A 91,597-nucleotide genomic window follows, 5' to 3' on the forward strand; every position below is an offset into this window, starting at 1 on the left:
CCCGCCTACGTCCTCCTCGGCGACGAGGTCTTCCTCTACGACCGCTGCCGCAAGGCCGTCCTCGCCACACTCGCCCCTGAAGAAACCCGCGACTTCTGCCTCCACGATCTCGACCTCGCCGAGACCAGCATCTTCGAGGTCCTCGACCGCGCCCAGACCCCCTCCCTCATGGCGCCCTTCCAGGTCCTCTTCGTACGCAATCTCAAAACCCTCTACGGACGCGGCAGCAAGAAGGAAGAGTTCGCCGCTATCGACGCATACTTCCGCTCGCCAAATCCCTCCGCCCTCATCGTCTTCGTTGCCGATCATCTCCGCATCCCCACCGACCTCCGCAAGATGGACTATCAGGACAAAGAGCGCTTCGAAAAGATCCGCGAAACCCTCGGCGACTGGTGCGGCTTCGTAGAACTGGCCCGCGTCGATGAAAACGACGCCATCAAGTGGGTCACCACCTCCGCCGAATCCCGCAGCGTCCGCTTCGACCCCGACGCCGCCCACGAGCTAGTCGACTCCCTCGGTGCCGACATGATGCTCATCGCCAGCGAGTTCGAAAAGCTCCTCCTCTACGTCTCCGCCCGGGGCACCGAAGTCGCCAAAAATCGCGTCACCCTCGGCGACGTCGAAACCATGGTCCTCGCCGCCAAGCAGCGCTCCCTCTACGAGCTCACCGACGCCATCTCCGCCAAGGACCGCCCCCGAGCCCTGCTCCTGCTCCACGGCCTCCTCAACGCCTCCGACGGTGGCGAAGACGCCGCCATCGGCCACCTCTACATGCTCGCCCGCACCTTCCGCCAGATGCTCATCATCTCCGAGAAAAACGTCCGCGACTCCCGCGCCATCTGGCAAGTTCTCTGGCAAGGCTTCCGCATGCCCCCCTTCGCCGCCGAAGATCTCATCAAGCAAGCCCGCCGCTACAAATCCCGCCGCGAACTCACCCGCGCCATCCGCCTCGTAGCCCGCGCCGACCTCGAACTCCGCAGCTCCCCCGCCAACAAACTCCTCGTCCTCGAGCGCCTCATCCTCGACCTCTCCACCGAACCCAAACCCAGCCTCTACGAGCCCACCCACCAATTCGCCATGGAACTCTAATAGCTCCATAAATCCCCTAAATACCTGTCACAATCAGAACCTCCGATGCGCTGTTTCGGAGATCGAGGCCTATGATGCCACACGATCTGCAACAGACCATATCGTTGCTCAGCCACACCCCCGCTACCCTCAACGCTCTCCTCCGCAATCAGCCCGAGATATGGACCCTACGCGATGAAGGTCCCGGCACCTGGAGCGCATTCGACGTTGTAGGGCACCTCATTCACTGTGAACAAGCAGACTGGATCACCCGCGCAACAACAATCCTGCAATTCGGCGAAGACCAGGCATTCGAGCCTCTTAACCGGCAGACACGCGCAGGTCAGGGTCAGTCGCTCGATCACTTACTCGACGAATTTACCCACCTTCGAAAAAGAAATCTCGACGAGCTGCGCGAACTGAATCTTCAGCCATCGGATCTCAATCGGCGTGGACGCCATCCAGCCTTCGGCCCAGTGACGCTCTCGCAGCTTCTCGCTGCATGGGCAGTTCATGACCTCACTCACCTCCACCAGATCGCGAGAACCATGGCTCACCAGTACCGCGACGCCGTAGGCCCATGGAGCGCCTACCTCGGCGTTCTTCAATGCAACGGCCACAGCGCTCCCCCATAGCCCTCTGGCGTAACCGACAATCCGCCCACGCACTAAGTAATAGCAACGCCGCTTCACCGCCACCGCGGCACCTTCATCTCTGGATTAGACCTCCTCAACACCGTTGTCATGCCGTTGTCGTTTTTGTTGCTGGTGCTATTGCCGCTGCTGTTGCCGTTGTTGTTGTCGTTGCCGCTGCCTGTCGTTTTGTTGTCATTCCGCAGTAAAGCGGAGGAATCTGCTGTTTCCATCCCCACTTCAAACCCGCATCAAAGAACCGACCACGTATTCTAATCTCAGCCAACAACAGGACATTCGCATCTAACCCAACCATCGGAGCATTCAATCCATGCAGGAAGGCAGAAAAGTCCTGGAAGACACACCTTGGAGACAGATCACCCTCTTCCTGCTCACCCTTGCCGTACTCATCCTCTGCGCCTTCATCCTTCAGCCCTTCTTCTCCGCCATCGTCGGAGCCATCGTCCTCGCAGTCGTCACTGAAATCCCGCATAACCACCTCTCGAAGCACATTCGAAACCGCACCACCTGCGCCACCGTCGCTGTCTTTCTCGTCATCCTCGCCGTCATCGTCCCCGGCTTCTTCCTCGCGCAGGAGCTAGGCGAACAGGCCCTCAGCGCCATCGTCTCCCTCCGCAATCCCAACACCCAGAACCTCGTCACCGACTACATCGGCAACCATCCCGCCCTCGCCAACCGCATCGAGGCCTTCTCCGCCTCCATCGACGTCAACAATGCCGCCCGCTCCACCGCCGCCTACGTCGGCAGCAAAGCAGCGATGATCCTCGGCAACTCGGTCCACTTCATCACCGAAGTCGTCGTCATGCTCTTCCTGCTCTTCTTTCTCTTTCGCGACCGCGCTCTCGCCCTAGCCGCCCTTCGCTCCATCATCCCCCTTCGCGACGACGAGACCACAGAGCTCCTCGATCGCATCGACGACACCATCTACGCCACCTTCCTGGGCCGCCTCGCCATAGCGCTCGTACAGGGAGTCCTCGCCGGCCTAGCCTTCTGGGTTCTTGGCGTCCCCGGCATCATCCTCTGGGCGATCACCCTCACGGCCTTCGCCATGATCCCCGCGTTCGGTGCCTTCCTCGTCTGGGGACCTATCGCCATCTACCTCGGCCTCAACGGTCACTGGGGCAAGGCTGCACTCCTCGCCATCTGGGGCGGACTCATCGTCAGCACCATCGACAACATCCTCTACCCCATCCTCATCGGCAGCCACCTGCGCGCCCACACAGCCGTCATCCTCATCACCATCCTCGGCGGCATCGCAGTCTTCGGCCCTCTAGGCATCATCCTCGGCCCGGTCATCTTCACCATAGGTTCTACCCTGCTTGACATCTGGCACGCCCGCACCACCCAAATCCTCTCGCCCTAGACTCAATCCACCACTTGCGCTGTTGTAGCTGGATTTGCTGCAGTTACCTGTTCCTTGTTGTCATTCCGCAGCGAAGCGGAGGAATCTGACATTCCTGTCTCTTGTTGTCATCCCCGAAGGGGATCTGCAATTGCCGTTGCTTTTGTCATTGCCCTTGTCGCGGTTCTTGCCGTTGCTTGTTCTCTTGTTGTCATCCCCGAAGGGGATCTGCGGCTGCCGTTGCTTTTGTTATTGCCCTTGTTGCGGTTCTTGCCGTTGCTTGTTCTCTTGTTGTCATCCCCGAAGGGGATCTGCGGTTGCACGTTTTTTTGTTTGGCTTCCGCAGCGAAGCGGAGGAATCTGCGGTTGCTTTCGTCATTCCGGAACCGCTTATTCTGTCGATCATTTAGATCGAAGAGTAGCAATTCGCCTTATCCGACCACGAAGAAAAAACATCTTCAAACACTGTCAAGCCCACGAAACATCAAAACCCGCGTCAATCAAGGAGAATCGTGTGGCACATAACCTGTGCCTGATCGGTTAAACTGGACACAGACAGAAAAGCCTCGGCCAGCGCCGAGGCTTCGTGTTTAACAGAACAAAACCGTCATAAGATGATTCTTATCTATATTTTGCAGGCAAGTCTTTTGCTATCAATATTTTGCAGCCACCTATCGCCCGCAAACCTATGATTATAAGCGCCTTACCCCCAAGATACCCCTGGAGGGGAGGGGGGAGGGTACCTCGACAACTACGTAGCTCCGGCAACTACCGCCCTTTCCATTTGGAGGACAGCATCGCCAACTTGTCATCGAACGAAACCGGAGCCGGAGCCTGCGTCTTCACCTGCACCTGCGTCTTGACCACCGGCCTCCCCTGCCCCTTCGCCGCAGGTTGCGAAGGCAGAGCCTGCCTCTGCCCTCGCGGCCCACTCTCGTACAGCGCCTTGATCGAAAGCGCAATCCGCTTCGTCTTCGCATCGGCAGACAGCACCTTCACCTTTACGATCTGCCCTGCCTTTACCGCCTCAGAGGGATCCTTGATGAACTTCACCGACAACTCGCTGATGTGCACCAGCCCATCCTGGTGCACCCCAATGTCCACGAACGCACCAAACTTTGTCACATTCGTCACCACACCCTCAAGCACCATATCCGGCATCACATCCGCCAGCTCTCGCACGCTCTCGTTGAAGCTCGGTGCAACAAACTTGTCTCTTGGATCCCGCCCCGGCTTCTTTAGCTCTTCCAGAATGTCGTTCAAAGTAAAACTGCCCGCCGAAACCGCGCTCTTATCCACTCTCTCCAGCAATTGGGGACTCTTGATCAGCTCCTCCACCGGAGCCTTCAGCGAAGCCGCAATCTGCTCCACCACCGGATACGACTCAGGATGCACCGCAGTCATATCCAACGGATTCTCCCCATCCCGTATCCGTAGAAATCCCGCAGCCTGCTCAAACGTCTTCGCACCGATCCCCGGCACCTTCATCAACTGGGTCCGCGAGCGAAACCGTCCATGCTCGTTGCGATAACTCACAATGTTCAACGCAGTCCGCTCCGTAACACCGGAGACATACCGCAGCAAAGTCCACGATGAGGTATTCAGGTCAACCCCAACCCGGTTCACGCAGCTCTCAATCACCGTCTCCAGCGACTGCTGCAACTGTCGCTGATCCACATCATGCTGATATTGCCCCACGCCAATCGACTTGGGATCGACCTTCACCAGCTCAGACAAAGGATCCTGCAACCGCCGCGCAATCGAGATCGCACCACGCACCGTAAGATCCAGGTCCGGAAACTCCTGGCGTGCCACATCCGAAGCCGAATAGATGCTCGCACCAGACTCACTCACCGTCACCGAGAAGATGTTTTCCAGCCCGCGCTCCCGCAGAAACTCGCGAACAAAGGCATCTGTCTCTCGCGAGGCCGTCCCGTTCCCGATGGCGATCGCACGAACCTGATGCTTGATGACGAGCGCTTCCAGGGTCTTTCCTGCAGCCTCGGCAGCTCCCTTCGACGTATGCAGATACAGCACATCGTTGGCCAGGAACTTCCCGGTCTCGTCCACCACCGCCACCTTGCATCCAGTCCTCTGCCCTGGATCGATCCCCAACACGGAGATAGGTCCAGCCGGTGGCGCGAGCAACAAGTGATGCAGATTATCGCGGAACACTTGAATCGCATCGAGATCAGAACGCTTCTTCAACTCCAGCCGCAGCTCCCCCTGGATGGACGAGTTCAGCAGCCGCGACCAGCAATCCTCGATCGCCAGCTCCAGATGAGTCGTCCAGTCTCCCTGCTCCCGCAGCACTCCACGTCGTAGCACCCCCGCCGCCCGGGCCGGTTCCAACTCAATCAAAAAGTAAAGAACGTTCTCACTCTCGCCCCGGCGGATCGCCAGCATTCGATGCGACGGAATCGTCTTCACTGGCTCGCGATACTCGTAGTACATCTTGAACTTCTCTTGCTCATCCACCGCATCCATCGCCCTCCGGCTGACGACAATGCCTTCCTCAAACATGAGCATCCGCGCAGCCTTCCGCAGATCCGCGCTCTCGCTGATCATCTCCGCGACAATGTGCCTCGCGCCCTCAAGCGCCTCCTCGACCGAAGCAACGCCCTTCTCTGCATCGACGAATCGAGGAGACATCACACTCAACGACTCCTCCGCGATCTTCTGCTCCCACAGATACAGAGCAAGGGGTTCCAATCCCTTCTCCCGCGCAATCGTCGCCTTCGTCCTCCGCTTAGGCCGGTACGGCAGATACAAATCCTCAAGTTCACTCTTATCCAAAGTCGCTTCGATCCTCGACTTCAGCTCATCGCTCAACTTGCCCTGCTCCGCAATCGAAGCCAGAATCGTCGCCCTCCGCGCAGCCAGATCGCGAAAGTAGGCGAGCTTCTCCCCGATGTCGCGAATCTGCACCTCATCGAGATTGCCTGTAGCCTCCTTGCGATATCGAGCGATGAAGGGCACGGTGCCCCCTTCGTCCAGCAGCGCTATAACAGCGACCAGGCCATTCATCGGCAGGTTGAGAGTTTGAGCAATATGCAGCAGAATCGGGGGGGACAGTACAGTTGCGTCAGTCATATCTTGTCTAACCATGCTACTGCCAACCACGTCGGAAAACTCGGACGCTACCCCTCATGACATCCGTACCTTTTTAACTAAGTCAGATAGCAAAACAAAATGTCAATGATCACTTGATATCGCGCCAGTTCTGACCGATTCCTATCTCTGCAACAATTGGTATTGAAAACTCTGCGACGTTTTCCATCTCCTGTTTAACCAACTGCTGCAACTCATCTGCCTCTTCCGGAACAACATCGAAGAGAAGTTCGTCATGAACCTGAAGAGTCATCTGCGACCTAAGCTTGCGGTCACGAATGAGCTGATCGATCTTTAGCATAGCCAGCTTGATGAGGTCCGCAGCGGTCCCTTGCAGAGGAGTATTAATGGCGGTCCGCTCTGCAAAGCCGCGCATGTTGGGGTTGCGAGATTGAATATCCGGGATTGGGCGGATGCGACCAAAATAGGTTTTAACAGACTGATCGCGGCGGACCGCTTCAAGGGTCTCCACGATGAAACGTTGAACACCTTGGTAGCGCTCGAAGTAAGTCTCGATATAAATCTTCGCGGTCTTCTGGTCTATATTGAGCTGCGCTGCAAGCCCGAAGGGGCTGATGCCGTAAACAATCCCGAAGTTGACGGCCTTGGCGCGCGCGCGCGTCTCCTTATCCATCGTGGCAGCATCGACACCGAAGACCTCACTTGCAGTGAGAGTATGTATATCTTTGCCGGTGCGATACGCGTCGAGCAGCAACGGATCCTGCGAGAAGTGCGCCATCAAGCGCAATTCAATCTGCGAGTAATCAGCAGACATCAGAACATTTCCAGGCGCAGGAATGAATGCGGCGCGAATCTCCCGGCCAAGCACCGTGCGAATCGGAATATTTTGAAGATTGGGATTTGTACTCGAAAGACGACCAGTTGCGGTGCCGACCTGGTTGAAGGTCGTATGGACTCGACCCTGGCCATCGGTAAGCTGTGGCAGCGAGTCCAGATAGGTGGACTTCAACTTTGAGAGCTGCCGGTATTCAAGTACCAATGCAGGAACCGGGTGATGCTCGGCAAGCTCCTCCAGTACATCCTGTGCCGTGCTAACCACCTTTCCTTTGCCATACTTCATCGGTTTGGGAAGAAGCATCTTATTGAAAAGGACCTCGCCAAGCTGCTTAGGTGAATTGATGTTAAAGCGATGGCCGGAGTCTGAGTAGATTCGCTCGGCGAGGTTATCCATCTCGACAGAAAGACGAGTGGACATCGCACTAAGGACGTTCGAATCAATCCGTACGCCGGCCTGCTCCATGCGTAAAAGCACAGGCACGAGAGGGAGGTCCATACTCTCGTAGATATGAGTCAGATGAGCGGATTCGATTTGAGTTCGAAGAGTACCCGTGAGACGATGGACTGCGTTTGCTGCCTCAGGGAGAAGGTTCGCAATCTCAGATGCGCTGGGAGTCTTCGAGGCATGGGGAAGAGCACGGTCTGTAAAACGGGCCGTGACGTCGGGAAGAATGTGCGACCCATGCGTCGGGTTGATCAGATAGCTGTACAACATGACATCGTCGCTGACGCCTGCTAGCTTAATGCCGTGAGGTTCGAGTGCGCGAAGGACAGCTTTAAGGTCGTGAACGTGTTTTGGTAAACCCTCATCTTCAAGCGCCTCTCGAAGACCAGAAGCGTCGAATGTAACAACCATCGCTGAATCAGCCGAGGTGGTAATGCCGATCTGGAGTGAGGTTGGAACGGCTGGCCTTTGCATCTCCGATACTGCTAGTTCGGGGACCCCAAAGAGGGACATAGAACCGGACGGTGGTGGTTCGGGCTCCACTTCTTCTTCCGTAAACGTATCGGAACTGCTCTCTTCAGAGAGCGCTCTGGCATCTTCAAAGACAGCTAGCGTTAGGCCTGCAATCTCACCAGATGAGCCGATAGAGCGAGCGTCGGACAGAAGATCCGATATTTGCTCTAGTTTCGGTGACAGATTAAAAACAATGGGCGTGTTATCAACAGATGGCGCAAGTTCCTTCAGCAGAGTGGTGAATTCAAGCTCGGAAAAAAGTTCGCGGCAAGCAGCGTTATCGGGCGACTGAGTGAGCATGTCGTCCAGATCGTAGTCAATTGGCACGCTGGTATGTATAGTTACCAACTCCTTGGAGAGCAGAATATTCGCACGGTTGTTTTGCAGCGATTCCCTATAAGTCTTACGCTTCACCTCGTCGGCATGATCGAGCGCTGCTTCGACGCTGCCAAACTGCTGAATGAGTTCAACGGATCCCTTATCACCGATGCCGGGAGCGCCTGGGATGTTGTCGATGGCGTCGCCGCGAAGCGCCATAACGTCTATGACGCGCTCCGGAGCAACCCCGAGAGACGCTTCTACTCCAGCGCGATCAAGAATGAGGTTGTCTTTTGTCGGATTGAGGATAACCACATCCTCGTTGACAAGCTGCATCATGTCCTTGTCGGAGGAGACGACATAGACTTTATGGCCAAGCGCTGAAAGCTTACAGGAGAGGGTGCCTATTACGTCGTCCGCCTCGAATCCCTCGTAGCTGAGGATTGGAATGCGGAAGGCCTCAAGGGCGCGGCGGATAAAGGGAAGCTGCTGAGTAAGGTCAGCAGGCATTTCGGTGCGGTTGGCCTTGTAACCGAGGTAGTCAATCTCTTCAAACTGCTGGGTCTTGATATTGAACTTCTTCACTGCTTTCATCTCGCGTGCGCGTTCATCGCGGAAGACTGGACCGGAAAGGTCGTAAACGGCGGCGAGATAGTGGGGGGAAAAGTCTTTGCGGAGCTTATTAATCATGTTCACAAAGACATAGGTTGCCGCCGTGGGGATGCCGGTCCGGGTGGACATCGGGCGCTGGCGCTGCATTGCATGATAGGCACGGAAGATGAAGGCCATGCTATCCAGAAGATAGATAGGGGGCTTCGTTTGGGATGTTTCGGGTTTTGCTTGATTTGCAGAGTTCGCCATGACTTTTAGATGGTAGCGCGGGAGGGGTAGTGGTGTCGGTATTGGGATGGTTCGTTAGCGTTTAGAGAAGAAGCATGCAGTCGCCGTAGCTGAAGAATCGATACTTTTCCCGGACAGCATGTCCGTAGGCGGCGAGGACTGACTCTCTTCCCGCCCCCCCTCCCGCAAACGCGCTGACAAGCATAAGCAACGTGGATTGAGGAAGATGAAAGTTGGTTAGAAGGCCGCTTACGATTTTAAATTGATGGCCGGGACTGAGGAAGATGCTCGTTTTTCCTGAGTGGGCAATGAGCGGCTTGCTTCCAGATACCTGTGCGCAGTGTTCGAGGGTGCGGGTGGTGGTGGTGCCCGCGGCAACGATACGGCGGCCCTCCCTAAGGGCGTTGTTGATGGCCTCAGCGGTGGCGGGGGCTAGGGTGTAGTGCTCGGCGTGGAGACGGATATCTTCGAGCTTTTCAGCTCGGACCGGCTGGAAGGTGCCAAGGCCTACGTGGAGGGTGATGGTCTCGATTTGGACTTTGTTTTGTTTGAGTTGAGCGAGGATTTCAGGGGTGAAGTGCAGGCCTGCCGTGGGGGCTGCTGCGCTTCCTGGCTGTTGTGAGAATACGGTCTGGTAGCGGTCTCGGTCGGCGTCGCTGTCCTCGCGGTGGATGTAGGGGGGTAGCGGCATGTGGCCTATTTTGTTGAGGATGGGGTGGAAGTCCGCTGTTGCCGAGAAGCGGAGGGTACGTTCTCCAAACTCGCCTACGGTGAGGATTTCTGCTGCGAGAATGGGTTCGATTTCGTTCGGGGCGTGGAAGAGGAGGCGTTCTCCGGCTTGGATCTTGCGACTTGGACGAACTAATGCACTCCATTCATGTTCTGCAAGTTGTTGTGTTAGAAGCACTTCTATGTGGCCTGTTGGATCGGGAGAGCTATGTTGCGTTTGCCGGCTGCGAGCCCTTGTGGCATAGAGGCGAGCGGGTAAGACACGGCTGTCATTAAGGATCAGGAGGTCGCCGGGCTGGAGGATCTGGGGTAAATTGCGAAAAAAATTGTCGTGGTATCGGCCTGTCGCGCGCTCGAAGACGAGCATACGGCTGGAGCCGCGAATCGCCGGTGGGGACTGGGCAATCAGCTCTTCGGGAAGGTCGAAATGGAAGTCGGATACGAGCAAATCTATGTCAATTTTAGTGGTGAAAACGTGGTGCGATGTGTGGTGAATGATGGTGTCGTTGTGGTGTTTTGCGTGGCTAATTTTCGAGCCAAAAAATGCGCCAACTTTTTCAACTTTATTTTCGGGGTTACGTTCTCAAGGTTTGGTTCTTGGAGACCTGCTCTTTCGAAGCTCGGCGAGCTCGACGGAACGGTCAAGGGCTGCCTGTACGGCTGGCTGGTTTGCTGTGGTTAGCAGGGGCCAGCCGATGAAGACTTTTGAAAATGGTTTGGGAATGAGGAACCGGTCCCAGGAGCGGAGCTGCCAGGCACGTTCGGGCAGGACGTAGAAGGTGCCGACGGGACTGTCGACAAGCTGGGCGAGCTGGGTGACCCCGGGTTTTGCGACCATGGCGGGCCCACGTGGACCGTCGGCAGTGATGGCGCAGTAGTGCCCCGCAAGATAGGCGCGGTGCATGTTGCGCAGTCCAAGAGAGCCCTCGCGAGAGCTGGAGCCGCGGATGGCGATGTAGCCGAGGCGCTCTACGGTACGGGCGATGAGCTCGCCGTCGAAGCTGGGGCTGATGAGGATGGCGATATCGTGGTTGCGGAAGTGCCAGGCACTGGTAAGGAGACACCGGTGCCAGAAGGCATAGACGGCAGGCGGCGGAGCGTCGAAGCCGAGAGGAGCGCCGGGGTCACGGACATCCTCGAAGCGGAGGGTCATGCCAAGGAGGCAGATGGCCGCACTCGCGATGCGCGGGACGATAGCCAGGATGAGCCGCTGCTTGAGGGTGTAGTTGGAGGCCACTTGATTCCAGTTTACCTGTGGAGGCCCAGCCCCAGCATTCCGGTGGAGGAGAAAAGCTCTGACGTTTACGGCCAATTTACTTTGGACGTGATTAGCTAATCCTTGTAATCGTTTGCGAGAGGCCTGCCTATGCGTTACTTCCATTCCTTTCTGTTTTTTTCATCGTTCGCCGTGCTGTTCACCGGGTTGGCTGCGAGCGCGCAGACAGCCGTCGCCGCGCCCACGAGTGCGGAGGTCGAAGAGTTGCGTCAGACCGTACGAGATCTGGCATCGCGAGTCAGCGCCCTGGAGGCCGAGGTGCATAAGGAACACTCCGTTGCCGCGACAGAGATGGCCACGCTGAGGCCCGCAGTGCTGACTACACCGAGTGCGGAGATGCGGGCGAGCGTCGCGAGTATAGAAGGAGTATCGAGCAGCGGCGTGGCACCTGTGCCGGTCGCGGTAGCGGTAGCGGCAAGCACTCAAGCTCCGGCAACACAGAGTGCGCCCTCGCCTGCTCTGCTGCCGACGCAACTGCCAGGAGGAGCGACGTTGAACTACACCTTCGACGGCTACTACGACTACGACTTCAACCATCCGATCGGCCGGGTGCAGTATCTTCGGGCGTATGACGTGTTGAGTAATGCCTTCAGCATCAATCAGGCTGATATCGTGTTTGCTCTGGACCCTGACGTTGCAGCGGGGCGGAGGTATGGGGTTCGATTAGATCTGCAGTTCGGTCAGGCCACGGAGACGCTGCAGGGAAGCCCGCAGAATGAACCGCGACCGGATATCTACCGGAATATCTTCCAGGTTTATGGAACCTACGTTGTTCCGCTGGGTAAGGGACTTACGGTTGACGTGGGCAAGTGGGCGAGTTCGCTAGGGATCGAAGGCAACTATACGAAGGACCAGGTGAACTATTCGCGGTCGTTCTTCTTTGACTATCTGCCGTTCTACCATGCCGGTGTTCGCGCAACTTACAAGGTGAGCGACAAGCTGACGGCGAACTACTGGCTGGTGAATGGAACTGACCAGTCGGAGCCAACCAACTCGTTCAAGGATGAGTTGTTCGGATTTACGGCACAACCTGCGAAGAGTGTTCTTTGGAACTTCAACTACTACCTGGGGCAGGACCATCCGGACACTGCGCCAGCCACGAACTGCACGGCTCCGGTGCAGCCTGGGCTGTGCCTACAGGCTATCAACCCCGCGCCAGATGGCAAACAGCACATCTTCGACAGCTACGTGACGTGGAACGCTACGCCCAAGCTTTCACTTTCGCTTGAGGGAGACTATCTGATCTCGCGTCAGTGGGCTAATGCTTTGCCGGGTGAGTCTTCGGCACCATCGCATGTGGATGGGGGCGCGGCTTATGCGCGGTATCAGTTGACTCCGAAGATGGCGCTGGGAGGACGAACGGAATATCTGTCGGATCGCGGCGGCCTGTTCAGCGGGACGACGCAGGCGTTGAAGGAGTTTACCGGGACCTATGAGTATAAGTTTGGCGAGGGTTTTCTGACGCGGGTGGAGTATCGCAGGGACTGGAGCAATGTTCCGTTCTTCCTGACGAATAAGCCAGGAGTTCTTTCTGCGGATCAGCCTACGCTGACGGTGGGGATGGTCTGGTGGGTGGGCGGAAAGCAGGGGCCGTGGTAGTGAGGCGAGAAGAGTTGTCCTGCCGGACTGGCCCGGTACGCGCGGAGCGGTCACTTCGTACCTTGTGTAACTTTCTCGGCGAGGCTAACTGTACTTTAGCCAGCGGAGGATCTCGGGGAGGTTGGGCTTCTTGCCGTACATGAGAATTCCGACGCGATAGATGCGGCTCGCCACCCAGAGGATCGCGAGGATGGTCAGGCTCATGAGCACGAACGAGAGGCCGATCTGCCAGGGGGGAACGGAGGTGAGGGAGATGCGGAAGTTCATCAGCAGAGGGCTGCAGAAGGGGATGAGGGAGACGACCTGCGCGAGGGTGGAGTTGGGTGCATGCACGATGACGAAGATCATGAGAAAGCAGAACGCCAAGGGGATGACAAGAAACATATTGAGCTGCTGGAGCTCCTGCTCAGAGTTCGTCATAGCTCCGAGAGCAGCGGCGATGCTGGAGTAGACCAGAAAGCCGAAGATGAAGTACGCGATAAAGAAGAAGATCTGCGTGAAGCTGATGAGCGCGTGGCCGGTGCCGATGAGGCTGGTTGCGAGAGAGGTGGAACCGAGGATGGCTGCGGCCAGCATCCAAACGCCTACCTGCGTGATGCCCACTGCACCGACGCCGAGGATCTTTCCGGCGAGCATCTCTTCGGGCTTGATGGTAGAGAGCATGACCTCGAAGACGCGGCTCGTCTTCTCTTCGATGATGGAACGTGCAGTGTTCATGCCATAGAGCATGATGACCATGTACATGAGAAAGAAGAGAAGATAGGCAGCACCGAAGGCGGCGCGACTGTCTCCAGTTTTGCTGGTGTCTATCTTGACTGGGGTCATGAGCGCTGCGATGTCGGCGGAGCCCATCCCCTGATGAGTGAGGCCTTCACGGGTTAGTACGTTTTGAATGGCGGTGGAGAGAGTGTCCTCGGTGGAGATGTCGCCCGCTGAACGGGGAACATAGGTGAAGAGGGGGCGGCCGCTGGAAGGAACAGGAGGCGTAACGACGAGATATCCGGTGAGGTCTCCCGAGTTGTCATGCAGATTGTGATCAAGACTGGCGCGGATTTCGTCGCTGCTCGACGGGGAATCGGGAGCCAGCAGGTCGACTCTCATGCTGCTATTTTTTCCACTTTGAAGCTCCTGCTTCAGATCTGTTGCGAAGGATGCATCGGTCGAGACGATCGCAATTTTGGCGGAGGATTTGGTGCGCGTCGCGAGGTAGCCGCTGCCGAAGACGAAGACTCCCATAAAGAGCGGGATGAGGATGGTGGCGATGAGGAAGGCCTTGGTGCGGATGCGCTCGAGGTACTCACGCTTGGCAATGAGCCAGATGTTATGCATTTACTTTTTCTCCAGCGGGGATACCGGCAGATCCTTCGGTTACCTTCTCGATGAAGATCTCTTCGAGCGTGGGCTCCATGACTTCGAAGCGAGTGATGCGGGCTCCGGTGCGGACCGCGTCGGCGAGGAGGGATTGAGCGTCGGCACCGTCGTTGAGACGGATTTCGACGTGGCCACCGTAGTTTTTCGCGGAGTGAATGGCTGGGTGACTAAGGAAAGAGTCGTCGCCAGTGAAGTTGATGAGGACACGGTTGACGGGGTAGCGGGATTTGATCTCGCGCATGGAGCCGGAGAGAACGAGATGGCTATTGTGAATGAGGCAGATGTTGTCGCAGATCTTTTCGACCTGATCCATGCGATGAGTAGAGAAGAGAATCGTGCGGCCTTGTTTGCGGAGGTCGACGAGGGTGTCCATGAGGAGGACGGCGTTGACGGGATCGAGGCCACTGAAGGGCTCGTCCATGATGATGAGATCGGGTTCGTGCAGGAGGGTGGAGATGAACTGGATCTTCTGCTGCATCCCCTTCGAGAGCTCTTCAGTTTTCTTAGCGATGGATGGGATGATGCCGAGGCGGTCGCACCAGTGATGTGCGCGTTTTGATGCGGTGATTGCGTCGAGGCCGTGGAGCTGGCCAAGAAAGATGAGCTGGTCCATGACCTTCATCTTTTTGTAGAGGCCGCGCTCTTCGGGGAGGTATCCGACGCGCTTGAGAAGGTCGCGATTGAAGGGCTGGCCGAAGAGTTCGACGGTGCCGGAGTCGGGGACCGTGATCCCGATCATCATGCGGATGGAGGAGGTTTTGCCGGAGCCGTTGGGGCCAAGGAGGCCGAACATGCTGCCGGGTTCGATGGTGAAGCTGAGGTCGGCTACGGCGATCTTAGTGTCGTAGGCCTTGCGGACATGTTGCAGTTCTACGATGGGCATGGGTTCTCGCGCTGATGCGTCAAGGCCAGTTTATCAGGGGGTTTCGACCGCATGGATTCGCTAAAGGACAGAGAGATGCTCGGCGATGCGGGCTGCGCGGTGTTTGCGGTCGAGGTGAGCGGAGAGGATGGCGAGGACGAGAGTGATGACAGTGACGGCGATGCTGGCTAGGGGAAGTTGGCGGTAGGTGTAACCGGCGGTGAGCATCATGCCGCCGAGAGAGGCTCCGGTGGCGTTGCCGAAGTTGAAGGCTCCCTGGTTGAGCGTGGAGGCCAGGTTTGGCGCGGCGGCAGCCTGATCGACGATGCGGGATTGTAGTGGGGCTCCGGCAGCGAATTGGATGGCTCCCCAGACGAGGATGGTGGCGATGGCGGGGACGAGGTGAGGCTCGGCGAAGTAGAGGACGATGAGCGAGGCTACGAGGGTGAGCAGAGAGCCGACGAGGAAGGCCATGGGACGCCAGTCGCTGAGGGTGCCACCTAGAAAGTTGCCGATTGTGATGCCGACGCCAAAGAGCAGAAGGGTGAGGGTGACGGTGTGCGGGGAGACGTGAGTGACGGCTTCGAGGGTGGGAGCGATGTAGGTGAAGACGCAGAAGAGCGAGGCAGAGGTGAGGACGCTCATGGCGAGGACGAGCAGGACCTGCGGTTTGCGGAGAACTCGGAACTCATGGAGGAGACCGCCGGAGCCCGGGGATTGTTTGGGGACCATGAAGAAGACCGCTGTTGCGGCGAGGAGGCCGATGGGAACGATAGCCCAGAAGGCGAATCTCCAGCCATAGGCCTGCCCTAATGCGGTTCCCGCTGGAACGCCTAAGACGTTGGCCAGTGTAAGGCCGGAGAACATCAGGGCGATCGCCTGGGCGCGCTGGTTGCGGGGGACGAGGTTTGCTGCAACAACGCTTCCGATACCGAAGAAGGCTCCGTGACAGAGTGCGGTGAGGACGCGGGAGGCGAAGAGAAGGTTGTAGGTGGGGGCGACAGCGCAGGCGAGATTGCCGAGGGTGAAGACGCCCATAAGGAGCAGCAGGGCCAGTTTGCGTTCGAGGCGAGCTGTGGCGATGGCTACAATGGGCGCACCGATGGTGACGGAGAGCGCGTAGCCGGTGACGAGTACGCCGGCCTTGGGAATGCTGACGTGGAAGTCGTCGGAGAGATTGGGCAACAGGCCCATGATGATGAACTCGGAGGTGCCGATGCCGAAGGCTGCTACGGCGAGCGCCATGAGGGGCGTATGCAGCAGGATATTTTTACGCTCGACTATGGTCTCTGAGCTGTCTTCAAAGGCTGGCATTCTTTTATTGCAACATATCTTCTGGCTATCCAGAAATAACGCGCGGGCGAGAGTGCTTCGATGTGGCGGGTTCTTGGTAGCATCGGTCTGTGCTGGAACTTTCTACACCGATCAAGTTTGTAAAGCTCGTGGGGGAGCGCATTGCCGTCGAACTTTCCAAACGCGGCGTTGAGACGGTTGAGGATCTGCTGTATCACCTGCCGTTTCGGTATGAAGATCGCCTGAACCCTGTTCCTATGAGCGAGCTTAAGGCGGGCACGATGGCCTCTGTGATCGGCGAGGTGAGAGGGTCGGCGCTGCTGCAAACTCGGAGTATGCCCCTGTTTGAGATGACGGTTGGGCAGGGGCTCAGCACCGTGAAGTGCATGTGGTTTCGCGGAACTTATCTCAGGGATAAGTTTCATGTTGGGCAGATGGTGGCGCTTTACGGCAAGCTGGAGCCCTCGCGAAGTAACGCGGGCAAGTTCAAGATGATTCAGCCGCAGTTTGAAGTGCTGCCCTCGGGTGGCGGCACGGATGCGGAGTTTTCCATGCTTGAGGTAGGCCGGATTGTGCCGGTGTATGAGTCATTAGGAGGCACCACGGCCTGGGGAGCGAAGCTCGGCTCAAAGTGGTTGAGACGAGTGGTCTGGGCTCTGTTCGAAGAACTGGAAAAGCAGCAAGTCAGCGAGTCAGCAAGTCAGGCTGAGACCTTACCTGGCGCTATGCGAGCCAGCCTCTCGTTGCCTGAGCGGCTGAAGGCTCTGAAGGCTGTCCATTTCCCTGAAGCTGGAACGCCGATGGTGGAGTTAGTCTCTGCGACGACGCCAGGACATCGCCGGTTGATCTTCGAGGAGTTCTTTTACCTTGAGCTTGGGTTAGAACTCAAGCGGCGCAGGATGCGGGAACGTGAAGGAACGGCGTTTGCGACCAACGTCAGGGTGCGGGAGGCAATCAAGCAGATACTTCCCTTTCATCCGACTGCTGCGCAGAAGCGGGTGTTGGGCGAGATTGCCGGCGACATGCGCAGACCTCAGCCGATGCGGCGGCTGCTGCAGGGAGACGTGGGATCGGGCAAGACAATAGTGGCGATGCAGGCTGCTTTGGTCGCCATCGAGAATGGGTACCAGACGGCTCTGATGGCACCGACAGAGATTCTGGCGACGCAACACTATCTCTCCGCGAGAAAACTACTCGGCGATGTGCTTTCGCCACGCACGGGCAAACCGTATCGGATTACATTGCTCACCGGCTCGCTCGACGACGCAACCAAACGAGAGGCGCGAGGAAAGATCTTTCGCGGGGAGACGGATCTAGCAATCGGAACACACGCGCTGATCGAAGACAAGGTGGACTTCGACAAGCTGGGACTGGTGATCGTCGACGAACAGCATCGGTTTGGAGTGCAGCAGCGGTTTCGGTTGATGAAGAAGCCAGGAGCACTTGACCCTGACGTGCTGGTGATGACGGCTACCCCGATTCCGCGAACGCTTGCGCTGACTTTGTATGGCGATCTCGACGCAAGTGTGATCGACGAGCTGCCACCGGGGCGGACTCCAGTTGTGACCAGAAGAACAACAGAAGAGCGTGCAGAGGATGTGTGGAGCTTTGTTCGCAAGCAGGTCGAATCGGGGAGGCAGGCTTACATTGTTTATCCGGTGATTGAAGGGGCAAGAGACGATCAGCCGGAACTGGATTTTCCGCAGGATGTCGAAGAGGATGCTGGTGAGGCAAGTGTAAAAGCTAAAGCAGATTCCTCCGCTGCGCTGCGGAATAACAACAAAACAGCAATGGGCAAAAAGGTGAAGTCCTCCAACGACGGCGGGGCAAAGGCCAAACGTACGAAGTCTGCCATGAAGACGGAAAAGCTATTTGAGCCGAAGAAGGCGCTACGAGCGGCGACGGATATGCATGAGGAATTACGGCTGGGTCCGCTGAAGGGACTTCGTCTCGGCCTGTTGCACGGGCGTTTGAGCGCGGACGATAAAGAGGTCACCATGCGACGGTTTCAGCGGGGCGATCTCGATGTGCTGATTGCGACGACAGTGATCGAAGTGGGTGTGGACGTTCCTAATGCTTCTGTGATGGTGATTGAACATGCGGAGCGGTTTGGGTTGGCGCAGATGCATCAACTACGTGGCCGCGTTGGACGTGGAGCGGCGAAGAGTTTTTGTGTGCTGATGACTGGCGGTAGGGTGAGTGAGCAAGCAGAGGCTCGGTTAGATGCGATGGTGAGGACTCAAAATGGGTTCGAGCTGGCGGAGCTTGATCTGCAACAACGGGGACCGGGGGAGTTCTTTGGTACGAGGCAGGCCGGGATGCCGGAGTTTCGTGTTGCCAACCTGATACGTGATCGTGCACTGCTTGAGCTAGCTAAGATTGAGGCCGCTCGATTTGTTGCGGAGCCCGACCCTAAGATTTCGCGCGAGGAAAAGGACGTGGTGTGGGAGCGCCTGAAGATGCAGTGGCAGAGGAAGTATGGGCTTGTCGAGGCCTGAAGTCTTCAGGCCCCAGCCTTAGTAGATTGCTATTTCGTCCACACGAAAAGAATGCTTGTGATCTGAGTTCCGAGAAGGTCTGTCAGCTTGCTGTTGCGTGTCTGTAGCCGCCGAGGTGTGCGGATTGCGAAGGCGAGGCAAGGATAGCTTTTTTGGGACCGCGCTTACGGGCCACGAGAACTCGGATTCGTTCGATCATCTCTGCCGGGGAAGATGCTCCCTTGGGAAGGAAGACGTCGGCATGGACGGCGCGGTCGAAGGCATTGACGGTGCCGGAGACAATCATCGCGGGCAGGCCGGGATGAAGCTGCTTGGCGCGCCGCACCAGCTCGTTACCATCCATCTGCGGCATGATGAGATCGCAGAGGATGAGATCCAGCGTTCCGGGAAGAGACTGGTCGAGCACCGCGAGAGCTTCTTGCGCGCTCTGTGTCGCAATGACGCGGTAGCCACGGGTTTCGAGAAGGAAGGTGCGTACGGAGAGAACTTGTTCGTTGTCATCTACGCAAAGGATCGTTTTCTTGGGGCGCATACAGTCTCGCTTCTGCCGGACGCCACCTTGTGGTGACTCGCGGCCGATGGGCCAGTCTGACGCGGCTGCTGGTTTGCAGACGTGCCGGTCTGGTGAGGTTCAAAACTGCCCCGTGGTTCGGCCGAATGCGGCCTTCGGCGCGTAGCGGGTCGGCTGCTCCCGCAGGAAGAAGACGGAATGAGCAAAACTCTCCTGTCTGCTCCACGAAGGATCAGGGCCAACTGTCCAGCGAGCATAAGCTGCCGAACCGCGGGGTGCGAGAGAGGCTTTGTGCCCGTGCAGGTTGCCACGCGGCTCCAGGAACGCAAGAGATCCTTCTGCTGCGAGTACAAGTGAGTGTCGATGCCAGGGATGCTGGCATCGACCTCACTGCGTGTGCAGACAGCGAGATTGCGCTGGGGAGTCGCGACTGCGGGGCAGTCGAGCTTCTCTCAACTCAAATTGTCAGAAAACAGGCGAAAGCAATCATCTCCAACGGCGAGGCATATTGCATGCAACGTCGTCGTCAACGCTTCCCAACATTACGAACGAGCAGGTGAGTTGGCAAGCGGCGAAGTTAGGGCGAAGATAGCGAAACTTAGAGCTTGCACATCCACCGACGTGGAGAAAATGCCCATATTCATTGACGATTCATGATGTGCTCCTGTTGAAATCGAGTGCATCACGGCAGGAAAAGGCGTCCGCTTGCAACAGGAATGGTGCGGCCGCCGACGAACACTTTTGTGACGATGCCCTCTTCGATGGCCGCACTGACATGAATGCGGCTGGGTCGAAGCATCTCGATTCCCTGTTCGAGGATGATCTTCTGACCGCTGGCAACGAGGCCATGACGAACAAGATAAGCGATGGTGCAGCCGGAGGCAGATCCGGTCGCAGGATCTTCGCCGGAGTCGAACTGCATGCGTGCGTGCCATTGCGCTCCTGAGTTCTTTTCTGCCGGTGTGATGCAGTGAAAGAATTTTGCGCCGACGCTTTCTAGAAAGGGACTAGTGTTTTGTGTAGTGGTACGGAGGCGAGCTGCGACCTCCAGTGATCGCAGAGGGACTATGCAGAAAGACATGCCGGTTGAGATGACCTGCGCGGGGAGATGAGGATCGAGATCTTCGAGAGACAGACTAAGCGCGTGAGCCAGGGCTGCGCGGATGTCTGAGCTGTTGAGGGCTTCGCCGAAGGTCGGATCGTTTTGCCGCATGGTTCCGAAGACTCCAACCTCGTGAGGCTGTGGCGCCTGGAAGCGAACTGAGATGGGACCGACGCCAAGATCGAGAGTGATCTTCTCTGCGCCACGCAGAGTTGGATGATTCAGGTAGAGCCAGCTCGCTGTGCCCAGAGTTGGATGACCAGCGAAGGGTACCTCTTCGGTGGTGAGGAAGATGCGAACCTGGATGCCTCGCTCCCGTTCGATCTCCTTAGAACGCGGGAGGATGAAGGTGGTCTCGCTAAGGTTAGTCTCACGAGCCAGAGCCTGCATCTCATCGGAGGAGAGTCCACGGGCGTCGGTAAAGATGGCGAGCGCATTACCTTCGAGGGCACGTTCGGCGAAGACGTCGACCTGAGCGAAATCGAAGGCGCGTAGGACCGGAACGGCTGCTCTTGCAGGCGCAGTAGCGGAATCGTCATTTGACATGGAGGCTCCTCAGAAGTATGGTTTGAAAAGACCGCGATGGGGCGAACCGGCCTCGTGTCAGTTTAGCTGGCAGCGGTACAAAACATTTAGCCATGACGATGACGCCAAACACGATGCCCACTCTCTGCTGCTGCTGTTGCTGTAGCCCAGTGTGGGTGTGTGGATGAGCTAATCGAAGCAAAATCTTCGAGCAGCACAGAAACCCACCCAGAGCGAATATGCCGGGTGGGTTTTCTACGTTGAGCCTGTAGTCCAACCAAGCAAGTTTAGCTGCTAGTTATTTTGAATAAAGGATTGGGTAAACCCCAAAGAAGGCGAATCGAATATGTCACTCCGCATCAACGATCTTGCTCCTGACTTCACTGCAGATACCACACAAGGCACCATTCACTTCCATGAGTGGATTGGTGACAGCTGGGCTGTTCTTTTTTCACATCCGAAGGACTTCACCCCAGTGTGTACTACCGAGTTGGGTGCTGTAGCCAACCTGGAGAGCGACTTCGCGAAGCGTGGAGCAAAGGTCATCGGGCTTAGCGTGGATCCGGTCGCTAACCACGAGAAGTGGGTAGTCGATATTGAAGACGTCGGTGGGTCGAAGGTGAACTATCCGATGATCGGTGATCCTGAGCTGAAGATTGCGAAGCTCTACGGCATGCTCGCCGCAGATGCGGGCGAGACATCCGAGGGGCGCACGCCAGCCAATAATGCTCCCGTACGCACTGTTTTTGTTATCGGGCCGGACAAGCGGATCAAACTAACGCTCGCTTATCCCATGACGACAGGGCGCAACTTCGATGAGATCATTCGCGTGATTGACTCGATGCAACTGACGACCAAGCACAAGGTAGCGACGCCAGCAAACTGGAAGCAGGGCGACGACGTGATCATCACCGGTGCCGTCTCCAACGAAGATGCGAATAAGATCTTTCCCGGGTACAAAACGGTAAAGCCCTATCTACGAACAGTGGCTCAACCGGAGTAGAGTGAGAGCTGCACCCGCTACGCATCATAAAGTGGGGGAACAAGGCACCGATGGCGAAGTGGCTAACGCGCTGGTCTGCAAAACCAGTATTCATGGGTTCAAATCCCATTCGGTGCTCCAATAAAATCAACGACTTAGCTGCCATATACCTGTTGGGCGTCGTTCAAATGTAGTGATAACTGTAGTGCCCACCCGCCAAGGTTCGAATTTGAACAAAGTCACTGAATAGCCTGCGAGACAGCCGCTGCGTTGCGTTCGGCGAATGCGATTCTCTGCTCTGCGACATACTGTTCCATTCTGTTCATCGCCTTCGTTTGGTGTTCCTGTGTCGGGTGAGCATATCGCATGACCATATTAATTTTTGAGTGACCCAGCATCGCTGCGAGTGTCACAAGATCAATGCCCGACTCGATTCCTCGGGTCGCAAAAGTATGGCGGCAGCAGTACGGGCGGAACGGCTTCACTTTGCTTTCGCGCAATGCTCGTGCGTGTGGGCTTTGGATACCTGGAAGCGGACGCGTTGGGTCTGCTTCGCACGGAAAGAGGTATGCCCCTTCTGCTTTATTTTTCGGAACTCTCGTCGTGACCTCAGTCATGCGACGTTCGAGAATAGCTTTGACCGCGGCTGTGAGTTTGATACGACGCCTCGCGGCCTTTGTCTTTCCATAGGGGTTGAATAGATAGTCCTCGGCTAGATGAACATTCTCTGGCTGGATTCTGTAGACCTCTTCTGGTCGCATACCTGTTTCGAGCATGATCGTGGCAACATCCCAGAGTGTCGGAGTCGCCTTGGCCAGATATTTATCTTGCTCTTCGTAAGTTAGTACGCGGGTTTGTTCGTTATCTTCCCGTAAGGCCTTCGCCGCCGTCATGCTGATCGGATTTCTTAGAGGCAGATCGCCCTTGATTGCGTGATTGAACATCGCACGCAGGCAAGCCAACTCGCGGTTGACCGTGGCTGGCCTTAGACGCTCCTTGGTCTGAACGCGCTTCTTATCTTTGCCCCGTACCGTCTTGAACTCAGATGAACGTGAGGTCTTATATCGCTCCACTTCTTCTGGCGTGATCTTGTCGAGCGGCTTATCTCCGAAGAATTTCAGTAAAGCGAAGCTGCTGTAGCGGTAGCGTTCCGCGCTGCTAGAAGCCATCTGGTGCTCCTGCATCGCCCACTCAAGGAAATTCTTCATTGCGGTCTTGAACCCCGGAACTTTCTTACGCTTCACGATGCCGACTTCACCCTTGGCGAGGGTCCGCCTTGTGAATCGACTCCATATTACGGGCTACTTGAAGATTGTCCTGTTTCGTGCTCCGTTGGATGTACTCGCCCTCACGTTTGAAGTTGTACCAATAGACGTTTCCTCTTTTGAAGACAGTCAATTCTTTTCCTCCCCTTTTTTATTTGCGAATTTAAACGTCACGCGAACGCTTTTGGCTTGCTGTAGAGCTTCAATCTCTGGTGGAAGTTTCAGACCTGTACCGGGTTCGGCTTTCTCATCATTGATCCAGTGCGATAAAGATTTTTCTGTCCTGGTGTGCCCCTTCCCTCTCAAGTGGGCAAGAACCCACTCTTGCCAACTTGTAGCCACGGGCCTCTCTTCGACGTACTGGGACAACGCCTCCTTTGCTAGTGCGAGAAGTTCGTCGTGTAATTCCTTGTTTCGCAAACCGATCGCCGTTTTCGCTATGAGATCGGACCCGCACTTTCGTGAGCAGTATTTTGTTCCAGCGCGTCTCGTCTTCGTTATGAAATATTTGCGACATGTCGCGCAGGGACCAGAAAGAAGTTCGCAATCTGAGTGGGTCACGAATTGCCTAAAGGTGGCTAACGCGATCTCATCCGGAGTGCTGCTTTCGAAAGCGAAGAAAGGTTGCGCCAACATTCGGCCTCCATTAGTCGCCACGAGCAGGCAGTAGTTTTTGGTTAGCAATTTCTGCAACCTGTCGGGGTCTAGGCTGCCCAACATGAAGCGGGTGTTTGGTCCCGATCTCAACCAGTCATCTACCCAAATGCGTAACTCCGCACGAAGGTCTTGGTCGAACTTGGTGTCCTGCTCCGAGCCGCCGTTTAGCAGATCAACGACGTGCTGGGGAGCGTTGAACAGATCGCCATCGCCTTCGTGAGCGGTCGCCTGGACAGGCATCGTGTTCTGTTCTGGTCTGAGTGGTTCAGTACGCTTCTTTTTCATCGAGAAAAGTTTATCGCACATTTCTATTATTGCGAAATGTTTATTGATCTACCCCGAAAACTCTGCTACTGTGTGCCGCAGTGAAGCAGATAAAAGGGCTTAGGGGGTCGAAACAGTGAGCACAGCACCAGCAATAACGCGCAATGCGACGAAAGCAAAGGTCTTAGAGGGGCGCAAATATGCCTCCCCAACCGAACTGGAAGGCCCTTACCCGTACAGCAAACACTCATGGAGAGCTTGGTACTACGCGGGGAAGTTACGAGGCTGTCTGAAACCCGCAGGCAAGCGGGGACGACTTCTGATCCCGCTCGATGAAGCCGAGCGAGTGATGCGCGAGGGCGTGAAGTAAATCATGCCGCGATGCGGCGGACGACACCAACGAGAGGCGACACCCCACAAGTCGCCCAAGGCAACCCAGATCGAGGACCGTGATGGCAACGAAGAAGAAATCGACGACCGAACCAACTCTCGATGAGTTGTTCGACGCAGACCTCGCAGAGCGCGGGCTTACTCGCCAAGACGCTACTGATCGAGGCATAACTGTAGCCGACGCAAATGTGGTGAGGCAGATGCGGATTCACCCAGCGAAACCCGCCATCGTTATTCCCTACTTTGATGCGCTGTCTGATAGACGGCTTGAAATCTTCCGTGGGCGCTACTTCGACCCGCCGCTAACCAAGGGAAAACTCCAACGCTATTCTCAACCGCCCGGAACTGGCACCGAGGCTTACTTCGATCCCACACGAGATTGGCCGAAGATTTTCAAGGATCACAAGATAGATATCTACATCACTGAAGGAGAGTTCAAAGCCATCGTGATGAACAAACACGGCCTTGTCACGATTGGGCTGGGTGGGGTGGACTCCTACGGCGGCGAGACTCTGACTCCGCTGCTTCAAAAGATCAAATGGAAAGGCCGTAACGTTTTCATCGTCTATGACTCGGACGCAGCTACGAATGAGAATGTGCGACGTGCGGCAGAGAAGTTGGCCGAGGTGCTCTCATGAAGAGACGCGGCGCACGTGTAAGAGTCGCCTTTGCTCCCAGCCTTAGTACGACTAAAAAGACTGGCCCGGATGACTTCATAAATATCTTAGGGGCGGAGGTCCTCAAGGCTATTTGCGGCGGTTCGCCAATTCAGAGTTCCATACCCGCATCGGGCAGTATGCCAGACATCGAATGCCTTGCGGACATTCAAACAACGGAGATCGAATATCTTTCGGCGCTTCGCTTGCCACTCGGGATGCTGGTTGGGATCGAAGGCAACCCCGGTGAAGGCAAGACATGGGTGCAGCTATACATCGCAGCGGCTCTCTCAAATGGGCGAGATCCATTTACGAAGGCACCATGCAAGCCTGTCGCTTCGATCATCGTGTCCTGCGAAAACCACCCCAATGTTCTCGTGGCCCGACTAACGGCAATGGGCGCGAACATGAAACGCATTCACCTTCTCAATGGAGTCATCAACAAAGACAAGTCGAAACGATCACTAACACTTTCAGACACCACCACGATCAGAGCCGCGATTATAGGGACTAACGCTCGTTATATCGTCTTCGACCCACTGCAAAGTTACATGGGTGCGAACGTTGACAGCCACAAAGCCAACGAGACGCGGCCTCTACTGGATGCTCTAGCGAAGCTCGCCGCCGAGATGAACGTTTGCATCGTCATCGTTCGGCACCTCGCTAAGAGCAACACCGGAAGAAACATACACGCAGGTCTTGGAAGCACCGATATCTCCGGTGCCATGCGAATAATTCTCAGGGTCGGCACAGCATCCGACGACCCTCTAAACCGTGCCATTTTTCACACGAAAAGCAACATCGGGGTTTGCGCCGAGCCTCTCGGCTTTGTTATCGAGGGGAAAGATGACGCAGCCCGTCTTGTGTGGAAGGGGAAGTCATCGCTGACTCTCGCTGACCTGAACGCTCCCGAAAGCTCGAAGCGTCGCACCCAGGTCGATGACGCGGAGGATTATCTGCGCGAGGCATTAGCGGACGGTCCTAAGTTCATCAACGATCTTGTGAAGAATAGTGGGTTCAACAAAAACGCTCTCGACCGCGCCTCTGTTCGTGGCGGCATAAAGAAAACGCGGAAGGGAGAGAGTGGTCCGTGGCTCTGGGAATTGAACCCACCTTCAAAGTTTTCACGGAGGGCGGGCGAATGATTATGGGAACCAAAACTCTCTATACACACTTTGATGTCTATCTTCTCTATCCTTTCTCCCCTCCGTGAGCATACAGACCATAGACATCATAGGCATAACTGTGTGGGACACCCCACACGACCACCGCAACCAACCGAAGAAAGGAACACCATGAGCGACAAAGAAACTCTTTCTCAATACGGCTACCGCCCTCAAGACTCCAACGACCTCCCCGTCTCTGCGCCACTCACCACGAAGATTCCCGCTTTGCCGAAGGAGTGGTCCGCACCCGAGACTTTTGGCATTGCAGATACAAACTACCCCGTCAGCGGCCCACCTCAGATCGTTGGCGAATCCGACGAAGAGATGTAAGCCGCGACGACAACTTCAACGCACCACCCAACCCAATTGAAAGGAAGTGAGAGCCATGAGCACCAACACCATCATTGACCGGGACCTTGTACTCGACGAAATCATCGCTTCAGCACAGGCTGAAAAAGCACAGCGGAATTTGGCAGCCGAGAAGGCTACCCGCCAGCGAATAGAAGACCAGTTTTTTCTTGGCCTCGAACAAGGCGTGCAGAACGCACAGAAACTTGCTGATACATTCCCAGCCCTGAAAAAAAGTGCTTACGAGAACCTCGAGACGGAAATTGCGAATCGTCATGATGCGTGGCGCGGGCGTTTTCATTTGCCTCAGGCTAACGCTGGTGTTCATCGCGCCGTGTCCCAACTGACCTTGATGATGAACGGCCATCTGGAGGCCCTTATGTCGCTCGAACAGGTAAAGACGAAGTACGAGGATGCCAAAAGGCTCCGGGACCGGGACCGCGTCGCTGCGCAACGGAAGCCCGAACAAGATTGATTTTTTGAGTGTGGATCGCGGTGTGTTCTCGTCTTGTCAACGGCACCGCGATTCCCGTAGAAGGCGGTTGAGGTGGCTCCTCTCTGGTGCCGTCTTCTACAAACCGAGAGCGCGAAGCCTCTTCACCTTCGCGTTCTCGAATCGAAAGCGAGTACGGCCTCGTCCTCCGTACTCGCTCTCACTCCTAAGTTTGAGTTGACACTCGATGTTTGCTTGCAGCTTTCCATCGGGTGTCCCGTAGAGCGCAGCGTGGTGACTAGTCCTCGCTCACGCTTGTCGCTCTACCGTCTGAGGATGCAGGTTTCCGCTGAGAGGACTTGCACCCTCGGACGAATTTTTATCGGAGGTAAGTGCGTTGGTGAAGCAGAGCTTGAAACAAAAGAAAGTGAGACTCGTGGCATTCACACTAAATTACGTGTGGACCGCTGGACTCGTTGACCCGATGAAACAGAAAGCGTATTTCAAGTTGGCTTCAGACCTACTGCACGATATTCAATTTCGAACCCGCAAGCCCAAGGAGGCGCGTGATGCAAACCCCAGAGGATAAGTTGATCAGATTCGTAGAGTCCATTGAAGCCGATCTGTTTCCACCAGAGCCGAATGAGTCGCCCCTTCGTACCCAGTGGCGTCGATGCGCCTCAATCACTCAGAGGCTCGCGCTCTATGATGCCGCCTTTGAGGATAATCGCCCTGTGGACCCCGAAGCCTTCTGGCGGCTGATCTGCGTCGCCGAAGAGCGAGAAAGAAAGAGCCGCGAAGCACTGCAAGAAGAAGAGCGCAGCGCCAAGGCCCTCAGAGGTGAGCGGTAGGCGCGATTCGGAATTGCTGCATTCAGCGGCGTAGACGCACCGTAATCAGCCACAAAGGAACGACTATATGGCGAAGCAAAAGAAGGTCGCAGTCGCGGTCAAGATAGAGGCACCGTTACCCACGAAGAAACGAAGAGGCACGCCTCTTGCTAAGGAGGCTGGCGAGCGACTCGCAAAATGGGCATTCAAGAAAGGACAGAGCGGCAACCCATCGGGGCGTCCAAAAGACGAGAACAGATTGTTTTCGAAGGCACTCCGAGCGAGGCTATCTCACCCAGCACCTCTCGAAGTTTGCGAGGCCGTTGGATTAGGGCGCAACACGACCTGGGCTGAGATTCTTGCCCTGAGTACGATCAAGCGGGCCGTGAGAGGAGATTCAGCATGTCTCAACGCCATCATCGCGGTAACGGAACCGAACACCTCACGGCGAGGTGAACTAGACCTGATGGACCTAGACGGAGAGCCTATTGGCGCAGCACCCGAGTTGCACGTCCACTTGGTAGCTCCGAGGATAGGGGGAGGGAGCGACAATTTGCCGACAATCGAAGCTCTGCCCCGCTAGGAAGGTAGGTTAGCAAGGTAATTTGCAGCTTGATGGCAACGGTTCATAAGCTGATAATGTCCTTGAATTACGACAAGACAAAGACAGTTGGGTGGAACCCAGTTCATGAGAAAGCTTGTGGCTTCCCTGGCCCTTTGTAAGCAATACCCTTCAAGGAGGGTCTTCGATGACTTTTCGTTCGATGATTGTCGCCATTATCGGGATTGCGTTGACTGGGGCAAATGGTCTCGGCCAAAGTCAAAATGCATCGAGCTCGGACTCGGGGGCGAAGACGACAGCACTTCCTCCTCCAGCGAAGCAAGTTCCTGAAAAAATTGGGCTCGTCGCTTTCGAGCAAGGGGTCTTCGCAACTAACGAAGGTCAGCGTGCCGTTCAAGAAGTTCAAGCCAAGTACAAACGTAAGAAGGATCAACTCGCCGCTCTCTCTGAACAAATCGATTCGCTCAAAGCACAGTTGAATAGCGCATCCACTACCCTATCCACAGAAGAGCGCGCTGCTCAGGTTAAAAATATCGAAGTCAAGGAGAGAGAACTGAACCACGAGTCTGCAGATGCTCAGAACGCCTACAATGCAGATCTCCAAGCGGCTTACGGCGAGGTTGCAAAAAAGTTCTCCGCCACGCTGAAGGACTACGTTAGTAAGAATGGGTACACGCTGCTACTAGACGTTAGCGGACAGCAGAACGACATAATGTGGGCCAACCAAAGTGCTGATGTTACCGAGCAGGTAGTAGAAGCCTACAACGCTTCGTCGGGAGTTCCACCACCCTCACTATCACCTTCTGCACCTAGCACGGCACGCCCCCGAAGCAACGGTGACAGCTTTCAAATTCCCCAACCCGACGATGGCTCTGCGAATGCGAACCCCCCGGTGGTTGGTCGTCGCTCCCCTCCCAAGACGCCAAAGACTGACAAGCCGAATCAGTAAATCAGCATGAGTTCGATCGAGGAACAATGAAAAAATTGAAGGAGACCGAGCCAAGTTCAAATTTGGCGACTTTGAAACTCTGGATCGAAATCGTACAAGGGGTGGCGACAATTTTGGCAATCGCCGCTGGAGCTTACTGGTTTTTGTTGCAAAGATCTATCAAACCTCAAATTAAACTAGAACAAACAGTCACTCACAGACTTGTGGAAGGCGACCCTGGACTGACCTTGGTCACGGTTGACGTCCGCGCAACGAACATTGGGAAGGTGAAGGTAGAACTCGAACCTGGGCGAATGGAACTAAGGCAAATAAATCCCAAAGCTGAAGCCGCCTCAACGCCCACAAGCGCTTCCGTAGTTCCTGAGCCGCTGATAAAGCTAGAACTTAAGGCGATGACACTTGAACCGGGAGAAAGCGATCAAGCCCTGTTCAGAGCTGTGCAGGTTGTAAGCGAGATCAAGACGATCCAGGTCTTTTCGGTCTACCCGGTTTCTCGGGCAGGTAATAAGTACTGGAATTTGTTAAGCGTTGCTGACATCGCCGAGAAGAGCAATAAAACTGATTCGGCTGCCTCGACGCCTTGAATCAAGGCACACAATGCGCCTAATTGAAACCTCCGTTACAATAGAGCGCAGGGGTACTTAGAATGACGAAAAAGAAGCAGTTTGTTGCCTACTACAGGGTCTCTACAGACCGTCAGGGTGAGTCTGGGCTGGGCCTAGAGGCGCAGAAGGCCGCTGTGGGTAGGTTCATAGGGTCTGGCAGCCTTCTAGCCGAATTTCAAGAAGTAGAGAGTGGCAAACGTCATGCCAACAGACCCCAGTTAGCAGCGGCCCTAGAACACGCTCGTAAGCATGGCGCGGTCTTGGTCATCGCGAAACTAGACCGTCTCGCCCGTAACGTCGCCTTCGTTGCGAACCTGATGGAGAGTGGCGTCGAATTTCAGGCTGTCGATATGCCTTACGCGAACAAGCTCACCATTCATATTCTCGCCGCTGTCGCAGAGCATGAGCGCGAGGCCATCTCCGAACGCACCAAGGCCGCACTCGAAGCAGCGAAGGCGCGTGGCACGAAGCTCGGCAATCCTCGCTGGAAGGCTTCCCTATCAAAGGCAAGGGCAGTTCGAAGCCAGAACAAGCCTCCGCATGAAGTGATCGAGACGATAAAGAAGAAGCGCGACGCTAGGCTGACCTGGAGGCGGATCGCTGCGGACCTAAATGGGATGGGCATCAAGTCGCTGCGTGGTGGACCGTGGCACGACACCACCGCGAAGAGGGCTGTCGATAGTTCAAGGGTAGCTTAAAGAAACTTCTAGGCCGCAAAGTCGAACGGGAGTCCAACGGAGCTAGTGGTACGATTATCCGACTCGAACACTTCTCCTCAGCGGAGCTTTATGAGATCTTCCTGCCTTTCCGTTCTCCTGTGCGAAAGCATTCCGCACCGCGTTCTCTATCGCTCAAAGCAAAACATTAGTTCCGACGTGTGCGACGAGAGCACGTTGAGCGACCTTCGCGCATTATAGATATCTTCGAGGTGATACGGTGCCCCAAGAGCCAGCAGAACACGTGGCGCAAGCCGATGCGCAAAAGTTGTCTTCCCTGATGAAATTGAAGGTATTTCGGGACGAGCCACTGTTTGATAACGATTCTTCATTCGATACAAAATCTGACGCGTTTTACCACGCGGCGTTCGCCGATACGTTTATTAACTCTCATCAACAACAATGATCCGCCACTTTCGATCGGCCTTTTTGGTTCATGGGGAATCGGAAAGTCTACGATCGTCAACATTTTGTTTAGGAGAATCGATGGACGGTCAGATAACACTCTGAAGCCGATCTATTTTAACGCCTGGAAGTATTCGGGAGATTCGTTTCGACGTCAATTTCTTCTCGAAGTAGCAAAGCAAATTTATGATCCCGGTGATGACAACATCACACGACTTGAACAACTTAATTACACCGATGTTTTAAAGCAGACGCACGATAACACCGTCGCGGCTTTGACCCAGGTTCTTCGGGATGCACTGAAGGTAAAGTTTGCTTTTCGCTCAAGCGCAGTCGCAAGATTCCTAGTTGGCTGTCTGACACTCCTTTTGGCAGAGGGTTTGGCGGCATGGGCTAAGAATCCAATCGTCTCCTCTTTGCTGCTTGTAACGATTGGTCCAGCAGTATTCGTCTGGTTTTCCCAACTTAAATTCGAAGATGTTTTCTTTTTTCAGGAGGCCCCTCTACACGATCCAAAACTAATTTTCCCGGAACAGTTTGAACGAGAGTTTGGGAAGCTGATCGACAGTAAAGCGCTCAACGGGAAAAGGGCAGTGATAGTAATCGACGACCTCGATCGCTGTGAACCCAAGGTCGTTCAGGACATACTAATCTCGACAAAAAACTTTATCGGCCAAAAGAATTGCTTTTTCATTGTTCCGTGCGACGACAAAACTATTGTTCAGGTGTTTAGTGAGCCAAACCAGAAGCGTGGCTATCAAGACGAGTCGCTTCGGAAATATTTCAATATCAGTCTGAGGATACCTCCGATCAGAAATACAGATTTGGTGGATTTTGCGAATACAACCGCCAGAGAAAACAAGATCCCCGAAGAAGTGGTGCAGATCGCCGTAATAGCAAACTGTCGCGATGTTAGGAAAATGAAGCATTTTCTCAACAGTTTTGCGATGAAGTATCAAATTGCGAAGGCTCGCGAATCTGCAGGATTGATGCCTAAGATAGTTGACACGACCCTACCCGAATTAGCGAAAGCCGTTCTCATTGAAGACTCCTATCCTGATCTTTTTGCAAGTATCGTTGAAACCCCTCGCATTTATAGCGTGCTAGAAAAAGCTGCACTTGAATCTTCAGTTGACTCCGTGGACGAGAAAGACGAACTGAAGGCGATGGGACTCGAAACGTGGGAATCCGACTATCCCGGTCTAAGACAGATCTTCGAACGTACCCGAGACATTAAGATGCTTCACGCCGACGTTTTCTTTTCACTGAAAAGTACAAATACAGAGATCAAAATACCGCGCGGATCGGAGCTTGGGACAGCCCTAATTGAGGGTCAGCCAGCGCTAATCGATGAGATAGCCGCTGGGATAGTTGACCCTACGGAGAGAGTAGCGACCGCCGATTTAGTAGTAGATCAATTGAACCGCACTACCAGAAGGTTTCTGCAGCGCACGATAATGGGAACCCTCAGACTTTACTGTGTCGCGAAGGTCTTCTCGGCTTCCGATTCCAAACGCGTAGCAAGCGCTGTCACGAACGCATTGCTGCATCGAGACACCATGGGAGTGCTTACTCAAGAGACGAACCAACTGCTAACGTGCGCACAGGAAGCGGGTCAGGATCAATTCACCAACATCATGAAAATGTACGAGACAGCGATCAAACTGCTTCAACTCCCTTCGCCCCCCGACTACTTTGTCGCGCTGGTAACGGCTATTTATCGATTCCCTGAATATCGGATCCAGTTCGCTGATCTTTTTAACGATAAATTTGCATCGTGGAGTGGAACAAAAGAAGGACTAAACGCAATTGAGCAGCTGAGACTTGACCCCGATCTCGACACTCGCGTCACTATCCCGTCACAGAGCCTCCTTCAGAAAATACTTACTGGCACAGTTCCCGGACTTTTTGACGTGGATAACAACACGGTCAGACGGAGCATTCTGTTTGCTAATTGGAATCCCACGACCTACACTGAACCTTTCGTACAAACTCTAAATGAATATTTGAAGGAAATCGTACCTGGTGCTGGGTTCAGCCCTGAACTCACTTTCGTAGTTGAGTCGATAGAGCTTAAACACGATTTGGCCGCAGCTGCAGGTGCTCCTCAAGTTTGGCTTGCTTTGCAACCCTTATATAAGAGTCTTTCTGACGAAGAGAGTAAGAGGCGTCTGTGTGATGTCGCCATCATTTTTGCGGCGATTTCACTAGAGCCAAGCGTTCGCATCTCATCGAAGGAATTTTTGTTGGGAGTTTGGCGAAGTCTGACAGATGTAGCGCCGTTACGGAAGAACCTAGAGTTTGTGATGGCCATCCAGTCACCGCGAACTTCTGAGGTACTGAAAGCCGCTGTAGAACAAGAGCTGACTTCTCTAAAAAACGAAATTCCAGCCCCGACGGAACACACGATGCAACGCATTTCGCTTTGCCTCGATTATTCGGAGTATCTCCCGCCCGACTCGATAGACGAAGTCTTTCTCGACGCGATTAGTGTCAATGATGACGTGGCGTTAGAAAAATGGCTCGAATACACAGATCTATATATGGAGAGACTCAACGCTGATTTTCCGAATAATTTCCAACATCGGTGTCTTGAACTCATCAGATCAAACGCAGCACGCTCGTATCGGCAGGAAATTTTATTGAATGCTTTTGCGAAGATGCTGACGAAGTCATCCCCAGATAGAGAACGAGAATTCGTGCGCGAGTACTTCGAATTATTGCGGGGTTCAGACGTTTCCACTCGAGACCTAGCCGCAGCTGCCCTTCAACCACTTAAAGAGTCGCTCTCTGGCCCTCAAGAGCTGAAAAACCTGCTCGGGAGTCTTCTTGGAGATTGGAGAAAAGAGCTAAAAACAGAAGATTTATTGCGATATGGTCCCGTTTTTTATGCCATTGTCGCCCAGCCTGAGCTGTTGGGGGAATATCAGTGGCGAGACATAGCGGAACTCAGCACTCGCTTATTGTCACATAGCGACGCTGCACTTCAGAAGATGGGATTGACCCTCGCAGAGGCCATGCTTGTGGTTCCTTCGGCTGAACAAGAAGCCTTATTGCACGCTCTGATAAGTATCGAAGCATCGCCAACGCCATTGGCAGAAAGAGCTAAGAGACGAGTTGACGTGCTAGCGGCGGGTGAGCTAACAGGTGCCGCTAGAGAACTGCTGGAAAACAGACAACAGGCTTAACCGTCTGAAGGAAGAACTCCAGTGCACGATAAAGGCCCTACGCTAATTACCAAAGAGTTTCGCCTTAAAGATTTGTCGAGCAAGAATAACTTCGAGCATGGCATCCGCAACGGGGGTGGTGGCGTCATCTTAGAACTCAGCGATTTTCAATACGACAAGTTGGTCGGCAAAGACTATGGGCGACGTGGGTAACACCTTTCGCGAGGACCGATCAACGTCTATAGTTCCACCAATGGCGAAACTCAAATACCTCGCGTGCATCATCATGGTCAGTGCCGCCCTCTACAGACCCGCAATGGTACAGGCTGCGCAAATAACACTAGGAAACTTATACGAATTCTGCACGTCCACCGACGAGGCTGCTAAGAATGCGTGCACTTTTTATATTCTTGGCGTGTTCGAGGGAGCACAGATCGGCGGCGCTACGGTTCAAGGTAAAACTGGCAGCTTTGAAGAGGCAAAGGACAAGAGGTTCTGCGTGCCACCCGGTCTCAAAAGCTCGGCGATGGAGTTGACCGTCAAAATGAAGATGGGCTCAGACCTTGCCGTGTTTCCCCAGGATCGCGATATGCCTGCTGTCTCTTTTATAACGGCAGTAATTGCGCAGCAATTTCCCTGTCACAAGCCAAAATGACTCAATGCTTTTTGTCGCGATCTAGTAGCGTCCGAAGCACCCTTTCTTCTACTGCGATGTATCGAATTGTGGAGTGGACCAATAGCTCTGAGATGTCATAGCAATTCTTGCCCGCCTGAGCGAGGTCTTGAAAATCCTGCATGCCATGATTGGAACGGACGCTTCGATCTTCTCGCATAGCAACGAGCATCACCTGAGCGGACGCCTTCTGCGCATTTAGGCTCATGTCGTCGAGAATAGTTATCAGGCTAACCAGCGCAACAGCGGTCGAGCCATTCTTTTTGATCGTAGCAATCACTTCAGACGCTTGATCGGATAAAGTCACGGCGGATTGATCGAAACCGACCGTTGCCGCTTTATCGAGTGACGCTTTGGCGTTCGCGAAAGTACGCCGATACGTTTCGACGTACTCGCTAGCCTTGTTGACCAACTCACCAATCTCCGCCTCTGACGGCATGCTCGACACTTCTGAGACGGCGACAGCCTGATTACGCGGTTCCGCCTTTGGTGAGGCGGTTTGAGCATAAAGGACGGCAGGCAATAGAAGGGCTAGAACAGCAAGAGTGCGCTTGAGCATGCGCCGATCTTACCTTCTTTGGACGCTGTGGGTTAACAGAGTTCTTATAGTGGATAATCTAGCTAAATATCATGTCTCTCATAACAAACAAAACGTACCAAATCACAATGCACGACAGCGTGGAGCTAGGGCGAGCCCTGCAACGCCTTCTATGGTCTAGACCGATAAAAACCGGTTCCTTCGGATTTGAATTCGCAGTCTCATATGTCCTCTTTCTACGCGCCGAGAGAAGTTTAGCCTCCATACGTACTCTGGTTCGTTCCGGTCTCGGGGATGACGCTATGGCTCTCGTCAGGGTGATGGTTGAGAAGATTATCACCGCAGAATACATATTGTTGGTCGGTTGGGAAGCAGCATCGGACTATATCCAGTACCTCCCCTTCAGCGAATGGAGGAACTACGAAGACCTCCGCTTGAGAAATCCCAAATTGTGCCACCCATATACGCCAGATCAGCTTAAGCAGCTACAATCCGCGCACGATACAGCCAAAACAAAGATCTTGCCCAATGGCACATCTAAGCCGCGCTATGGTCGAGGTAACGATTGGACCGAAATAAGCCTTTCCAAGCGTGCGAAGAAAGTTGACCAATTACTAAAGGAAAGGCATTTCACAGGTTCGACTGAGACATTGTTCGACGCTACCTACAAAAAGAGTGCAGCGTACCTTCATGGATCGTTTGCATCAATTGGACGGAGTATAGAAACGCGGGAAAACGAAGATCAGCCTCCGTCCGACGCGGAATTACAAAAGATAGAAGTAGGGCTCCGTATCCGAGAGAAAGCTCCCCAAATCGGTCTTGATGCCCTTAAAGCAGCGAATCTTGCGGCGTTTCAGGTGCTCGCTTTCCTATCCCAGGTTCTAGAGGATAAAAAGTCACGTGATTGGGCCTCTTCCTACGCACGTAAGAAAATGAAGCGGTCTAAAACAAAAACTGAGACAAAGCCCGAGCAAAAGGCAAAAACACTGTAGTGAGAAATGTAGTGATGTAGTGAAATTTGTAGTGGGTCGAGTGACTTTCAATCGTTCATAGACATTCACAAAACACCTTGATTTCATTGAGTGTTTGCAAATCTCTGTGAATGTCTATGAACTGATTGATAGGTCTGCAAAACCAGTATTCATGGGTTCAAATCCCATTCGGTGCTCCAACACTTTTGGACTTCAGTAGATTTGTTTGCAGTATTTCTTTCGATTCAAATAGACTCCGATGTACCGTCGGGAGCTTTCCGTAGCCGCCAACCTCCGTATTTTGCCGAGTTATCGTTAGCAGGTAAGCAATACGAAATTTAAATGCGGCTTGTGCAAGAGATACTATCGGCCCGATACTAAGCGGCACTTTTGCTACAACAGGAGCTTTAATGATCGTTATTTTGCCTGCATTTTTATTAGGTGTCGTTTGCGGGCTTCGGGCGATCACTGCGCCTGCAGCGGTAAGCTGGGCAGCCCGTCTTGGTTTGCTGCAGCTTCAAGGCACTCCACTTGCATTTCTGGGTTATGCGGCGACTCCGTATATCCTCACCCTCTTCGCAGTTGGTGAACTCATCAACGACAAGCTGCCTAAGACACCCAGTCGCAAGACACCTCCTCAATTTATTACCCGTGTCGTCACCGGCCTTCTTGTGGGAGCTGCGATAGGAGCAGCACATCAGTATCTTGTTCTTGGCCTGATTGGCGGCGCTATTGGGGCAGTCCTAGGGACGTTCGGCGGCTCCGCTCTACGCGCGAAACTCTCCGAGAGCATTGGAAGAGATCTTCCCGGCGCTTTGCTTGAAGATGCCGCAGCGATTATTCTTGCTGTCATAGTCGTCATAAAACTGAGATGAAACAAGACTTCGACGCCATCATTGTGGGTGCAGGACAGGCGGGACCGGCACTCGCAGGCCGTCTTACACAAGCCGGTTGGAGCGTCGCCTTTGTCGAACGCAAGCTGTTTGGCGGCACCTGCGTGAACAACGGCTGCACTCCAACCAAGGCGATGGTCGCAAGCGCACATGCTGCCCACATCGCACGTCGCGGCAGCGACTTCGGTGTAGTCCGCAATGAGCCAGTCACAATTGATATGAGACAAGTGATGGCCCGCAAGAATGCAATTGTTATGAAGTCTCGAACCGGCATTGAATCCTGGCTTCGAAGCATGGAGCGATGCACTGTCTTCACAGGAACAGCTCGCTTCCAATCTGCAAACGAGATGAGGATCGGCGACACGGTTCTCGGGGCCAAGCATATCTTTCTGAATGTTGGAGCAAGACCAGCAGTGCCGGATATGCCCGGAGTTGGCGATGTTCCATTTTTAACCAGCACGACCATTCTTGACCTTGAAGAACTGCCAAAGCATCTCATCGTCGTAGGCGGTAGTTATGTCGGACTAGAGTTCGCACAGATATTTCGGCGCTTCGGATCTGAGGTTACGGTCATCGAGCGCAAGTCGAGACTTATTCCCAATGAGGATGCAGATCTCTCCTCTGCAGTTCAGGAGATCCTACACTCCGAAGGTATCCAGTTTCGTCTTGACGCGAACTGTATTCGACTTGAGAAGCAACGCGAAGACGTAGCCGTCGGCCTCGACTGTCTGGAAGGGCATCCACAGGTAGTAGGATCGCGTATTCTTCTTGCGGCCGGAAGGAAGCCTAACACGAACGATCTGGGGCTAGACGTTGCTGGCGTCAAGACTGACGAGCGGGGGTATATCACCGTAGATGACCAACTCCAGACGTCTGTGCCGGGGATTTGGGCGCTCGGAGATTGCAATGGAAGAGGAGCTTTCACCCATACTGCTTACAACGACTTTGAAATCGTGGCGGACAACCTGCTAGACAAAGGCTCGAGGCGTGTGAGCGACCGCATTCCCGCCAGTGCGCTCTATATTGACCCTCCTCTGGCGCAGGTGGGCCTTACCGAGACGGAAGTGCGTCAGAGCGGCCGTGCTGCTTTAATTGGAACTCGCCCCATGGCGAAAGTTTCGCGCGCCGTCGAAAAGGGCGAATCGCAGGGCTTCATGAAGGTGCTGGTAGACGCCGAAAGCAAAAAGATACTGGGTGCTGCCATCCTTGGCACAGATGGTGACGAAGCCATTCATTGCATCTTGAGTACGATGTACGCGGGCGCACCCTACACCACACTCTCTCACGCGGTTCACATACACCCCACGGTTTCAGAGCTTATTCCTACCATGCTGCAGTCGATGACACCTCTTGCCGACGCGAAGTAGTCATCGCTGTTAACAGAGACGACGGGCGTACGCAAGGCACCATCCGTTTGAGGTGCTTTCAATCGCCAAAACTATAGACGATACCGACTTCAAGTCAAATGCTGACGTCTCGTAAAACATCTCGCATGCTACGCATGAGTTACGCGACAATTAAACTGTGGATCCTGAGCGGCAAGCTTAAGACCGTTCAGACTCCGGGCGGACATCATCGATTGTCTGCTACGGATTAAAGCCTTTCCTCGAAAAGGCAAAGAGAAGACAACTGCCGAGATGTGACAGCGTTATCGACGGGTCAGCGATAGAAATCAGCTTGCGTCCCGGTACAGGGTCTCTTCGCCAAAGTTGTTCTTGCAGTGGGAGACACGCACGTGCATCTGCTAAAGACTATTTGGGGTTTTGAAGGGTTTCTGCGCTCTTATACTCCCGCGTCGCATCTTCCTTACGCCCCAAAGCACGATAGGCCTGCCCCAAAAAGAGGTGGGTCAGATGATTGCCTGAGTCCATATGCTCGGCACGTAAGAGATAATTGAGCGCCGTCAAGGCATCGTCCCGTTTCAAGAGCACTTGGCCAAGCAGGATATAGGGCCCAGTTGAGTTCGGCTCCAAAAGGAGCGCGCAGTTCAAAGCTTGCTGAGCATCTTCGTATCGTTGCGCGCGGAGGTAGGAGTCGCCAAGACGCTCATAAACCTCCCCCTCCATCGGGTTGATCTTACGTTCCAATTCAAACTCTATGACTGCTTCCGCTGCCTGAGATCTTGAAAGAGCTATCTCACCCAGGAGTAAATGCGCTAAAGGCAAGCCCGGTGCGAGTGCGAGTGCTTTACGTGTCATCTGTTCGGACTCCGCAGGGTAGTTGCGGCGAAGCAGCATCCGGCCCATAAAGAGATACGCTGCGGCTGAATCCTCCGGCAGCTTGTACTGCCTGGCAAAGATGCGGCGTGCGTCATCATAACGATGTACATCGAGATAACACACAGCCAGAACATAGGTACCATCCGCGTTAACACTGGCAATGGTGGTATTCGCCTTTTCGAGAAAGGGGATGGCTACAGATGGCTGGCCCATACGATAGAGCGTTACACCACGCATTTGCATCGCCTGCAGATCATTGCTGTCTTGAGCCAGAGCCTTCTCAAAAGCGAGATTCGCTGCGGCGAACTCGTTTCGCAGGTAGTGGACCATACCGCGTAAGCGCTCTACTCCCCCCAGCTCGGGCTGTTGATTAGCGAGAGAGTTCAGTTGGATCTCCGCTTCGTTCAACTGACCGCGAGAGATCAATTGCTGGACTTGGTTGACTGGACTAACTTGCGCAGCATTGGTAGATGGCGGCGCGGCGACAGGGCCTGCGCTTGACTGGGCGTTTGCGCAAATGGCGAGAGCTAATCCGGAACAGCAGCAAACAAGACCATGTGTTATCAGTCTGTTCTTTTTGTTTACAGAACAAGCAGTAAGCAACATATCTAAAAGAGCGCTCCAGCTACCTGCTCGGCAAGGTTTCTCGCTTCGTCACTTAAGCCACCAGAGGCTGAGTGTCCAGCTGGATTTCTCCTAAGGTCAATAACAAATGCTCTATCCCGGACCCGCCCAATAATTTGCTCTGCTCCGGCGTCGACCTTACGGGTAAGAACACACTGAATCGCCTCATTGCCGATTGCCTTCAAAGGCGATGCGGTGCCATTGCACCGAGCGAGGTAGGCGGCGAAATCTTTTGTGGGAAGATGCATGGTATTCACTTCGATCCGCAAGGAGGAAAGATACGTTCCCTGCGCGCGCGTAAAGCCGCAGGTAGTATCTCCTTGTGGTGTCGGAGCGACTACAGTTGCTATAACCTCGCCGCCTAAAACTCCTGCAGCGGTCGATGCATTAAGCCACGGACATTGGGTTTCAGCGCGGCAACGCGCAGGGGCTATTACTACCCCGGCAATTACGATGAGCAGTATCATCCAAAAGTTATTCTTCACTGCTGTTCCATTCGTTTCAAAGTCTCTCGGTAAATGAATCTTCTTGCGAAGTAGCTTGGTGGCTTGCCTAGTTCTCTCCGCCTCCGCTGATGACTGCCGGAGGCTGCGCTTCCTTGTGTATGTGCCACGGCACACTTTCAATCGAGATCTCTGGATGCTTGCGGAGAAAGTCCAGAGAGTAAGTAGGGGCTCCAGGGTCAATTTTCTTGGTGACAAACAGCGCGGATTGCTCTTTCGCTTTATCCTTCATCCCCATGCGGCGGTAAAGAAGCGCGAGATTATAGTGGGCGGTCAGGTCGTCGGGATCGATCGCTTGCAGCGCCTCAAACTGCTCCATCGCCTCCTGAGAACGGCGTTGCTGATAGTAGGAAATTCCCAGCTCGCGACGAGCGTCTCGCGATTGAGGGTACTGCGCCAACACCTTTTTGAGGTCTTCTACTTCAGCATCGGAGTGCCCAGCGCGACGCTCCACTAACGCCAGGTAATAAAGAGCACGCGCGTTGTTCGGGCTGAGTTCCAGTGCCTTCTCCAGGCCACCTCGGGCTGAGGCATACTTTTCCCACTCGATATTAGTCAGGCCGATGTTGGTGTATCCATCTGCGTAGTCGGGCCGTAATCTAATGACCTGTGAGAAAGCTTGAATCGCATCGCTGTACTGCAACTGGTCGAGGTAAGCGATGCCAAGATTGTTCCAGCGCATCCAGTCACCATTGTCGTGTGGATCAGGTGCAGTTACGGAATTCTCGCCAAGGTTGAGTATCCGGCTGCGCGAAGCCAGTTCAACGATGGGGTATGCGGCATGGTCTTTGCCGAAGACATTGTTGAGGTAACTTTGGCGAAGATGCCGGTAGTTAACTCGCGCCGTAATTGTGAGCGCACCCGTCGCTTCAGCGGGAATGCGAAACTCGTAACGGACGAGGGAAGACCGCCCTGCTTGAAGTCCGTTGTCATAAGCGACAGAATGGATCGTCCAAACCTTGTGGTTATCCACGAACTGTCCGTCTGTGTCGACCGGGCGGTTGGTGAAGCTATGTGCCCTCTCATCCAGCATCCCATCCGGTTTGATGAAGCCGCTGTGATAGATCTCTTTACCGGTCGAGTCCGTGACGACAAACTCCACCCAGCCTTCATAGAGATCACGCACCTCGGGAATAAGGGAATGTCCAATATTCTTATTTTGAATTACCACCATGGCCTGCACTGTCTCGCCGGGTTCTAGGTTAAACGGGGTTGAACCTAAAGGCGCAATCAATTTATCGTCATTTGCCTTACGAATCGCGAACAGATCGACATTCAAATAGTTCCCTGTCTTCAAGAATTCGACAGTCTTTGCGAGCTGCTCGTCAAAGCCATAGTAGAAAGGAACTGCGGTATTGCCGGCAGTCCAGCGGTGTGAAGCGAACGTGCCGTTCTTTGCGCCCGGCTCTGGCAATACGTTCGACGCGCGCTTCATATGACAACCCTGGCAACTGGTGAAGTCGGCCTGATAGAAGGTGAGCGGATTTCTCTGAGAAAACTTTGAGTTCTGCCACTCATCGTAAGCAGTGAACGCGCGAATCCACTTGTAGTCGTTCAGTGGGTTTGGCAAGTTGGCTTTGTGGCAGGCCGAGCAAAACTCCGGCGTCCTATAGAAAGTCTGCATCACCGCTTTGGAGTGGCGATCCAGGTGAGTCAGGATCTCAGAGTCGGGCACCATTCCAGGAATGCGCTCTCCCTTTTCATCAACAAGCACAGCGGGTACTCCCATCACGTAGCTACCATTGCCGAGGGTCGACTGCAGCTTTTGCACGGAGTGGCATGTCGTGCAGGTCAAACCGTCCTGGTCAAACTTGCGGTCGACGATGGAGCTCTGCGTCAAGCCACCACCCAAAACCGCGATCGGATTGTGACAGCTGTCGCAGTGGCGCGAGAACTCAATTCCTTTGGTTCGTATAAGAATGTTGACGCTTGTTCGGTAGAACGGAGTGCGAAAGGAATTCGAGTGTAGCGATTGTCGCCACTGGTGGTAAGCCTCTTTATGGCAGTGGCCGCAGTAGTCGGCTGTGGGAAATGCGTCTGGTTCGAGGAAAGTATTTCCCTCAACGGCAGCATTTCCCGGTGTCGAGATGTTTCCTTTGCCGAAGGCGAAGTTATAGCTCTTACCGACTCGATTTGCGTATTCCTTACGAACTGCCATTTCGTCGGTAATTTTCTGCTGCGTCTGGCTTTGGTCCGAGTGAGCCTGAATTCCTGGAAGGAAAGCAAAGACGCTGGCAAGAGAGAGAACTCCAACCAGAAGGACGTACGCTGCTCTTATGGCAGAGATACGTCGGCTGCCGATCGCCCACTTCACCCGCATTTTGGCCGATCCGGAAAACACTTATATGCTCCCAACTCTTTCCTTCGCAGCTTACTGACGAATCAGATGAGAAAGGATGAACCGAATTCTACTCATCTAGTGTGGCTTTTGTCTGCTTATTTCCGCGTTCGATTTCCCTTTCGCAGGGGGGTCGAGGAGACCGGAAATAATTCCCTTTCCCTCCTGAATCGTGAAGAATCGATCCACGGACGACAGCATCACCTGTTCTACAACTCCGCTGGGCCAACGAATTTCTAATGCGTCTATGGAAGTTGCGTCGCCGATTCCAAAGTGTGGCCGCTGATCATTGGAGGACTCATAACTGCCGCCGCTCAACACATCCGCTCGCTGACGCACTCCCCCAACCGTGAGATATACCGTGGCACCTATGGCATCCCGGGGACTCTTCGGCCCTCCGATCAGCTTCAACCCAACCCAATGATGATGGTCGGGATTGACATCCCGCATCAACGAAGGCACGTGGTCCATGGAATTGATGACCACATCTGTCTTCCCATCATTGAATAAATCTCCAAAGGCCGCTCCCCTGCCGGGAATCACCTCAGCCAGTCCAGTTCCCGTAACCGCCGGCATGACCTCGAATTTCTTTCCCTTATCGACGTTATGGAATAACAGCGGACGTTGCGCGTAAGAAGTCCCCCAGTCGTACTTATCAACCTGGGGATAGACATGTCCGTTGACCAGGAAGATGTCCTTCCAACCGTCGTTGTCATAATCGATGAACTCAGTCGCCCAAGTCAGAAAGGGGTATGTGACCTCAGCGATCCCCATCTCAGGACTTATCTCAGTAAACCCCTGCTCTCCGCCATTTCTAAAGAGCGGTTTGTAGTCGTCGGAGAATGTTCCCGTGTATAGGTCAACTAATCCGTTATTGAGATAGTCTCCTACTGCTAATCCCATGCCAGCCTGATCACGTCCCTGTTGGTTTAACGCGAACCCTGAGTAGTAGCTGGCATCTTCAAATGTTCCATCTCCATTGTTCATGTAGAGATAGTTAGGGGATGAATCATTTGTAACTACGAGATCGACCTTTCCGTCATTATTGATATCGACAAACGTTGCGGTGAAACCATAGTAGTGGGCCTTGTCGGAAACACCCGCTTTTTCACTCACGTCGGTAAATGTGCCGTCGCCGTTGTTGTGAAAGAGATGATCCCCCTCCCCTTGCAGACCGCGCGGGCCGCATAGCGTGTTTACTCCACGAAACTGGCAGTAGAGCAACCCCACTGCCTCCGAGCCAGGATCGGGCGGGTGATTTACATCGTAGTGGACATAGCCTGGAACGAAGAGATCGAGTCGCCCATCCCCGTCGTAGTCTCCAAACGTAGCGCCGGTAGACCAGTTCCCCAGGGTTACACCTGCTTTTTCCGCGACGTCGGTAAACGTTCCATCATGATTGTTGTGATACAGGCGGTTTTTGCCGAAGTTTGAGACATAGATGTCAGGCCAACCGTCGTTATCGTAATCTCCTATCGCGACACCATAGCCCCAACGATCGTTTACGACTCCAGCCCTGGCTGCAATATCTGTGAATGTTCCGTCGTGATTGTTATGAAACAGAGCCGCATGGGGGGCTGGCGCGGTTCCTCGCAAGGCATCGTAGGTGGAGCCGTTCACCATATAGATATCCAGCCAGCCGTCGTTGTCATAGTCCAATAAAGCGACTCCAGAGCCGGTCGTCTCCAGAATGTACTTTTTTTCAGGCGTTCCCATCACGTGATGCCAAACCGTTAATCCGGCTTGTTGGGCAATATCTTTGTAGATAATCGGCCCGTCTTTCACGAACCCGCCGGCAGTGATCGGGCGCATCTCAGAGTCTTTGACAGCAGCAAATACACCAGCAGTCGAGGATCCTCCTCGCGGAGTTGCCGGGACAGCCTGATCCTGGGCGGATAGCGGCACGGGCTTATTCGCCTCCTGGGCCGTCCCAAGAACACCTGAAATAAACATGGGAAAAAGGATTGTTCTTAAAAGATATTTCATAGCCTCTCAGCAAGTCGATTCGGATAGACCACGGCTAACCTTCACGTTCAAAAAAAATATTCATCGGCATAAGCTTCGATTTCATAGAATCATCGGCTTTATAGTTGTGAGTGTCCATCACTATTTATTCTGCGGATTACACGATGAAGGAGCCGGTTTGAATTCCTGCCAGAGGTTGATACTAAGCCAAGATGGTTAGAATGCATTGGGTCGAACGCAAATCCACCACAAGACCATCGCCAGGGGAGACTGGCTCGAAGTTTACGCCCGTACAAGATCGTTTTTTCCAGCCCTCACCGTCGCGATTGAGAAGGAGAAAGCCGCCACGCACACATACGACACCAGCGGAACAATATATGCCATCGCAACACTATGACCCCACTCAGAAATCAATCCCATCAGCGGAGTCAGCACTGCACCACCAACAATGGCCATCACCAGCAGTGATCCGCCGATTTTTGTATTTGAGCCAAGTCCCTTCAACCCCAATGCAAAGATCGTGGGGAACATGATCGACATAAAAAAGCTGGTAAAGAACATCGCAAACAACCCGACCCATCCCGGAAAAAATATTGCAACCGCGACAAGCACAATATTGGCTACGCTGTAGTAGCCCATCAACGTCTGCGGTGCTATCCTTTGCATCAACCAAGCCGAACTAAACCGCCCCAACGCAAACGCGACCAGAGTTCCTGTCAAAAAGAATCCAGCCAACTTCTCGGTCTGATGCGCATAGGTTTCGACATATTGAATGAAGTAACTCCAGGTACCGACCTGCGCCCCCACATACAAAAATTGGACAGCCACCGAGATCATGAAACGCGGGTTGTGCAGCAAATCAGAGAGCCGCCCACGATTCTCGCTCGAAGTTTCTGCCTCGTGCTCATTCGAGATCGCGGGAAATTTTGTACACATCAGAATCATAGCCAGAGCGAACGCGATTCCGCCGAGCGCCAGATAAGGCTTAACGACACGTAAAGTCTCGTAACGCAGGTAAGCCTCATACGTATGCTGTGCTTTGCTTAAAGCAACTGCCGCTGGAGACATCTCTACTCCGGAGAAGATAAAGATAGTCCCGATGAGAACTCCGGTGATCGCGCCAAGAGGGTTGAACGCCTGGGCCAGATTGAGTCGCCGCTCCGAGCTTGAAGGGTCGCCCAACTGCGTAATAAATGGGTTAGACGCGGTCTCTAGAAAAGCTAGCCCACTTGCGATCACAAACAGGGCAAACAGAAAAAACGAATACTGACCCACAGCTGCTGCCGGCCAGAAGAGGAAAGTGCCAATGCCAAAGAGCAATAGCCCGACGATCATCCCTATCTTGTATCCGACCCTTCGCATCAGCATGGCTGCCGGGATGGCCAGCAGAAAATACCCCATATAAAATGCCGACTGCACCAGACCAGCCTCGAAGCGAGTAATCGTAAACGACTTCATAAACTGCCGAATCAGAACATCGTTCAGATTATTAGGTATGCCCCACAGGAAAAACAGAGAGCTAACCAGAACGAAAGGAGTCGTATTGCCGGCTCGAATGAGTGGCAGGGAGGAACCCGACGTCTGCCCTTCTACGGACTGTGTATCGGAATATTTAGCGGATTGGGTAGGAACAGGAAGCATTTAGTGTTCTCGCAGGCGCCAATACAATTAGTCGAGACGGATCATAATCTTTGAGAAGCGGCACGGATCGATACTCCACTTTGCAAACAACTCCGCCGCTTCAGCTAAAGGCACAACGATACTAACTGTTTCGTCTACTGGAAAACGACCCTGCTCCAGCATCTGAATTACAGCGCGAAAGTCCTCCGGAAGAGCGTTTCTTGAACCAAGAATATCCAGCTCTTTTTGCACGAATAGCTTCGTCTCATAGGCCACAGGATCCTTTGCGTAGCCGATATACACTACGCGCCCAGTAAAGGCGACCTCTTCGACTGCTGCACGAAACGTCTCTGAATGACCAATGGCTTCGATCACCACATCTGGACCTCGACCAGCGGTTATCTTTGCAAGACGCTCATGCAAACCCTCACACTTGGTATTGATCGTATCCGTCGCGCCAGCCTTCCGCGCGATGTTCAACTTTCCATCATCGACATCAACCGCAATAGTCCTGGCCCCTCTGAAGCCCGAAGCTGCAACGGCACCAAGACCAACGCCTCCGCAACCAAGGATAGCCACGATATCTGTCTCCGTAACGCGTCCGCGCGCCACTGCGTGGAAGCCAATCGTCAGCGGCTCGACCAGGCAAAGCTCCTTTAATGAAAGATGAGCCGGATATAATTTTTCGGGCGGCAGCGATATGTACTCGGTCAAAGCGCCATCGCGTTGAACCCCCAGCGTCTGGTTGAACTGGCACGCATTGGGTCTGCCGCGCTTGCAGGATGCGCAATGCCCACAGCTTGTATAAGGCGACAAAGTAACGTTCGTCCCAGCGGACAGAGCAGGGTATCCTGGCATATCCTCCAACACCGTAGCCGCAACTTCATGTCCGATGATTCGAGGAAACGAAACCATCGGATTTTTGCCACGGTAGCTATTTAGATCGCTGCCGCACAATCCTACTCTCTTTACCTGCAGTCGAACTTCACCCTCCGGGCATACAAGCGGTGGCACCTCTTCAATCGCAACCTCTCCTGGTTCCTTCAATACCAACGCCTGCATAGCAATCCCCTTACTCGAAGTGCTTCTCTTAGTACTTCGCGTCAGAATCCGACACTGCGTCTAACTGGTATACCTTTGCTGCAACGATTCCAAAGATAAGTTCCTTCTCCGTAACTGTAAGCTTTGAAAGCAGCTGGTCCAGTGTTGCAAACCATCGCTCATACCCTGAAGCCAACGTGCACACAGGCCAATCTGAACCAGCCAGCAAACGTTTAGGGCCGAACGTCTCCAGACCCAGATCAACATACGGTCTCAAGTTCTCAACGGTCCATGTCTGCCAGTCGGCTTCGGTTACCAGGCCGGAGATTTTACAGTAGACGTGCTCCCGCTTCGCCAGCTCACGTATTTGGTTGTTCCATGGCTCCAGGACTCCTGCTGCAATACGGGGCTTCGCCATATGGTCCAGCACAAAGATCTGATTGGGATGACGATCCACCATCTCAATGACCTGCCGCAGCATGTGGGGTACCACGAGAATGTCATATACCAGTCCTGCTTGACCCATCGCGGCGATTCCTTCGTTGAAGTCCGTTCGCACCATATAGTCATCCGGCTCTGCCTGGAGAACATGGCGAAGTCCTTTCAACAGACGATGTTGTCGAAGCTCTTCCAGAACTTCTGGAAAGTCAGGACTGACGAGAGGAGCCCAGCCAACCACCCCGCAGATCCAACGTGCGCGCTCTGGTTGTGCTTCTGCTAACTTCAGCAGCCATCGCGTCTCCTCCAGGCTTTGACGCGCCTGGACGCTCACCACACCATCCATCTTTACAGATTTCAACTTTGAGATCAGATCTCCGGGAAGATAGTCCCGTCGTAGCGTTGCCATCGACTCGTCGATCCATTCATATTCTTCTGGGGAGTAGCGCCAAAAGTGGTGATGGGCATCAATGCGAATTGTCGTACGAGCTTTAGCGCTCTCCAAATCGGCGTGGATTCGATTGACCATAGTTCTCTTTCCGTCTGGACGATCACACTACATTATGGTCTGGCACAATGGCTGCTTATCTCGACGACCATGTCCCTATCTTCTACAGCGTAGCGCGCTTTCAGACTAATCCACTTGTTCTCACATACAGATCAGTGGGTTCGACATATAGCGATGGGCAACACAGAAACCAAAGAGCAACCTTCGGCAAACCCACGCCATACGCTCTGCATATAGTCTACTAAGGACGGTACGCTACGACTCGGCAGGGGCTAGATGTCAGAACCGGATATGTTCTCAAAACATGACATCCTTTGCAGACTGTCTTTCCCTAGCATCCCAACCGCCTTCTAGAATGACATAAGCAAACCAAGAAGAGAGTGGCATGCGAAAATTGCACTGGCGGTTAGGGCATGAAAAAAGCCTCCTGGGCTGAGAGGCTTTGGCCTTTGTTACCAATTCATTTGTGTAGCTTATCTTGGTGCCGGGAGGGGGGGTCGAACCCCCACGACCTTGCGGTCGGCGGATTTTGAGTCCGCTGCGTCTGCCAGTTCCGCCATCCCGGCTTTGCTCTGTAAATCTTGATGAGCGTTGCTGATAAACCTGCGCGCCGTCATCAAAAATTTAGGCAACTATTACTACCAGTTACTACAGGTTGAAGCCGCTTGAGCTTTTTAAGTATCGCATACTCGTTGGACCGCCGTCAGACCGCGTCACATGCCTATAGTTGCGGTCAGAAAAGGACAACTGGATCGATCCGTTTCAAAGTTGGGTATCGCATGAATTTTTCTCACCTCAGCTCAGAAAGCACATCATTTAGTTAAGTTAAAGTTGGGATTTTCTCTGTAGATCGATGTTCTCCTGCGCCCACTGTCGGAGTATGGTCGAGATAGTGTCATCTCACTGTTCCGATGTATGCGTCCGTCGTAAAACCTACTGTAAAAGTCAGCTGCTGAGGCACCATGGCACGAAGCGAACTTGGCGAATTCCCACGAGCGAGTCGTGGAAACTCCTATCTCACACAGCAGGCCTTCCTTCCAACTACGGAGCGTGTAAAAGATCTTCGCCGTGAAGAGGTTTCCGGGTTTGATAGTGGCGCAGTTTGCGCGCAGGCACCGCGATATAAAAGCGAAGTTAACTTCGCTTTAGCGGCCAAAGCCAGGCGGCACCACGGACACCACTGGAGTCTCCAAACTTGGCGGGAAAGACAGGCGTAGACGCCTCTCCTCCAAACACGTAGGCAGGGAGTAACTTTGGTAGAGCTTCATAGATGTGACTGAGCCGGGATACGCCGCCACCGATCACAATTACGTCCGGATCGAGTATGTTGATCACGTTGGAAAGTCCGCGTGCCAGACGATCCTCAAATCGCCCGATTGCTGCTAGCGCCGCAGAATCTCCTGCTTCAAAATCTGCAACAATCTCTCGTGTGGTGAGAGCGTTGCCTGTGGTTTTTTTGTAGTCCAAAGCGATTCCCGTACCTGAGACCCACATTTCCATGCATCCGAACTTACCGCAGTAGCATTCGGGCCCGGGGGACTCCTCAGGCTTTGGCCAAGGCAGAGGGTTGTGGCCCCACTCACCGGCCACACCATTAGGACCTTCGTGAACGCAGCCTTCGAGGGCGACTCCACCACCGCATCCGGTCCCAAGAATTACGCCGTAGACAATTCTCACTCCAGCCGCAGCGCCGTCAGTAGCCTCGGAGACCGCGAGGCAGTTTGCGTCGTTCGCCACTCTAACTTCGCGGCCTAATGCAGAGATTAGATCTTTGTGAAATGGCCGGCCATTCAGCCAGGTAGAATTAGAGTTTTTTACAAGACCAGTAACCCGCGAAACGGTGCCTGGAATTCCCGCTCCGACTGTACCAGCCTGGCCGGTCTCAGCCTCCATTTGGTGAACCAACGCAACGATTGCCCTGACCGTCCCTTCATAGTCCTCTCGCGGAGTATCGACGCGCTGACGAGCCAATTCCAATCCATGTTTATCAATAGCAAGTGCTTCAATCTTTGTCCCGCCGAGATCAATACCGATCCGCATCCCCGTGTCAGTCATCCAAACCCTTCCCATCTTTGTAAATAAATAAAAACAAAATTTTTGGCGTTACTGTACTTTGCCATAGGGACGTAATCTTCGCAGCTCGGTGCCGCACGCGATTGCATTCAGAGCCGCAAACTTCAGGTTATCCGCAGCCAGCCAAAGCCAGAAACGCTTTCCCTGACCTCCATCGCCAGTACACACTCGCACCATAAGGTTCTCCTGCCCTGCGGCACTTAGATTGCTCGGCGGATCGGACTCCTCATTGACTACGTCTATATGCTCCCCGCCTAGCGCCGTCTCCAAATCTTTCAACGTAGCTTCTTCTGTGAGTTCGATCAACATCGAAACAACATATCCATGGAACACTGGGGCTTGCACAACCTGTAACGCGAGACTGGGTAACCTCGAATCAGCCAACCCGGCGTAATGTTTATGGATGCGTTGTTCTGTAATATTCAGCCTCACCTTCGCAGCATCGCCCAAGGAAGGCAATAGGTTGAAGGCCACCTGCGCATCGTACTGCTCTCGAGGCAACGTCTGAAACGAAAGCAGCGTAACCGTCTGCTGATGCAACTCATCCATGGCAGCGCGTCCATATTCGGACGCTGGCTCTAGTACAGTTGCAGCAACGCTCCTCAAAGGCAACTTCGCCTGCACCCTTCCTGCGATCAGAGCAAGCATTACAGCAACCGGATGCGCACTTACTACGGCAGGCGTCTTCAAATCTGGCTGTAAATGATCCGCCAGACCATGACCTGTAAGCGCTTCAGACACCCACGGCGCCCGCACGAGAACATCCTTCTCGCCGTCTAAGGCATAAGTCAAGTCGACAATGCTTGCGCCGGCTCGTCGCGCGACTTGCCAATGCTTCTTCGTCACAGCCGCATCCCCTGCAAAGAAGACGAAGTCCATTCGATCAAACGAAGATGGGTCCAGCCGCTGGATAAACGCAACCTCGTCCCCCGCTGCCGTCACTTGTCCGACTGCCTTTTCTTCATCGAGTAGCACGAAGTCCGAAGCTCCCAGCGACGATTCACCCAGTTCCTCGCTCAACTCCTTGCCGGCAAGCGAGGAGGCCCCTACGATTCCAATTCGATACACTCGGTCCGTCATATACTCCTGAAAGTCGCCTAAAAATAACCACTAAACGGCAGACTATTATTTCATCCGGCGGACTGGCATCAATGACCGATGCCAGTGGAATGTCTCCGTTCTCTACCCCACGAATAAGCCAACCGAGCCACCACGCCGGACACCAGATAAGCCATTGCCAGAATGATCAGCATGTACTCGGAATAAAGAATAATCAGGGCACCAATAAACGCGATTACGGCTACAAGCTGGAAGGGATGGCGTTTGCCAAGCGTTATCTCCTTCGCACTCCAAAACCGCCAGTTGCTGACCATCAAAAAACTCGTGAACACAAGGAGGCACAACCACACCACCGAAATCCACGGATTATCAATAGGGGACCCGTGCTGGAAGTGGATCACAGAACTGATTACACCCGCACCAGCGGGGATTGGCATACCTACAAAATATTTCTTGCCTGGCCTGCCCGGGTTGCGTGGTTGCGGGTTAATGCTGATATTGAATCTGGCAAGCCTGCTCGCTCCGCAGATAAGGAAGATGAAGCACACAAAGACACCGATGTGTACGATCTGCTCTCTCGCGTGGGGATGCGCCATGAGAGGCAGCATCCGAAATCCCCATATATAGGCCAAGAGACTGGGAGCCACGCCAAAGGTAATAACGTCGGCCAAAGAGTCCAACTCTTTCCCGAAGTCGCTCGTCGTGTTCGTCATTCGGGCGATAATACCGTCAAGGCCGTCGAACAAAACCGCAATTCCCAGTGCAAGAGCAGCTCGATCAAAGTAACTTTGGTCAGCAGCTGATCCCTGGATACTTTGCGTGATCGCATAGTAGCCGGCAGCCATGTTGCCGGCGGTGAATAACGACGGCAGCACATACATTCCTCGGCTTGGCTGTCGCCTCATCTTAGCGTCAGTATCGATCTGCGCATCTTCCATCAGACCACCACAGCCGATTCACTCAGCGCCTGCTCTGGAAGCACCGCAAGCACGGTAGAGCCGCCTTTTACACGTGCCCCAGTCTTTACCTTCAGATTCGCCGCAGCGGGCATCAATACATCGACACGCGATCCAAATTTGATGAGCCCGATTCTCTGTCCACGCTCTACCCGGTCGCCTACCTTCAGATTGCAAACAATGCGGCGCGCAAGCAATCCAGCGATCTGTTTGAAGCTGACCTCGTAGCTACCGGCATCGATCGTAATCAGAGTCTGCTCGTTATTAAGCACAGACTCTGGCTTCATCGCATTCATGAACTCGCCCTTGCGAAACTCGCATACTTTCACCACTCCGCCCACGGGCGAACGGTTCACATGCACATCGAAAACATTCAGGAAGATGCTCAGCCGCAAACGGCTTCCGCTGATCGTCTCGATCCACTCCGCTTCAGTAACAACACCATCGCCGGGAGACACAATCTGGCCAGGAGCTTGAGGAATCGTCCTATTAGGATCGCGAAAAAACCAAAGAAAAAATGCCGCCAACACCACTGGCAAAGCCACCAGCGCAATAGGCATATTTAGATACCAGAGCGCTGCAGCAACAACCCCTAGCCCTAAGGCATAGAAAAATCCGTCTCGCACCATAAGTGACTCAATTATAGGGCCACGGACACCTAAAGCCTGCGAGCGTTCCCACCCGAGCCATGGTCCGCGTACAAGAAGCCTTGTTCCTGAATCTTAGGATACTCCGAGACGCCGAAGCCGCTCAATCTCGTCCTTGAGGCTGAGTTTCAGCTTCTTGAGTCTTACTTCTTCAAGCTGTTCAGAGTCCGTCAGGAACAGTTTGGAACGTAGCGTATCCAGCCTGCGATCGTACAGGCTGTGCTCTTGCGCTAATTGTTGAATGGAAGGAAACGACGCAGGATGGGGAAGCTCGGTGAACTTGCCAGTTTGCACGTGAGAGTACCTCCAGCAACAGACGACATCGCACTGATGGCCGACAACCTATCACAGCACAACCAGGACCAGCAATGTGGATTACTCGTCGCCCGCTAACTTCAACTGCATCAGCAACGCATCCTCTACCGGATCCCGGTAGTATCCAGCCCGCTTGCCGACGGCGAGAAATCCTAATCCCAGATAAAAAGCGATAACTCCAGCACTCCCGGCCCTGACCTCAAGTTCCATCTCCGCTGCTCCCTGCTGTTTGCACCATGCAATGACAGCCTGACAGAGTGCTCTGCCCAAGCCCCCACGCCGCACCGAAGTATTCACTACAACACTTTCAAGCTCTGCCAGCTTTACTGCTCCGGAGATAAGGGTGTTCCCCACTGCAAACCCCAGTAAACCTCGGTCTCTTTCGGCAAGGAACAAGCACCGTTTCGCCGCTCCATCAGAGCCAGGGTCGACAATTGCCAGATACTCCGCATCAGTCCAATGCGGGGCCTCCGTCGTCGCTCGCTCAAGCCGCATCACCTCTTCAATATCCCCAATGCTGCCGGGACGAATATGGAACTCGGCTCTCTTCATAGAGAGGCTTTCGGCGCAGGTTTCGCAAAGATCTCTGCATCTGTCCTTCTTAGATAATTGGCATCCAGAGTAGCTGCATCTTCAAACATTCCCGACGCCACGCGCTCCACTGCAAAGGGCAAAGCAGCTCCAGCCGATGGCTCATCTACCAACTTCGGATGCAACTCCTCAAACTCATCTGCTACTGAGGTCTCACATACCGCTACCACTTCGCCTTTAGCAGCCGCGAGCACATCCTGGGCACCTATCAAACCCTCCCGCACACACCTTTTCCCCGCGTACTTTCCGTAGTAGAACTCTCCTCGGCCCGCATCCAGAACTGCGTGAACTGTCTGATCTCCGTTGGGAATAGCCGCGGCAAGTAAAGCCAACCGTGAGACCGCAATCAGCGGCACCCCACACGCGTCGCTAAACCCCTTCGCTGCACTGACTCCTACTCGCACTCCGGTAAACGAACCCGGCCCATGCACGACTACCACTGCTGTCAATTCCCCTAGCGTCCATTCACTCTCCATCATGAGCCGCCTCACCGCAGGAACCAGGCGCTCTGAAGACGTTCTCCCAGGCAACGCCTCCGTCGCGACGATTGGAGGTGACATCGCGGTATCCCCTAACGCGATACTTCCCTCGCCACCAGCGGTGTGAATCATCAAAAAGCGCATCACTCCCCACTCTCATGCGAGGCGGCTGCATCTCCGACTATCTCTACGAGCACTCCGCCTGTACTCGCGGGATGCACAAAGAAATACCTGTGGCCCCCGGCCCCCACTTTTATCGAGTCACCTACCAGCTTTACCCCTTGCTTCATCAGCTGCGCAAACATGGCATCGATCTCTTCTACATGCACCGCAATATGATGCAGTCCCTCGCCGCGCTTCGCCAAGAATCTACCGATCGTGGAGTCTTGTTCCGTCGCTTCCAGCAGTTCGATCCGGCTTTCACCAAGCGGCAGCATCGCAGTCTTCACTTGCTCATGTTGCACCGTCTCTTCGTGAGTCACCACCAGCCCCAGCGCCTCGTAGAACCCCCGCGCTGCCGCGATGCTCTTGACCGCGATACCCAGATGGTCCAACAGCAGTCCATTGGGCGCCAAGACATTCTGTACGGTCGCTCTATCGACTCTTACCCTGCGCTCGCCTTTGTCCAAGGCACATTGCCTCACCACCGCCAGCAACTCCGGCACACCCTCGCCTGTAGTTGCAACCGTCCGTACAACGGGGGGCATCCAGCCACTTCGATTCGCCACCAAACCCTGCATCGCTACGATCTCCTGCTCTACCAGATCTGCCCCGCCGCGATCACTTTTATTCACAACAAAGATGTCCGCTATTTCCATAACCCCGGCCTTCAGGCTTTGCACCTCGTCGCCCATTCCCGGCATCAAGACCAACACGGTTACGTCGGCGAGCCCGATCACATCTACCTCATCCTGCCCTACGCCCACTGTTTCAACCAAAATAGCCTGGCGTCCCGCCGCTTCCATAATGGTGCAGACGTCAGCAGCCCCACGAGCCAAACCGCCCATAGCGCCTCGAGAAGCCATACTCCGGATAAATACACCATCGTCTTTAGCGAAACCCTGCATCCGAATCCGGTCCCCAAGTAACGCTCCACCGGTATAAGGACTTGACGGATCGACTGCTACGACTCCAACGCTCTGACCTTCGTGCCGGAGAGCTTTTACTAGCTGGTCTACCAGCGTGCTCTTCCCTGCTCCCGGGGGCCCGGTTACTCCTACCCTCAATGATCTCCCCGCAAATTCACTGCAAGCATCGACCAGCGCTTCAGCATCGGCTGTCGAATCTTCGACCAATGAAACCGCCCGAGCAAGCGTCCTAATATCACCAGTACGCAGTCGCGCTACCATCTGCGCGATGTCGACTCCATCCGTCCTGTAACCGTTAGCCACGTCAGCGATGATACCGTGCTCTGAGCACACCTACCTCATCCCGTGCCTGCAGCCGTAGCTACGCTTGACACCTACTGGCCAGCACAGACTATCCTCATCGTCGATACGATTACGCTGAAAAATGCGTCGCCTGACAAACTCCGGGCACACATCAGACTAATATTTACGCTGGAGCTGCAACTAATGTCGATTAACACTGCCAGCCTGCCTGATTCGGGCTTTACCGTTGCCGCTCCAGAGAAGTCGAACATTCGTTGGGTGATCTGTGGTCTTCTCTTCCTTGCCACAACGATTAACTACATGGACCGCTCGGTCTTCTCCCTCATCGAGCCGCTCCTGCACCTCGACTTTATGGGCTGGGTCCCGGGCGTCGATGCCGCCCATCAGACCGCATATAACCTCAACTACGGTCGAATCCTTATCTGCTTTCAGATTGCATACGGCGTCGGGTTTCTCTTCGCTGGCCGCCTTATCGATAAGCTGGGCACCAAGACCGGCTATGCCATCGCCATCCTCCTCTGGGGGTGTGCCTCGATCAGTCACTCCATCGTGGCAAGCGTTGCGGGCTTCTGCATCGCACGTGTCTTCCTGGGTCTTGGCGAGTCCGGCAACTTCCCCGCGGCTATTAAGGCCACTACGGAGTGGTTTCCCTCTGAAGAACGCGCGCTCGCCACCGGTCTCTTCAACTCAGGCTCAAACGCCTCGGCGTTTATTGCTCCGGTCCTCATCGCAGCCGTTACCGCGCGTTGGGGATGGCACGCTGCCTTTCTCTGCACCGGCTCGATGGGGCTTCTATGGGCAGTCGTATGGCTCGTATTTCCCTACAACAAGTTACGCCGAGGAGCCACCCAAACCCAGGTAAATCTAGTTCCGGTCACCCAAGGGGGGGCCATTTATTCCATCCTCCTTCGCCACCGGGGTTTCTGGGCTTTTTGTATTGCCAAAGGCATTACAGATCCCATCTGGTGGTTCTATCTCTTCTATCTTCCCAAGTTCCTCAACGATAACTATGGTCTCAACCTAAGCCATGTGAAATACCCGCTCATCGTCATCTATACGGCTGCGAGCATTGGGTCTATCGCAGGCGGCTGGCTCTCCGGCTTCCTCATGAAACGCGGCCACAGCGTCAACTCCGGGCGCAAGTTTGCCCTTCTGTTGTGCGCTTTGTGCGTGCTTCCCATCATGCTGGTGCCTCACATGCATACGCTCTTCCCCGGCAACGCATGGCCCGCGATCGGACTCTTCTGCCTGGCCACTGCCGCCCACCAGGGGTGGTCCGCCAACCTCTTTTCGACTCCGACGGACATGTTTCCTTCTACCAGCGTCAGCACTGTCGTCGGTATCGGCGGGGCTGCGGGAGCGTTGGGTGGAGCGTGCTTTACGTGGCTGGTCTCACACTTCTTCTCTCTCCATCCTTTGCTGATCTTTACGATGGGAGGATTTGCGTACATCACGGCTCTGCTGATCTTTCAGCTGCTTGTGCCGCGTCTGGGCATGCGTCAAGCTGTGTAGGCTTTTGCTCGCCGATCCGTCGTCCGGCGCGTCTAAGCCTCGTGTTACCCTTCATCAAACTTCATGCTCAAGGGAGCTTCACGCGACGTGAAAAGAGAAGCAAAAGAGCAGGTGGATGAGATCGCTGGTCACAGCCAGTTGACGATGCAGGTGGTGGAGCACATTCGTGCCCTGATCAGTTCTGGCGAGGTGCGGCCTGGGGATCGGCTGCCTCCTGAGCGTGACCTTGCTCGGCAACTGAAGATCAGTCGCTCCAGTCTGCGCTCCGGCATTGGTTTTCTGGCTGCTATGGGGGTATTGAAGAGCCGCCATGGGGCAGGCACGTTTGTCGCCTCCGGTCCGCCGTCGTTCAACTCCAGCTCGTTTTCTGTGCTGGGCGCGCTGCATGGATTCGCGCCCTGGCAGATGTTTGAAGCGCGGCTGGTGATCGAGTCCAGCGTGGCGGGTTTGGCTGCGGAACGCGCTACGGATGAGCATATTGCCGAGCTGGCGGAGGAGGTGACGGAGATGTATGCGTCGCTTGAGGATCCGCAGGAGTACCTGATTCACGATGTGCGGTTTCATCGAACGGTCGCACGGGCTGCGGGGAATCCTATTCTTGGGGCGCTGATGGAGACAATTACTGCGAATCTCTATGAGCGGCGCAGCAAGACGGTGCAGAACGCCATTGATATCAAGGAGTCGGCGGAGATGCATCGCGAGATCTTCCGGGCGATTCGCTCGCATAATCCTCTGCAGGCTCGGCGCTCGATGGAGCAGCACCTCAACATGGCGCGCGTGGCGCAGGACTCCGAGCAGGAGGCTGCTGGGACTCTTGCGGGCGGAGCTGTTCCGCCGGCCACGGATGAGACCGAGGTGATTCGGTAGGTTTTTTGCCCGGAGTTTTTTTCTTTCGTGGTGGAGTGGTGTTTTTGCAGGGTTTTTTGAGAAAAAGCGTGTTTTGAGGGTGGTTTTTCGGTGGTGTAAGCGTGGTGGTTTGCGTGGTGGACGTGGTGTTTTAGCAGCCACTTTTCCGGCTCCAAAAAATACGCCAACTTTTTGAGATTTATTTTCGGGATGGCTCCCTCTCGGAAGCTACCGCTGACAGACAGTCGCCGCTATGCTGCTAAACTTGGCTCTGGCCCATGCCCGAACAAAAGTTCTATCTCACTACCCCTATCTACTATGTCAACGCACGCCCCCACATCGGCCATGCGTACTCGACTATTGCGGCTGATGTGATTGCACGCCGTCACCGGCTGCTGGGCGATGACACGTTTTTTCTGACCGGCACGGATGAGCATGGGCAGAAGGTGGAGCGCTCTGCCGCTACTGCCGGGATTCCGCCGCAGCAGTTCGCCGACGAGGTGTCCAAGAGCTTCAAAGACCTCTGGGACCGGATGGGCATCACCTACGACGACTACATCCGGACGACGGAGCCTCGGCATACGGAAGCGGTGCAGAAGCTGTTTCAGCATCTGCTGGATCGCGACAAGATCTACCTGAGCACCTACACGGGGCAATACTCGATTGGGGAGGAGATGTTTGTTGATGGCCCTCCGGGGACGATTGGACCTGACGGCAAGCCCACGGAGACGGTAACGGAGGAAAACTACTTCTTTCGTCTCTCTGAGTACCAGCTTCCCCTGATCGACCTCATCGAGAGCGATGATCCGGAGAAGCGGCTGTTGATTCAGCCGGAGTCGAGCAGAAACGAGGTTCTCAGCTTTCTGCGTGGGAATGTGGCAGAGGCCACGGAACGTGGCGAGATTCTGGAGGTTTCGGCCAGCGGCAAGGCCTATGTCCCTGGAGCGCTGAAGGATCTTTCCATCTCGCGAACCAGCTTCAAGTGGGGGATTCCGGTTCCCGGCAATGAGAAGCACGTCATCTATGTGTGGCTGGATGCGCTGGCGAACTACATGACGGCGATTGGGTATGGCTCGGATGACCCTGTGCAGCAGGAGAAGTTTGCGCGTTACTGGCCCGCCGATCTGCATCTCGTGGGCAAGGAGATTACGCGCTTTCACTGCGTCTACTGGCCTGCGTTTCTGCTGGCCGCAGAGATACCAACGCCAAAGTCGGTGGTGGCGAATGGCTGGCTGCTGTTTGATGACAGCAAGATGTCGAAGTCGAAGGGGAACGTCGTGCGTACTGAGACGATCCTCGATGCCTTCGGGACTGAGGTGTATGCGAAGCAGTTTCCTGAGAGCACGAAGAAGGAGCAGGATCTCTTTGGTGCGGATGTGCTGCGGTATTTCCTGCTGCGTGAGATTCCGTTTGGACACGATGGAAGTTTCAGTTTTGATGCGATGATCACGCGGTATAACGCGGATCTGGCGAACGGCTATGGGAATCTTGTTAGCCGGACGCTTGCAATGATTGAAAGATATTGCGATGGAACTATTCCTTCTCACTCTAAATGGAGTTCGGAACAGATTGTCTTGATTGATCCCAATGATGGAAGCCACAAATTCTTTCTTGTCAAAGGTCCGCAACTGGCTCAAGCTTCGTTAGCTGTTCAGAACTTTTATGAGGACGCCTTCAAAAAATATCGCTTCGCGCTGCCACTAGATGCTGAACTTGCTAAAGCTTCGAAAGCCGGAATAACTGATTCAGCTATGTTTCTCGTGGGTCAAGTTGATAGTTTTATAACCTCTAATGCGCCATGGAAACTTGCAAAGGGAGCCACTTCAGGGTCAGCTACCGAGCTTAATAATGTTCTGTATTCTGCCGCAGCGAGCATCAGCGTCATCACGGCGCTTTTGTATCCAATTCTCCCCTACGCAACCGCGAATGTTTGGGCGCAGCTTGGGCTTGGTGATATTGAAGTTGCTGCGAAGAATGGCGAACTGAAGAATCTTGAGTGGGGTGGTTTGAAGCCTGGCACTAAACTTGGGACTCTTGCCCCTATCTTTCCCCGAGCGGATAAAGGACTTGCGCAGATCATGGTCGACATCGAAAACCCCAACGCTCCACAAAAGTCCGAGGCACCCAAGCCCTCGCGGTTCATTGACGAGCAGACGACGCATACCTCTCCGGTGCCTGTGGACCCGACGCATCCCGGCGCTGCTCCTCGCACCCTTGTGTCGACTGGAGTTCCGGGATTGAGCGTTGCAGGCAGCCATGCGATCAGCACGGAGCGGACGGGTACGCCTTCGCATCTGGAGGCTCCTGCTTCGGGGCCGTTCGCCAATTCGGCGGCGCTGTCCACCATTCCCGACACGCCGCAGATCGCGGTTGATGATTTTGTGAAGATCGATCTTCGGGTGGCGCAGATCGTGGTGGCAGAGCGCATTCCCAAGGCCGATAAGCTGCTTCGACTGGAGGTTGATCTTGGATACGAGAGGCGACAGATCCTCTCCGGTATCGCGGAGTGGTATACGCCGGAGGAGCTGGTGGGCAGGAAGATCGTGGTGATCGCGAACCTTGCGCCACGGAAGATGCGTGGGCTGGAGTCGCACGGGATGCTGCTGGCTGCTTCGCATGGAGAAGACGGCAAGCCGGTGCTGGCTACGTTCGGGGAAGAGATCGCTTTGGGGTCGCGGTTGCGGTAAGTGCCTCCGCTTGTCCTGCCGGACGGGCCCACTCCGCGTGGGGCGGTCACTTCGTGACTTTTATACCTTTAGCGACTTGATTAGGTGATTGCTTTTTGGACGCCTACGGCTACTACGAAGTAGTTGGCCATGACATCTCCTATGTTCTTGAGGCCGTGCAGGACGCCTGATGCGGTGAAGATGACTCCGCCGGGTTCGACGATGCCGGTCTTGCCGTCGCTGGTGACCTCGAGCTTGCCTTCGCGGATCATGAGGAACTCGGAGTGGGTGTGGCGGTGGGGCGGGTGAGGCATCTGGCCTGGCGGCAGAGCGGTTTCGTGGACTTCGACGAACTCTCCCGTGGCGAGGCGGCCCTGGATAACGGCGCGGCTGGCTCCGCCGTTGGCCGAGGCATGGACGGGGAGCTTGTCGAAGGGGAAGATCTGGGAGTGGGCAAGCACCGGCTCGCCGCCTACACTGCCGGATTGGGCTGCGGCTGTTTCACCAGCTATTCCGCTGCCGATGGCCGCAAAGGCGGAGAGGGCGACACAGAGATCACGACGGTTCAGGTTGTTCATGCGGAGATACTACGCGGTACGAACTAAGTTCGTCATCCGTTTCTTTCCGGGTGGACTGGGGGTTCGAGAGTCGCTTCCGATGCGATAACCTGATGAGAATGGCTCTGATCGATTCGCACGCACACCTGGATTTTTATAACGAGACTCCTACGGAACGCGAGGAGGTGCTGCGCCGCGCCTATGCTGCGGGGGTGCAGACGATCCTTGCGATTGGCATTGGCGATGGCCCGGCGACGATGCACCAGGCGCTCGATATTGCGGCAGCGACTGCAGGGCCGGGGTTGCCGAAGGTGTACGCCAGCGTGGGGATTCATCCGCAGGAGGCGGCTCATGCGACGGCTGAGGCGCTGGAGCGGCTAGCCGAGCTGGCGGCGCGGGAGAGATGCGTTGCGGTGGGGGAGATTGGGCTCGACTACTACCATGTGGAGAATCCTGATATCGACGTGCAGCAGGAGGCTTTTGTGGCGCAGATGCGGGTTGCGGCGGAGGCGCGCAAGCCGATCCTGATTCACTGCCGAACGAGCGAGCTGGCTACGGCGCAGGCGAAGGAGCGGTTTGGGGCGGCGGATGCGTGGGAGGATCTGCTGGCGCTGATTGAGGAGCACTGGACTAAGCCGGGATATCGGCCGGGATATGGGCATGGGCTGGGCGGGATTATGCATTGCTTTTCGGGGAGCGTGGAGCAGGCGGAGCGGTCGCTGGCGGCGGGATTTCATCTTTCGTTCGCGGGGAACCTGACGTATCCGAAGGCGCAGGGGATTCGCGATGCGGCGGCGATGGCTCCTGGGGGGCGGATCCTGGTGGAGACGGATGCTCCGTTTCTTGCGCCGATACCGCTGCGGGGGCAGCGGAATGAGCCAGCGCTGATGACGCATACGGCGGCGGCCCTGGCGGCGGTTCGCGGTATCTCAGCAGAGGAGCTGGCGGAGTTGACGACGGAGAACTTCAAAAAACTCTTTCCCTCGGCCCGCTAGGGTGCCGACGCTGAGATAATAGAGATCGATAACGTTACAGACTATAAAGTTTCAGACGAAGGAAGATTCCCATGGCATCCGATAACAGCTTCGATGTAGTGAGCAAGGTAGAGCTTCAGGAAGTGAAGAATGCGATTGACCAGGCCTCGAAGGAGGTCCATGCCCGCTTCGATTTGAAGGATTCGAAGTCGAAGATTGAGTTGGAGGGGACGGATACGATTCAGCTGGCGTCGCAGGACGAGTACAAGCTGCAGGCGGTGACGGAGATTCTGTCGCAGAAGCTGGTGAAGCGCGGCGTGTCGCTGAAGAACCTTGAGTTCGAGAAGATTGAGCCGGCGGCGAACTCGAGCGTGCGGCAGAAGATCAAGCTGGTGCAGGGGATTCCGTCGGAGAAGGCGAAGATTATCGTGGCGGCGATCAAGGACTCGAAGAAGAAGGCGCAGGCGAGTATTCAGGGCGATACGGTGCGGGTGGTGAGCAAGGATCGCGATGTGCTGCAAGAGGTGATGGCGCTGCTGAAGGGGAAGGATATCGGCGTCGAGCTGCAGTTCACCAACTTCCGCTCCAACTAGAGGGACGGTGTTCGGGAGGCGGCAGGGCGCTTGGCCTGGGCTGTCTCGCCGGATTTCAGGACGATTGTTGCGATCAACATTTTGAGTTACTTTTTCGAGCCTATTCTGAAGCCAAATCCACATCCTGATACTCTGACTATCAAGTGAGTACGCTCTCCATCGCGACCGCAGCCGAGGTGTTTGAGCTCCTCCGTGAGGATCTCGCCGCTATCGAGCACGAGTTCGGGCGGCAGTCGGCCTCGAACGTCGAAGTGATTACCGACATTGCGCGGTATCTTATCGCGGGCGGCGGGAAGCGTATTCGGCCACTGCTGCTGCTGCTTTCGGCGAAGGCTTTGGGTTGCACCAGCGAGAGCCGCATTCGGCTGGGCGCGGTGGTGGAGATGCTGCATACCGCGACGCTGGTTCACGACGACATTATCGATGAGGCCGATACGCGGCGAGGGAGACCCTCTTCAAACACTACGTGGGGCAATGCGAAGTGCGTGCTGGCCGGTGACTGGCTATACATGCAGTCGTTCTCGACGGCGCTTGAGGAGCGGAACTTCCGGGTGCTGGACCTGCTGATCTCGCTGACTCAACAGATGGTGGAGGGTGAGCTTCTGCAGATCGAGAAGCTGGGGCACCTGATTAATGAAGAAGAGTACTTCGACCTGATCTTCCGCAAGACGGCGTGCCTATTCAAGGTCTCGATGCAGCTTGGGGCGGCTATCACGCCGGGCCACGGCATCGGCGACCCGGAGGAGCTGGAGGCGCAGCTTGGCGAGTACGGCCGCAACCTGGGGCTGGCGTTCCAGATCGTCGACGATGTGCTGGACCTTACGGCTGCCGAAGATGTGCTGGGCAAGCCGGTGGCGTCGGATCTTCGCGAGGGGAAAGCAACTCTTGCTGTGATCCACGCACTGGAGCGCGGGACGGGAGCCGACCGCGAGGCTATTCGAACGGTTCTGGCCGATCGCAGCTTTGACCGCGTCTCGCATCCGCAGATTCTGGAGATCCTGCAGCGTCATGGATCGATCGACTACGCCATGGATACAGCGTGTGCGTATGCTGAGGCCGCGCGGATGACCATCGCCGATCTGCCTGAGACCGAGGCCAAGCGCGCTCTGCTATGGGTTCCGGGCTTTGTGACGTCGCGGGACCGGTAGAAGAGACTACCTCCTTTGCTCGCTCGGCGAAGTCTGCCCAGAAAAGCTCCCTAGTCCCTTATATATTCCATGGTGTTGTTGACGTAGCCTGCCGAGCCACCTTCGGAGACGATCTTGCCGGGATTTCCGAGCACGATCGATAAAGGCGGGACATCGAAGTTGACGTAGGCTCCGGGTGCGATGAGCGCTTCGCGGCCGATGGTAATACTGCCGACGATGACTGCGTTCGCTCCGACCCACACGCGATCTTCGAGAACCGGAGCTCCGGGGTTAGGCCCGCGGCTGGTGGCGCCGATGGTTACGCCCTGGGCGATGTTGACGTTTGCTCCCAGTACGGCGTCAGGGCTGATGACAACCCCGCCAAAGTGACCCAGATAAAGTCCAGGCCCGATGCCAGCCCTGGGAGAGATATCGAATCCGTAACGGAAGTAGTAGTGCTGGAAGAGGATTCGGTTATAGATATAGGCGATGATCCACGGGGAGTGCTTGCGTTCGCGATAGAAGGCGACTTTGCGAAGGTAGAAGGTAAACCGAAAGCCCGGACAGCGAACGTAACATGATACGAAAGAGCGCCAGTCTGTCTTACCACAGTAGCGGTAAAGATCTGCTTGTACGACCCGCCACAGTGAAGAGAACACGTGCCTTCGCTTCCTTTCAGACTTGCAGATTTTAGACTTGGTGATTCTACGCTTCACCTTGGTTGACGCCGTCAAGCTCGTCAAGGTCTACGGTCTTCATTCCTTTTCTTCCCTGATCTACCAGTACCTGAATCTTACCCTCTGCGGCCTCCAACTCTTTTTTGCAGTCATTTGAGAGCTTTATTCCGTCCTCAAAGAGACGCACCGAGTCTTCGAGAGAGAGATCTCCACGTTCGAGCTTCTCAACCACTGTCTCGAGCGCCTTCAAGTGTTCTTCAAAGTCAGCCATTATGCAACCTCAACTTCTGCCAGTCCGAGGACATCGGCGGCGACGCTATATCGTCCGAAGGGTGCGCTGACCTGGACCCCCTGCACCATGGGTCTGGCCTCGGCGAGCATCTCCTGCGCGATCCTGACGCCTTCCATCCGGCCAGCTTCGGGCGAGGCTGCGGCAGCCATGCGCGCGATGATCTCGTCCGGCATGCTGACCCGCAGATCGTTCTTCATAAACTCGGCGTTGCGCAGGCTGGTGAGGGGCCAGATGCCGGCGACGACCGGAATGCGAAACTGTTCGATGCGGCGCAGGAACTCCTCGAGAACGCGCATATCGAAGACCGGCTGGGTGATGGCGAACTCCGCGCCTGCCTCTACCTTGAAGGCAAATCGGCGCACCTCCTGGTCCATATCCTGAACGCCAGGGTTGGCCGCCACCGAGATAGTGAAGCCGGTGGACTCTCCGATGGAGTTCTTTCCGATATCGAGGCCGTAGTTCAGGTTATGCACGACGTTGACCAGGCCGATGGCGTCGACATCGAAGACCGCCGTGGCGTTGGGGTAGTTACCCAGCTTGGGTGGATCGCCGGTGAGGCAAAGGATGTTCTTGAGCCCGATCGAGGAGGCGCCGAGCAGATCGCTCTGAATGCTGAGGACGTTTCGGTCGCGGCAGGTGTAGTGCAGAATCGTCTCGATACCGACATGCTGCTGGATCTGGACGCAGAGGCTCTGCGCGCTCATTCTTGCGCTGGCTCGCGGGGAGTCCGGCACGTTGATAGCGTCTACGCCGAGCCGATGCAGTTGCGCGGCGCCGTCGAGCTCTTTGCTGCAGTCGATTCCCTTCGGTGGGACGATCTCCACCATGGTGACAAAGTCGCCTGCGGCGATCATGCCACCGATCTTCGAGCGCTCTGCCAGGGGCGGCGGCGCGACCTTGCTCTCTGCTGAGATAGCAGCCTTGCCTGCGCCGGATCGTTGCATGATCTCGACGCCGCCCTCCATGGCATCGAGGGCACGCAGCGAACTCTTCATCGCGCGGGTATAGCTCGGCGTGGTTCCACAACATCCGCCGACGATGCTTGCTCCAGCTTTGACCAGCTTTCGGGTGAAGCTGGCCATATATTCGGGCGAGGTCAGGTAGATGGTTCTGCCCTCTACGGCGCGGGGGATGCCGGCGTTCGGCATGGCGGCGAGCGGCAGGGGAGTAAGCGGGCGCATGCGTTCGATCACGCTCAGAACAGTGGCAGGCCCTGCGCTGCAGTTACAGCCCACGGCATCGGCCCCCCAGGAAGTGAGCTTCAGCGCTGCTGTCTCGGCAGAGGCTCCATCGAGGCAGTTCCCTTCTTCGTCCACAGTCATCATGACAACGACGGGCGTTCCCGGAGCTACCTGGTGCGCGGCGAGGATGACCTGTTCCGCTTCAGCGAGCGAGGTCATGGTTTCGACGATCAGCAGATCGGCGCCCACGCCGGGTCCACCTTCTACCAAGGCCTGGATCTGTTCCGCGAAGGCGGCGCGCGCCTCGTCCAGACCGACTTTCCCCAGCGGCTCCAGCCTGACGCCCAATGGCCCGATGGATCCGGCGACGAATGCCTCGCTGGCCTGCTTGTCGCGGATCTGGTTCACGGACTCGCGCGCGAGCTTTACCCCGGCTGCGTTGATGGCGTGGACCTGATCCTGCAGGCCGTGAAGGCCGAGACGAAATCTGTTACCGCCGAAGGTATTGGTTTCGATGACCTCTGCGCCTGCCTGAAGATACTCGGCGTGAATCTCCCGGACCATCTCCGGTTGGGAGAGGTTCAGCTCGTCGTAGCAGCGGTTGATGAAGACACCCCGCGCGTACAACATGGTGCCCATGGCGCCGTCGCACAGCACGGTTTCGCCGGCGAACAGCCGGTCTACTGCGGAAGACCCCGCGCCAGACACCACCTTCGTACCGCCAACAACATCCGCCATCGTTCTCTCCCAAAGTAGTTCTTATCCTAAGCCAATGGCGGGAGGTGCTCCAAACCCACGGAGATGGTTGGTTCCGCCGGTCGCTTCCAAACGGTCTGCTGGCGCGTCCTTTGTTATACTCGGCATATAGCCGTGGCCGCCAAAATCATGCCGCAGCGCTCAGGTTGGAGTTAGTTACCGTTGACGAATCGAAGTCTTTTCACCAAGTCTCTCCGTGCCCAGATTCTCTGCGGGCTCCTGATCGCCCTTGCGACCTCCGTGCTCAGCTCCTGTCATAGCGACAACTTTCTTGCTTACAAGTTTCCCCAGTTCCCCTTCGCCAACCGGCCGGTTCCGCCGAGCCTGCTGGCGAATCGCGTGATGGTTGGGATAACGGCGAACGGCGGAACCTCGGGCAACCTGGAGATCCTCGACGCACTACGCGACATTCGCAGCAATATTGAGAACACCAAGATGTCGTTCTCGATCAGCGGCTTCTCGTCCGGCTACCCTAGCATGATCCTCAGCTTCCCCTCCGAGATCGTCGGGTATGTGTACTCCAATACTAACGGTGACGTGCAGATCATCAACTACGGGAAAGAGTCCGATACCGGCTCGGCCGGCACTTTTCCTGGGGCTACTAGCATAGCGATTCCTCCGACCTTCGGCCATTTTTACGCCGCATTGGGGAGCAGCGGCCTGCTCGAAGTCGTCGATAACACCACGGGCAAGAGCTATGGGATGAATGTGCCGAATGTCTTCCAGGTGGTCGTCAACCAGGGCGACTCCGTCGTACTGGCGATGGTGCGGAACTCCAACACGGTCTATCGCCTGATCAAGCTGAACGCCAACCAATATGTCACGGCAACGGCCGCAATCGCAGCAATCGGCGCGGTGGACTGCGAGCCTCTGAACCTTCCTATCTACTGCGTCGTGCCGGTGAATACGGGATCCACGACAACGGCGTTCGACCGTCCGGTGGGGGCTTACTTCTCGCTCGACGGCAATACGGTTTATGTACTGAACTGCGGCGCGGAGTGCGGTGGAACCGCCTCAAGCGTAACCAACCTTCTTCCGGGCGCGCTGTTGGTGAACAGCTACATCAACTCGACCGACCCGGCCCAGCAGAATCCGAACTCGTATTCGTCGACAACTCCCGTCCCGGGGGGAGTGACGACTGCAGTCGCTGATACGACAACTCTTTACGTGGCAGGCCAGCAGCAACAGCCGGACGGGCTCTTCGCGGGTAATCTCTCCACGATCAACCTTGCGAGCAATACCGTGACCAGTGTCACCTCGATCTCTGACGGAACACACAACAAGATTCTTCTCGCGGACGACAATACGCTTTGGATCGGCTCGCATCTGTGTGCTACCGGCGAGCGTGCGGCGCGTGCGGCGCAACAGCTCGCAGCTGGTCAGGTCACCGACCAGACGGCGAACTATAACTGCCTCACCCGGGTCGCGCTGCCTTCAGGGTCGACGCCTATCAGCGCGTCGATCGTTCCTGCCGTCACCCAAGTTCCAAAAGGTAGCACTACTTCACCGGTGATTGTGCCTTTTCCGAATACGAATCAGAATGAGGCCTACTATGGCGACCTCACCGGTCTCTGCTGGGTTCAAGGCCTGCACAAGATGTACACGGCCTATGGCGGCCAGATTCACGCCTTCAATACCGCGGATGGCTCTGAGATCAACAACGTGAACATCATCGTTCAGGGTACAGCGCTCGACGTGGCGTATATGGATGCGGTTACCGACGCCGCCAACTAAGCTGTCCGCTGGTATCCCAAGAGAGCGGCTGGGGGAATCGTTGCGAGTCAGGAGCTGCCCTTGATCGATATTCTTGCCATCGCAGCTCACCGCGACGACGTCGAACAGACCTGCGGCGGTACCCTGCTGGCGATGAATGCGCGTGGCTGGGCGACGGGCATTCTCGACCTGACCCAGGGGGAGTCGGGTACCAGGGGCACGGCTGCCGACCGCGAGGCCGAAGCAAACGCTGCAGCGCGCATTCTGAAGGTCGCCCATCGCGAGGCGCTGGACCTGCCCGACGGGAATGTGGAGAATACGCTGGCTAACCGGCTGAAGCTGGCCGCAGTGATTCGCCGACTGCGCCCGCGAGTCGTGATCCTTCCCTACTGGCAGGGACGCCACCCGGACCACTATACTTCGGCGACTTTAGGCTATGAGGCCTGCTTCGTAAGCGGGCTCGCGAAGGTGGCGACGCCTGGCGAGTCTCATCCGCCGCATCGTCCCTATAAGATCCTGTACGCCAGCCTGTATGCCGATGTGCGCCCAAGCTTTGTGGTGGACATCACCCCGTTTGCCGAGCAGCGTCTACAAGCGCTGCTGGCTTATCGCTCCCAATATGGCGCACAGACGGAGGGGACAGGCCTCTTCGTACCTGAAGAAGAGATTCGGGAGAGGACGTTTGCCACGGCGCGCCACTATGGCCTGCTTGCCGGCGTCCGCTATGCCGAACCTTTTGTTCAAAAAGAGGTCGGCCTTGTTGATGACATTGTGATCCTTCCCGTGCAATCAATTTAGTTACAAATATTATTGCCTCCGCAATCCGTTGACTCCCGCATCTCGTCATCACAACGAAGGTGCAGTCAGCAACGTGCACTGAGGAGAGGTTCATCGTGGAAAAAAAGCTTAACGATCTCATAGATAAAGCTCTGTCCCGCCGGAAGTTTCTGGCTGGAGCAGGGACGGCGGCTGCGGGTGCAATGATTATCGGTTGCAACGACAGCACTCCGGCGCCTACTACAACACCCACACCGACGCCCACCCCGCTTGACATCCCCGATAACGACATTCTGAACTTCGCGCTCAACCTCGAGTATCTTGAGGCTGAGTTTTATCTCTATGCCGCTACCGGATCTGGTCTTTCCACCGCCGATGCACTCTCCGGCGCCGGCACCACGATCGTTCCGCAAGGCATCGTTGCTGTTCCGTGGACCAACGCCTCGTTTGCCCAGTATGCCAATGAGATCGCACAAGACGAGTTGGATCACGTCCGCGCAATCCAGGCTGCCATCACCGCCAACAAAGGCACCCCCGTTCCGCGTCCTGCCCTTGACCTGACCTTCTTCGCCCCGCTTGCTGTAGCTGCCGGCATCACCAACCCCTCTCCTTTCAATCCGTTCCTCAGCACGAACGCCTTCCTTGTCGGCGCCTTCGTGTTCGAAGACGTTGGAGTGACGGCCTATACAGGCGCTGCACCGCTGATCTCCAATAACGCTATCCTGTCTGCCGCTGCCGGCATCCAGGCCACGGAAGCCTACCACGCTGCCGAGATCCGCACACTGCTCGTTGCCGGGGCTGCGCAGACGGGTGACCAGACTTACGTCAATCTGGCCAACCAGGTCTCTACGCTCCGCGGCAACATCAGTGCTGCCAGCGGCAACAAGTTAGCCGCTGAAACCGCACTCGGCACGATGAGCATCGTCGCAGCAGACGGCAATGCCATTGCGTTCGCTCGGACCACAGACCAGGTGCTCCACATCGTTTACGGTGGCGCTTCTGGCGTTGGCGTATCCAAGGGCGGCTTCTTCCCGAATGGCCTCAACGGCAACATCAGCGTAACTGCTTCCTAAGGACGGAGACATCATGGCAACTTTAGAGACACAACAGCTTGACGAGATCATCGTAAACACACGCCGAAAGATGCTCACGATGGGAGGAGCCGCGCTTGCCGCGCTCGCCTTCGGCTCAACCAAAAAGGCAGAGGCACAGGCAGCCGCCATCAACGACTTCGACATCCTGAACTTCGCCCTGAACCTCGAATACCTGGAAGCTCAGTTCTACAACCTGGCCGTCTACGGCGTCACCATCGATAAGCTGCCGACTCCGATTCCTGTCGCAGTTAATGGTGGCACCGCCGGAACCGTCACCCTCAGCCCGACGTTCGCTGCAGTTCCTTTCGCGCTCCCGCTCGTAAAGGCATACGCAACCGAGACCGCCGGCGAAGAGGGGAAGCATGTCCTCTTTCTTCAGCAGGCGCTCACGACGAATGCAGTCTCGATGCCAAACATCGACCTGTTCAACTCGTTCAATGCTCTTGCAGTGGCGGCAGGGCTCGGTACCTCCTTCAACCCATTTATGGATGACGCTCACTTCCTAATTGGCGCGTACATCTTCGAAGACGTCGGCGTATCGGCCTACCATGGAGCAGCGCCTCTAATCGCAGACAAGGTCAACATCCTTCCTGCGGCAGTTGGCATCCACGCGGTCGAGGCCTATCACGCCGGCCTCATCCGCACCACCATTGCTGGTCTCGATGCCGCTGGCTCACCTTTGCCGACCGGAACCCTTACCAGCTATACCCAGAAGATCTCTGCGGCTCGGTCTGCGCTTGCAAATCCCGATCCTACGAATCCGATCACCGTTCCCTTCACCACGTTTACAGGATCGGGTGCTGATGACATCGGCGTGCAGACTACGCCGGTTGCCATCAACGCCTCCTCGTCGATCTACACCGCTGCAACGATCGTCGACAGCGATCTGAACGCCATGGGCTGGTCCCGTACCACCTCCCAGATCCTGGCGATCGTCACCGGGACTGCACCAACCGCAGCCTCACCTCACGAGGGAGTCTTCTTCCCCAATGGAATGAACGGTAACATCAACTAACAAGCAGGAAGCAATAGAACAACGACGAGCCGCCGGCAGATCAGCCGGCGGTTCTTTTTTTCGCCGCTAAATCAACTTATGGTCGGTCGTCAGTCGTCTTCGAACAAACTCTGTAACCTCATCGGTGACATATACCGGCGGCCGTATCGGCAACACCGGCGTTCCCTCTACCAGCTTCAGCGAAACCCCCTTCCACTCGGGCCTTCCGAGTACGCCCTCCGGCACCAGCACCGCATCTGCGCGATCCAGAAAATACTTTGCCGAATCTTTGAAGTCCGCTGTCTCCGGATCGAGCACGCTCAGGTAGAGATCGGGCCGCAGAAACCGCAAAATGCTGTTCGACTCGATCACCACGTTCTCTGCGCGCTCGATCTCCTTGCGAATCCTGGGCATCGCCTCCGACAGATCCCCCTGGCGTGTTCTGACCCAGAACGACCGCATCGCGCCGGCCGCAAGATAACGTCCTGAGTCGGTGGTGGCGTCCCCCCCTGCGCGCTCTTCGCTCACCGCCACGGTGTGCTCTGCAGTCTCGCAGTCGCAGGGTTCCCCGTTCGCCGAACACATGCCATGTCCAAACTGAGTGATCTTAAAGGCTGTCCAGTGCTTCTCGGGCATCGCGGCGATCAGTCCCGCGACCACGCTCGTCTTGCCGATGTTTCTTGTGTGTCCGCCTACTACTACGATCGCCATCATTCACCACATCACTTCTAAGATCTTACCGGTGCTTCAACCTTGCGAGATCCCGCAGATACTCCTTCAGGGGCCGTGCCGGGCGGCCCCAGAAGACTTCGCCTGGCCCGCGCATCTTCTTTCCGCTGAGCACGCCCGCGCCGCCGCCAAGAATTACTCCAGCGCCTACTGTCGCGTGCTCTCCGATTCCTACCTGCCCGCCCAGGATCGCTCCGTCTTCCACAACGCTTGATCCTGAGATGCCCGTCTGCGCTGCGATGATCACATTCTTACCGATGACGCAGTTGTGACCGATGTGCACGAGATTGTCGATCTTCGTTCCTCGCCCGATTCGCGTCTCGCCCAACGCGCCGCGATCGATCGTTGTGTTCGCTCCGATTTCGACGTCGTCCTCCACTACGAGACGTCCCTGCTGGGGAAAGATGAGGTACTCTCCGGTCTCGCCGTTGCGGGCATAGCCAAAGCCTGTGGACCCCAGCACCGCTCCCGCCTGTACGACAACGTGATCTCCCAACACGGTTCCTGCATAGATCGTCACCCGCGCTCCGATCATGCATCCGCTCCCGATCACCGCATTCTCTCCGATCACCGCACCCGGCCCGATCGCAGTGCCCGCGCCGATGGTTGCGCTCGAGTTCACCACCGCTAAAGCGTGCACTCCCGACTGGACGCCAGTGCCTGCGAGCTTTTTTGCGATCACAGCGAACGTGTACCTTGCATCTGCCACCCATAACACCCTTGGGTCGAGCGACTGCCCGGCATACGCCAGCTTTGTGCTCGCCAGGATGACACCGGCGTTCGAGCGCTTCGCTCTGTTCAACGCCTCGGCGTCTGTGGCGAAGATCACCGAACTCTCCTTCGCGGCTTCAATACTCGAGACCTCCGTGACCAGAACTTCTAACGGCGGTGCGTTTACGCCAGCCCAACCTGCAACCTGACTCATCGTTGCCATCAATAGATTCCCTCTTCCCCGGAAGGCCGTGTCTTCCATCGACGGTGCATCCAGAGCCACTGCTCAGGGTGCAGTCGAATGGTTGCTTCAATCGCTGCGGTAAACGCCGCCGTATTTGTAACTGCGTCTGTTTCAGGATCGCCGGTGTGGATTACTTCGAGCTCCTGGCCAAAGTGTAGAACGTACTTTTGTTCAGTCTCATCCCACAGAAGAAACCCCGGCACGACCGCAGCTCCGGTCTTCAGCGCGATCCGCGCCATGCCCGAGGCAGTGCAGGCTTCCACTCCAAAGAAAGGCACAAAGACGCCCTGTGGCGGGGTCATATTTGTATCCATCAGAATCCCCACCGTCTCTCCTGCCCGCATCGATGCAATCAGGCCCCGGGCGAAGTCGTCCTTGTGGATCACCCGATTGCCGTGCAGACAGCGGACACGATTTACGAAGGCATCCACGAGAGGATTATCTAACCGCCGGATCACCATGCCCATCGGCATGCCCATCAGAGAGTGATAGAAGCTTGAGAGCTCCCACGCCCCAAGGTGCCCTGTTAACACAAGTACTCCCTTTCCGCGTTTGCGAGCGTTCAGGTAGTTGTCCAGCCCCTCGTAATGGATAAAACGGCTCGCACTCTCCGGCGTGTATCCGGGCATCAGACAGAACTCGGCGAGCTGCCATCCGAGATTTCGATATAAGAGCCGGAGAGTTTTGTATCGTTCGAGCTCAGACATCTCTGGAAATGCGAGCTTCAGGTTGCGCTCCCCTACGCCGCGCAGCCTTCCCAAGAGCCGAAGTGCAAGCGCTCCAATGGCTGCGCCTGCTGCTCGCGCCCACGCCCTGGGTAATAAGCGCATGAAGCTGATAGCGAGCCATACGATGGCAAACTCAAATCGTTCGCGGAGACTCACCTCCACGTCCTTACCCTCTTTTTGTGGGACTTTGCTCAAGCTCTTAGTCTACCGACTTCGGGCTCTTGAGGCCCGAAGGTTTCTTCTGCCGGATGCGGGACGGCACTGCATGTAAGACGGATGGACCCTATAATGAGACGCTGCCTTGGATGTGACGAGGCAAATAAGGCAAGTGGGAACGGCCGGCGACATACGGACTCCTTGCTGTAAGGGAAGAGCATCATGCTACGAACGTCCAGCGTCCGGCAGGAGAACTTGAGCGGGCAGAAGTTTTTGTCGTCAGAGGAGTCTACCGCGCGGACCCACAGAGTACGGGGCCTTTCGATCTTTCTCTTTTTCTGCGGAGTCTTTTCTTTCCTCTACCTGAATCTTTTCCGCTGGCCGGGTGTGCCGATCTTTCGTTTTGGGGATGAGAACTTTTTCTGGGTGTATGCGTCCCGCATGCGATCGGGAGAGCAGTTTTTGAGGGACTTTCACCAGTTCACACCGCCTGGGGTGAACCTCTGCTACCTGGCGTTCTTTCGCCTGTTTGGGGAGAGTGTTCGCAGCACAAGCTGGTCTGTCCTTTGCCTGGGCTTTGCGCTTACGCTGGTCTGTTTTCTGGTCGCGCGTCAGTTGATGCGGTTGGCGATGGCTATGCTGACCGCGCTGGCATGTGCCGTGCTTCTCTATGGAGACAGGTTTGACGCGACTCATCATTGGTTCAGTTCGCTGGCAGCGGTGCTTGCTGTCTGGAGCCTGTTTCCCTCTCGTTCGAAGACGCGCATCGTGCTTGCCGGGTCACTACTTGCTCTCTCTGCATTTTGCACGCAGACGGCAGGTGCAATGGCGACGCTGGCCTGCTGTCTGGCGTTGATGCTGGAGCATCGTCTCGGCGATGTCTCCTGGCGGCTTGTCGCTCGTCGTATCACGCTGCTATTGATCAGCGAGATCTCAGTGTGGACCTTGTTGAGCTGGCGATACCTGCTTGCAGCGGGAGCTGGCAGGTATTGGTACTTTCAGGTTCTTTATCCGTCTCGATATGTTCATTTTCCGGATGGGTTTTTGTTTCCACGTTTCGGGCCCCCTCATCATCTGCGCTCATGGATCAGCTTTACCGATCATCTGTTTGTGTACTTCTTAATTCTTCTGATCCTTCCGGCGGTCGTGTTGTTCGTGCGCCGCCGTCCCGCTTCGCCGAAACATACGATGCCGGTGGCGCTGCTTACCTCGCTGAGCGTCTTTCTGACGCTTGAGATCATCACGAGACTCAATTGGAACCGCATGCATGCGATTGCCATGCCCGCGCTTATTCTGCTTGCGTGGATGGTCAGTCAAAGGGTGAAGACCGAGCGAGTCCTTATGCCGCTGGGCTGGGGCCTCTTAGGCGTACTGGCGCTGGCGATCGTGGTTACAACCCAGCTTCATCCCTATCAGCAGATCACGTTGCCCACGGGGCAGGCCATGATGGAGCCGGAGGATTTGGTGGAAGCCGATTGGCTGATGCGGCACACTGCTGCAGGCGATCGTTTTTTGGAGGTCGCTCATATGCGTTTCTATCTGCCTCTGCAACTGCGGGAGGTGGGTGCAAGCGATGTTCTGCTTCCCTACGAGGTTACGCTGCCAGAGTGGGTCACCGAGACTGTCAAAGATTTGAGAGAACAGAAGGTGGAGTACATCCTCTGGGCGCCGAGGATGGGGATCTTTCACGTAGGAGATCCGCCCGCTTCACAGATCGATACTCTAGGACCATTACGCACCTACATGCGGAGTGCCTATGTTCGCGTGAAGTTGTTCGACAACGGCGACGAGATCTGGGAGCGAGTTGCGGAGGCACGGACGGCCGTCCCGCTTCGAGATACCAGCAGATGAAGTTGAAGTGAGAGCCTGAGAAGAAAGATTTTCTAACGTCGAACCTGACCATCTTCCTTGCTTTTAGAAATGACAATCAAACGACAAAATTGAGACGCGCGACCGACACCTCTCCGAAGAGCGCTCACTAGCATGTCTCTATGCCGCACCCGATACTGAAATCAGATATCCCCCAAACGGGCCGCTACAGGAAGGCGATGGTGTTCGCGCTCGCTCTTCTCTGCGCTACGAAGATCGTAGCGGCACAAGATACACCGCTCCTATCCGGCGGCGTTGCGTTCTTTCACAGCACCAGCGGAGGCAGCACGGACTTCACCCCTGTCATCGAGCCGTTGCTGGCAGCACCCATCGGCCAGCATCTGTTTATCGAGTCTCGAGCGACCCTGCTGGAGACGTGGCTCCCGAAAGGGAATGGTCAGAGCGGCGACGATCACATTCACTTCATCGGTCTGAACTATCTCTCTGGAGACTTTCTCATCAACCGTCACCTGACGCTGGTTGCCGGAAGCTACCTGGTTCCCTTTGCCTCGTACAACGAGCGCCTGTCTCCCATCTGGATCAATAACTTTCAGGACACGCCTTTGATCGCCAGCCTGGGCGTGAATACCGGCACTGGCCTGGGTGGGATGGCGCGCGGCTCTGTTGTCTCCCACGAGAAGTACTCCGTCGACTACACAGCCTTCTACTCCACTCGAAGCAACAACCTGCAGTTTCCTGCGGATCGCGAGTTTGGCGGACGAGTCAATCTCTATCTGCCTGTACAACGGCTGGAGGTTGGGTTTTCTTATGATCGTGTTCTGCAGGGTGTCCATGAAAACTTCTATGGAGTCCATGTGTGGTGGGAGCCGAAGGACACTGCACTCCGGCTGCGCTCTGAGTTTACCAGCGGACAGCACGCAGATGGGTATTGGGTTGAGGCCGACTATCGACTACAACGCTTCGGCGGTCCGGATAGCGTGATCGGGCGATTCGAGCCGGTCTTTCGCATGCAGCAGACCTTTCGTCGCGACAACGTGGCAAGCGATGGACTGTTGCCGGTGGATGTTCAGAGGGCAGACTTCGCGATCGACTACAACCTGCCTCACAACACAAGAATTCTTACCAGCTACGGACGGCAGTTTGCTTCCACTGGAGATCACAACGTATGGGAGACAGGTATCGTTTATCGCTTCCTCTTTCCAGCGTGGAGGGCAAAAGACAAATGACACCGACAAGGCTGTTTTCCATGACTCTGGCGGCTGTGCTCGTATCCGCTTCACTTCCGACCCTCGCCAAGCCAGTTCCACAGGCTGCTTCTTCAACGCCGCAGAGCGGCTCTACCGCTGGTAGTTCAGGCATGCACGCGACAGCAGGAAAGCCGCAGGCGAAAAAGCAGTTGGACCAGGCGGATGAGGGCAACAGAATCTTTGAGCAGAACTGCTCTCGCTGCCACAATGCGCCGGACGGCTTCTCTTCTCACATCTCCGGCACTGTCGTTCGTCATATGCGCGTACGAGCGAACCTTAGCGACCATGACGAGCAGGAGCTACTTCGCTTCTTCAATCCATAGAAAAGCCAACAGAAAAGCAAAAGGGACGGCTCAATGAGCCGTCCCTTTTAGCAGGCAAACGAAAGTTACTTACTGGTTTTTAGCTACGACAAAGTACTTCGCCACGGTGCGTACGAAGGGGCGAGCTTCCACAGGGGTAATCTGCTTACCGCCAAGGATCTGGTCGAAAGAGATATCCGAACCGTAGAGCGCACGGGTATCGTCCTGGTTCTGCGAGAGGACCGTACCATCGAGGTTGATGCCGGCAAATAGTCCCTTGCTACGTGAGTAGCTTAGGAACTCGGCATTCAGCTTCCAATCGGTTCCAGCCTGAGCATTGCGTCCAACCGGACCCGCCGCTGCAGCAGCATCCGCACCCAGCTTGAACTTGTTCTTCAACATGTCCTGCAGGCCCTGCTGGTTCATCGCAACGAGTACGAGGTCTGTCGCCTGTCCACCAATCTGGAAACCGAAGCTTCCGCCAGCGAGCTGAACACAGACTGGAGCGCTCCACTTGCCACCTGGCGTGCGGCAGGTAGCGACACCCTGGCCGTACTGGGCTCCAACTACGAATGCGCCCTTTTTGTAGCTGGGGATGACTACTACGCAAGACGCACCCGAGAGAATTCCTCCAGGGATTGCCTTGTCAGGGGTAGCCATAATCTCGTGGAGAACCTGGGTGGCAGACGTAAGGCGGTCTGCAACCTTCGCCTTATCGCCCTCCGCGTGCGCCGACAGAGAACCGGCAATCATTGCCAAACCACACAGAGTTACTGAAATCTTCTTCAATATCATCGATATTCCTTTCACATTCCCGTTCTGAATTTGGAGGGGACCCAACAAACTGTCTATTTCCAACACTATGTAGGATGGGCGAAAAACGCACCAAGTTGCCCAGCCACGCCAACGGGACTAGCATACGCCGAGAAGAAGGCCATACACGCGAAAAAATGGGGGTTGTAGAGATAATGTCGGTAGAACTCCGACGCTATCTCTACAACCCCTCTCCCAGGTCTGTGTTGCTTGGTAGTACTTTGCCTCACATTACCTTTGCCCACAACGGTACGAAGGTGGGTAGACCTTTGAGCAGTTTTTGTTAATCAAATAGTTAACAAATTTGCCAGTAAAAAACAGACTTAACTCTATCCTGGGTAGGGTTTATGGCGATGTGGCTCCGCGAAACCGCCTTGAGTGCCCTAATTCTTCGATGAATCGCCAATTACCTTACTTCAGGATGAGTTGCTGGCCGACGACATGCACAGAGAGCGCAATCCGGTTTTCTACTCCGACCTTTCGCATCAGTTTGCCCACGTGCTTCTTGACTGTGGCGACGTCGATTCCAAGTTCTTCAGCAATCATGCGGTTTGGATGTCCAGCGACCAGCAAACGTAGAACCTGGAGCTCGCGCTCGGTGAATCTGGGTTCTTTGGCTGGTTTCGCGGCTGCTGCTGCCTCCGCTCGGGTCGATTCGAGTAATCGGGCCAATACTTTGCGCGGAGCCCACACAGAGCCGTCCTGGACGATCTCGATCGCCATACGGATCTCGCTCTCCTTCGAGGTCTGGGCCAGGTAACCTTTCGCCCCGGCGCCGATGATGCGCTCGATATGGTCGTGGTCCTCCTCCAGACCGAGCACGATAAGCCGGAAACGAGGCCGCGTCCTGCGAAAGCTTGCCAGCAGCTCAAAGATATGTTCTGTACAGGCCGAATCTACGAGAATCAACGAGACTCCGGAGGCATCGAGAGCCCCTGGAACCGAGAGGGGAACGATCTCGACCGGTCCACCACTTGGAAAGATGGTCTGCAACCCCAAAACCCGCAATGGATCTGCCGCCACCAAACCCACCCGCAACGGTCCACGGGCCTTCTTGTTCTTCCTGTCTTTCATTTTGCGGCACAGCCCCTTTACTCAGCATCGTGCAATTAGTAGGCCGTCTTTAGCGCTTTTAGAAAATCATGCCCCCTGCCATCTCTACAGCTTCGGCAGAACGATTCCCTGCTGGTTCTGGTACTTCCCTTTACGGTCCGCATAACTGACCTCACAGACCTCGTCGGACTGGAAGAACAGGATCTGGCAGAGCCCTTCATTCGCATAGATGCGAGCCGGCAGCGGGGTCGTGTTCGAGATCTCGAGGGTGACAAAACCTTCCCACTCGGGCTCGAACGGGGTGACATTTACGATGATGCCGCAACGGGCGTAGGTCGATTTCCCGACGCAGATTGTGAGCACATCGCGAGGGATCTTGAAGTATTCAATCGATCGCGCGAGTGCGAAAGAGTTAGGCGGAACGATGACGCTGTCGGCCTGCACCGTTACGAAAGAGCGCTCGTCGAACGCTTTTGGATCGATGATGGCGCTATTGACGTTGGTGAAGATCTTGAACTCGTCCGAGACGCGGAGATCATAGCCGTAGGAGGAGAGTCCATAGGAGATGACTCCCTCTCGAACCTGTTTCTCGCTGAAAGGAGCGATCATTCCATGTTTGGTTGCCTGTTCGCGAATCCAACGGTCGCTTTTGATTGCCACTCTGGTGTGCCCCTTCGGTTCTACGATTTGAATTTTCGCAGAAGGTAATATCACTAATTGTCGCAGAAGGGTGTAAATTGGGTGCGGTAGTGCCCAGGCCCTCTTGCCTCATTAGATTCTTCATCTTACGGTAGCGTTCTTTCGTTGACAATCTGAGTTCGAGTTTCTACCATCACCGTACTACCAGGTCAGCATCAGTTTCTAAAAAATTACAGCCCAAGGACGGCGGCCCAGATGATTAAGCAGGATCTCATACAGAGGGTGGTGGAAAGAACCGGCCTTCCCAGGACAAAAGCAGAGTCGGCTGTCGATGCGATCTTCGAGAGCATGAAGGCGACTCTTATCGCGGGCGACCGCATTGAACTCCGCGGATTCGGTGTTTTTACCGTCAAACCGCGCAAAACCGGAATCGGCCGCAACCCAAGGACCGGAGCCGAGGTCACCATTGCACCAGGCAAGGCGGTTCGTTTCAAGCCCGGCAAAGAACTGCACCTTCTCGACTAAGCACCGGACGAAATCTCTGTCCAAACCCTACCTCCCCTACAATCTGTTGCTGCGAGGCACCGTTACATCAGGTGAACCGCATCCACGTCGACCACTAGGTTCCGGCGGGCGATCCCTTGCGTCTCCGCGTAGGCCAGCATCGCCCGCAACGCCTCGCCCAGTGACTGCCGCCGCTCCGCCTTCAGCACAAAGTGATAACGATAGATTCGCTTGAGCTTTACGATGGGAGCCGCTGCCGGACCCAGAACCCGTATCTTGTCCAACGTAGCTTTCTGGAACCATCGTCCCAGTGTTGCCGCCCACCCGGTCGCCTCTTCCAGCTTCTCGCTCTGTATCACGACATTGGCCAGCACGGAAAACGGCGGATAGTGCATCCATCGCCGATACTGCATCTCTTTTGCTACGAAGCCGGGGTAGTCATGGGTCGCAGCAAACTGAATCGCATAGTGATCCGGATGGTAGGTCTGCACCAGCACTTTCCCAATCAGATCGCCCCGCCCTGCTCTGCCTGAAACCTGCGTCAGTAGCTGAAAGACACGCTCCGCGGCGCGGAAGTCCGGCAGGCCGAGAGCGAAGTCCGCTCCGATCACTCCTACCAGCGTTACGCCGTGAATATCATGCCCCTTCGCGATCATCTGCGTGCCGACCAGCAGGTTGATCTCTCCTCCATGCAGGCGCGCGAGCAGACGTTCCATATCACTGCGCCCGCGAACGGTATCGCGATCCATTCGACCTATCCGCGCTGTAGGAAACAGCTCTTGCAATCTTTCTTCACCCTGCTGCGATCCCGCGCCTAGAAAGTAGAGGTGCTCACTGGCACACTTGGGACAGACCTTGGGCACCGACCGCCGTGACCCGCAGTAGTGGCACTCCAGACGCTGGCCGGGCTGCGCGATTGCATCGTTGCCACTCACGGGTTTGTGATACGTCATCGACACCGCGCAGTTCTCGCACTCGATCTTCTCGCCGCAGCTTCTGCACATCACGGTCGACGAATAACCTCGTCGGTTCAGCAGCAGGATGACCTGCTCTCCGCGGTCGAGCGTAGCCTGTGTCTCTTCGATGAGTTTGCGAGAGAAGATCTGCTCCTGGCCGGTCTCGCGAAACTCCTGGCGCATATCCACCAGCTCAACCAGCGGCAGGGGACGGTCCATCACCCTCTGCCGCATCTCGATCCGCGCATACCTGCCCTTGTCCGCGTTCGCCCAGCTCTCAAGCGAAGGCGTTGCCGACCCCAGCACGACGACCGTACCGTTGCCATCGCCGGTCAACTTGGCGCGCATCACCGCGACGTCTCTGCCGTGATAGCGCGGTGTCTCCTCCTGCTTGTAGCTCGAGTCGTGCTCCTCGTCGACGATGATCAATCCCAGCTCGACCATCGGTGCAAAGACAGCCGAGCGCGTGCCCACCACGATCCTCGCTTCGCCCCGGCGGATCCTGTGCCACTGCTCTGCCCGCTCGTCCGGCGTTAGCTGCGAGTGCAGCAGCGCCACCTCCCCGCCGAACGCCGCCACCATCTGCCCTGCCATCGCCGGCGTCAAACCGATCTCCGGCACAAGCAGCAGCGCGGACTTGCCAGCATCGAGTGCCCGCTGCATCGCAGCAAAGTAAACCGAGGTCTTTCCGCTTCCTGTCACGCCGTACAGCAGATGAGGCCGAAACCCACCCTTCTCCATCGCGGCGGCAATCGTACTCAGCGCCTCCATCTGCGCCTCATTCAGGGCATGCTCATGCGCGTGTTTCTTTCCCTCCGCGCCGACGCCGCCAAGATGAAACTCCTCCGCGACCTCTTCCATCGTCACCAGGCCACGCTTCACCAACGTGCCGAGCGTGGAGTCTGGAACACCCGCGCGACTCAGGCTCAACCGCAGATCTTTCAGCTTCATCCGTCCGCCCACTGCGGCCAGCTCCGCCAGAATCGCCGTCTGATTCTCATTGAGCCTGGGCAGCCGCGCCTCTGCCACGAGCACCGCGACCTTCTCCAACCGCCTAGCATCGCGTTCCTCCGCTACCACCTCGCGCACGAGCCACTTCTTCCGAACCATCCCCTCGAGCAGCGTTTTGTTAGCACCCGTAGCTGATCGCAGAGCCGACATCTTCGCCTGCTCCCCGCCCTCCAGGTAGTTCAACACCGAGTACTCTCGGTTTTGCTCCTCCGGCGTCAGCTTCGACCGGCGCGAGGAGCCCTTCAGTGCTCCCTCGTAGAGAACCTTTCGGCCAGCTTCCGCAATCCTGTAAGAAAAATGCCGTTTCACCTCGGCCGCCAGCGGCAACATCCCACGCAGTACCTCACCCAGCGGTGCGACATAATACTGCGCTATCCACGCAGCCAGCTTCATCAGTTCATCCGGCAGCAGCGCGGCTTCGTCGAGCACCTGCTGCACCGGCTTGATTTCGAAGCCCTCAACAGGCGCGTCCTCATGCACTCGCACGACGACCCCCATCAGCCTCTGCCCGCTGAACGGCACAAGCACCCGCGCCCCCACTACCGGAACCGCGCCATTCACCGCATAGGTGAACATCTGGTCGAGCGGCACAGGCAGAGCAACGTCACAAAACAGAGGCATCTCTCCAGCTTATCCGCTCTCTGCGACTCTTGCAGTGGAGGAGTTGGATGAGAGTACGCGCCAGCAGATCCTGATCAATTAATGGGCGGGGATACTGTCGTACGCGTTGCTCCACTCGCTCGCCATCTGGGCCTTCGGCGTAGGCCCCGGAGACCTTCCCGCTCTGTGGCGCCGTTCGCCAATCCATACTCGGCTTCCATGCTCATTCGTTATCCTGAAGGCCTTCCTGCTATGCTCCTGTAGCTAGCCAACCGCACTCCCGGCTCTTATGAAAACCACACTTCTTCTCCTTCTTCTGGCCGCCATCGGCTGCCAACGGCAGTTGCAGCCAGGGCCAGGCGCAGGACCAGTCGACCGCGCGGAGGTGCCCGCTGCAAGCCAACCTTTTGACTACTACCTTCTCAATCTCTCCTGGTCTCCAGAGTTCTGCCACTCGCATCCCAACGCGACGGAGTGTGCGCAGCGCCCTGCCTTTGTCTTGCATGGCCTATGGCCCCAGAACATGAGTGGCAGCTATCCGCAGAACTGCTCAATCGACGACGGCCCACGCAATGCCTCTGCATACGGCGACATCTATCCCGATGCCGGCCTGCTCCGCCACGAGTGGCGCACACATGGCACCTGCTCCGGACTCTCGCCCGACGCCTTCTTCACCCTTGCACGCAAGGCCTTCCAGTCAATCGCTATCCCGCCTACCCTGGCTCAGCTCGATCATCAGATCTCGCTGACACCAGGTCAGCTTATCGACCTCTTCAAGACCGCGAACCCACGCATCCCAGCCGCCAGCCTCGCGATCAGCTGCGGAAACAACTACCTCACTGCAGTGGAGGTCTGTCTCGACAAACGCGCACAGCCTACTCCGTGCGGCCCCATCCGTTCCTGTCGTGCCAACGCGGTCCGCATCACACCACCGTAACGCTGACACTACAACGTGGCTCCGATCAGCCTCGAGACGCGCCCTTCAATCCCATCTCCGCCATCACCATCTGCAGATCCTTCCAGGCCTCACCCTTCATTCGCGGGTCCCGCAGCAAAAACGCCGGATGGTAGGTCACCGCGAGCTTCGCGCCACGGCAGCTATGCCACCGCCCACGCAATCCGCTCAGAGACTGTTTCACTCCGAGCAGATACATCGCCGCGGTAGACCCCAGCGCCACGATTACCTGAGGCTGAACGACGTCGATCTGTTGCAGCAAGAACGGGTCGCAGGTATTCGCCTCGACCGGCTCAGGAACGCGATTGGCAGGCGGCCTGCACTTTACTATATTGGCGATATAGACCTCTTCGCGCTTGAGGCCCATCGCCTGGATCATATTGTTCAGCAGTTGCCCAGCCTTGCCCACGAAAGGAACTCCTGAGGCATCCTCATCCGCGCCTGGCCCTTCGCCGACAAACAGCAACCGAGCGTTAGCATCACCGTCACCGAAGACGATAGAACGCCGGCCCGCATAGGCCAGCGGGCAGCGGGTACAGTCGCCGATCTCCTCCCGAATTGCAGTGAGCGCATCCGCTTTATGCGCCGCTTCCACCCGGATCGCGGGCACGGGAAGAAGATCATCGAAACTCACAAGCTTGGCGATGAGAGACTCCGGAGATTCAGGTCTGCCTGGAACTGGCGCTACTCTAAACTTCTGCTCCGACGCAGGTGCGCTTACGTGCACAGGGCGGGGCGCATCCACGATACCAACAGCATCGACCACAGGCGTGCCAGCAGACGCAACAACAGAGTTTAGAGCCGGGCTAGAATCTGCTTCGACGTACACCGGTTCGCCCTGACGGTAGAAGTCATGGACGCCCATGTCACGAAGGTATTCCACGTAAGCCCGCAGCTGTTCTGCTTCACCTGCCATGGCTCTATGGTATCGCGCTTAGTGCAGAGGAGTATCGAGGACCGGTTCTACCACGCGCTCCGGCAGAACGAACTTGACGTGTCCCTGCTTGATCTCATCCTGCGCCACGCGACAAGCCTTCATCGACTTGGCCACGATCAGAGGAGCGGCGCCAGACTGGAGCTGCCGCGCACGACGCGCCGCACCCTTTACCAAACTGTATTTGTTGTGGAAAGCATTCTCAATCGTCATGCGTTTCACCCCGATGTCTGAAGTTATAACTCACCGCGGCGAAAAGCCATACACAATTCGTAGTGGATAAGTAGTCCTTAATCCCGAAACGAATTCAGCGCGGCTTTCAAGCGTGGGGAAGCCGCGTCCGTTCTACAGCTCGACGCCAACGCCTGCACTCCATCGCGCTCTCCCCGTTCGCACAAAACAATCGCGCGCATCTCCGCCACAGCCTGATCAAGCACATCGTTCACCAGCGCGTACTTGTAGTCCCACATCTGCTTCAACTCATTGCGTGCTTCTGCGAGCCTGCTTTGAATTACCTGCTCGGAGGTCACATGCTCTGCTTCGCTGCGGTTGCGCAGCCGCCTCTCGAGGACCTGCGGGCTCGGCGGCAGAATGAAGATCGACACCGCAGGCGGCAGTTTCTTCATCACCTGCACCGCACCCTGCACATCGATATCCAGCAGGAGATCTTTTCCTGCGTCCTTCGCATGCCGAAGTGCCGACATCGCCGTCCCGTAGTAGTTTCCAAAGACCTGTGCCCACTCCAGAAAGTCTCCGGCGGCAATCATCCGCTCAAACTCTTCTCGCGTCGTGAAGTGGTACTCCCGGCCGTCCGTCTCCGATCCGCGAGGGGCCCGCGTCGTATAGGAGATTGAAAAATCCAACCCCTCCACCAGCGATCTTAGCTGGCTTACCAGCGTTGACTTCCCTGAACCCGAAGGCGCCGAGATAATAAAAAGTATTCCTGCCATGCGCCTCAATGATCCGTTCTATGCGTCTCTGTCAGTCTACCAATGCCCGTCTAACAATCGCGCCCGAACTCTATTCGAGATTCTGAACCTGCTCCCGCGCCTTCTCGATTTCTGCCTTCATCTCAAGCCCCAGCTCTGTAATCCGCAGACTGTTCTCGCCTGCTGCCCCGCTGGTCTTCGACAACATCGTATTCGCCTCGCGGTTCAACTCCTGCAACAGAAAATCCAGGCGCTTGCCTAGCTCTCCGCCCTCTGTCAGCATCGTTACAAAGCGCTCCACGTGGGTACGCAGACGAACGATCTCCTCTTCGATGTCGCTCTTCTCCGCCAGCACTGCAGCCTCGGACAACAGCCGCTCCTCGCTTACGGGAACACCCTGGGTCAGCTCCATCAACCTGCTTCGCAGCCGCTCGAACTGTGCCTCCCGCACCCCATTCCTCAGCGCGGCCATCTCTTCGCCAAATGCCTGCAACCGCAGCATTGATGCCTTCAACTCCGAGGCCAGGGAAGCACCCTCCTGCGCGCGTCCCTCGTTCAGCTTCTTCACCAGCGGCACAATCTGTGCGAGCACAGCCTCATCGAGCCCCTCCACCTCGGCGGCGCCGACAGTGCTCTCCGTGCTCATTACGCCGGGAATGCGAAGCATCGCATTCAAGTCAGGGTCGCTCGACATGCCATGCATCGTTGCAGCCTCGCGGAACGCCTTCACATAAGCCTCAAGCAACCCTGCGTTCAACTGGATCTCTACGCTGGCCTTTCGCTCCACCTGCAGCGTCACCTCGATATGCCCGCGCCGCAGATTCTCCTTCAACACTCGGCGCATCTGCACCTCCAGCGCGTCGCAGAAAGAAGGGAGCCGAAGATGTAAGTCGAGAAACCGGTGGTTGACACTCTTCATCGTCAACGTAAACGCAACGCTGTCCCGCACTGAGCCACGCAGACTGGCGTAACCCGTCATCGAATAGATCTGAGTCACGCCATCCCCTCCAACTCCACTGGCAACACGTTTTCGCTCCCATCAACCGGCGCGAGGTCGTCTTCGCTGAACTGCATGTTATACAGCCGCCGGTAGGTGCCGGACTGCCGCATCAGTTCATCATGCGTTCCTATCTCTGTAATCTGTCCGCCTTCAATCACCGCGATGCGAGAAGCCCTCCGCACCGTCGATAGCCGATGTGCGATAACAAACACGGTGCGCCCCTGCATCAAGTTCGCCAGTGCGGCCTGCACAAACTGTTCACTCTCCATATCGAGAGCGGAGGTCGCCTCATCCAGAATCAGGATCGGAGCATTCTTTAAAATCGCCCGCGCAATGGCCAGCCGTTGGCGCTCGCCCCCGCTCAGCCGCGTCCCCTTCTCCCCAATCTTCGTGTCGTAGCCCTCCGGCATATTGAGAATGAACTCGTGTGCCAGCGCCATTCTTGCAGCTTCTTCCACCCTGCTCATCGGAACGTCAGGCTGCCCATACGCGATGTTGTTCCGCACCGTATCGTTGAACAGCACCGTCTCCTGCGTCACCTTGCCGATCTGCTGGCGCAGCGACGCGATCGTCACATCGCGAAGATCATGGCCATCCAGCATGATCTTTCCTTCGTTGACATCGAAGAAGCGAGGAATCAGATTCACCAGAGAAGACTTCCCTGCCCCACTGGGGCCTACGAACGCAATCACCTCGCCAGGCCGCACCTTCAGATTGATTCCATGAAGCACCTGCTTTACCTCGCCGTCGCTCTCATAGGCGAAGCCGACATTCTCAAACTGAATCTCCTCCCTAAATCCCTTCAGCACAAACGCGCGCTTCTTCTCCTGCACATCATCCTGCGCATCCATAAACTTGAAGATCTCTTCGCTCGCGCCCAGCGCCTGCTGAAAGCTGTTGTAGAAGAGAGCAAACTTGCGCACCGGGTCGTAGAGCGTAAAGACGGCAATCAGGAACGAGATAAACGAGCCGATCGTCATCGATCCGCTCTTGATGCGGTCGCGGCCCAGCAGCAACAGTAGCGCGATCGCGACCGAGCCCAGGCCATCCATCAGCGGCGAGCTGATCGCCTGAACGCTCACCGACCGCAGGTTCGCGCTGAAGAGCCTGCGCGCCGCGCGACGAAAGCGGTTCATCTCCCACAGTTCCATCCCGAACGCTTTGACGATTCGATTTCCCGTGATCGTCTCGTGAAGGATGTTCTGAATCTCGGCCAGCTTGTCCTGCCCCTTGCGCGTCGTCTGCCGCACGCGCCGCCCGATGCGTCGAGCCGATGAGATCACCACAGGAACAAACAGCAGCAGCACCCAGGCCAGCTTCCCGCCGTAGAAGATCGCTACACCCGTCATGAAGATGAGCGTAAAGACCTGTTGCAGGAACTCCCCCAACACACTCGACATCGCGGTCTGTACGCGCTCGATGTCGTTGATGAGCGTCGAGAGCAACGTTCCCGTCGTATGCTTTTGGAAGAAGCCCACCGAGCGCCGCAACACCGCGTTGTACAGGTCATTCCGCAGATCGGTAATCATTCCGAAGCCCGCGTAGTTCACCAGGTACGTGCCGATGTAGTCGCACACTGACTTCACCAGTGCGGAGACCACCAGCGCGTAGGCCACCACCGTCCAGGCATTATGCAGGCCAGTCGGTACAAGAAAATGCAGGTTCAGAGGTCTGCCGAGCACCGGCACATGTGGAAACACCAGCACGTCATGCGTATACGCATCAGGGCTCAGCACGTTGTCGAAGATCGGCTTTACCAGCAGCACGCGAAACGCCGCCATCGCGCCGACCACCGCCATCAACACCACCGAGGCCAGGGAATAGAGCGAATACGGCCGAACGTATAGCAGCAATCGCCAGATGCGCTTCAAGCCGTCACTCTCCCGATTGTCGTCACGCTGCGCATCTTACTATTCTAGTGCGCCACACGGTTCCCAGTGGTCACGTCGGCATATCCCGGTGGGTCGTGTTGACACGATAGCCCTCTTGCTCCAGCCGCTTTCTCATCTCTTCCGCGATAAAGACAGAGCGGTGCTGCCCGCCGGTGCACCCAAACGCGACCGTCAGATAGCTCTTTCCCTCCTTGATGTAGTGCGGGAGAAGAAACTTCAGCATCTCTGCAGTCTTGTCCAGAAACTCTTTGGTCTGCGGAAATCCCATGACGTACTTGGCCACCTTCGGGTGCTTCCCCGTCAGCTTGCGAAACTCCGGTATGAAATGAGGATTCGGCAGGAAGCGCACATCGAAGACCAGATCCGCCTCCGTCGGCACGCCATTCTTGAAGCCGAAGCTGTTGGACGAGATCATCAGCCCTCGCCCGGTCTCTTCTCGCTCGAACTGCGAGTTGATGTGGGCCCGAAGATCGTGCACATTGAATTTCGTCGTATCCAGCACAATGTCGGCGACGTTGCGAATCGGATCCAGACGTTTGCGCTCGGCTCGAATCGACTTCACCACAGTATCGCTTCGTCCCATGGGGTGCGGCCGGCGCGTCTCTGAAAAGCGACGAATCAGGGCATTTTCACTCGCCTCAAGGAACAACACCCGGGTCGGCAGCACCTTGCGCACCTTCTTCAGGATCGCAGGAAACTCATCCAACCTCATCCCCTCGCGCACATCGACCACCAGCGCCGCCCGTTCGATCTCCACCGACTGCCGCACCAGATCCGCAAAACGCGGGACCAACTCCAACGGAAGATTATCGACAGAGTAGTATCCGAGGTCTTCGAACGCCTTCAGCGCCGATAGCTTCCCCGAGCCCGAAAGTCCAGTGAGAATGACCAACTCGCGGCGAAGCTCTGGAGTCACGGCCTCAACGACCTTCTTCCTGCTTTTCTTCGCGGATGACTTCACAGAGCTCTTCTTGACCTGCTTCCTCGTCATGCTCAAAATCCTAGCACCCCAGCCTAAGGAACTTCTATCAACTCCATCTTTCCGTCACGCTTGCGATAGAGAACCATTGCCTGACCCCCATGATCGCGAAAGACAAACACCTCGCGGTCCCGAAACGCAGCCTCTTTCACCGCCTCCTCAAGGGACATCGGCCGCAGCGCCACCGATTCGTTCGAACGCACCAAATGCGGCTCTGACAGCGGGGACTGTGACGGGAAAGAATGAACCAGCATCGGCACAGCCTTGCGGCCAACGCTGCTCTTGGCAGCCACCTTCACCACGGTCGTCTTCCCCCCAACGGGTGCCTCAGCCGCAGCTGCGCCCTTCAGATCCGACTTCGGATGCCGCTTGATCGTTCCGTACTTCTTCTTATGCCGGATCGCCTGTTGCTCGATCTTCGCCAGCGCATCGTGCAGCGCGACCACCATATCCGTATCTTCGCATCGCGCCACCAGCTTCTGATGCTTGGTCTGCACCGTCACCTCGGCGATCTGTCTGTACTTGTCCGTGGATAAAATCACATGCACGCTGCCAGAGTTGCCGACGATCTTTGCAATCGCCGCAATACCTTCCTCAGCCTGCAACTTCAGCTTCTTTGTGATGGTTGTCTGTCTACCGGTGTACTCCACGTCCATACGTTCACCTCGTTCTGCGATCGATTCGGATCTTTCGCAGACGATCAGCGTACACGACGTTGGTGAGTACTTGGAATCTGCATATCTTCCCTGTACTTCGCAACCGTTCTGCGAGTCACCTGGATCCCCTGCCGTTGCAGCTCCGCCGCGAGCTGATCGTCCGTCAAAGGCTTCCGTTCATCCTCTTCCTCGATCAGCTTCTTCACCTTGCGTTTCAGCAGAACCAGCGGCAGATCGCCGCCCTCCGGCCCGTTCACCCCCTCGGAGAAGAAGAACCGCAGCTCGAAGACGCCCTGCGAGGTATGCACATACTTATTCGCCACCGCGCGGCTAACCGTCGAAGGATGCACCCCGATCTCCTCCGCAACCTCTTTAATCATCATCGGCTTCAGCGCGTTGACGCCGTGCTCCAGAAACTCCTGTTGCCGGCGGACGATCACCTCGCAGGTGCGCACAATCGTGTTCTTCCTCTGCTCGATGTTCCGCAGCAGCTGAATCGCCGACTTGTACCGTTCCTTCACATACTCTTTGACTTCTTTCTCGGTCTGCTTCTGTTGCAGCATCTTGCGATAACCCTGATTCAGCCGCAGGGTCGGCATATCCTCTTCGTTCATCAGCACGACATAGACATCGTCCCGCTTCACAAACGCAACATCCGGCTCAATCAAACGGGTCTCGCTCTGGTTGTAGCGTTGACCAGGCCTTGGGTCGAGCGTACGAATAAACTCCACCGCCGCATTCACCTCGTCCGCCGTGCGTCCGCAGCTTCGGGTCAGCTCGCGCATGTCCTTCTTCTGCAACAGAGCCAGGCAGTTCGTCACAATGTGCGTTGCGATGCTGAAGATGTCTTCGCGCCCCGGACTTTCAGCGGCGCTCAGC

General features: G+C 55.7%; 83 protein-coding genes and 2 tRNA genes. 37 read left to right on the top strand and 48 right to left on the bottom strand.

Going from position 1 to position 91,597, the window contains the following annotated elements; genetic code table 11:
* A partial coding sequence (gene holA, locus GSQ94_RS08525; RefSeq protein WP_158943128.1) for a DNA polymerase III subunit delta occupies positions 1-1,089 on the top strand: 1,089 nt, incomplete at its 5' end.
* Between the two features lie 71 nt (positions 1,090-1,160).
* Positions 1,161-1,703 (top strand): DinB family protein, encoded by a 543-nt coding sequence (locus GSQ94_RS08530; RefSeq protein ID WP_254063742.1) that lies wholly within the window; start codon positions 1,161-1,163, stop codon positions 1,701-1,703.
* Between the two features lie 53 nt (positions 1,704-1,756).
* On the opposite strand, the gene GSQ94_RS08535 is transcribed toward GSQ94_RS08530, so the two are convergent.
* Positions 1,757-1,933, bottom strand: coding sequence for a hypothetical protein (locus GSQ94_RS08535; protein WP_158943129.1), 177 nt, complete (start codon positions 1,931-1,933; stop codon positions 1,757-1,759).
* A 98-nt stretch (positions 1,934-2,031) separates the two neighbouring features.
* Here GSQ94_RS08535 and GSQ94_RS08540 point away from each other — a divergent pair, with 98 nt between their 5' ends.
* The gene (locus tag GSQ94_RS08540) at positions 2,032-3,084 is read left to right on the top strand and encodes an AI-2E family transporter (protein ID WP_158943130.1); all 1,053 of its coding nucleotides are present in this window, start codon (positions 2,032-2,034) and stop codon (positions 3,082-3,084) included.
* A 747-nt stretch (positions 3,085-3,831) separates the two neighbouring features.
* Here GSQ94_RS08540 and GSQ94_RS08545 read toward each other — a convergent pair.
* From GSQ94_RS08545 to GSQ94_RS08560, 4 genes are all read right to left on the bottom strand, one after another.
* Positions 3,832-6,156, bottom strand: a complete 2,325-nt coding sequence (locus GSQ94_RS08545; protein WP_158943131.1) for a Tex family protein — start codon at positions 6,154-6,156, stop codon at positions 3,832-3,834.
* Between the two features lie 109 nt (positions 6,157-6,265).
* Positions 6,266-9,037, bottom strand: coding sequence for a DNA polymerase I (polA, locus tag GSQ94_RS08550; RefSeq protein WP_254063743.1), 2,772 nt, complete (start codon positions 9,035-9,037; stop codon positions 6,266-6,268).
* Between the two features lie 133 nt (positions 9,038-9,170).
* On the bottom strand, positions 9,171-10,265 hold the full coding sequence (gene queA / locus GSQ94_RS08555; protein WP_158943133.1) for a tRNA preQ1(34) S-adenosylmethionine ribosyltransferase-isomerase QueA: 1,095 nt from the start codon (positions 10,263-10,265) through the stop codon (positions 9,171-9,173).
* A 135-nt stretch (positions 10,266-10,400) separates the two neighbouring features.
* Positions 10,401-11,054, bottom strand: coding sequence for a lysophospholipid acyltransferase family protein (locus tag GSQ94_RS08560; protein ID WP_158943134.1), 654 nt, complete (start codon positions 11,052-11,054; stop codon positions 10,401-10,403).
* A gap of 129 nt (positions 11,055-11,183) precedes the next feature.
* On the opposite strand from GSQ94_RS08560, the gene GSQ94_RS08565 reads away from it, so the two are divergent.
* Positions 11,184-12,692: a porin gene (locus tag GSQ94_RS08565; RefSeq protein ID WP_158943135.1), complete on the top strand. Its 1,509-nt coding sequence runs from the start codon at positions 11,184-11,186 to the stop codon at positions 12,690-12,692.
* 84 nt (positions 12,693-12,776) lie between these two features.
* Here GSQ94_RS08565 and GSQ94_RS08570 read toward each other — a convergent pair whose 3' ends face one another.
* Genes GSQ94_RS08570 through GSQ94_RS08580 form a run of 3 tightly spaced genes read right to left on the bottom strand, consistent with a single transcriptional unit; the run spans position 12,777 to position 16,239 of the window.
* Positions 12,777-14,021, bottom strand: coding sequence for an ABC transporter permease (locus GSQ94_RS08570; protein WP_158943136.1), 1,245 nt, complete (start codon positions 14,019-14,021; stop codon positions 12,777-12,779).
* Positions 14,014-14,946 (bottom strand): ABC transporter ATP-binding protein, encoded by a 933-nt coding sequence (locus GSQ94_RS08575; protein ID WP_158943137.1) that lies wholly within the window; start codon positions 14,944-14,946, stop codon positions 14,014-14,016. The genes GSQ94_RS08570 and GSQ94_RS08575 overlap by 8 nt, the downstream gene beginning before the upstream one ends.
* 60 nt (positions 14,947-15,006) lie before the next feature.
* Positions 15,007-16,239, bottom strand: coding sequence for an MFS transporter (locus GSQ94_RS08580; protein ID WP_254063744.1), 1,233 nt, complete (start codon positions 16,237-16,239; stop codon positions 15,007-15,009).
* 89 nt (positions 16,240-16,328) lie between these two features.
* On the opposite strand from GSQ94_RS08580, the gene recG reads away from it, so the two are divergent.
* Positions 16,329-18,716, top strand: a complete 2,388-nt coding sequence (gene recG, locus GSQ94_RS08585) for an ATP-dependent DNA helicase RecG (protein WP_174240898.1) — start codon at positions 16,329-16,331, stop codon at positions 18,714-18,716.
* Positions 18,717-18,798: 82 nt separating this feature from the next.
* Here recG and GSQ94_RS08590 read toward each other — a convergent pair whose 3' ends face one another.
* Positions 18,799-19,248 (bottom strand): response regulator, encoded by a 450-nt coding sequence (locus tag GSQ94_RS08590; RefSeq protein WP_158943138.1) that lies wholly within the window; start codon positions 19,246-19,248, stop codon positions 18,799-18,801.
* Between the two features lie 661 nt (positions 19,249-19,909).
* Positions 19,910-20,875, bottom strand: a complete 966-nt coding sequence (locus tag GSQ94_RS08595) for a PhzF family phenazine biosynthesis protein (RefSeq protein ID WP_158943139.1) — start codon at positions 20,873-20,875, stop codon at positions 19,910-19,912.
* Between the two features lie 325 nt (positions 20,876-21,200).
* Here GSQ94_RS08595 and GSQ94_RS08600 point away from each other — a divergent pair, with 325 nt between their 5' ends.
* Both GSQ94_RS08600 and GSQ94_RS08605 read left to right on the top strand, forming a co-directional pair.
* On the top strand, positions 21,201-21,857 hold the full coding sequence (locus GSQ94_RS08600; RefSeq protein WP_158943140.1) for a peroxiredoxin: 657 nt from the start codon (positions 21,201-21,203) through the stop codon (positions 21,855-21,857).
* 44 nt (positions 21,858-21,901) lie between these two features.
* Positions 21,902-21,977: transfer RNA gene (locus GSQ94_RS08605), tRNA-Cys, on the top strand.
* A gap of 98 nt (positions 21,978-22,075) precedes the next feature.
* Here GSQ94_RS08605 and GSQ94_RS08610 read toward each other — a convergent pair.
* On the bottom strand, positions 22,076-23,080 hold the full coding sequence (locus tag GSQ94_RS08610; RefSeq protein WP_158943141.1) for a site-specific integrase: 1,005 nt from the start codon (positions 23,078-23,080) through the stop codon (positions 22,076-22,078).
* A gap of 150 nt (positions 23,081-23,230) precedes the next feature.
* Positions 23,231-24,064, bottom strand: a complete 834-nt coding sequence (locus tag GSQ94_RS08615) for a hypothetical protein (RefSeq protein WP_158943142.1) — start codon at positions 24,062-24,064, stop codon at positions 23,231-23,233.
* A 410-nt stretch (positions 24,065-24,474) separates the two neighbouring features.
* On the opposite strand from GSQ94_RS08615, the gene GSQ94_RS08620 reads away from it, so the two are divergent.
* The 12 genes from GSQ94_RS08620 (at position 24,475) to GSQ94_RS08670 (ending at position 34,904) form a co-directional block, all read left to right on the top strand.
* Positions 24,475-25,050: a DUF3854 domain-containing protein gene (locus GSQ94_RS08620; protein ID WP_158943143.1), complete on the top strand. Its 576-nt coding sequence runs from the start codon at positions 24,475-24,477 to the stop codon at positions 25,048-25,050.
* 158 nt (positions 25,051-25,208) lie between these two features.
* Positions 25,209-26,213 carry an AAA family ATPase gene (locus GSQ94_RS08625; protein WP_158943144.1) on the top strand — a complete coding sequence of 335 codons (1,005 nt, stop codon included), beginning with the start codon at positions 25,209-25,211 and terminating at the stop codon, positions 26,211-26,213.
* Between the two features lie 150 nt (positions 26,214-26,363).
* Complete coding sequence (locus GSQ94_RS08630; RefSeq protein WP_158943145.1) at positions 26,364-26,564, top strand: hypothetical protein; 201 nt, start codon at positions 26,364-26,366, stop codon at positions 26,562-26,564.
* Positions 26,565-26,619: 55 nt separating this feature from the next.
* Positions 26,620-27,057 carry a hypothetical protein gene (locus GSQ94_RS08635; protein WP_158943146.1) on the top strand — a complete coding sequence of 146 codons (438 nt, stop codon included), beginning with the start codon at positions 26,620-26,622 and terminating at the stop codon, positions 27,055-27,057.
* Between the two features lie 527 nt (positions 27,058-27,584).
* Entirely contained in the window at positions 27,585-27,866 is a 282-nt protein-coding gene (locus GSQ94_RS08640; protein ID WP_158943147.1) for a hypothetical protein, read from the top strand.
* A 67-nt stretch (positions 27,867-27,933) separates the two neighbouring features.
* Entirely contained in the window at positions 27,934-28,428 is a 495-nt protein-coding gene (locus GSQ94_RS21810; RefSeq protein WP_371417478.1) for a DUF5681 domain-containing protein, read from the top strand.
* Between the two features lie 166 nt (positions 28,429-28,594).
* Complete coding sequence (locus tag GSQ94_RS08645) at positions 28,595-29,356, top strand: OmpH family outer membrane protein (RefSeq protein ID WP_158943148.1); 762 nt, start codon at positions 28,595-28,597, stop codon at positions 29,354-29,356.
* 26 nt (positions 29,357-29,382) lie between these two features.
* Positions 29,383-29,940 (top strand): hypothetical protein, encoded by a 558-nt coding sequence (locus GSQ94_RS08650; protein ID WP_158943149.1) that lies wholly within the window; start codon positions 29,383-29,385, stop codon positions 29,938-29,940.
* 62 nt (positions 29,941-30,002) lie between these two features.
* On the top strand, positions 30,003-30,659 hold the full coding sequence (locus GSQ94_RS08655; protein WP_158943150.1) for a recombinase family protein: 657 nt from the start codon (positions 30,003-30,005) through the stop codon (positions 30,657-30,659).
* A 332-nt stretch (positions 30,660-30,991) separates the two neighbouring features.
* Positions 30,992-34,270 carry a P-loop NTPase fold protein gene (locus tag GSQ94_RS08660; RefSeq protein ID WP_158943151.1) on the top strand — a complete coding sequence of 1,093 codons (3,279 nt, stop codon included), beginning with the start codon at positions 30,992-30,994 and terminating at the stop codon, positions 34,268-34,270.
* Positions 34,271-34,291: 21 nt separating this feature from the next.
* The gene (locus GSQ94_RS08665) at positions 34,292-34,462 is read left to right on the top strand and encodes a hypothetical protein (RefSeq protein WP_158943152.1); all 171 of its coding nucleotides are present in this window, start codon (positions 34,292-34,294) and stop codon (positions 34,460-34,462) included.
* 40 nt (positions 34,463-34,502) lie between these two features.
* Positions 34,503-34,904: a Rap1a/Tai family immunity protein gene (locus tag GSQ94_RS08670; protein WP_158943153.1), complete on the top strand. Its 402-nt coding sequence runs from the start codon at positions 34,503-34,505 to the stop codon at positions 34,902-34,904.
* 1 nt (position 34,905) lies between these two features.
* Here GSQ94_RS08670 and GSQ94_RS08675 read toward each other — a convergent pair whose 3' ends face one another.
* Positions 34,906-35,481, bottom strand: a complete 576-nt coding sequence (locus GSQ94_RS08675; RefSeq protein ID WP_158943154.1) for a hypothetical protein — start codon at positions 35,479-35,481, stop codon at positions 34,906-34,908.
* A 107-nt stretch (positions 35,482-35,588) separates the two neighbouring features.
* Between GSQ94_RS08675 and GSQ94_RS08680 the strand changes: the two genes are divergently transcribed.
* From GSQ94_RS08680 to GSQ94_RS08690, 3 genes are all read left to right on the top strand, one after another.
* Complete coding sequence (locus GSQ94_RS08680; protein ID WP_254063762.1) at positions 35,589-36,452, top strand: DUF5677 domain-containing protein; 864 nt, start codon at positions 35,589-35,591, stop codon at positions 36,450-36,452.
* Between the two features lie 389 nt (positions 36,453-36,841).
* On the top strand, positions 36,842-37,306 hold the full coding sequence (locus GSQ94_RS08685) for a DUF4126 family protein (protein WP_158943156.1): 465 nt from the start codon (positions 36,842-36,844) through the stop codon (positions 37,304-37,306).
* Positions 37,303-38,691: an FAD-containing oxidoreductase gene (locus GSQ94_RS08690; protein ID WP_158943157.1), complete on the top strand. Its 1,389-nt coding sequence runs from the start codon at positions 37,303-37,305 to the stop codon at positions 38,689-38,691. Before GSQ94_RS08685 ends, GSQ94_RS08690 begins: the two co-directional genes overlap by 4 nt.
* 384 nt (positions 38,692-39,075) lie before the next feature.
* Here GSQ94_RS08690 and GSQ94_RS08695 read toward each other — a convergent pair whose 3' ends face one another.
* The 16 genes from GSQ94_RS08695 to meaB form a co-directional block, all read right to left on the bottom strand.
* Complete coding sequence (locus GSQ94_RS08695; RefSeq protein WP_158943158.1) at positions 39,076-40,149, bottom strand: lipopolysaccharide assembly protein LapB; 1,074 nt, start codon at positions 40,147-40,149, stop codon at positions 39,076-39,078.
* Positions 40,150-40,151: 2 nt separating this feature from the next.
* A complete protein-coding gene (locus tag GSQ94_RS08700; protein WP_158943159.1) occupies positions 40,152-40,652 on the bottom strand; it encodes a hypothetical protein in 501 nt (166 codons plus the stop codon).
* A gap of 67 nt (positions 40,653-40,719) precedes the next feature.
* Positions 40,720-42,990, bottom strand: coding sequence for a tetratricopeptide repeat protein (locus tag GSQ94_RS08705; protein WP_254063745.1), 2,271 nt, complete (start codon positions 42,988-42,990; stop codon positions 40,720-40,722).
* A 96-nt stretch (positions 42,991-43,086) separates the two neighbouring features.
* A complete protein-coding gene (locus GSQ94_RS08710; RefSeq protein WP_371417480.1) occupies positions 43,087-44,994 on the bottom strand; it encodes a CRTAC1 family protein in 1,908 nt (635 codons plus the stop codon).
* A gap of 261 nt (positions 44,995-45,255) precedes the next feature.
* A complete protein-coding gene (fucP, locus tag GSQ94_RS08715; protein ID WP_158943160.1) occupies positions 45,256-46,614 on the bottom strand; it encodes an L-fucose:H+ symporter permease in 1,359 nt (452 codons plus the stop codon).
* Positions 46,615-46,641: 27 nt separating this feature from the next.
* Entirely contained in the window at positions 46,642-47,655 is a 1,014-nt protein-coding gene (locus GSQ94_RS08720) for a zinc-binding alcohol dehydrogenase family protein (RefSeq protein ID WP_158943161.1), read from the bottom strand.
* A 28-nt stretch (positions 47,656-47,683) separates the two neighbouring features.
* Complete coding sequence (locus tag GSQ94_RS08725) at positions 47,684-48,601, bottom strand: amidohydrolase (RefSeq protein WP_158943162.1); 918 nt, start codon at positions 48,599-48,601, stop codon at positions 47,684-47,686.
* A 458-nt stretch (positions 48,602-49,059) separates the two neighbouring features.
* Positions 49,060-49,146: transfer RNA gene (locus GSQ94_RS08730), tRNA-Leu, on the bottom strand.
* Between the two features lie 568 nt (positions 49,147-49,714).
* Positions 49,715-50,635 (bottom strand): fructokinase, encoded by a 921-nt coding sequence (gene mak / locus GSQ94_RS08735; protein WP_216843050.1) that lies wholly within the window; start codon positions 50,633-50,635, stop codon positions 49,715-49,717.
* Between the two features lie 48 nt (positions 50,636-50,683).
* On the bottom strand, positions 50,684-51,733 hold the full coding sequence (locus tag GSQ94_RS08740; protein ID WP_158943163.1) for an Asd/ArgC dimerization domain-containing protein: 1,050 nt from the start codon (positions 51,731-51,733) through the stop codon (positions 50,684-50,686).
* Positions 51,734-51,801: 68 nt separating this feature from the next.
* Positions 51,802-52,650, bottom strand: coding sequence for a CDP-diacylglycerol--serine O-phosphatidyltransferase (gene pssA, locus GSQ94_RS08745; protein ID WP_254063746.1), 849 nt, complete (start codon positions 52,648-52,650; stop codon positions 51,802-51,804).
* Positions 52,650-53,297 carry a phosphatidylserine decarboxylase gene (locus GSQ94_RS08750; RefSeq protein WP_158943164.1) on the bottom strand — a complete coding sequence of 216 codons (648 nt, stop codon included), beginning with the start codon at positions 53,295-53,297 and terminating at the stop codon, positions 52,650-52,652. Before GSQ94_RS08750 ends, pssA begins: the two co-directional genes overlap by 1 nt.
* Positions 53,298-53,390: 93 nt before the next feature.
* Positions 53,391-53,609: a DUF465 domain-containing protein gene (locus GSQ94_RS08755; RefSeq protein ID WP_216843051.1), complete on the bottom strand. Its 219-nt coding sequence runs from the start codon at positions 53,607-53,609 to the stop codon at positions 53,391-53,393.
* Between the two features lie 81 nt (positions 53,610-53,690).
* Positions 53,691-54,182: a GNAT family N-acetyltransferase gene (locus GSQ94_RS08760; RefSeq protein ID WP_158943165.1), complete on the bottom strand. Its 492-nt coding sequence runs from the start codon at positions 54,180-54,182 to the stop codon at positions 53,691-53,693.
* Positions 54,179-54,844, bottom strand: a complete 666-nt coding sequence (gene tsaB, locus GSQ94_RS08765) for a tRNA (adenosine(37)-N6)-threonylcarbamoyltransferase complex dimerization subunit type 1 TsaB (protein ID WP_158943166.1) — start codon at positions 54,842-54,844, stop codon at positions 54,179-54,181. The genes GSQ94_RS08760 and tsaB overlap by 4 nt, the downstream gene beginning before the upstream one ends.
* Positions 54,844-56,049, bottom strand: a complete 1,206-nt coding sequence (meaB, locus tag GSQ94_RS08770; RefSeq protein WP_174240907.1) for a methylmalonyl Co-A mutase-associated GTPase MeaB — start codon at positions 56,047-56,049, stop codon at positions 54,844-54,846. The genes tsaB and meaB overlap by 1 nt, the downstream gene beginning before the upstream one ends.
* A 225-nt stretch (positions 56,050-56,274) precedes the next feature.
* Between meaB and GSQ94_RS08775 the strand changes: the two genes are divergently transcribed.
* The 3 genes from GSQ94_RS08775 (at position 56,275) to metG (ending at position 61,136) form a co-directional block, all read left to right on the top strand.
* The gene (locus GSQ94_RS08775; RefSeq protein ID WP_158943167.1) at positions 56,275-57,603 is read left to right on the top strand and encodes an MFS transporter; all 1,329 of its coding nucleotides are present in this window, start codon (positions 56,275-56,277) and stop codon (positions 57,601-57,603) included.
* A gap of 87 nt (positions 57,604-57,690) precedes the next feature.
* Positions 57,691-58,470, top strand: a complete 780-nt coding sequence (locus tag GSQ94_RS08780; protein WP_158943168.1) for a FadR/GntR family transcriptional regulator — start codon at positions 57,691-57,693, stop codon at positions 58,468-58,470.
* Positions 58,471-58,727: 257 nt separating this feature from the next.
* Positions 58,728-61,136, top strand: coding sequence for a methionine--tRNA ligase subunit beta (gene metG / locus GSQ94_RS08785; RefSeq protein ID WP_158943169.1), 2,409 nt, complete (start codon positions 58,728-58,730; stop codon positions 61,134-61,136).
* A gap of 80 nt (positions 61,137-61,216) precedes the next feature.
* On the opposite strand, the gene GSQ94_RS08790 is transcribed toward metG, so the two are convergent.
* Positions 61,217-61,693, bottom strand: coding sequence for a cupin domain-containing protein (locus GSQ94_RS08790; RefSeq protein WP_158943170.1), 477 nt, complete (start codon positions 61,691-61,693; stop codon positions 61,217-61,219).
* Between the two features lie 98 nt (positions 61,694-61,791).
* On the opposite strand from GSQ94_RS08790, the gene GSQ94_RS08795 reads away from it, so the two are divergent.
* From GSQ94_RS08795 to GSQ94_RS08805, 3 genes are all read left to right on the top strand, one after another.
* Positions 61,792-62,667 carry a TatD family hydrolase gene (locus GSQ94_RS08795; RefSeq protein WP_158943171.1) on the top strand — a complete coding sequence of 292 codons (876 nt, stop codon included), beginning with the start codon at positions 61,792-61,794 and terminating at the stop codon, positions 62,665-62,667.
* 71 nt (positions 62,668-62,738) lie between these two features.
* Positions 62,739-63,239 carry a YajQ family cyclic di-GMP-binding protein gene (locus GSQ94_RS08800; RefSeq protein ID WP_158943172.1) on the top strand — a complete coding sequence of 167 codons (501 nt, stop codon included), beginning with the start codon at positions 62,739-62,741 and terminating at the stop codon, positions 63,237-63,239.
* Positions 63,240-63,382: 143 nt separating this feature from the next.
* Complete coding sequence (locus GSQ94_RS08805; RefSeq protein WP_158943173.1) at positions 63,383-64,387, top strand: polyprenyl synthetase family protein; 1,005 nt, start codon at positions 63,383-63,385, stop codon at positions 64,385-64,387.
* A 50-nt stretch (positions 64,388-64,437) separates the two neighbouring features.
* On the opposite strand, the gene GSQ94_RS08810 is transcribed toward GSQ94_RS08805, so the two are convergent.
* The 3 genes from GSQ94_RS08810 to GSQ94_RS08820 are packed head-to-tail and all read right to left on the bottom strand — an operon-like array spanning position 64,438 to position 67,254.
* The gene (locus tag GSQ94_RS08810) at positions 64,438-65,025 is read right to left on the bottom strand and encodes a serine O-acetyltransferase (protein WP_216843052.1); all 588 of its coding nucleotides are present in this window, start codon (positions 65,023-65,025) and stop codon (positions 64,438-64,440) included.
* Positions 65,026-65,071: 46 nt separating this feature from the next.
* Positions 65,072-65,314 carry an exodeoxyribonuclease VII small subunit gene (locus GSQ94_RS08815; RefSeq protein WP_158943174.1) on the bottom strand — a complete coding sequence of 81 codons (243 nt, stop codon included), beginning with the start codon at positions 65,312-65,314 and terminating at the stop codon, positions 65,072-65,074.
* A complete protein-coding gene (locus GSQ94_RS08820) occupies positions 65,314-67,254 on the bottom strand; it encodes a bifunctional homocysteine S-methyltransferase/methylenetetrahydrofolate reductase (RefSeq protein ID WP_158943175.1) in 1,941 nt (646 codons plus the stop codon). The genes GSQ94_RS08815 and GSQ94_RS08820 overlap by 1 nt, the downstream gene beginning before the upstream one ends.
* A gap of 180 nt (positions 67,255-67,434) precedes the next feature.
* On the opposite strand from GSQ94_RS08820, the gene GSQ94_RS08825 reads away from it, so the two are divergent.
* The 4 genes from GSQ94_RS08825 (at position 67,435) to GSQ94_RS08840 (ending at position 71,871) form a co-directional block, all read left to right on the top strand.
* Positions 67,435-69,006 (top strand): hypothetical protein, encoded by a 1,572-nt coding sequence (locus tag GSQ94_RS08825; protein ID WP_158943176.1) that lies wholly within the window; start codon positions 67,435-67,437, stop codon positions 69,004-69,006.
* Between the two features lie 54 nt (positions 69,007-69,060).
* Positions 69,061-69,783, top strand: coding sequence for a bacillithiol biosynthesis deacetylase BshB1 (gene bshB1, locus GSQ94_RS08830; RefSeq protein ID WP_158943336.1), 723 nt, complete (start codon positions 69,061-69,063; stop codon positions 69,781-69,783).
* A gap of 95 nt (positions 69,784-69,878) precedes the next feature.
* Complete coding sequence (locus GSQ94_RS08835; protein ID WP_216843053.1) at positions 69,879-70,835, top strand: ferritin-like domain-containing protein; 957 nt, start codon at positions 69,879-69,881, stop codon at positions 70,833-70,835.
* Between the two features lie 13 nt (positions 70,836-70,848).
* A complete protein-coding gene (locus GSQ94_RS08840) occupies positions 70,849-71,871 on the top strand; it encodes a ferritin-like domain-containing protein (protein WP_158943177.1) in 1,023 nt (340 codons plus the stop codon).
* 66 nt (positions 71,872-71,937) lie between these two features.
* Here GSQ94_RS08840 and GSQ94_RS08845 read toward each other — a convergent pair whose 3' ends face one another.
* The 3 genes from GSQ94_RS08845 to GSQ94_RS08855 are packed head-to-tail and all read right to left on the bottom strand — an operon-like array spanning position 71,938 to position 74,457.
* A complete protein-coding gene (locus tag GSQ94_RS08845; protein WP_158943178.1) occupies positions 71,938-72,564 on the bottom strand; it encodes a hypothetical protein in 627 nt (208 codons plus the stop codon).
* A 22-nt stretch (positions 72,565-72,586) separates the two neighbouring features.
* Positions 72,587-73,513: a UDP-3-O-(3-hydroxymyristoyl)glucosamine N-acyltransferase gene (locus tag GSQ94_RS08850; protein WP_158943179.1), complete on the bottom strand. Its 927-nt coding sequence runs from the start codon at positions 73,511-73,513 to the stop codon at positions 72,587-72,589.
* Positions 73,513-74,457 carry a lysophospholipid acyltransferase family protein gene (locus tag GSQ94_RS08855; protein WP_256369966.1) on the bottom strand — a complete coding sequence of 315 codons (945 nt, stop codon included), beginning with the start codon at positions 74,455-74,457 and terminating at the stop codon, positions 73,513-73,515. The genes GSQ94_RS08850 and GSQ94_RS08855 overlap by 1 nt, the downstream gene beginning before the upstream one ends.
* Positions 74,458-74,640: 183 nt before the next feature.
* Between GSQ94_RS08855 and GSQ94_RS08860 the strand changes: the two genes are divergently transcribed.
* The 3 genes from GSQ94_RS08860 (at position 74,641) to GSQ94_RS08870 (ending at position 77,818) form a co-directional block, all read left to right on the top strand.
* Positions 74,641-76,269: a hypothetical protein gene (locus GSQ94_RS08860; protein WP_158943180.1), complete on the top strand. Its 1,629-nt coding sequence runs from the start codon at positions 74,641-74,643 to the stop codon at positions 76,267-76,269.
* 140 nt (positions 76,270-76,409) lie between these two features.
* Positions 76,410-77,474, top strand: coding sequence for a hypothetical protein (locus GSQ94_RS08865; RefSeq protein WP_254063747.1), 1,065 nt, complete (start codon positions 76,410-76,412; stop codon positions 77,472-77,474).
* The gene (locus tag GSQ94_RS08870; RefSeq protein ID WP_158943181.1) at positions 77,471-77,818 is read left to right on the top strand and encodes a hypothetical protein; all 348 of its coding nucleotides are present in this window, start codon (positions 77,471-77,473) and stop codon (positions 77,816-77,818) included. Before GSQ94_RS08865 ends, GSQ94_RS08870 begins: the two co-directional genes overlap by 4 nt.
* Before the next feature lie 69 nt (positions 77,819-77,887).
* Here GSQ94_RS08870 and GSQ94_RS08875 read toward each other — a convergent pair whose 3' ends face one another.
* The 3 genes from GSQ94_RS08875 to dcd form a co-directional block, all read right to left on the bottom strand.
* On the bottom strand, positions 77,888-78,592 hold the full coding sequence (locus GSQ94_RS08875; protein ID WP_254063748.1) for a lipid-binding SYLF domain-containing protein: 705 nt from the start codon (positions 78,590-78,592) through the stop codon (positions 77,888-77,890).
* Positions 78,593-79,021: 429 nt separating this feature from the next.
* A complete protein-coding gene (locus GSQ94_RS08880) occupies positions 79,022-79,684 on the bottom strand; it encodes a response regulator transcription factor (RefSeq protein WP_158943182.1) in 663 nt (220 codons plus the stop codon).
* Positions 79,685-79,768: 84 nt separating this feature from the next.
* Positions 79,769-80,323 (bottom strand): dCTP deaminase, encoded by a 555-nt coding sequence (dcd, locus tag GSQ94_RS08885; RefSeq protein ID WP_158943183.1) that lies wholly within the window; start codon positions 80,321-80,323, stop codon positions 79,769-79,771.
* A 234-nt stretch (positions 80,324-80,557) separates the two neighbouring features.
* Here dcd and GSQ94_RS08890 point away from each other — a divergent pair, with 234 nt between their 5' ends.
* Positions 80,558-80,827: an HU family DNA-binding protein gene (locus tag GSQ94_RS08890; protein ID WP_158943184.1), complete on the top strand. Its 270-nt coding sequence runs from the start codon at positions 80,558-80,560 to the stop codon at positions 80,825-80,827.
* 62 nt (positions 80,828-80,889) lie between these two features.
* On the opposite strand, the gene priA is transcribed toward GSQ94_RS08890, so the two are convergent.
* Positions 80,890-83,394, bottom strand: coding sequence for a primosomal protein N' (gene priA, locus GSQ94_RS08895; RefSeq protein WP_158943185.1), 2,505 nt, complete (start codon positions 83,392-83,394; stop codon positions 80,890-80,892).
* Positions 83,395-83,662: 268 nt separating this feature from the next.
* Here priA and GSQ94_RS08900 point away from each other — a divergent pair, with 268 nt between their 5' ends.
* Positions 83,663-84,310 (top strand): ribonuclease T2, encoded by a 648-nt coding sequence (locus tag GSQ94_RS08900; RefSeq protein ID WP_158943186.1) that lies wholly within the window; start codon positions 83,663-83,665, stop codon positions 84,308-84,310.
* Positions 84,311-84,335: 25 nt separating this feature from the next.
* Here GSQ94_RS08900 and GSQ94_RS08905 read toward each other — a convergent pair whose 3' ends face one another.
* The 8 genes from GSQ94_RS08905 to rpoN form a co-directional block, all read right to left on the bottom strand.
* On the bottom strand, positions 84,336-85,244 hold the full coding sequence (locus GSQ94_RS08905) for a uracil-DNA glycosylase family protein (protein WP_174240900.1): 909 nt from the start codon (positions 85,242-85,244) through the stop codon (positions 84,336-84,338).
* An 18-nt stretch (positions 85,245-85,262) separates the two neighbouring features.
* Positions 85,263-85,475 (bottom strand): DNA-directed RNA polymerase subunit omega, encoded by a 213-nt coding sequence (gene rpoZ / locus GSQ94_RS08910; RefSeq protein WP_158943187.1) that lies wholly within the window; start codon positions 85,473-85,475, stop codon positions 85,263-85,265.
* A 77-nt stretch (positions 85,476-85,552) separates the two neighbouring features.
* Entirely contained in the window at positions 85,553-86,212 is a 660-nt protein-coding gene (gmk, locus tag GSQ94_RS08915) for a guanylate kinase (RefSeq protein ID WP_158943188.1), read from the bottom strand.
* Positions 86,213-86,282: 70 nt separating this feature from the next.
* On the bottom strand, positions 86,283-87,188 hold the full coding sequence (locus GSQ94_RS08920; protein ID WP_158943189.1) for a YicC/YloC family endoribonuclease: 906 nt from the start codon (positions 87,186-87,188) through the stop codon (positions 86,283-86,285).
* A complete protein-coding gene (locus tag GSQ94_RS08925) occupies positions 87,185-89,062 on the bottom strand; it encodes an ABC transporter ATP-binding protein (RefSeq protein ID WP_174240901.1) in 1,878 nt (625 codons plus the stop codon). The genes GSQ94_RS08920 and GSQ94_RS08925 overlap by 4 nt, the downstream gene beginning before the upstream one ends.
* Before the next feature lie 70 nt (positions 89,063-89,132).
* Positions 89,133-90,074: an RNase adapter RapZ gene (gene rapZ, locus GSQ94_RS08930; RefSeq protein WP_158943190.1), complete on the bottom strand. Its 942-nt coding sequence runs from the start codon at positions 90,072-90,074 to the stop codon at positions 89,133-89,135.
* 23 nt (positions 90,075-90,097) lie between these two features.
* Positions 90,098-90,718, bottom strand: coding sequence for a ribosome hibernation-promoting factor, HPF/YfiA family (gene hpf, locus GSQ94_RS08935; protein WP_158943191.1), 621 nt, complete (start codon positions 90,716-90,718; stop codon positions 90,098-90,100).
* A gap of 44 nt (positions 90,719-90,762) precedes the next feature.
* Positions 90,763-91,597 (bottom strand): RNA polymerase factor sigma-54 (gene rpoN / locus GSQ94_RS08940; RefSeq protein WP_158943192.1); only part of this gene is annotated, 835 nt, incomplete at its 5' end.

This window comes from Granulicella sp. S190 (assembly GCF_009766095.1).
Classification (GTDB): domain Bacteria; phylum Acidobacteriota; class Terriglobia; order Terriglobales; family Acidobacteriaceae; genus Edaphobacter.

Bases quoted from the DNA above. Each gene is read 5' to 3' on its own strand.
- GSQ94_RS08530 (WP_254063742.1), top strand. From the start codon at position 1,161: ATGATGCCACACGATCTGCAACAGACCATATCGTTGCTCAGCCACACC.
- GSQ94_RS08535 (WP_158943129.1), bottom strand. From the start codon at position 1,933: ATGGAAACAGCAGATTCCTCCGCTTTACTGCGGAATGACAACAAAACG.
- GSQ94_RS08540 (WP_158943130.1), top strand. From the start codon at position 2,032: ATGCAGGAAGGCAGAAAAGTCCTGGAAGACACACCTTGGAGACAGATC.
- GSQ94_RS08545 (WP_158943131.1), bottom strand. From the start codon at position 6,156: ATGACTGACGCAACTGTACTGTCCCCCCCGATTCTGCTGCATATTGCT.
- polA (WP_254063743.1), bottom strand. From the start codon at position 9,037: ATGGCCTTCATCTTCCGTGCCTATCATGCAATGCAGCGCCAGCGCCCG.
- GSQ94_RS08565 (WP_158943135.1), top strand. From the start codon at position 11,184: ATGCGTTACTTCCATTCCTTTCTGTTTTTTTCATCGTTCGCCGTGCTG.
- GSQ94_RS08570 (WP_158943136.1), bottom strand. From the start codon at position 14,021: ATGCATAACATCTGGCTCATTGCCAAGCGTGAGTACCTCGAGCGCATC.
- GSQ94_RS08575 (WP_158943137.1), bottom strand. From the start codon at position 14,946: ATGCCCATCGTAGAACTGCAACATGTCCGCAAGGCCTACGACACTAAG.
- GSQ94_RS08580 (WP_254063744.1), bottom strand. From the start codon at position 16,239: ATGCCAGCCTTTGAAGACAGCTCAGAGACCATAGTCGAGCGTAAAAAT.
- GSQ94_RS08590 (WP_158943138.1), bottom strand. From the start codon at position 19,248: ATGCGCCCCAAGAAAACGATCCTTTGCGTAGATGACAACGAACAAGTT.
- GSQ94_RS08595 (WP_158943139.1), bottom strand. From the start codon at position 20,875: ATGTCAAATGACGATTCCGCTACTGCGCCTGCAAGAGCAGCCGTTCCG.
- GSQ94_RS08600 (WP_158943140.1), top strand. From the start codon at position 21,201: ATGTCACTCCGCATCAACGATCTTGCTCCTGACTTCACTGCAGATACC.
- GSQ94_RS08615 (WP_158943142.1), bottom strand. From the start codon at position 24,064: ATGTGCGATAAACTTTTCTCGATGAAAAAGAAGCGTACTGAACCACTC.
- GSQ94_RS08620 (WP_158943143.1), top strand. From the start codon at position 24,475: ATGGCAACGAAGAAGAAATCGACGACCGAACCAACTCTCGATGAGTTG.
- GSQ94_RS08625 (WP_158943144.1), top strand. From the start codon at position 25,209: ATGCCAGACATCGAATGCCTTGCGGACATTCAAACAACGGAGATCGAA.
- GSQ94_RS08630 (WP_158943145.1), top strand. From the start codon at position 26,364: ATGAGCGACAAAGAAACTCTTTCTCAATACGGCTACCGCCCTCAAGAC.
- GSQ94_RS08635 (WP_158943146.1), top strand. From the start codon at position 26,620: ATGAGCACCAACACCATCATTGACCGGGACCTTGTACTCGACGAAATC.
- GSQ94_RS08640 (WP_158943147.1), top strand. From the start codon at position 27,585: ATGCAAACCCCAGAGGATAAGTTGATCAGATTCGTAGAGTCCATTGAA.
- GSQ94_RS21810 (WP_371417478.1), top strand. From the start codon at position 27,934: ATGGCGAAGCAAAAGAAGGTCGCAGTCGCGGTCAAGATAGAGGCACCG.
- GSQ94_RS08645 (WP_158943148.1), top strand. From the start codon at position 28,595: ATGACTTTTCGTTCGATGATTGTCGCCATTATCGGGATTGCGTTGACT.
- GSQ94_RS08650 (WP_158943149.1), top strand. From the start codon at position 29,383: ATGAAAAAATTGAAGGAGACCGAGCCAAGTTCAAATTTGGCGACTTTG.
- GSQ94_RS08655 (WP_158943150.1), top strand. From the start codon at position 30,003: ATGACGAAAAAGAAGCAGTTTGTTGCCTACTACAGGGTCTCTACAGAC.
- GSQ94_RS08670 (WP_158943153.1), top strand. From the start codon at position 34,503: ATGGCGAAACTCAAATACCTCGCGTGCATCATCATGGTCAGTGCCGCC.
- GSQ94_RS08675 (WP_158943154.1), bottom strand. From the start codon at position 35,481: ATGCTCAAGCGCACTCTTGCTGTTCTAGCCCTTCTATTGCCTGCCGTC.
- GSQ94_RS08680 (WP_254063762.1), top strand. From the start codon at position 35,589: ATGCACGACAGCGTGGAGCTAGGGCGAGCCCTGCAACGCCTTCTATGG.
- GSQ94_RS08685 (WP_158943156.1), top strand. From the start codon at position 36,842: ATGATCGTTATTTTGCCTGCATTTTTATTAGGTGTCGTTTGCGGGCTT.
- GSQ94_RS08690 (WP_158943157.1), top strand. From the start codon at position 37,303: ATGAAACAAGACTTCGACGCCATCATTGTGGGTGCAGGACAGGCGGGA.
- GSQ94_RS08695 (WP_158943158.1), bottom strand. From the start codon at position 40,149: ATGTTGCTTACTGCTTGTTCTGTAAACAAAAAGAACAGACTGATAACA.
- GSQ94_RS08705 (WP_254063745.1), bottom strand. From the start codon at position 42,990: ATGCGGGTGAAGTGGGCGATCGGCAGCCGACGTATCTCTGCCATAAGA.
- GSQ94_RS08710 (WP_371417480.1), bottom strand. From the start codon at position 44,994: ATGAAATATCTTTTAAGAACAATCCTTTTTCCCATGTTTATTTCAGGT.
- fucP (WP_158943160.1), bottom strand. From the start codon at position 46,614: ATGCTTCCTGTTCCTACCCAATCCGCTAAATATTCCGATACACAGTCC.
- GSQ94_RS08720 (WP_158943161.1), bottom strand. From the start codon at position 47,655: ATGCAGGCGTTGGTATTGAAGGAACCAGGAGAGGTTGCGATTGAAGAG.
- GSQ94_RS08725 (WP_158943162.1), bottom strand. From the start codon at position 48,601: ATGGTCAATCGAATCCACGCCGATTTGGAGAGCGCTAAAGCTCGTACG.
- mak (WP_216843050.1), bottom strand. From the start codon at position 50,635: ATGACTGACACGGGGATGCGGATCGGTATTGATCTCGGCGGGACAAAG.
- GSQ94_RS08740 (WP_158943163.1), bottom strand. From the start codon at position 51,733: ATGACGGACCGAGTGTATCGAATTGGAATCGTAGGGGCCTCCTCGCTT.
- pssA (WP_254063746.1), bottom strand. From the start codon at position 52,650: ATGGAAGATGCGCAGATCGATACTGACGCTAAGATGAGGCGACAGCCA.
- GSQ94_RS08750 (WP_158943164.1), bottom strand. From the start codon at position 53,297: ATGGTGCGAGACGGATTTTTCTATGCCTTAGGGCTAGGGGTTGTTGCT.
- GSQ94_RS08760 (WP_158943165.1), bottom strand. From the start codon at position 54,182: ATGAAGAGAGCCGAGTTCCATATTCGTCCCGGCAGCATTGGGGATATT.
- tsaB (WP_158943166.1), bottom strand. From the start codon at position 54,844: ATGCGCTTTTTGATGATTCACACCGCTGGTGGCGAGGGAAGTATCGCG.
- meaB (WP_174240907.1), bottom strand. From the start codon at position 56,049: ATGGTAGCGCGACTGCGTACTGGTGATATTAGGACGCTTGCTCGGGCG.
- GSQ94_RS08775 (WP_158943167.1), top strand. From the start codon at position 56,275: ATGTCGATTAACACTGCCAGCCTGCCTGATTCGGGCTTTACCGTTGCC.
- metG (WP_158943169.1), top strand. From the start codon at position 58,728: ATGCCCGAACAAAAGTTCTATCTCACTACCCCTATCTACTATGTCAAC.
- GSQ94_RS08790 (WP_158943170.1), bottom strand. From the start codon at position 61,693: ATGAACAACCTGAACCGTCGTGATCTCTGTGTCGCCCTCTCCGCCTTT.
- GSQ94_RS08795 (WP_158943171.1), top strand. From the start codon at position 61,792: ATGGCTCTGATCGATTCGCACGCACACCTGGATTTTTATAACGAGACT.
- GSQ94_RS08800 (WP_158943172.1), top strand. From the start codon at position 62,739: ATGGCATCCGATAACAGCTTCGATGTAGTGAGCAAGGTAGAGCTTCAG.
- GSQ94_RS08815 (WP_158943174.1), bottom strand. From the start codon at position 65,314: ATGGCTGACTTTGAAGAACACTTGAAGGCGCTCGAGACAGTGGTTGAG.
- GSQ94_RS08820 (WP_158943175.1), bottom strand. From the start codon at position 67,254: ATGGCGGATGTTGTTGGCGGTACGAAGGTGGTGTCTGGCGCGGGGTCT.
- GSQ94_RS08840 (WP_158943177.1), top strand. From the start codon at position 70,849: ATGGCAACTTTAGAGACACAACAGCTTGACGAGATCATCGTAAACACA.
- GSQ94_RS08845 (WP_158943178.1), bottom strand. From the start codon at position 72,564: ATGATGGCGATCGTAGTAGTAGGCGGACACACAAGAAACATCGGCAAG.
- GSQ94_RS08850 (WP_158943179.1), bottom strand. From the start codon at position 73,513: ATGGCAACGATGAGTCAGGTTGCAGGTTGGGCTGGCGTAAACGCACCG.
- GSQ94_RS08860 (WP_158943180.1), top strand. From the start codon at position 74,641: ATGCTACGAACGTCCAGCGTCCGGCAGGAGAACTTGAGCGGGCAGAAG.
- GSQ94_RS08865 (WP_254063747.1), top strand. From the start codon at position 76,410: ATGCCGCACCCGATACTGAAATCAGATATCCCCCAAACGGGCCGCTAC.
- GSQ94_RS08870 (WP_158943181.1), top strand. From the start codon at position 77,471: ATGACACCGACAAGGCTGTTTTCCATGACTCTGGCGGCTGTGCTCGTA.
- GSQ94_RS08875 (WP_254063748.1), bottom strand. From the start codon at position 78,592: ATGATATTGAAGAAGATTTCAGTAACTCTGTGTGGTTTGGCAATGATT.
- GSQ94_RS08880 (WP_158943182.1), bottom strand. From the start codon at position 79,684: ATGAAAGACAGGAAGAACAAGAAGGCCCGTGGACCGTTGCGGGTGGGT.
- GSQ94_RS08890 (WP_158943184.1), top strand. From the start codon at position 80,558: ATGATTAAGCAGGATCTCATACAGAGGGTGGTGGAAAGAACCGGCCTT.
- priA (WP_158943185.1), bottom strand. From the start codon at position 83,394: ATGCCTCTGTTTTGTGACGTTGCTCTGCCTGTGCCGCTCGACCAGATG.
- GSQ94_RS08900 (WP_158943186.1), top strand. From the start codon at position 83,663: ATGAAAACCACACTTCTTCTCCTTCTTCTGGCCGCCATCGGCTGCCAA.
- GSQ94_RS08905 (WP_174240900.1), bottom strand. From the start codon at position 85,244: ATGGCAGGTGAAGCAGAACAGCTGCGGGCTTACGTGGAATACCTTCGT.
- rpoZ (WP_158943187.1), bottom strand. From the start codon at position 85,475: ATGACGATTGAGAATGCTTTCCACAACAAATACAGTTTGGTAAAGGGT.
- gmk (WP_158943188.1), bottom strand. From the start codon at position 86,212: ATGGCAGGAATACTTTTTATTATCTCGGCGCCTTCGGGTTCAGGGAAG.
- rapZ (WP_158943190.1), bottom strand. From the start codon at position 90,074: ATGACGAGGAAGCAGGTCAAGAAGAGCTCTGTGAAGTCATCCGCGAAG.
- hpf (WP_158943191.1), bottom strand. From the start codon at position 90,718: ATGGACGTGGAGTACACCGGTAGACAGACAACCATCACAAAGAAGCTG.